The organism is Desulfovibrio intestinivivus, from assembly GCF_053570665.1.
Window position 1 is genome coordinate 1024464 of the sequence record NZ_JBRBQT010000001.1, and the last position, 114095, is coordinate 1138558.

The 114095-nt window shown below is 57.4% G+C and carries 97 protein-coding genes (2 of these 97 cut by a window edge); 56 read left to right on the top strand and 41 right to left on the bottom strand.

The features are described from left to right. From ACUZ9P_RS04305 to ACUZ9P_RS04315, 3 genes are all read left to right on the top strand, one after another. Positions 1–165, top strand: the 3' portion of a protein-coding gene (locus tag ACUZ9P_RS04305; RefSeq protein ID WP_449248772.1) for an AsmA family protein. Its footprint begins 1878 nt before the window's first position; 165 of the gene's 2043 nt are visible here — the last part of the coding sequence; the start codon falls outside the window, past its left edge; it ends in the stop codon at positions 163–165. A gap of 277 nt (positions 166–442) precedes the next feature. Beyond that, on the top strand, positions 443–1291 hold the full coding sequence (motA, locus tag ACUZ9P_RS04310; protein ID WP_449248773.1) for a flagellar motor stator protein MotA: 849 nt from the start codon (positions 443–445) through the stop codon (positions 1289–1291). Between the two features lie 169 nt (positions 1292–1460). Further along, a complete protein-coding gene (locus tag ACUZ9P_RS04315) occupies positions 1461–2171 on the top strand; it encodes an OmpA/MotB family protein (protein ID WP_298997635.1) in 711 nt (236 codons plus the stop codon). Between the two features lie 108 nt (positions 2172–2279). Here the strand turns inward: ACUZ9P_RS04315 and htpG are convergent, their stop codons facing one another. Beyond that, complete coding sequence (htpG, locus tag ACUZ9P_RS04320) at positions 2280–4256, bottom strand: molecular chaperone HtpG (protein WP_449248774.1); 1977 nt, start codon at positions 4254–4256, stop codon at positions 2280–2282. Between the two features lie 310 nt (positions 4257–4566). On the opposite strand from htpG, the gene ACUZ9P_RS04325 reads away from it, so the two are divergent. Together ACUZ9P_RS04325 and cydB are read left to right on the top strand one after the other, a co-directional pair. Further along, entirely contained in the window at positions 4567–5883 is a 1317-nt protein-coding gene (locus tag ACUZ9P_RS04325) for a cytochrome ubiquinol oxidase subunit I (protein ID WP_449248775.1), read from the top strand. A gap of 2 nt (positions 5884–5885) precedes the next feature. Continuing rightward, positions 5886–6911 carry a cytochrome d ubiquinol oxidase subunit II gene (gene cydB / locus ACUZ9P_RS04330; protein ID WP_449248776.1) on the top strand — a complete coding sequence of 342 codons (1026 nt, stop codon included), beginning with the start codon at positions 5886–5888 and terminating at the stop codon, positions 6909–6911. 118 nt (positions 6912–7029) lie between these two features. Here cydB and ACUZ9P_RS04335 read toward each other — a convergent pair whose 3' ends face one another. Together ACUZ9P_RS04335 and ACUZ9P_RS04340 are read right to left on the bottom strand one after the other, a co-directional pair. Then, positions 7030–7302 carry a hypothetical protein gene (locus ACUZ9P_RS04335; RefSeq protein ID WP_449248777.1) on the bottom strand — a complete coding sequence of 91 codons (273 nt, stop codon included), beginning with the start codon at positions 7300–7302 and terminating at the stop codon, positions 7030–7032. Between the two features lie 54 nt (positions 7303–7356). Beyond that, on the bottom strand, positions 7357–8247 hold the full coding sequence (locus tag ACUZ9P_RS04340) for a hypothetical protein (RefSeq protein WP_449248778.1): 891 nt from the start codon (positions 8245–8247) through the stop codon (positions 7357–7359). A 451-nt stretch (positions 8248–8698) separates the two neighbouring features. Between ACUZ9P_RS04340 and ACUZ9P_RS04345 the strand changes: the two genes are divergently transcribed. Next, positions 8699–12250, top strand: a complete 3552-nt coding sequence (locus tag ACUZ9P_RS04345; RefSeq protein WP_449248779.1) for an FAD-binding and (Fe-S)-binding domain-containing protein — start codon at positions 8699–8701, stop codon at positions 12248–12250. Positions 12251–12498: 248 nt separating this feature from the next. Then, positions 12499–14529 carry a hypothetical protein gene (locus tag ACUZ9P_RS04350; protein WP_449248780.1) on the top strand — a complete coding sequence of 677 codons (2031 nt, stop codon included), beginning with the start codon at positions 12499–12501 and terminating at the stop codon, positions 14527–14529. A 118-nt stretch (positions 14530–14647) separates the two neighbouring features. On the opposite strand, the gene ACUZ9P_RS04355 is transcribed toward ACUZ9P_RS04350, so the two are convergent. The 5 genes from ACUZ9P_RS04355 to ACUZ9P_RS04375 all read right to left on the bottom strand — a co-directional run bounded on the left by ACUZ9P_RS04355 (position 14648) and on the right by ACUZ9P_RS04375 (position 17905). After that, positions 14648–15262, bottom strand: coding sequence for a YkgJ family cysteine cluster protein (locus ACUZ9P_RS04355; protein WP_449248781.1), 615 nt, complete (start codon positions 15260–15262; stop codon positions 14648–14650). 82 nt (positions 15263–15344) lie between these two features. Further along, entirely contained in the window at positions 15345–15887 is a 543-nt protein-coding gene (locus ACUZ9P_RS04360) for an NADPH-dependent FMN reductase (RefSeq protein WP_298997658.1), read from the bottom strand. Between the two features lie 101 nt (positions 15888–15988). Then, complete coding sequence (locus ACUZ9P_RS04365) at positions 15989–16393, bottom strand: thioesterase family protein (protein WP_449248782.1); 405 nt, start codon at positions 16391–16393, stop codon at positions 15989–15991. Positions 16394–16664: 271 nt separating this feature from the next. Beyond that, the gene (locus tag ACUZ9P_RS04370) at positions 16665–17042 is read right to left on the bottom strand and encodes a hypothetical protein (protein WP_022658986.1); all 378 of its coding nucleotides are present in this window, start codon (positions 17040–17042) and stop codon (positions 16665–16667) included. A 350-nt stretch (positions 17043–17392) separates the two neighbouring features. Then, positions 17393–17905, bottom strand: a complete 513-nt coding sequence (locus ACUZ9P_RS04375) for a DUF721 domain-containing protein (protein ID WP_449248783.1) — start codon at positions 17903–17905, stop codon at positions 17393–17395. Between the two features lie 159 nt (positions 17906–18064). Between ACUZ9P_RS04375 and ACUZ9P_RS04380 the strand changes: the two genes are divergently transcribed. Both ACUZ9P_RS04380 and ahcY read left to right on the top strand, forming a co-directional pair. Beyond that, positions 18065–18988, top strand: a complete 924-nt coding sequence (locus ACUZ9P_RS04380; protein WP_449248784.1) for an ArsR/SmtB family transcription factor — start codon at positions 18065–18067, stop codon at positions 18986–18988. A gap of 71 nt (positions 18989–19059) precedes the next feature. Beyond that, positions 19060–20481: an adenosylhomocysteinase gene (gene ahcY / locus ACUZ9P_RS04385; protein WP_449248785.1), complete on the top strand. Its 1422-nt coding sequence runs from the start codon at positions 19060–19062 to the stop codon at positions 20479–20481. A gap of 88 nt (positions 20482–20569) precedes the next feature. On the opposite strand, the gene ACUZ9P_RS04390 is transcribed toward ahcY, so the two are convergent. Beyond that, the gene (locus tag ACUZ9P_RS04390; protein WP_449248786.1) at positions 20570–20830 is read right to left on the bottom strand and encodes a helix-turn-helix domain-containing protein; all 261 of its coding nucleotides are present in this window, start codon (positions 20828–20830) and stop codon (positions 20570–20572) included. Between the two features lie 551 nt (positions 20831–21381). Here ACUZ9P_RS04390 and ACUZ9P_RS04395 point away from each other — a divergent pair. Continuing rightward, positions 21382–23124: a HAMP domain-containing methyl-accepting chemotaxis protein gene (locus ACUZ9P_RS04395; RefSeq protein WP_449248787.1), complete on the top strand. Its 1743-nt coding sequence runs from the start codon at positions 21382–21384 to the stop codon at positions 23122–23124. Between the two features lie 131 nt (positions 23125–23255). On the opposite strand, the gene ACUZ9P_RS04400 is transcribed toward ACUZ9P_RS04395, so the two are convergent. After that, the gene (locus tag ACUZ9P_RS04400) at positions 23256–23993 is read right to left on the bottom strand and encodes a FadR/GntR family transcriptional regulator (RefSeq protein WP_449248788.1); all 738 of its coding nucleotides are present in this window, start codon (positions 23991–23993) and stop codon (positions 23256–23258) included. A gap of 152 nt (positions 23994–24145) precedes the next feature. On the opposite strand from ACUZ9P_RS04400, the gene ACUZ9P_RS04405 reads away from it, so the two are divergent. From ACUZ9P_RS04405 to ACUZ9P_RS04490, 18 genes are all read left to right on the top strand, one after another. Continuing rightward, positions 24146–24949, top strand: a complete 804-nt coding sequence (locus ACUZ9P_RS04405) for a transporter substrate-binding domain-containing protein (RefSeq protein WP_449248789.1) — start codon at positions 24146–24148, stop codon at positions 24947–24949. 196 nt (positions 24950–25145) lie between these two features. After that, positions 25146–25814 carry an amino acid ABC transporter permease gene (locus tag ACUZ9P_RS04410; protein WP_449248790.1) on the top strand — a complete coding sequence of 223 codons (669 nt, stop codon included), beginning with the start codon at positions 25146–25148 and terminating at the stop codon, positions 25812–25814. After that, on the top strand, positions 25811–26467 hold the full coding sequence (locus tag ACUZ9P_RS04415) for an amino acid ABC transporter permease (protein WP_449248791.1): 657 nt from the start codon (positions 25811–25813) through the stop codon (positions 26465–26467). The genes ACUZ9P_RS04410 and ACUZ9P_RS04415 overlap by 4 nt, the downstream gene beginning before the upstream one ends. Beyond that, positions 26448–27176, top strand: a complete 729-nt coding sequence (locus tag ACUZ9P_RS04420; protein ID WP_298997675.1) for an amino acid ABC transporter ATP-binding protein — start codon at positions 26448–26450, stop codon at positions 27174–27176. The genes ACUZ9P_RS04415 and ACUZ9P_RS04420 overlap by 20 nt, the downstream gene beginning before the upstream one ends. Before the next feature lie 120 nt (positions 27177–27296). Further along, the gene (gene allE / locus ACUZ9P_RS04425; protein WP_449248792.1) at positions 27297–28067 is read left to right on the top strand and encodes a (S)-ureidoglycine aminohydrolase; all 771 of its coding nucleotides are present in this window, start codon (positions 27297–27299) and stop codon (positions 28065–28067) included. A 28-nt stretch (positions 28068–28095) separates the two neighbouring features. Further along, positions 28096–29088, top strand: a complete 993-nt coding sequence (gene ilvC / locus ACUZ9P_RS04430) for a ketol-acid reductoisomerase (RefSeq protein WP_323390528.1) — start codon at positions 28096–28098, stop codon at positions 29086–29088. 92 nt (positions 29089–29180) lie between these two features. Further along, positions 29181–30416 (top strand): M20 family metallo-hydrolase, encoded by a 1236-nt coding sequence (locus tag ACUZ9P_RS04435; protein ID WP_449248793.1) that lies wholly within the window; start codon positions 29181–29183, stop codon positions 30414–30416. Positions 30417–30672: 256 nt separating this feature from the next. Further along, a complete protein-coding gene (rnhA, locus tag ACUZ9P_RS04440) occupies positions 30673–31143 on the top strand; it encodes a ribonuclease HI (protein ID WP_022658999.1) in 471 nt (156 codons plus the stop codon). Positions 31144–31245: 102 nt separating this feature from the next. Beyond that, positions 31246–32226, top strand: coding sequence for a hypothetical protein (locus ACUZ9P_RS04445; protein WP_449248794.1), 981 nt, complete (start codon positions 31246–31248; stop codon positions 32224–32226). Between the two features lie 9 nt (positions 32227–32235). Beyond that, positions 32236–32676, top strand: a complete 441-nt coding sequence (locus ACUZ9P_RS04450) for a C-GCAxxG-C-C family protein (RefSeq protein WP_298997684.1) — start codon at positions 32236–32238, stop codon at positions 32674–32676. A gap of 9 nt (positions 32677–32685) precedes the next feature. Continuing rightward, a complete protein-coding gene (locus ACUZ9P_RS04455; RefSeq protein ID WP_298997686.1) occupies positions 32686–32994 on the top strand; it encodes a hypothetical protein in 309 nt (102 codons plus the stop codon). Positions 32995–33037: 43 nt separating this feature from the next. Then, complete coding sequence (locus tag ACUZ9P_RS04460) at positions 33038–33712, top strand: site-2 protease family protein (RefSeq protein ID WP_449248795.1); 675 nt, start codon at positions 33038–33040, stop codon at positions 33710–33712. 80 nt (positions 33713–33792) lie between these two features. Then, complete coding sequence (gene ruvX / locus ACUZ9P_RS04465) at positions 33793–34230, top strand: Holliday junction resolvase RuvX (RefSeq protein ID WP_022659004.1); 438 nt, start codon at positions 33793–33795, stop codon at positions 34228–34230. Continuing rightward, positions 34227–35297 (top strand): endolytic transglycosylase MltG, encoded by a 1071-nt coding sequence (gene mltG / locus ACUZ9P_RS04470; RefSeq protein ID WP_449248796.1) that lies wholly within the window; start codon positions 34227–34229, stop codon positions 35295–35297. Before ruvX ends, mltG begins: the two co-directional genes overlap by 4 nt. 10 nt (positions 35298–35307) lie before the next feature. Beyond that, a complete protein-coding gene (locus ACUZ9P_RS04475) occupies positions 35308–35544 on the top strand; it encodes a hypothetical protein (protein WP_022659006.1) in 237 nt (78 codons plus the stop codon). Between the two features lie 49 nt (positions 35545–35593). Beyond that, positions 35594–37246: a cobyrinate a,c-diamide synthase gene (locus tag ACUZ9P_RS04480; protein ID WP_449248797.1), complete on the top strand. Its 1653-nt coding sequence runs from the start codon at positions 35594–35596 to the stop codon at positions 37244–37246. A gap of 7 nt (positions 37247–37253) precedes the next feature. Further along, positions 37254–37946 (top strand): precorrin-8X methylmutase, encoded by a 693-nt coding sequence (locus tag ACUZ9P_RS04485; RefSeq protein ID WP_449248798.1) that lies wholly within the window; start codon positions 37254–37256, stop codon positions 37944–37946. 304 nt (positions 37947–38250) lie between these two features. Further along, entirely contained in the window at positions 38251–38448 is a 198-nt protein-coding gene (locus tag ACUZ9P_RS04490; protein WP_227118795.1) for a tautomerase family protein, read from the top strand. A gap of 35 nt (positions 38449–38483) precedes the next feature. Here ACUZ9P_RS04490 and ACUZ9P_RS04495 read toward each other — a convergent pair whose 3' ends face one another. Together ACUZ9P_RS04495 and ACUZ9P_RS04500 are read right to left on the bottom strand one after the other, a co-directional pair. Beyond that, positions 38484–38858 carry a winged helix-turn-helix transcriptional regulator gene (locus tag ACUZ9P_RS04495; protein ID WP_449248799.1) on the bottom strand — a complete coding sequence of 125 codons (375 nt, stop codon included), beginning with the start codon at positions 38856–38858 and terminating at the stop codon, positions 38484–38486. Between the two features lie 45 nt (positions 38859–38903). Beyond that, positions 38904–39902: a hypothetical protein gene (locus ACUZ9P_RS04500; protein WP_449248800.1), complete on the bottom strand. Its 999-nt coding sequence runs from the start codon at positions 39900–39902 to the stop codon at positions 38904–38906. 147 nt (positions 39903–40049) lie between these two features. Between ACUZ9P_RS04500 and ACUZ9P_RS04505 the strand changes: the two genes are divergently transcribed. From ACUZ9P_RS04505 to ACUZ9P_RS04520, 4 genes are all read left to right on the top strand, one after another. After that, positions 40050–41066, top strand: a complete 1017-nt coding sequence (locus ACUZ9P_RS04505; RefSeq protein ID WP_449248801.1) for an NAD-dependent epimerase — start codon at positions 40050–40052, stop codon at positions 41064–41066. Then, entirely contained in the window at positions 41063–43291 is a 2229-nt protein-coding gene (locus ACUZ9P_RS04510; RefSeq protein WP_449248802.1) for a peptidase U32 family protein, read from the top strand. The genes ACUZ9P_RS04505 and ACUZ9P_RS04510 overlap by 4 nt, the downstream gene beginning before the upstream one ends. Before the next feature lie 124 nt (positions 43292–43415). Then, positions 43416–44273 (top strand): methyltransferase, encoded by an 858-nt coding sequence (locus ACUZ9P_RS04515; protein ID WP_449248803.1) that lies wholly within the window; start codon positions 43416–43418, stop codon positions 44271–44273. A gap of 54 nt (positions 44274–44327) precedes the next feature. Next, positions 44328–47633 carry a UvrD-helicase domain-containing protein gene (locus ACUZ9P_RS04520; RefSeq protein ID WP_449248804.1) on the top strand — a complete coding sequence of 1102 codons (3306 nt, stop codon included), beginning with the start codon at positions 44328–44330 and terminating at the stop codon, positions 47631–47633. A 264-nt stretch (positions 47634–47897) separates the two neighbouring features. Here ACUZ9P_RS04520 and ACUZ9P_RS04525 read toward each other — a convergent pair whose 3' ends face one another. The 3 genes from ACUZ9P_RS04525 to ACUZ9P_RS04535 form a co-directional block, all read right to left on the bottom strand. Beyond that, positions 47898–48155: a hypothetical protein gene (locus ACUZ9P_RS04525; RefSeq protein WP_298997712.1), complete on the bottom strand. Its 258-nt coding sequence runs from the start codon at positions 48153–48155 to the stop codon at positions 47898–47900. A 118-nt stretch (positions 48156–48273) separates the two neighbouring features. Next, on the bottom strand, positions 48274–49713 hold the full coding sequence (locus ACUZ9P_RS04530) for a sigma-54-dependent transcriptional regulator (RefSeq protein WP_449248805.1): 1440 nt from the start codon (positions 49711–49713) through the stop codon (positions 48274–48276). A 92-nt stretch (positions 49714–49805) separates the two neighbouring features. Then, positions 49806–52157: an ATP-binding protein gene (locus tag ACUZ9P_RS04535; RefSeq protein ID WP_449248806.1), complete on the bottom strand. Its 2352-nt coding sequence runs from the start codon at positions 52155–52157 to the stop codon at positions 49806–49808. Between the two features lie 222 nt (positions 52158–52379). Between ACUZ9P_RS04535 and ACUZ9P_RS04540 the strand changes: the two genes are divergently transcribed. The 4 genes from ACUZ9P_RS04540 (at position 52380) to ACUZ9P_RS04555 (ending at position 56026) form a co-directional block, all read left to right on the top strand. Continuing rightward, the gene (locus ACUZ9P_RS04540; protein WP_449248807.1) at positions 52380–52847 is read left to right on the top strand and encodes a cytochrome c3 family protein; all 468 of its coding nucleotides are present in this window, start codon (positions 52380–52382) and stop codon (positions 52845–52847) included. Further along, positions 52840–54423, top strand: a complete 1584-nt coding sequence (locus ACUZ9P_RS04545; RefSeq protein ID WP_449248808.1) for an ammonia-forming cytochrome c nitrite reductase subunit c552 — start codon at positions 52840–52842, stop codon at positions 54421–54423. Before ACUZ9P_RS04540 ends, ACUZ9P_RS04545 begins: the two co-directional genes overlap by 8 nt. A gap of 431 nt (positions 54424–54854) precedes the next feature. Continuing rightward, a complete protein-coding gene (locus tag ACUZ9P_RS04550; RefSeq protein WP_298997995.1) occupies positions 54855–55193 on the top strand; it encodes a C40 family peptidase in 339 nt (112 codons plus the stop codon). Positions 55194–55441: 248 nt separating this feature from the next. Next, positions 55442–56026, top strand: coding sequence for a MerR family transcriptional regulator (locus tag ACUZ9P_RS04555; protein WP_298997723.1), 585 nt, complete (start codon positions 55442–55444; stop codon positions 56024–56026). An 88-nt stretch (positions 56027–56114) separates the two neighbouring features. Here ACUZ9P_RS04555 and ACUZ9P_RS04560 read toward each other — a convergent pair whose 3' ends face one another. From ACUZ9P_RS04560 to ACUZ9P_RS04570, 3 genes are read right to left on the bottom strand one after another with little or no spacing between them, the layout of a single operon-like run. Continuing rightward, on the bottom strand, positions 56115–56579 hold the full coding sequence (locus tag ACUZ9P_RS04560) for a GNAT family N-acetyltransferase (protein WP_449248809.1): 465 nt from the start codon (positions 56577–56579) through the stop codon (positions 56115–56117). 3 nt (positions 56580–56582) lie between these two features. Then, positions 56583–57389, bottom strand: coding sequence for a DsbA family protein (locus ACUZ9P_RS04565; RefSeq protein ID WP_449248810.1), 807 nt, complete (start codon positions 57387–57389; stop codon positions 56583–56585). Between the two features lie 27 nt (positions 57390–57416). Then, entirely contained in the window at positions 57417–57806 is a 390-nt protein-coding gene (locus ACUZ9P_RS04570) for a response regulator (RefSeq protein ID WP_298997730.1), read from the bottom strand. A 306-nt stretch (positions 57807–58112) separates the two neighbouring features. Here ACUZ9P_RS04570 and ACUZ9P_RS04575 point away from each other — a divergent pair, with 306 nt between their 5' ends. After that, complete coding sequence (locus ACUZ9P_RS04575; protein ID WP_022659024.1) at positions 58113–58901, top strand: ParA family protein; 789 nt, start codon at positions 58113–58115, stop codon at positions 58899–58901. Between the two features lie 8 nt (positions 58902–58909). Here the strand turns inward: ACUZ9P_RS04575 and ACUZ9P_RS04580 are convergent, their stop codons facing one another. Beyond that, positions 58910–59314 (bottom strand): hypothetical protein, encoded by a 405-nt coding sequence (locus ACUZ9P_RS04580; RefSeq protein ID WP_449248812.1) that lies wholly within the window; start codon positions 59312–59314, stop codon positions 58910–58912. A gap of 391 nt (positions 59315–59705) precedes the next feature. Here ACUZ9P_RS04580 and ACUZ9P_RS04585 point away from each other — a divergent pair, with 391 nt between their 5' ends. Continuing rightward, on the top strand, positions 59706–60650 hold the full coding sequence (locus tag ACUZ9P_RS04585; RefSeq protein WP_298997734.1) for a ParB/RepB/Spo0J family partition protein: 945 nt from the start codon (positions 59706–59708) through the stop codon (positions 60648–60650). Between the two features lie 103 nt (positions 60651–60753). Here the strand turns inward: ACUZ9P_RS04585 and ACUZ9P_RS04590 are convergent, their stop codons facing one another. Both ACUZ9P_RS04590 and ACUZ9P_RS04595 read right to left on the bottom strand, forming a co-directional pair. After that, entirely contained in the window at positions 60754–62145 is a 1392-nt protein-coding gene (locus tag ACUZ9P_RS04590) for a transcription antitermination factor NusB (RefSeq protein ID WP_449248813.1), read from the bottom strand. A 1-nt stretch (position 62146) separates the two neighbouring features. Beyond that, complete coding sequence (locus ACUZ9P_RS04595) at positions 62147–62788, bottom strand: DUF116 domain-containing protein (RefSeq protein WP_449250235.1); 642 nt, start codon at positions 62786–62788, stop codon at positions 62147–62149. Here ACUZ9P_RS04595 and ACUZ9P_RS04600 point away from each other — a divergent pair. Next, positions 62681–62980 carry a hypothetical protein gene (locus ACUZ9P_RS04600; RefSeq protein ID WP_449250263.1) on the top strand — a complete coding sequence of 100 codons (300 nt, stop codon included), beginning with the start codon at positions 62681–62683 and terminating at the stop codon, positions 62978–62980. The genes ACUZ9P_RS04595 and ACUZ9P_RS04600 overlap by 108 nt on opposite strands. 151 nt (positions 62981–63131) lie before the next feature. Here the strand turns inward: ACUZ9P_RS04600 and fmt are convergent, their stop codons facing one another. The 10 genes from fmt to ACUZ9P_RS04650 form a co-directional block, all read right to left on the bottom strand. After that, complete coding sequence (gene fmt / locus ACUZ9P_RS04605; RefSeq protein ID WP_449248814.1) at positions 63132–64046, bottom strand: methionyl-tRNA formyltransferase; 915 nt, start codon at positions 64044–64046, stop codon at positions 63132–63134. Positions 64047–64121: 75 nt separating this feature from the next. Then, positions 64122–64640, bottom strand: coding sequence for a peptide deformylase (gene def, locus ACUZ9P_RS04610; protein ID WP_449248815.1), 519 nt, complete (start codon positions 64638–64640; stop codon positions 64122–64124). Positions 64641–64655: 15 nt separating this feature from the next. Further along, positions 64656–66530: an aspartate--tRNA ligase gene (aspS, locus tag ACUZ9P_RS04615; protein WP_449248816.1), complete on the bottom strand. Its 1875-nt coding sequence runs from the start codon at positions 66528–66530 to the stop codon at positions 64656–64658. Beyond that, positions 66523–67779: a histidine--tRNA ligase gene (gene hisS / locus ACUZ9P_RS04620; RefSeq protein WP_449248817.1), complete on the bottom strand. Its 1257-nt coding sequence runs from the start codon at positions 67777–67779 to the stop codon at positions 66523–66525. Before hisS ends, aspS begins: the two co-directional genes overlap by 8 nt. A gap of 57 nt (positions 67780–67836) precedes the next feature. Further along, positions 67837–69240, bottom strand: coding sequence for an amidophosphoribosyltransferase (gene purF, locus ACUZ9P_RS04625; RefSeq protein WP_449248818.1), 1404 nt, complete (start codon positions 69238–69240; stop codon positions 67837–67839). 5 nt (positions 69241–69245) lie between these two features. Next, positions 69246–70058 carry a tetratricopeptide repeat protein gene (locus tag ACUZ9P_RS04630; RefSeq protein ID WP_298997751.1) on the bottom strand — a complete coding sequence of 271 codons (813 nt, stop codon included), beginning with the start codon at positions 70056–70058 and terminating at the stop codon, positions 69246–69248. 9 nt (positions 70059–70067) lie between these two features. Further along, positions 70068–72614: a DNA gyrase subunit A gene (gene gyrA / locus ACUZ9P_RS04635; RefSeq protein ID WP_449250236.1), complete on the bottom strand. Its 2547-nt coding sequence runs from the start codon at positions 72612–72614 to the stop codon at positions 70068–70070. Positions 72615–72826: 212 nt separating this feature from the next. Further along, positions 72827–75232: a DNA topoisomerase (ATP-hydrolyzing) subunit B gene (gene gyrB, locus ACUZ9P_RS04640; protein ID WP_449248819.1), complete on the bottom strand. Its 2406-nt coding sequence runs from the start codon at positions 75230–75232 to the stop codon at positions 72827–72829. After that, positions 75232–76386: a DNA polymerase III subunit beta gene (gene dnaN / locus ACUZ9P_RS04645; protein WP_298997760.1), complete on the bottom strand. Its 1155-nt coding sequence runs from the start codon at positions 76384–76386 to the stop codon at positions 75232–75234. The genes gyrB and dnaN overlap by 1 nt, the downstream gene beginning before the upstream one ends. 150 nt (positions 76387–76536) lie before the next feature. Then, entirely contained in the window at positions 76537–77874 is a 1338-nt protein-coding gene (locus ACUZ9P_RS04650) for a DnaA/Hda family protein (protein ID WP_449248820.1), read from the bottom strand. A 359-nt stretch (positions 77875–78233) separates the two neighbouring features. Between ACUZ9P_RS04650 and ACUZ9P_RS04655 the strand changes: the two genes are divergently transcribed. From ACUZ9P_RS04655 to ACUZ9P_RS04665, 3 genes are all read left to right on the top strand, one after another. Then, positions 78234–79742, top strand: coding sequence for a M23 family metallopeptidase (locus ACUZ9P_RS04655; protein WP_449248821.1), 1509 nt, complete (start codon positions 78234–78236; stop codon positions 79740–79742). 96 nt (positions 79743–79838) lie between these two features. After that, a complete protein-coding gene (locus ACUZ9P_RS04660; RefSeq protein ID WP_449248822.1) occupies positions 79839–80063 on the top strand; it encodes a hypothetical protein in 225 nt (74 codons plus the stop codon). Positions 80064–80302: 239 nt separating this feature from the next. After that, on the top strand, positions 80303–81799 hold the full coding sequence (locus ACUZ9P_RS04665) for a sigma 54-interacting transcriptional regulator (protein ID WP_449248823.1): 1497 nt from the start codon (positions 80303–80305) through the stop codon (positions 81797–81799). A 157-nt stretch (positions 81800–81956) separates the two neighbouring features. Here ACUZ9P_RS04665 and ACUZ9P_RS04670 read toward each other — a convergent pair whose 3' ends face one another. The 4 genes from ACUZ9P_RS04670 to ACUZ9P_RS04685 form a co-directional block, all read right to left on the bottom strand. Beyond that, the gene (locus ACUZ9P_RS04670; RefSeq protein WP_449248824.1) at positions 81957–82628 is read right to left on the bottom strand and encodes an RraA family protein; all 672 of its coding nucleotides are present in this window, start codon (positions 82626–82628) and stop codon (positions 81957–81959) included. Positions 82629–82727: 99 nt separating this feature from the next. Next, positions 82728–84068, bottom strand: coding sequence for a C4-dicarboxylate transporter DctA (gene dctA, locus ACUZ9P_RS04675; protein ID WP_449248825.1), 1341 nt, complete (start codon positions 84066–84068; stop codon positions 82728–82730). Between the two features lie 146 nt (positions 84069–84214). Continuing rightward, entirely contained in the window at positions 84215–85375 is a 1161-nt protein-coding gene (locus tag ACUZ9P_RS04680; RefSeq protein WP_298997783.1) for a UxaA family hydrolase, read from the bottom strand. A 4-nt stretch (positions 85376–85379) separates the two neighbouring features. After that, entirely contained in the window at positions 85380–85664 is a 285-nt protein-coding gene (locus ACUZ9P_RS04685; protein WP_449248826.1) for a UxaA family hydrolase, read from the bottom strand. 331 nt (positions 85665–85995) lie between these two features. Here ACUZ9P_RS04685 and ACUZ9P_RS04690 point away from each other — a divergent pair, with 331 nt between their 5' ends. The 11 genes from ACUZ9P_RS04690 to ACUZ9P_RS04740 all read left to right on the top strand — a co-directional run bounded on the left by ACUZ9P_RS04690 (position 85996) and on the right by ACUZ9P_RS04740 (position 100875). After that, positions 85996–87633: a sigma 54-interacting transcriptional regulator gene (locus tag ACUZ9P_RS04690; RefSeq protein WP_449248827.1), complete on the top strand. Its 1638-nt coding sequence runs from the start codon at positions 85996–85998 to the stop codon at positions 87631–87633. A gap of 140 nt (positions 87634–87773) precedes the next feature. Continuing rightward, complete coding sequence (locus ACUZ9P_RS04695) at positions 87774–89693, top strand: SurA N-terminal domain-containing protein (RefSeq protein ID WP_449248828.1); 1920 nt, start codon at positions 87774–87776, stop codon at positions 89691–89693. A 343-nt stretch (positions 89694–90036) separates the two neighbouring features. Beyond that, the gene (glmS, locus tag ACUZ9P_RS04700; RefSeq protein WP_449248829.1) at positions 90037–91866 is read left to right on the top strand and encodes a glutamine--fructose-6-phosphate transaminase (isomerizing); all 1830 of its coding nucleotides are present in this window, start codon (positions 90037–90039) and stop codon (positions 91864–91866) included. A 249-nt stretch (positions 91867–92115) separates the two neighbouring features. Continuing rightward, positions 92116–92910, top strand: coding sequence for a type III pantothenate kinase (locus ACUZ9P_RS04705; protein WP_449248830.1), 795 nt, complete (start codon positions 92116–92118; stop codon positions 92908–92910). A 155-nt stretch (positions 92911–93065) separates the two neighbouring features. Next, positions 93066–94367, top strand: coding sequence for a phosphopyruvate hydratase (gene eno / locus ACUZ9P_RS04710; protein WP_298997803.1), 1302 nt, complete (start codon positions 93066–93068; stop codon positions 94365–94367). A gap of 188 nt (positions 94368–94555) precedes the next feature. Then, on the top strand, positions 94556–95413 hold the full coding sequence (gene folD, locus ACUZ9P_RS04715; protein WP_449248831.1) for a bifunctional methylenetetrahydrofolate dehydrogenase/methenyltetrahydrofolate cyclohydrolase FolD: 858 nt from the start codon (positions 94556–94558) through the stop codon (positions 95411–95413). Between the two features lie 24 nt (positions 95414–95437). Next, positions 95438–95878 (top strand): DUF805 domain-containing protein, encoded by a 441-nt coding sequence (locus ACUZ9P_RS04720; RefSeq protein ID WP_449248832.1) that lies wholly within the window; start codon positions 95438–95440, stop codon positions 95876–95878. A 140-nt stretch (positions 95879–96018) separates the two neighbouring features. After that, the gene (locus ACUZ9P_RS04725; RefSeq protein ID WP_449248833.1) at positions 96019–97098 is read left to right on the top strand and encodes an iron-containing alcohol dehydrogenase family protein; all 1080 of its coding nucleotides are present in this window, start codon (positions 96019–96021) and stop codon (positions 97096–97098) included. 96 nt (positions 97099–97194) lie between these two features. After that, a complete protein-coding gene (locus ACUZ9P_RS04730) occupies positions 97195–98382 on the top strand; it encodes a DegT/DnrJ/EryC1/StrS family aminotransferase (protein WP_449248834.1) in 1188 nt (395 codons plus the stop codon). Positions 98383–98477: 95 nt separating this feature from the next. Then, a complete protein-coding gene (locus ACUZ9P_RS04735; protein ID WP_449248835.1) occupies positions 98478–100166 on the top strand; it encodes a cytidine 5'-phosphate N-acetylneuraminic acid synthetase in 1689 nt (562 codons plus the stop codon). 22 nt (positions 100167–100188) lie between these two features. Continuing rightward, the gene (locus tag ACUZ9P_RS04740; RefSeq protein ID WP_449248836.1) at positions 100189–100875 is read left to right on the top strand and encodes a cytidylyltransferase domain-containing protein; all 687 of its coding nucleotides are present in this window, start codon (positions 100189–100191) and stop codon (positions 100873–100875) included. 243 nt (positions 100876–101118) lie between these two features. Here ACUZ9P_RS04740 and ACUZ9P_RS04745 read toward each other — a convergent pair whose 3' ends face one another. From ACUZ9P_RS04745 to ACUZ9P_RS04765, 5 genes are all read right to left on the bottom strand, one after another. Continuing rightward, on the bottom strand, positions 101119–102534 hold the full coding sequence (locus ACUZ9P_RS04745; protein ID WP_449248837.1) for a phospholipase D-like domain-containing protein: 1416 nt from the start codon (positions 102532–102534) through the stop codon (positions 101119–101121). Positions 102535–102683: 149 nt separating this feature from the next. Continuing rightward, on the bottom strand, positions 102684–103106 hold the full coding sequence (locus tag ACUZ9P_RS04750) for a universal stress protein (RefSeq protein ID WP_449248838.1): 423 nt from the start codon (positions 103104–103106) through the stop codon (positions 102684–102686). Between the two features lie 58 nt (positions 103107–103164). After that, complete coding sequence (locus ACUZ9P_RS04755) at positions 103165–108027, bottom strand: response regulator (RefSeq protein WP_449248839.1); 4863 nt, start codon at positions 108025–108027, stop codon at positions 103165–103167. A gap of 125 nt (positions 108028–108152) precedes the next feature. After that, on the bottom strand, positions 108153–108905 hold the full coding sequence (locus ACUZ9P_RS04760) for a tetratricopeptide repeat protein (RefSeq protein WP_449248840.1): 753 nt from the start codon (positions 108903–108905) through the stop codon (positions 108153–108155). Positions 108906–109007: 102 nt separating this feature from the next. Next, positions 109008–110222, bottom strand: coding sequence for an MFS transporter (locus tag ACUZ9P_RS04765; protein ID WP_449248841.1), 1215 nt, complete (start codon positions 110220–110222; stop codon positions 109008–109010). 182 nt (positions 110223–110404) lie between these two features. On the opposite strand from ACUZ9P_RS04765, the gene ACUZ9P_RS04770 reads away from it, so the two are divergent. From ACUZ9P_RS04770 to ACUZ9P_RS04780, 3 genes are all read left to right on the top strand, one after another. Continuing rightward, positions 110405–110851, top strand: coding sequence for a MarR family winged helix-turn-helix transcriptional regulator (locus tag ACUZ9P_RS04770; RefSeq protein WP_298997838.1), 447 nt, complete (start codon positions 110405–110407; stop codon positions 110849–110851). Between the two features lie 96 nt (positions 110852–110947). Next, complete coding sequence (locus ACUZ9P_RS04775) at positions 110948–112351, top strand: L-serine ammonia-lyase (protein ID WP_449248842.1); 1404 nt, start codon at positions 110948–110950, stop codon at positions 112349–112351. 604 nt (positions 112352–112955) lie between these two features. After that, positions 112956–113243 (top strand): HdeA/HdeB family chaperone, encoded by a 288-nt coding sequence (locus ACUZ9P_RS04780; protein ID WP_324837434.1) that lies wholly within the window; start codon positions 112956–112958, stop codon positions 113241–113243. A gap of 64 nt (positions 113244–113307) precedes the next feature. Here ACUZ9P_RS04780 and mutY read toward each other — a convergent pair whose 3' ends face one another. Continuing rightward, positions 113308–114095: the 3' portion of an A/G-specific adenine glycosylase gene (gene mutY, locus ACUZ9P_RS04785; RefSeq protein ID WP_449248843.1), read on the bottom strand. It continues 454 nt past the right edge of the window; only the last 788 of its 1242 coding nucleotides appear in the window; its start codon lies off the right edge, out of view — the gene reads right to left on this strand; the stop codon is at positions 113308–113310.

Consider the following 114095-nt stretch of genomic DNA (forward strand, 5'->3'; position numbering starts at 1 on the left):
GGGCCTTTGAGTGACATTTCGTATGGTGTTGACCCGCGTTTTGCCCTTGATATGGCAAAAAATCTGCCGGGCACATTGCTGAAAACGGGTAAAGAAGCCGGAAGCACCACCAAGGGCGCGGCAAAGGGCGCGGAAGGGCTGGTTCGCGGTATCCTGGGCCGTTAACAGACATGGCTGCGGCCCTGACAAAAATACTTGCCAGGGGCAAACGGCAAGGCAAACAGCACCGATTCACGGGTAAGGGTATTTTGTCCGGGGCTTGCCTTTTCGGCGTCATGGGCTAAAGCTATTAGCATCACGGGCGTTAAGCATTAAAGAAGGCCTGAACGCGCTGTAAAGGCGCGATTGGTGAGCGGAGTGGTCAAAATTCCGCCAGCCAGGCAACACACGAGCTTTACGGGGTTTCCTTGCCCGGTAAGGCATAGAGCGAACAGGCGGCAGTATGTACTTACTTATAGGACTGGTCATTGTTGCGGCTTCAGTCGGCACGGGCTACACCATGGCCCACGGCGACTGGGGCATTCTTTTTCAGCCCGCCGAGTTCATCATTATTTTGGGTTGCGGCCTTGGGGCTTTTTTTGGTTCGCAGACCAAGTACACTTTTGGCCTGGTTGTCAAAAGCCTCAAACACCTGTTTGCCGACCCTGGTTCCAGCAAAAATCACTACCTTGAGACCCTTGCCCTGCTGTATGCGCTCTTTTCCAAAATGCACCGCGAGGGCGTGATCAGTATTGAAAGCGACGTTGAAAAACCCGAATCCAGCCCGATTTTCAGCAAATATCCCAATATTTCCAAAGATACCGTGCTGGTGAACTTTGTGGGCGACACGCTGCGCGTGTACCTGACCACTGGCGACCCCGCAGATATCGACAGCCTCATGGATGTGGATATCGAAACCATGCGCGAGGAAGGTATTTTGCCCGCCCACGCCGTGTCGCACATGGCCGAATCACTGCCGGGCATGGGTATTGTGGCCTGCGTGCTGGGCGTTGTTTTGGCCATGGGTAAGATCAATGAACCGCCGGAAGTTCTTGGGCACTACATCGCGGCAGCACTTGTCGGCACTTTTTTTGGTATTCTTGCCTGCTATGGCCTTTTTGGCCCCATGGGCGCAAAGCTTGAAAACTACGTGGCCGAAGAACATTTTTACTTTAACTCCATCAAGGAAGCCGTGGCTGCCGCCATTCGCGGATCAACTCCGCTGATCGCCGTGGAATATGGGCGCAGGGCCATACCCTACCCCTTCCGGCCTTCTTTTGCAGAAATGGAAGAACGGCTCAAGAGCGGCTAAGCCGGGGCAAACGGGCTGGCTGCCTCCTAATCGGGGAGTGCGGGCGCAGATATTTTGCCCTTCTGTAAAAACCTGCTATGGTTTGTACATCAAGGGCGCGGACGGCTGATTTTTATGCCGTCAGCGAAAGCGTAAGGCCCGGCGCAGATTACTACGAAGGAGAAAGCCTATGGGCGGCGGCGCATGGAAAGTGGCGTATGCCGACTTTGTTACGGCCATGATGGCCTTCTTCCTTCTGTTGTGGATCCTCAGCATGGTGCCGCCCGACACCAAGGCGGGTCTAGCCGCGTACTTCAGCGGTGAGCGCAATTTCGACTCCAGCTCCACATCCCCCATATCAAACAATCCGTTCATCCAGAACACGGATAAAATTGACGCGCGCGACCTCAAAATCAACGAGGTTGAAAAGTCGCACTACGCCATCGCGCAAAAAATCAAGCAGATGCTCATGGCAGATGCCGTGCCGCAAAATTCCTCGGGCATCAGCGCGGATGATGTGGGTGTGCAGTTGCGCGTCAATTCGGACGTTATGTTCCGCCCCGGCAGCGTTGACCTGCTGCCCGAAGGCACCAAGGTGCTGGAAGCGGTGCTGAAGCTCATGAACGAATACAACCTGTACCTTGTGGTGCGCGGACACGCGGACTCCACCGAGGCCAGACCGCCATTTGCCTCCGCGTGGGAGCTTTCCGGCGCGCGCGCATCGGCCATGGTCCATTTTCTTGCCGAAAAGGGCATCAAACCCACGCGCATGCGCGCTGTGAGCTACGGCGATACGCGCCCCCTCAAGCCGGGCATTGACGAACAGAGCCGCGCCATGAACCGGCGGGTGGAATTTTTCTTCCATCGCCCAGAGGTCATGTCGTACAGCGTGGTGTACTAACCCCACATTCAGCCAGCAAATTGCAACAGAAACGGCCCCTGTGAACATACACAAGGGCCGTTTCTCTATTTCACTGACTCGGATGCCGTAACGGCATCCCGGCCAGAGCTATATCTTACGTACTTCCGTGTACCAGGCAGCAGCCTCTTCAAGCAGCTTGCCCGTGCGGGCCGCCAATGCCTGAGGATCCTTGAGGTAGCCGTCCAGCAGCAGGCTGGCGTCAAACAGGCAGCCAGTCATGTCGGCCAGGATTTTGTCGTCCGCGTCTGCCTTGAACATGCGCAACAGGCTGCGCAGCAGCGGATGATCGCGGTTGACCTCCAGCACCTTCACAGGGATGGAATCATCCTTTTGCATGACCTTGAGCAGCTTTTCCATGGAGGACGACAGGCCGCCATCGGGCGAAACCAGCACTGCGGGGCTGTCTGCCAGACGGTGAGAAACACGCACGTCCGTCACTTTGTCGCCCAGGATTTCCTTCATCTTGCCAAGCAGGGCGTCAAAACTTGCCGAATCATCGTCAGAAAGCGGCGCTGCGGCTTCGTGTTCCGGCTGCTCCTTGTCGGCAAAGTCTTTCAGGGCATCGTCCGCCGCTGTTTCCACTGACTTGAATTCCCAGTCCTTGTACTTGGCAAGGCCGTCCATGACAAATTCGTCCACAGGCTCGTACAGCCACAGCACTTCAATGCCCTTGCGGCGGAAACGCTCCATGTGCGGATTGAGCCGGGCGGCCTCTCGGTTAGGCGCAGCCACATACCAGATGGTCTTTTGCCCTTCTGAAGCGCGGGCCATGTATTCATCAAGGCTGGTGAGCGCCTCCGCATCAGCGAGGGACGAAGAATTGAAGCGCAGCAAGGCGCTGATACGCTCACGGTTGGCATAGTCGTGGTAACCCAGCTTGAAAACCTTGCCGTGCAGCTTCCAGAAGCGGCTGTATTTTTCCGCATCGTCCTTGGCCAGCTTTTCGAGATGACCCAAGGTCTGTTTGACCAGCACCTGATTGATCTTGCGCAGCACCACGTTTTCCTGAAGCGTCTCGCGCGAGATGTTCAGGGGCAGGTCTTCCGTATCGACCACGCCTTTGAGGAAGGCCAGATATTCAGGCACCAGCTCTTTGTTGCGGTGCTGGATGAGCACGCGGCGGGCATAGAGATCAAGCCCCCAGAATTCGCGGTCGGCACCAAAAAAATCCTGCGCCGAATCGGGCGTGAACAGGAGGGCATTAAACTGCACAGGCGCATCCACAGAAAGATGCAGGGTGTCCAGCGGCTCCTTGGCGTCATAGGTCAGGGCTTTGTAAAAGGAATCGTACTGTTCCTTGGTGACCGAAAACTTTGGCTCGCGCCACAGCGCAGGCTGGGTGTTGACCCGCTCTCCGTCCACGAGGACAGGGAAGGGAACAAAGGCCGAATGCTTGCGGATAACCGACTCAACGCGGAACTTTTCTGCAAATTCGGCGGCATCGTCCTTGAGCCATGCCTTGATAACCGTACCGCGCGCGGGTTCATCCCCGGTTGCGGGTTCAACGGTAAAGGTGCCAAGCCCGTCGCTGACCCACACGCTGGCTTCGGCATCATCGCCAAAAGCCGGACGCGAAGTAACTTCCACCTTGCTGGCCACCATAAAGACGGAATAAAAGCCCACGCCAAACCGGCCGATAATATTGGCGGCATCCGCAGGACCGGAGTTCTCGCCCTCCTCCCCGCCTTCAGGCTTTGCCGTGTCGCTGCCGTTGGCTGCATTTTCAGCCGCAATATCGGCCAAAAACTGCTCGGAGCCGGATCTGGCAATAGTGCCAAGGTTTTCAGCCAGTTCATCTGCGGTCATGCCAACGCCGGTATCTGCAATGGTCAGAACCTTGGAGTCCTTGTCCAGGCTGATGCGGATTTCAAGGGGGATATCAGCAAGACGGGGGCTTTCGCCCCTGCTCATGCGATAGCGCAATTTATCCAACGCGTCCGAGGCGTTGGAAACAAGTTCCCTCAAAAAAATTTCGCGATTTGTATAAAGCGAATTGGTGAGGATATGCAGGACTTTGCGCACCTCAGCGCGGAATTGGCGGGAATTCTTACCAGCCTCTGCCATGACAAACCTCCTGAAAAAATATATAGATGAAAATAATATCCCCCACTGAAATTTCAAGGGGGATTTGCCAAATTTTACGGCATTTTTCCGCGCGGCAGGTGGCAACGCAGGAAAAGTCGCACGTCTTGCGCCCTGTAAAGCAGGCTGACAGGCACGCACGGACATTCCAATTCAATATTTCATATAAAAGGGGGATAAAACATCAAGCCCGCAGGATTCATACGCATACGGGTAAAATGATATTCGTAACTACTTGCCATTTGATGGGAAAAAAGCTATCTCGCCAGAAGGATATTCAAGGAGGGCCTACATGGACGTTGTAATGCTTTCGCGTTTGCAATTCGCTGTGGCCGTTTTTTTCCATTTCATATTCGTACCGCTTACGCTCGGTCTTTCCGTCATTCTCGCCTGGATGGAAACCCGCTATGTGTGTACCGGTGACGAATTCTGGAAAAAACAAGCCAAATTTTGGGGAAAACTTTTTCTCATCAACTTTACCCTTGGCGTGGTGACGGGCATCACGCTTGAGTTCCAGTTCGGCACCAACTGGTCTCGCTACTCGGAATACGTGGGCGATATTTTCGGCTCCCTGCTGGCTATTGAAGCCACGGTGGCTTTTTTTCTGGAATCCACGTTCCTTGCAGTGTGGCACTTCGGCTGGAACCGCGTTAGCAAAAAAATGCATCTTGCCGCCATTTACATTGTGGCATTTGCGGGCAACCTTTCCGCCCTGTGGATCATTCTTGCCAACGGCTTTATGCAGAACCCGGTGGGCTACACCATCAATGAGGCAGCTGGCCGTGCAGAGCTTGCCAACTTCTGGCAGGTGGTAACCAATGGCTACGCCTGGGGCATGTATGCGCATACGGTGCTTGCATCGTGGGCGCTGGGCGGCTTTTTTGTGCTGGGCGTTTCGGCCTGGCATTTGCTGCGCAAGAGCCAGGTGGACTTTTTCAGGGCCTCCTTCAAGATGGCCGCGCCTTTCACCCTTATTTTTGTTTTGCTGCTGGGCCTTTCGGGCGACCAGCAGGGCAAGACTGTTGCCCAGGTGCAGCCTGCCAAGCTGGCCGCGCTGGAATCCCACTGGGAGACCGGGCGCAACGTGCCCTTCTATCTGCTGGCATGGCCTGACGAGGCCAATGAAGGAAACAAGGTTCAGGCCATTGGCATTCCCGGTCTGCTGAGCTGGATTGCCTACGGCGACACCAACGCCGAAGTGAAGGGCCTCAAGGACTTTGCCAAGGAAGACCGCCCCCCGGTCATGCCTACCTTCCTGAGCTTCCGCGGCATGATCGCCATGGCTGGCCTGTTTGTGCTGCTGGCCGTGGGCGCTTTTTTGCAACGCAAGAAGGACGAACCCTGCCCCCTGCTGCTCAAGGCGCTGGTATGGAACATCCCCCTGCCCTACGTTGCCATCATGCTGGGTTGGGCAGTGGCCGAAATTGGCCGCCAGCCCTGGATTGTTTATGGTCTCATGCGCACTTCCGACGCGGTTTCGCCAGTTCCGGCCGAGAATGTCGCCATTTCGCTGGGTGCCTTCATAGTGGTGTATTCCCTGCTTGGCCTTCTGGACATTTACTTGCTGCGTAAATACGCCATCAAGGGCCCTGACGCCCAGGAGGTATAGCCATGTTGGAAACCATCTGGTTTGTGCTGTGGGCATTGTTGTGGGCCGTGTACTTTATTCTGGACGGTTTTGATCTGGGCCTTGGCGCGTTGCTGCCCTTTTTGGGCAAAAACGAGTCTGAGCGCCGCATCATGTACAATGCTGCCGGGCCCTTCTGGGACGGCAACGAAGTGTGGCTTATTTCCGCTGGCGGCGTGACCTTTGCGGCTTTTCCCAAGGCCTATGCGGTCATGTTCAGCGCGCTGTACGCTCCGCTGCTTCTGCTGCTGTTCGCCCTTATTTTCCGGGCTGTTTCCTTCGAATTCCGCAACAAGGTGGAACATGACAGCTGGCGCGCCCTGTGGGACGGTGTGCACTTTCTTGCCAACCTTATCCCCTGCGTGCTTCTGGGCGTGGCTTTCGCCAACCTGTTCATGGGCATTCCCATTGACGCCAAGGGCGTGTACCACGGCAATCTGCTTGCCCTGCTGAGCATTTACGGTCTTGCGGGCGGCGTGTTCTTTTTGTGCATGTTCCTGCTGCACGGCTCCCTGTGGCTGGCCATCAAGAGCACAGGCAGCCTGCAAACCCGAGCTGTGGCATCGGCCACATTCCTGTGGCCTGTCATGCTGTTGCTGCTGGTGGTCTTTCTGGTTCTCACCGCCATGTACACCAAGCTGTATGCAAACTTTTTGGCCATGCCTGTTCTGTTTGTTCTGCCCTTGCTGGCGCTGGCGGGCCTTGTGGGTGCGCGCATCATGCTGGGTGCGGGCAAGCTGTGGCTGGCCTGGGGGTGCAGCGCCGTATTCATTCTTGGCGTTACCTTCTTTGGCGTGGCGGGCATGTTCCCCGGCATGATCATATCTTCCATTGATCCTGCCGCCACGGTTACGGCCTTTAACGGCGCTTCCAGCCAGCTGACGCTCAAGATCATGCTGGGGGTGGCCCTGGTTATGGTGCCCATCGTGCTTGCGTACCAGTTCTGGATGTACAGGCTGTTCTCTGCCCCTGTGACCAATGAAGATCTCAAGGACGAACACGCCTACTAGCCTTGTCCACAAATGATTAAAAAAGTCCCGTGCTGGTCTACAGCGCGGGACTTTTTGTTGATACCTGTCACAAACACTTTCTTTATAATCAATCCGTTCCCACTACTGCGCGAGATAATCACCGTCCTGCTGAAAGGAATTCTTCAAATCGAAGCAGTGCATTTATTACTGCCCGATGTGACTTATTCCCCCTCTCAGATTTTACTCCTCCGGCGCTATATTCTTTAACAACTGGCTCAATCTTCGCAGCAAGAGCTAACCATGTCATATTTTCCCATTGGCAAACCTTATCAATACGATTTGCATAGTCATAAACTGTGCTCAAATTACCACTAGGAGTTATAACACTATATCCCTTGCTAACAAGCCATTGCCTAAATTCATCATTCATCTTTGCCCCCAGTTTATTAGACACCTTTGGAACAAAAAAGCTTCTGGCAATTGGTTAATCGGTGGATTCCACCTCACGCACGCAGTAGCCCTGATGCCGTAGCGGCGTGAAGTAGTTGGTGCCCCAGGTCACGGCCAGCACAAAGAGCGCGGCGAAAAGACCAATGGCAGGGCTCCACAAGGGGCTTGCGGAAAGGGCCAGCCGCATGAGCAAGGTGCCTATGACAAAACCAGAATTGCGGAACACCGCGTGAAAGGCGGGCATATACCGCTGTGCAATGAGCACCATGGCGATATCTGCAAAAATCAGAACGGTATAGAGGGTTTCAAAGAACTTGAGGTCTTCGCCGGTTTTGACAAAATGCATGAAATCACGGGAGCCGATGAACATAAATATTACAAACAGAGCCAAGGCCAGCATTTTTTTGCTCATGACGTAGCGCATGCGCAGATCGGCTGTGGCGATAAAATGCAGGTGCTGCCGGGCTATGCGCTTGTACATCCCAAGGCACATATATACGGCCAGAGCCCCTGCCCCGGAAACCGCGATGCTGATAACCGGCAGCAGGTCGTCAACCACGCTGACCGGCTCCGGCAAATGCGCCAGTTCCTTAAAGGCGTTGCGCAGCAAAATGAGGGTAAGTATCTCAAACTGCTTGCCCATGGATTGCGAAAGGGAACTGGGGATCGCCAGAATCAGGCTCATGACCTCAAGCCCCAGAATCAGGGTAAAGGCCAGATGAATGGCGTAAAAATGGCTGTGCGGCGTAATCGCGGCAAGCCACGGGGGCAGGATGCCCATGCGCTTGAGTTCCACCCCAAGCAGGGAGAGCAGATATACCCAGAGGATGCACAGGGCCACGCGGCGCTGGGTGGCCGCACGCTCCCAGGCAGAATGCAGCCAGTCAAAAACATCCGTTATTGGCTGTAATTTTATGATAAACATGTGAATAGCTCCATAAATGAATGCCTGGACTCCCAGAAGAACCCCGTCTGGCAGAAGGATATCTACAGCTTGCCAAATGTCAAAGACTACTAATCCTGTTATGGCAGGGGGAATGATGTATGGTGGTACGGGCCATCGTCCTGCACACTTGCCATCCATCAATATAGAACGTAGAGAAAAGGCTTCCCCCGCGTTGCAGACCTTCGGCTTGCCCGATGGGTTTGGACATTTTCGGCGGCCTGCGGCCAGCCGAGAGCGCGAGTTTTTTCCAAACTGCCATGCCGCCCGACCCCGCATCACTACGGGCATCGGTTCGGCATGGTCGGCTATTGGGCGGCTCGCCAATGCGCGGGAAAACAGGGGGTGGATTGAGCATGCCCCGCCTGTCTTAACGGATTTGACCGGCGGCAACGCCGCAAGAGCTTCATTGAGCTTTACGAGGTAGAACGTCATGCCCCACAAGGGTCCGCATATCTCCATTTCTCCCGACTACGTGGTGAACAGGATTCTGCGCATCAACATTGATGACTTTGCAGAATGGCCCGAATCTGTGCGCAACCTGGCCATCGCCATAGCCGAAGAACTTTTTCTGGTGGCCTACAACCCATTTATCAATGCGGAAACCGTGCGCACCAGCGTGCGCGAAAGCTATGACAAGGAATCGGTCTCCCTGGCGCACTATTACGCCACAGCCATCAGCGAAGGCCTCACCATGTTCTGGTCGGCCCACGAGGCCGAAACCGCCTTCCGCGCCAAACTGGTGGACGCCCTGCACGGCGTTTTGCCCGATGAATGCATTCTGACCAATCCCGCTGCCATGGTGGAATCGGCAACAGACGCCACCGACTTGCGCATGGAACTGCCCTTGTTGGTGGTTGAGCCGGACAATACCGAGCAGGTGGCCGAGCTTGTAAAGCTTGCCAACGACATGAAGTTTGCGCTCATTCCGCGCGGCGGCGGCTCCGGCATGACCGGCGGCGCAGTACCCGCGCGCAAGCGCACGGTTATTGTCAGCCTTACGCGGCTGACGCGCATCGGGCCTGTTGACCTTGAAGCCATGACAGTCACCTGTCAGGCAGGGGCCATCACCCAGGCCGTCATCAACGCTGTGGATACCGCGGGCGCGCTGTTTTCCGTTGATCCGGCCTCCAAGCAGGCCTCGACCATCGGCGGCAACGTTTCTGAAAACGCGGGCGGCCCCAGCGCCTTTGAATATGGCACCACGCTGGACAATCTGCTGTGGTGGCGCATGGTCACGCCCACGGGTGAAATCATCACCGTTGAACGTGAAAACCACCCCCGCCACAAAATTCTGCCTGACGAAACCGCCGTCTTTGTGGTCAAGGACGTGAGCGGCGGCGTACGTAACGTGGTGCACCTGCGCGGCGACGAAATCCGCCTGCCGGGCCTTGGCAAGGACGTGACCAACAAGGTTTTGGGCGGCCTGCCGGGCATGCAGAAAGAGGGCGTGGACGGCATCATTACCGAAGCCTGCTTTATCGTTCACCCCAAGCCCAAGTACAGCCGCGTCATGGTGCTTGAATTCTTTGGCCGCTCCATGCACCCCGCTGCCATCGTGGTGCGCGAGCTGGTGGCCCTGCGCAACCGTATCCGGCAGGAAGGCGACTACGCCCACCTGTCGGCCATGGAAGAATTCAACGCCAAGTACGTGCAGGCCATCGAATACAAGCGCAAGTCCGAAAAATACGAGGGCTCGCCCATTTCGGTTATCATCCTTCAGGTGGATGGCGACGATCCCTACCTGCTCGACAAATGCGTGGGCGACATCGTGGGCGTTGTGGAACAGCAGGACAACGTGGATATCATCGTTGCCGCCGACGACAAGGAAGGCGAACGCTTCTGGGAAGACCGCCACAAGCTCTCGGCCATCGCCAAGCGCACCTCCGGCTTCAAGATGAACGAAGACGTGGTCATCCCCATGGACCGCATCCCCGACTTTGCGCTGTTCCTCGAGCAGATCAACCTGGAATGCACGGCGGCCTCCTACCGTTACGCCTTGCAGGAAGTGGGTCGTCTGCCGGGCTTCCCCATGGAAGACAAGGACTTTAACCGCGAGTTTTCGCAGGCCTCCAAGGCTGCCTCGGGCGATGTTGCCGCCACCGAAATTTCGGATATGGAACTGGCCGCCCGCGCAGAAGACTTTCTTGCCAAGCTCAAGGGAAAATACCCCCATCTTGCCAAAAAGATCGACAAGATCAGGGAGTACATGGATGCCAGCCGCATTGTGGTTGCCAGCCATATGCACGCGGGCGACGGCAACTGCCATGTGAACATCCCTGTGAACTCCAACGATGCCCACATGCTTGAAGAAGCGGAAGAAACCGCAGCCCGCATCATGGCTGAATGCCAGGAAATGGGCGGCGAGGTTTCGGGCGAGCACGGCATCGGCATCACCAAGATCGCCTTTTTCGGCAAAGACAAGATGGACGCCCTGCGCGCCTTCAAGGAGCGCGTGGATCCACGCGATGTGATGAACCCGGCCAAGCTGGTTTTCCGCGAACTGCCGGTGCGCCCCTTTACCTTCTCGTTCAACCGCCTGATCCGCGATATTCGCGAAAGCGGCTTGCCCGACAAGGAAAAGCTCATCAGCCTGCTCACCTCCATTCAGGTCTGCACACGCTGCGGCAAGTGCAAGCAGGTCTGCTCCATGTGCTATCCCGAGCGCTCCATGCAGTACCACCCCCGCAACAAGAACATGGTGCTGGGCATGCTGCTGGAGGCCGTGTACTACAGCCAGGTCAACAAGGGCCGCATCGAGGAAAGCCTGCACAAGGCCCTGCGCGATATTGTGGAGCACTGCACCGCCTGTGGCCGCTGCATGGCCAACTGCCCGGTCAAAATTCCCTCGGGCGAGGTGGCCCTTACCCTGCGCGCCCTGCTGGAACACGAAGGCGCTGGCGGGCACCCCATCAAGGGGCATGCCCTTGAGTGGCTCTCGCGCGACATCCAGCACCGTGCGCCCAAGGCGGCCAAAATGGCTTCGCTCGGGCAAAAGATGCAGAACAAGTTTCTCGGTTTCGTGCCAGAAATGTGGAAACGCCGCCTGAAGAGTCCGCTCTTTTCCGGTCGCGGCCCCAAGATGGGCTACACAAATCTGTATGAAACCCTCAAGCTGCACAGGGGTTCCATTTTTGCGCCTGCCGAGCCAACGCCGGGCATGCCCTGCGTCTTGTACTTCCCCGGTTGCGGCGGCGCGCTGTTCTATGACCGCATCGGCGTTTCGTCCGTCATGCTGCTGCTCAAGGCCGGCTTTGCCGTAGCCGTGCCGCCCCGGCACATGTGCTGCGGCTTCCCCTTGCTGGCTGCGGGCATGGATACGGCCTTTGAAGACAACATGGCCCAGAACCGGCAGTATCTGGCCTCCATGCTGCGCAATCTTGCCAAGCTGGGCTTTGACTGCAAGCATATGGTAACAGCCTGCGGCTCGTGCCGTGACGGCCTTGAACGCCTGCACATGGAAACGCAGTTCCCGCAGTTGACCCTGCGCGATGTGGGCCAGCTTACCCTGCCCCTGCTGGACAAGGACAAGCTTAAGGCTCCCCTGCCGGAAGGCTCAAAGGTTCTGTACCACGGCGCGTGCCACTGCGAATGGGCCGATGTGCACAAGATCAAGGGACAAAAGCAGATTATCAAGGCGCTGGGCGACTTCAGCGGTGCCAAGATTACGCTCAACCCCGGCTGCTGCGGCGAATCGGGCATGGGCGCCATGACCTCGCCCGACATCTACAACCTGCTGCGTTCGCGCAAGCAGATCCGCCTTGGCGAAGCCTCTGAACAGGGCAATGACGGCCCCGTGATTGTGGGCTGTCCCTCGTGCAAGATCGGTATTGGCCGCTGCCTCATCAACATGCGCGACAAACGCCCTGTCATGCACGTGGTTGAATGGCTGGCCGGTCAGGTGGATGGTGAGGACCGCCGCCAGACCTTCCGCAAAAAGGCCAACGAAATGCGCGGCGAAGTGCGCGTTATTGACCTGAAATAACAGCCTTATCATCGGGCGGCCTGCCCATTCAGGCTCGGCCTCCTGTTTCTGCAAGGCCAGCATACATTCCCAAAATACAGCGCGGGGGGTTCCGGTAACGGGGCCTCCCGCGCAAACACAAGGTCTGTCAGCATATGGCGCACCCTGCCGATTCCTGCCCCGCACACAGCGGTAAATCCCCGGCCCCTGAATTTAAGGCGGATACTTTTACCTTGCCTGCTCCCGGTTGGGGATGGTGGGGGGCAGTTGTGGCTCTGCTGTTGCCCTTTGCCTATGCCTTTGGCTTTCTGTTCCCGCGCGGGGATGACTTTGATGAGGTCACCCGAGCCATGTTCCCCTTTGATCTGCCCGGCGGGCTGTATGAAATTGCCCGCGAATGGCTGACCTGGAGCGGACGCTACACCTATCACTTTCTGGCGGTTTTTCTGGGCAAGGCCGGGGAAATCCGCCCCCTCTACGGGCTTGTATGCGCAGGAGTGGCGGCGCTGTTCGGCCTTGGCCTGTTCGGCCTTGCGCGTGTGCTAAACATACGGCGTGGCCCTGCTGCTTTTTGCGGGCTGCTGGGCGTGCTTGTGGTGCTCGCTGGTCATCAGAGCCTGCCCAACTTCTACCTGCTGACAGATGCGCTCACCATGGGCCTTTTGCAGGCCATGACCCTTGTCTTTCTGTGGATGCTCTGCCGCCTGTGGGCCGCTCCGACAACCGAGGCCCGCAAGGCGCGGCGTCAGGCCATCATTGTGGGTGTACTGACCGTGGGTGTGTTTGAGCATTCAGCGCTGGCGGCTTTGGCGGCATGCACGGTTGCTGTTCTGTTGGCCCTTGTGGATCACTTTGCAAGCAGGGAGACGGAACCCGATGCCACGCAAAGCGCCCGCACCCGTCTGCGCCATTTAAGCGTTCTGTGGATATGGGTTTTCGGAGCTTTGCTGTTTTCCTTTCTTGCCCCGGGCAATCAGGTGCGCAGGGCTGCCCGCCATATCGGCACAGACGTACAACTGCGCCAGCTTGCCGCAGCTTTTGACGAATGGCGGCATGTAGCTTTTTGGTTTTTTGACGGGCTGTGGCCGTGGGCTGTTCTGCTGCTGGTGCTTGCGCTGCGAGGCATGCGCGGACAATGCCCGGCCTTTGCCAGGGGAACTGCGCGTTCCGGCCTGCTGATGGCAGTTTTGGCTATAGCCGCGTATCTGGGGCTTTCAGCCCTGCTCACCGTGGTGCATGCCCTCAGTGATGTGACCATCAGCTCCACTGGCAAGCTGCCCGCAGGTCTGACTATTTTTTCAGCCTATGCCTGCGGCTTTGCCCTCTGGGGCTTGCTGAACGCGTTCCCTTCTGTGGAACGCGCCTTGGCGCGGTTGCCCCAACGGGCGCTCATGGCTGCACTGCTTATTCCCCTGCTGGCTCTGCTTGCCAGCAGTTCCAACTGGCGCAACACCATGACCAATGCCGCCAACGGCAGCATGCTCCACCTTGGGCTGCAATTGCAGGAGCGCTATGACACGTTGCAGGTCATGGGCGATGCCGCTCAGCCAAAGGATGCGCCGCCCCGCTTCGGCCTGCTTGGCGAAATCTACCGTCCCGGCGCGCGCAAGCGAGCCATAGACAAGAATTTGCCCCTGCCTGTGGTGCAGCGCAGTATTCCGGCGACGGTCTTTCCTGTTCAGATGGATGAGGCCTTGCCCGCGCAACCAGAAACATGGCCCAACCTCTGGGCTGCCTGGATGCTGGGCCTTGGCGGCGTATACAGCGCACCGCCCGTGGCCACCGCCGCCGTGGCAGCGCTGGAGGCACCTGCGGACATGGCCGCGCAAAAGCCCGTAACGCTCGGCTTGCCGCAGGCCTTGCAAGATGCGGGCATTGACGCTGCATGGCTGGTGCGCGCCAATGGCGCACCGTCAAACGTGCAACCGTCTGCGGCCACCACCTCGTTCAGCGATCTGTGGCTGGTGCTTCACGGACAGGATATTTCAAAGATTGAGCGCATTGCGGTTTTGCGGCTCAACAAAACGGACTGGCGCAGGCTTATGCCCGTATTTCTGCAACGGCTTGCTGCATCACATCTTCTGGAGCGGCAGATGCTTGCAGACAGCGCCGCCGGAGGCTCCGCTTATCAGCAAATACTGACCACACTGGCAGGCGAACAAATCCACTTCATGGCTGAAGGCTGGAAGGTCGGTGAGTATCTGGCCGTACCGGTGAGTCCGGCTGTCAACGTGCCGCTGGGCCTTTTTGTGAGCCTGAACAACGGCCCTATGCTCCGGCTTGATTTGTCAAAACCCTGACCATCCGGACGGTGCAAATACACGCAGGCGCAGGAGCCGATCAAGGCTAGTCTAACTGGCCTGAGCTGGCGGCCGGGTTGGGCTGGCGTGGTTTGGCGGTCAGCTTGAATCGGCTTGATCAGGCGTAGTTTGCCCAAGGCACGGCCTGCAAGAGCGTGGTGACACCGCGAAAGAAAGCCTGTGCTTCCTCCGCTGTAATGTGTTCCGGCAGGGTGTACCGCTCCCTGTACCAGGGCAATGTGAGCCGCAAGGCTGCCTGCATGGCATCCTGACGCGGGTGCAGCACATCAGCAGGGCGGGTCTGGGTGGCATCCTCGCCCGCTTTACACGGCTGACCGAAAACTACATAGCGCCTACACGCAATCGGACGTACAGGATAAGCGCCGCAGCACCCCTCCAACAGGAAAGGGCAGGCACCCCCAAGAGTTGTCCGCTCTCTGCGGAACAGCGCAAAGGCTGCTTTGAGAGCATCCCGCCTGGAGGGTGGAAGCTCCAGCTCCGCAAAAAGGCGCAAGGCCAGAATTTCCAGTGGGGTGGCAGGGATGGGCTGGATACAGCAATAGCAGCACCCCGGCCCGCAGGCTGGCGGCTCCTTCTGGAGCGCGATGGATTCCGCTACGCCGCAATCCACCAGGGCATACGCGTCCAGCAGCAGGCTCATGCCCGGCATGCGCTCAAACCTGCGGTTGTTGTACCTGAAGCGTTGTGCGTCTTTTCCCTGACTGGCAGCCATTTCTATTTCCTTGCCAACGCGCAGCCCCGCAGAAAACCACTGCCGAAGCAGCGGCCTGTCCACGGGGCTGGCAGATCGGGGGCTACTTCAGCCGTAACGTCCAATCGGTCATGGCCTGCATGAGGGCCGTTGCCTGACTCGCAAGGGCTTCATCCTGCACATCGCCGTTATCGGCAAAGGCAGGCGTGAAAGCGTTGGAAAAAAGCTCAGGCTTGTTCAGTACGTGCAGGTTCAGATACACACACACCTGACGCAGATGGTACTGCGCCCGCGATGTGCCCATGCCGCCGCCGGCACCCACGATGCAGGCGGTTTTGCCTGTAAGGGGCGCGAGGTCGGGTTCGCGTGAGAGCCAGTCCAGCGCGTTTTTCAGCGCGGGAGCAAGAGAATAGTTGTATTCGGGGCAGGCCAGAACCAGCCCGTCCGCTGCGCTCACCTGATCAATGAGGCGCTGCACCACAGCGGGTTTTTCAATATCCGCGTTGTAAAACGGCAGAGCGGAAATATCTGCAATTTCAAGGCTTACACCCTGAGGAAGATGCGCTGCGCAGCACCGCAAAAGCCCGGTATTGCGCGAAGCCTTGCGCAGACTGCCCGATATGCCGACAAAAGTAAGGTTGCCCATAACTACTCCTTAAGGGTTGCATAGACATGAGTAGTTTACTGTGTTTTTAGGCAAAAGCCCATAAGCCAGTGCCGCTGAAATCCCGCAGGGAGGGTTGTTTGTCAGGCTTTTGCCTTGTCCCTGGTTCTGCTCTCAAATTTATCTTTGTTCACAACCACGCGCTCGTGCGTCCCCTCGCCGATCAGCCCTGTCTCGTCATAGGCAGCCACCTTGAAACTCAGGCCTTTGCCGTTGGGGGAAACTGCGGTTACTTCCGCAGTAAAACGCACTTTCATACCCTGCGGCGTCGCTGCCACATGGCTGACGCTGATGCCGGTTCCTACGGTTGCTTGCCCGTCTTCCAGGCTTGGCTGCACCACATCCACGGCAGTGCCTTCCATCCAGGCCACCATCATGGCCGTGGAAAACACGCTGACCTTGCCGCTGCCCACCGTGCTTGCCAGCATGGCCTCGGTAACAGTGGTTTCTGCAGTGCCGTTCATGCCGGGCGTAATAGTATTGCTCATGTCTGCCTCGCTGGCTTATTGGATTGGTGGCACGCAGAAAAGCCTGCCGGGCGCCACTCTGATACTTGCGTATTATTTGCAAGAGTAAAGGACTTGCCCAGCTCTTTCAACGATTGTCTGCCTTGAGAGGCGGTATGCAGCGAATGGCGCGCCAGCGGGTTGCAAAAAGTTGAAGGCTGCAGAAAATGAAAAAGCCCTCGCAAAGAGGGCCGTTTCATGTGGAGGTTGCTGCCGCCAACGCATACGCGGTGACTGCGGCTATATGGAAAAATCAGGCATTGGCTGCCTTGAGCATCTCTTCAACCATGGAGAGCGAAGGGGTCGCGCCAGAATCAAGGCCGCACAGGCCACGCACTGCCAGCATGAGCATGTCAAACTGGAGGGCCATTTCGGTCACGCCGTTGTGGATCACGCACACATCGCCGCGCATGAACAGCTTGTAGGCGTGACGGCTGCGCTCCTGACCGCTGGAACGAACAATGTAATAGATCTGTTCATTGCTTTCGGTCACATACAGCTTTTGGCGAGTAAGTGTGCCAAGCGATTCGTCATACCAGGAACATTCCGAAAAAAGACGACCGCAAAAAGCAAAGTCGCAGCCGTTGTCCTGTTTCAGGCAAATGTCTTCCATGGTTTTCTGCACGTCCATTCATTCCCTCCGCAGGCTCAGACCATCAAACAATGGCCACAAAATCCCCAGTTAACGTTGGGGAAAACTAGCACCGCACCAGAAGCGTTGTCAATAAAGCGCAGCAAGCGAACAACAAAATCGCATGCACAAAGTGCGATTAAAATTTATAACACCACAATATATATACTTAAAAAAGATATGTTTTCTTTTGCGGTTTACCCTAAAGAAAATGGAACACCGTACCTGCCATGAATAAAACAGAAGGGGGAAGGCAAGGGTACTCACAGGCAGTTTTTTCTGTCCGGAACGCTCATTGTTCTCAATACGCATTGCGGTTGCGGCTCCCTGCCGGGGTTGACCGCCGGTGCTCAGCGTGTGCGACGCTGCCGAATAAAGCGCGCATAGGCACGCGCCACTGGCGATGCAGGATCCATTGCCTCCAGATACACGCCCTCGGCGCACAGAGGCTCTGGTGCTCGTAACCGGGGCACGGGCTTATCCTCTTTTGCCGTTTTCCGCGTTGCGGCTTTGTCCAGCCCTGCCTTGCCCATAAGCAGGCTGACCTTTATGGCGCTGAAAAAAGGCTGTTCCATAAAGGCATTGACCCTCTCCAGCATTTCGCCCGCCATAAGGTGCAGCTCCTGCGCCAGCATGGCATCCTCTGCCCCGATAAGCAGAACATCCCGATGATGTCCCATGGGCCGCGCCAAAGGCGCAAGATCAGGCCCCATGACCATGCCCCAGTTGAGCCAGAGCTGTTGTAACCGCGCCCGCGTTTCTCCCTGGCCGGGGGCCGCGCCAAGCCCCGCCATCACTGAGGCCATGACCTCCATGGCGTGCATGGGCTGAGAGTCTTTCTGTCGTTTACGGAATACGGCCATTATCGTTCCTTAAAAACAGGCAGCGCCCCTGATCCTGGCTGGGATACGGGTGCTGTTGGGCGCGGGCTTCTGGCTATGCCTGTTTTGAACATATTGACTATATGCTGATATATTGATACTTACATCAATCAAATTTGATTTACTGGAACTGGACAGATAATGGCACTTTTATTTTTCAAAGCTCTGTCGGATGAAACTCGCCTGCGGCTGGTTCATATTCTGCTGCATTACGAACTCTCGGTCAACGAGCTGGTCAGTATCCTTGATATGGGGCAATCGCGTGTTTCGCGGCACCTCAAGATTCTTACCGAGGCAGGGCTGCTCACTTCGCGCCGTGATGGCCTGTGGGTTTTTTATGCCACGCCTCGCGCGGGCGAAGATCTTGATTTTTTGCGCGCCATCACGCCCTTTGTCCACCCGGACGCCGCCATGCGGGCAGACCTCAATATGGCCGCCCAGATTCTTGAAGAACGCGCGCTTAAAACCCGCCAGTTTTTTAACGCCATTGCGGAAGACTGGGACGAGTTGAACCGCGAGGTTCTTGGCAGTTTTGATCTGGCCGGGGCAGTTTTTGATGCCATGCCTGACGGCTGCGGCACAGCTGTGGACCTTGGCTGCGGCACTGGCACTGTGCTCGCACGCATGCTGCCCAAGGCGCAAGGGGTCATTGGGGTGGACGGCTCCGCCCGCATGCTTGAAATCTGCCGCCGCCGCTTTACTCCGGAGGATCTGGCCGAAGGCCGCGTTTCACTGCGCATTGGCGAACTGAGCCACCTGCCGCTGCGCGACCACGAGGCGGACTTTGCCTGCATCAACCTTGTGCTGCACCATCTTTCAGACCCGGCTGAAGGCCTGCGCGAGATCCGGCGCATCATGGCTGTGGGCGGCAGGTTCTTTGTGGCCGATTTTCAACGCCATGCCGATGAAACCATGCGCTCCCGCTACGGCGACCGCTGGCTTGGCTTTGACGAACAGCAGCTTGGCCTTGATCTGGCTGCGGCTGGCTTTGCGGTTTTGCACTGCAAACACATGCAGGTGAACAGAAACATGACCATGCTTCTGCTCAGCGCCGAAGCCCGCTGACAGCCTAGCCCAGCGGCTCATATTTCCCAAGATTTTACCGACAACAACAAAATTGCGGATAGGAGAAAACAATGATTAAGCCTCTTGACCTGACCCTTGACTACAAAGTGGCCGACATATCTTTGGCTGACTTTGGCAAAAAAGAAATGCAGCTTTCCGAGCGCGAAACGCCCGGCCTCATGGAATGCATCAAAAAATACGGTCCCACCCAGCCCCTCAAGGGCCTCAAGGTCACCGGCTCCCTGCACATGACCATTCAGACGGCCATGCTCATCAAGACCCTGCACGCCCTTGGCGCAGACATCCGCTGGGCTTCGTGCAACATCTTTTCCACTCAGGATCACGCCGCCGCCGCCATTGCGGAAAGCGGCATGGCCAAGGTCTTTGCCTGGAAGGGCGAAACCCTTGAAGACTACTGGTGGTGCACGGAAATGGCCCTCACCTGGCCTGACGGCAGCGGCCCCGACCTTATCGTGGACGACGGCGGCGACGCCACCCTGCTGATCCACAAAGGTTTTGAGGCGGAAAACGATCCCTCCATCCTTGACCAGAAGACCGACAACAAGGAATTTCAGTGCATCCTTGACCGACTTAAGCTGCGTCTCAAGGAAACCCCCCAGCACTGGCACAAGGTTGCCGCCAAGGTAAAGGGCGTTTCGGAAGAAACCACCACCGGCGTTCACCGCCTCTACCAGCTGGAAGCTGCCGGCACCCTGCTGTTCCCGGCCATCAACGTCAACGACTCGGTCACCAAGTCCAAGTTCGACAACCTGTACGGCTGCCGCGAATCCCTGGCTGACGGCATCAAACGCGCTACCGACATCATGGTGGCGGGCAAGGTTGTTGTGGTCGTGGGCTACGGCGATGTGGGCAAGGGCTGCGCCCAGTCCATGCGCGGTTTTGGCGCACGAGTGCTGGTAACGGAAATCGACCCCATCTGCGCCCTTCAGGCCGCTATGGAAGGATTTGAAGTCACCACGGTTGAAAACGCCCTTCACCAGGGCGATATCTACGTGACCTGCACCGGCAACTACCATGTCATCACCGGCGCCCACATGGAAGCCATGAAGGACGAGGCCATCGTGTGCAACATCGGCCACTTCGACAGCGAAATCGAAATGTCCTACCTGGAAAACACCCCCGGCATAACCTGCCTGAACATCAAGCCGCAGGTGGACAAGTGGACGCTCAAGTCCGGCCGCAGCATCATTGTACTGGCCGAGGGCCGTCTGGTTAACCTTGGCTGCGCCACCGGGCACGCCAGCTTTGTTATGTCCAACAGCTTCACCAACCAGACCCTTGCCCAGCTCAAACTCGCCTCCGAGCCGCTGGAAAACAAGGTTTACACCCTGCCCAAGGAACTGGACGAAGAAGTGGCCCGTCTGCACCTTGCCCGTCTTGGCGTCAAGCTTACCACGCTTACCCCCGAGCAGGCCGACTACATCGGCGTGAAAGTTGAAGGGCCGTACAAGCCCAGCCACTACCGCTACTAGGCCAGCAAGGCGAACATTCCTGAAAAAAAAGCCGGAGTATTGCTCCGGCTTTTTTTGTTGCGCTGCCCTGAGAAATGAAAGAATACTGTCATAATGCTTTACCTTTTTTCAGATTTTCAACCTCATCCATAACTAATTGAATAAATACATCAGGCCTTATTTCAAGCGCTTCACTTAAAAAAAATAAAACATTCAATGTCACATTCCATTTACCATTTTCCAATCCAGTAATGTAAGCCCTTTCTATCATCGCTAGCTCAGACAACTTACGCTTGCTCATGCCAAGAGCTTCACGTCTGCCCTTCAGAATATTCGCAACTGCTTCATTTAAATAAGAATATTTTTCCATCCTATTACTATAACGGAATTTTCTTGACTAGACATGGGAGTATATTACCATCTATATCAAGGGCAAGTAGCCCCGCTGTTTCGTGCTTTTTGGTCAAATAATACAACAGCATTATTTTTTTATTGCAATTCAATTCTATTTTCATAACCGAATAAATTGGGGCTTAAATTATTATCAACGCAAGCATCTGCCTTAATAACAACGTAACTACTTCTCATAGTAGTTATATTATTTTGTATGTGATGTTGTCATAAAAAAAAATTTTCACTGTATTATTTTACTCAAAATAGAACTTACGTACTTTTTATTATTATAATATTTTATAATTCCTTTTTATACTTCACTTCAATGTTGTTTTTTTGTTTTTATGTGTTTTTATATTTTTACACTTAATCAATATATGCCTATCAAAAACATATTAGATGTCGATAATACTATGATGGTAGCAGAAATTTTTTATACAAAATCAACTCTGCATTCCATTCCATTAAAATTTTAACAAAAGATTGAGCAAACCGTTTAAACAGATCTTATCACAGTGGAGAAGCATCATGAAGTTGAGTGTCAAGTTATCCTTGATGGCAAGTTTTTTAATGGCTCTGACAATTGCCCTTGGGCTTTTCAGCCTTGTGCAAATGTCAAAGATCAATGACGGCACAACAGACATTAATCAAAACTGGCTCCCCTCCACCAGATATGTCTTGAATCTCAACGTAAATACATCAGATTTTCGACTCGCCCAGGTGCAGCTTGCCAACAGCCCTGAAGCACAGGACAGGGCTCGTTATCAGGCCAGAATGGACGCCACCCTCAAAGACATTGAGAAGAACAAGTCGCAGTATGCCCCGCTCATTGCTTCAACCCAAGAGAAGAAGGCCTACGAGGGTTTCCTGCGCGAATGGCAAAGCTACATGGATATTTCAAAAGATGTGGTCATGCTTGCCGACAAAGGACAACTGGAAGAAGCGCGTGACCTCACACGTGGCAAAACGAGGGCCATTTTTGAAAAAACCACGGCCTACCTGGAAGATCTTGTCCGCATAAACACGGAAGGCAGCCTGGCCGCCAGCAAAGGCTGCGACGACTTGTATGCCTCAGCAAAACTTCTGGTTATCTGCCTGTTGGTGGCCTCTGTTCTGGCAGGAACCGCCACTGCGGTTGTTATCCTGCGCGGCACCCACAAGCAGCTGGGTAAAGACCCCGGCGAACTGAACACTATCGCCCTGCGGGTTGTGGATGGCGACTACAACATTGACGATGGCAGCCCCAAGGCTGGCGTGTACGAATCCATTGTAGCCATGGTTGCGGCCCTCAAGAGCCATATTGACCACGCCAAGGAAGAGTCCCTCAGGGCTCAGGAAGCTGCGGAACAGGCCCACAAGGCACAGATTGTGGCCGAAGAAGCCACCGCGCGGGCAGAAACAGCCCGCAAGGAAGGCCTGCTTGACGCCGCCACCCAGCTTGAAGGCGTGGTCAACGTAATTGCATCAGCCTCTGAAGAACTTTCCGCCCAGATCGAGCAATCTTCGCACGGCGCTGAGCAGCAGGCCCACCGCATTGCGGACACCGCCACCGCAGTGGAAGAAATGAATGCCACGGTCATTGAAGTTGCCAAGAACGCCGGAGCCGGTGCAAACCTGTCCGCATCCACACAGAGCAAGGCCAAGGAAGGCGATGATGTAACCACAAAGTGTCGGCGAGCCATGGACGAGGTTCAGGCCGAAACAATAGGGCTCAAAACCAACATGGACACTCTTTCTGTCCACGCACAGGCCATCAACGAAATTATGACTGTTATCTCGGACATCGCCGACCAGACAAACCTGCTGGCCCTGAACGCGGCTATTGAAGCTGCGCGCGCTGGTGAGGCGGGCCGTGGCTTTGCCGTTGTGGCAGACGAAGTGCGCAAACTGGCAGAAAAAACCATGTCCTCCACACAGGATGTGGGCAAGGCCATTCAGGCCATTCAGGAAAGTTCCAAAGAAGGTGTGCGCCGCATGGACCAGGCGGTTGGCAAGGTAAACCTTGCTGCCGACCTTGCCGAAAAATGCGGTGCCGCGCTTGCGGAAATTCTCAGCCTTGCGGAGCAGACAGCTGATCAGGTGCGCAGTATCGCCACCGCCAGCGAGGAGCAGTCCGCTTCCTCTGAAGAAATCGCCCGCTCGGTGGAGCACGTCAATACCATTGCGTCTGAGACATCACAGGCAATGGGCGAAGCCAGCAAGGCTGTTTCCGAACTTGCGGCGCAGGCCCAGAACCTGGCCCGCATCATAACCCAACTCAAGAATTCCTAACTCTCGCTGCATGCAGTCACAGGGCGGCCTTGCATTCGCAGGGCCGCCTTTTTTGGGCCCTGGGCGAGGTGCCCACACACCCGCTATTTTCCCACACTCCATCAACGCCCCTCAAAGCTCGCCCCACTCCCTCACCAAGAAGAAATACGCACTCCTGCTCTGGCGGCAGTGGCGACAACGTGCTCTTCCATGGCCAAACGCGCCCCGTGCGAGTTCCGCGACCGGAGATGTTCCAGCAGAACCGCATGTTCACGCATGGTGTCCACCAGCCCTTCCTGATTGGAAAAAGGCAACCGCTGGCTTTCAGAAAACAGATCAAAAAACGGGCGCATGGCCTCAATGAAAAAAGGATTGTTTGCCGCTTCAATCATCTGGGTATGAAAGGCGAAATCCAGTTGGGCAAAAAGCTGCACATCACCGCGCACGCTGGCCTGCTTCATGTCGTCCAGCATGGCTGCCATGTCGTCAAGCTGGGCCTGCGTAGCGTTCAGGGCCACAAGGGCGGCAATGGCTGGCTCTATGGCGTGCCTGAACTGAAAAATCTGCGTTTCTTTGCCCGCAATAAATGACCGGTCAAACCGCGTGACAGGTGCCGCAGGCAGGCTCTCCTGCGCGCGTGTCACAAGAAATACGCCCTTGCCGGGCTGAATGGTCACCTTGCCCATGGTCTCCAGAATAACCAGAGCTTCGCGCACCGTAGGACGGCTGACCCCAAGAGATTCCGCAAGCGCGCGCTGCGGGGGCAATTTATGCCCTTCTTGCCAGTTATTATTCAAAATCATTGACAAAATGCTTTCAGCGGCTTCTTCCGAGCTAGACTTCCACATTTTTGTAGCTTCTTCAAGTTTTTCCTGTAATTTAGCACACATAATTTCCACCAAATTGTAGAGGTAACATTTTTCGTTTACCCATGTTGACAAATTTGTAGAAAACGCGCAATCATTTTTTACCGGTCTTACCAGAAACTGACTAAAACGTGGATAATTCCGGATTTACTCAAACATTTTCTTCGGGGGACGTCATGCAATTTTTTCCCAGCCGCCTTGGTTTCATCCTGGCCGTCATGCTGCTGACCGCAGCCCTGCCGCAATCCCTTTACGCCCAACAATCGGGCAACACGCTTGAATCAATAAAAAAATCAGGCGTTATCTCCATTGCTGTTCCGCAGGACTTCCCCCCCTTTGGTTCTGTGGGCGCAGACATGCAGCCTGTGGGTTACGACATCGATACTGCCCGGCTTATTGCAAAAAGCCTTGGCGTCAAGGTGAAGCTTGTGCCAGTAACCAGCACAAACCGCATCCCCTACCTTACCACAGGCAAGGTTGATCTAGTCATCTCCTCGCTGGGCAAAAACGCCGAACGCGAAAAAGCCATCGACTTTTCAGTTCCCTACGCGCCTTTCTTTAACGGCGTATTTGGCCCCGCCGATCTCAAGGTCGCCACGGCAGAAGATCTGACGGGCAAGACAATTGCGGTGACCCGTGGCGCGGTTGAGGACATGGAACTGACCAAGATTGCGCCCGCATCCACAGAAATCCGCCGTTTTGAGGACAACAGTTCAACCATCGCCGCATATCTTTCCGGCCAGGTGCAGATGGTTGCCACAGGCAACGTTGTGGCGGCTTCCATCAACGGGCAGAACCCGGCCAAACATCTGGGAGTCAAATTCCTCATCAAGAACTCGCCCTGTTACATCGGGCTGAACAAAAACGAGCCGGAACTGCAAAAGGCTGTGGACGACATCATCATCCAGGCAAAGAAGGACGGGCAGCTTGAAGCCATTGCGCAAACATGGCTGCACACTACCCTGCCGCAGGATTTTTAAAGATTTTCTGGTGGCTTGCCAAAAAGAACAGCGAGGAGCACCGTGCTTACCAACTCTTTACCGGTAAGACCACAAGGTTATAACGGCAAGATTCGGATGCGGCAACCTCGCAAAGCTGCAAAATAGCGGTTTGCCGCAGCAACCAGGACGTATGGAGGTGGTCGCCATAGAGCGACCTCCAGTTAGGGGAACAGCCATGGCCTATCAGTTTACCTTCGAGCCCATTGCGGCAAACTGGCCATTGCTGGTTCAGGGGGCAGCACTGACGCTGACCCTCACGGCGGTCAGCGCCACGGTGGGCCTTGCCGTGGGCATTTTGGGAGCGGTTTCGCGCGAGTGGCGGTTGCCCTTTTTGCACCCGTTTTTTACCGCCTATGTAGAATGCGTCCGCAACACGCCCTTTATTGTGCAATTGTACTTCATATACTTCGGCCTGCCCGCCCTTGGGGTACGGCTGAACGGATGGGAAGCCTCCGTGCTGGCAATGGTCGTCAACCTCGGCGCATATTCGACCGAGATCATCCGTGCTGGTGTGGCGGCTGTGCCCAGAGGCCTGATTGAAGCCGCAGACTCCCTGGCCATGAGCCGCTGGCAGTGCCTGCGCCACGTGATTCTGCGCCCGGCGCTCAAAACCGTGTGGCCCGCCCTGTGCAGCCAGATTGTCATTGTCATGCTGGGGTCCTCAGTATGTTCGCAGATCGCCGCCGAGGAGCTGACCTTCGAGGCCAACCTCATCCAGAGCCGCACATTCCGCGCCTTTGAGGTCTACCTCGCCAGCACGCTCATGTACCTTGCTCTCGCCATCGCCGTGCGCAAGAGCCTGCATGCCTTTGGCAAACACTGCATCCGCAGGGGGCGCGCATGATCAGCTTCTCTATCTGGGACATGGTGCGCCATCTGCTGACGGGCGCGGGCTGGACAATCGTTCTGTCTGTCATCGCTTTCGCTCTTGGCGGATTCATGGGCCTTATTGTGCTGTTTGTACGCATTTCGCCCAAGGCACAACTGCGCGCCCTGGCCATGACGTACATTGAGTTTTTTCAGGATACGCCGCTGCTTATGCAGTTTTTTCTCATCTTTTTCGGGCTGGCCCTGTTTGGCGTGGATATTTCGCCCCTGGCCGCCGCTACGCTGGGCCTTACGTTCTTTACCAGCGCGTACCTTGCTGAAATCTGGCGCGGATGCGTTGAGGCGCTGCCCAAGGGTCAGTGGGAGGCATCGGCGTGCCTCGCCATGAACCGTTACGAGCAGCTGCGTCACGTCATTCTGCCCCAGGCCTTGCGCATAGCCATCCCCCCGACTGTGGGCTTTTCAGTACAGGTCGTCAAAGGAACAGCCGTGGCCTCGATCATCGGCCTTGTGGAAATAACCAAAACCGGGACCATGATCGCCAACGCAACCTTCAAGCCGCTGCTGGTCTACGGCCTTGTGGCTGCGGGTTATTTTCTCATGTGCTATCCGCTTTCGGCCTTTGCCCGCTGCATCGAAAGGAGGCTCCATGTCGCTGGTCGTCGTTGATGAACTGCACAAGCAGTTCGGTGAAACCAAGGTGCTGCGCGGGGTCAACCTCACGGTGGAAGAAGGCGACGTTGTGGCCGTCATTGGCCGCAGCGGATCTGGCAAGAGCACGTTTCTACGTATTCTCAACGGGCTGGAAACCTTTGATGCGGGTTTTGTGAGAATTGACGGAGATCGTGTCCATGGGCTGGAAAACGATTTGCGCCCACTGCGGCTCAAGGTGGGCATGGTCTTTCAGCAGTTCAACCTCTTTCCCCACCTTACAGCGGGGGAAAATGTCATGCTGGCCCCGCGCATTGTCAAAAAAGAGCCCGAGGCCGAAGTGCGGGAGCTTGCCGCAGAAATGCTCGCGCGGGTGGGCCTTGCCGACAAATTCAACGCCTTTCCCGATCAGTTGTCTGGCGGGCAGCAGCAGCGGGTGGCCATTGCCCGCGCGCTTGCCATGCGCCCCAAAATGTTGCTGTGCGATGAAATAACCTCCGCCCTTGATCCCGAGCTGGTGGGCGAGGTGCTTGAAGTTGTGCGCAAGCTCGCGGCGGAAGGCATGACCCTGATCATGGTCACGCACGAAATGCGCTTTGCGCGCGAAGTAGGCAATAAACTGGTGTTCATGCACCAGGGCAAGGTTCATGAGGCCGGGGCTCCCAAGGCGCTTTTTGCCAAGCCCGGCACTCCGGAACTGGCTTCGTTCATCCAGACGGTGAACTGAGCATTATGGGCAATTTATCAAAAATTGCTCCGGCGTCCGCCCATGTGAACGCCCGTTGCGGAGACCGGCGCGCTGTGCCCGGTCTGGGCAAGCAAAACTAAATCTGCTCAAGGAGGAAACATGGCTTATCCAGAGGGTTTGCTGAAGACACGGGCCGTCATCCGGCCCGGCGAATATGCGGTCATTCCGCCGGAGGGTCGGGTGCGCAACGTCATACCCGGCATCGAGGGCTGCAACATGTCCATCATTGCCTCCCCCAAACTGGGCGCGAGTTTTGTGCAGTATGTGGGCACGGCCCTGCCCGGCGGGGGCACGGTTGCCCCCTTTGCGCAGGAGCCGGGCGTGGAATCCTTTTTATATATCATGGACGGCGCGGGAGCGCTGACCGCAGCCACCTGCGGGCAGAAGCACACTCTGGCCCCCGGCGGCTACGTGTTTGCCTCTGCGGGAAAAGGCCTTGAATTTACCAACACCACCAATGCCCCTGTGCGCTTCCTGCTCTACAAGCAGCGCTACATCGCCCTGCCGGGCCACGAGGCCGAAGCCGTATTCGGCAATACCGCAACAATGGAAGAACGCATCTACGAAGACATGGCCAACGTGTTTATCCGCGATCTGCTGCCCACCCATCTTGGTTTTGACATGAACATGCACACCCTCAGTTTTGACCCCGCAGGCTGCCATCCCTTTGTGGAAACCCACGTGCAGGAGCACGGGGCCTATCTGCTGGAGGGCGAAGGCATCTATCTGCTGGGGGCCGAGTGGATTCAGGTGCAGAAGGAAGACTTCATTTTCTTTGGCCCCTATACCCCGCAGGCTGTATACGCCACTGGCAGGGGACGGCTCACATACATCTACTCCAAAGACTGCAACCGCGATGTGGCCCTGTAGCCTCCCGCTTTTTCAATAAGGATATACCATGTCACAGTTTGGCGAAATTTACCGGGACGAAGACGTTGATATTTCCGTGCTGCACGGCAAGACCATTGCCATCATCGGCTACGGCAGCCAGGGCAAGGCTCAGGGCAAAAGCCTGCGCGACAGCGGCATCAACGTGATTGTGGGCGTTGGCGACAGAACCGTGCACAACAGCTGGAAGGACGCCGAGGCCGACGGCTTTGCCGTGTACGACATCGAGGAGGCTGTCAAACAAGCTGATATCGTTCATATTCTGCTGCAAGACCCGGCCCAGCCCGCTGTGTACTATTCTTCCATCCACGCCCACCTGCGCCCCGGTCAAACCCTCAGCTTTGCGCACGGCTTTGCCATCCTCTACGGTACCATCAAGCCGCCCAAGGATGTGGACGTCATCCTGTTTGTACCCAACGGCCCCGGCCCGGTGGTGCGCCGCAAGTTCAAGGAAGGTTCGGGCATTTATGGCGCGGTGGCCGTTGATCAGGACGCCAGCGGCCATGCCGCCGCCACGGCCCTTGCCATTGCCAAGGGCGTGGGCAGCACTCGCGTGGGCACGATCAAGCTCTCGTTCCAGCACGAAACCGAGGGCGACAATTTTGAAGAACAGGTGCTCTACGGCGGGGCCATCCAGCTCATGCGCTCCATCTACAAGGTCATGACCGATAACGGCTATCCGGCTTCTTTCGCCTATGCCAAGGCCGTGCGCTCCATCCGTTCCATCATTGACGATATCGATGAAGTGGGCGTGGAAGAATACCTCACGCGGCGGGCCAGCCGCACCTGCGAATTTGCCGTACGCACATCCGGCCCGCGCGTTATCAACGAAGACGCCATCCAGCAGATTTTTGAAGAAACGGAAAAAGGCATCTTTGCCCGCAACTGGCTGAATGAATTCAATCTGGGCATGCCCACCCTCAACCGCATGCGCCGCACCTGGGCCGATTCGGACATGGAGCGCACCGGCAAACTGTTCCGCGACAAATTCGGCATGTCATAGGCTTTTTCCGCCGCTGGCGGGATGTGCCTGCGGGCACGGGCTGGCAGCCCGTGCCCCGCCGGATGAATAGAGCCTGAACCAAGGGAGAAGGCATGAACTCTGTGCGTGTAGACAAAGCGCGGCTGCAAAACCGCATGGAAGCAATATCTGCATTCGGGGCAACTGCGGGCGGCGGCGTCACCCGGCTGGCCCTGTCCGATGCAGACAAAGACGCCCGGCAGCAACTCAGCGCATGGCTGAAGGAGCTGGGCTGTGAAATCCATGTGGACGGCATGGGCAACATCTTTGCCGTGCTGCCGGGCAAGGACAGAAGTCTGCCCCCGGTTATGACAGGCTCTCACGGCGATTCCCAGCCGCTCGGCGGACGTTTTGACGGCATGCTGGGCGTTGTGGCTGGCGTGGAGGTTGTGAACGCCCTGCGCGATGCGGGCGTATCCCTGCTGCGCGATCTGGTGGTGGCCGACTGGACCAACGAGGAAGGCTCCCGCTTCACCCCCGGCTGCTCCGGCTCCGGAGTATGGGCTGGCAAGCTGGCGCAACAAGATATGTACGCCCTCAAAGACCAGCAAGGCCTTACCCTTGGCGGGGAGCTTGCACGCATCGGCTTCCGGGGCGATTCCAGTTATTTCCCCCGCCCTGTGCATGCGGCCTTTGAACTGCATATAGAGCAAGGGCCTGTGCTGGAAGAGAAAAGCATCCCCATCGGCATACCACAGGGCATTGTGTGCCTGCGCTGGTACAATGTACGCGTACAGGGCGTGCCCAACCATGCCGGGCCAACGCCCATGACCAGCAGGCACGATGCCATATACGCCTTTTCGCTCATGGCGGCGCGCATTTTTGAGATTGCCCGCAGTTCCGGTCAGGTGGTGGCCACGGTGGGCGAAGTGCATGCTTCGCCCAACTCGCGCAACGTCATTGCCGGGGATGTGCAGTTCACCATCGACGTGCGCGGCTGGGACGAATCCGCCACAGATGATGTGTGCCTACGCATCGAGGCCGCGCTGGCCGGAGCTGCGCAACTGGCGGGGTGTGAGGTTACGCCCGAACGCATCTGGCAGGTTTCGCGCGTGCCCTTTGACCAGCGCCTGCGCGGAATGGTGCGCGAGGCTGCGACCAACCTTGGCCTGCCCTGCCTGGACATGGTCTCCGGAGCATCGCACGACATGATCTATATTGCCCAGGTTGCGCCGGGAGCCATGATATTTGTACCCAGTATGGGCGGGCGCAGCCATGCCGAGGTAGAAAACACCTCATGGGAAGACTGCGCGGCAGGCGCTGACGTGCTGCTGCACTGTCTGATGCGCGCGGGCAACGAACCTGGCTAGAGCAGTTTACGAATGAAATGAGTTAACTGCTCTGCAAGGATTTTCCTGAAAATTATTGCCTCGAAATTTTACGGGGGGGCCATCCCCTCCCCTGCGCCCTCGCGTCTTTATTTCTGCCGCAATCTATCCAGGGATTTTTCTGCCGGGTGGAATCCGCCCTCACCTGCCCCAAGAGGCGCATTGCCCAGCAAGGCTTTGCCGTGTATGCTTGCCGTTCGCCGAACAGCTTCGGCAGGAACCCGCGTAAAGGACTACAATGCAGAAAGTGACCATTCATACTGACGGCTCATGTCTGGGCAATCCCGGCCCCGGCGGCTGGGCCGCCGTACTCAAACTTGACGATCAGGACTACCGCAAGGAATTTGCCGGAGGCTACAAGCTGACCACCAACAACCGCATGGAAATCCTGGCGGTTGTGGAAGCCCTGAGCCAGTTGCAAAACCCCTGCGAAGTCGAGCTCTACTCCGACTCAAAATACGTATGCGACAGCATTGAAAAGCGTTGGGTCTGGGGCTGGCAGAAAAAAGGCTGGATCAAGAGCGACAAAAAGCCCGCCCTCAATGTGGATCTGTGGAAGCGCCTGCTGCCCCTGCTTTCCACCCACAAGGTGCGCATGCGCTGGCTGAAAGGCCATGCCGGGCACCCTGAGAACGAACGTTGCGACGTTCTGGCCCGCGCTGAAGCTGGCCGCAGGGATCTGCCCCCCGACACGGGCTATAATCCCTAGCCACGGCGAATCCTAGTTTTGCCCTTGCGGGCATTCCCGCAGGGGCGCGCAAATCCTTGACTGTTCCTCATTTCAGCTTCCGGCAGCGCCAAGCCAACCAGCATGACAGCAACCTCCCCAGATACCGCACTCACACTCGCAAGCCTCTGGCATTCCCTGGGCTGGCCCTTGCTGCGTCTGCTGCTGGGGCTGGCGGTGGGCCTGCTTGTGGCAAACCTGCTAGAGGCCCTGCGCTGGACGCGCCATCTTGCCCGCCTTGCCGCGCCCCTGGCCCAGACCGCCCATCTGCGTGAAGTCGCGGGCGCGAGTTTTTCGCTGGCCTTTGTGTCCCCCGCCGCTGCCAATGGCCTGCTCTCTGACAGCCATAATCTGGGCGAGCTTTCGAGCAACGAGCTTATGCTGGCAAACCTGTTCAACAGCCTGCCAGCCTACCTAGTGCACACGCCCACCATTTTTCTGCTCACCTGGCCGGTACTGGGCACTCCTGCCCTGGTGTACGTGGGGCTTACATTTATCGCCGCCGCAGGACGCACGGGCTTTACCGTTGTGCTTTCACGCTGGCTGCTGCCGCCGCCACCGCCGGGCTGTATTGCCTGTCAGAACATCAAGCAGGCGGGCACATCGTGGCGCGAGGCCCTGAACAAGGCCTGGCGGCGCTTTTTGCGGCGTCTTCCCAAGCTGGTGTACTTCACGGTGCCCATTTACGTGCTTATGTTCTGCATGCAGCGCTACGGCTATTTTGCGCTGGCAGAGGCATGGCTGGCCGATCACATGGGCTGGCTCTCGTTTTTGAAGCCGCAGGCCATGGGCATCATTGTGCTGCACCTGGCGGCGGAGCTTGGCGCGGCCCTTGGCGCTGCGGGCAGCGTGCTGCAAACTGGCGGGCTTTCGCCGCGCGATGTGGTGCTGGCCCTCATGGTGGGCAATATCCTTTCCACACCCATGCGGGCCATACGGCACCAGCTGCCATCCTATGCGGGCTTTTTCCGCCCGGCGTTGGCCCTGCGGCTTATCCTCGCCAATCAGGGGCTGCGGGCCGCCAGTATGACCGTTGTGACCCTCGTTTACTACTTCTGCACATAAGGACAAAGCATGAGCACCCCTCCTGAACTTGAAGAAGTGCAAGAAGACTTCAACATGGGCATTATTTGCGCGCAGCAGGTGCTGGCCCACTTTGCAGACAGGCTTGGCCTGACGGAAGAAACAGCCCTGCGCATTGCCTCGGCCTTCGGCTCAGGCATGGGCAAGGCCGAGGTATGCGGCTGCGTTTCCGGCTCGCTCATGGTCATAGGCATGATGTACGGCCCGAGCGGCCCATGCCCGCGCCCGCAGAAAGAGGCCTTCTACGCCCGGCGCGACGCCTTTACCGAAGCTTTTGCCAAGGCTCACGGCAGCTTGCAGTGCCGGGGCGTTCTGGGGCATGACATTACCACACCCGAGGGCATGGCAGCTGTCAAACAGAACAATCTTTTCATCAAAACCTGTGCGCCGCTGGTTTGCCATACCTGCGCGCTGCTCGAAGACTACCTGTAGGAGTATTGCATGACTGACACAGCCACCCCGGCTAACGATACCCAGGCAACCGAGGCCGCAGCAGCCCCCGCCGCGCACACCGCTCACGTTCAGGTGGTCAAGCCGGAACACACGGGCGCGCGCGTGACCGTACTGGTGCAGCCGGAAGAAAAATACCTTTCCATGCCCCGGCCCAAGACTTCGCGCCAGCTGCTTGCAGCCCTTGGCCTTGCTGAAGAAACCGCCCTTGTGGCCCGCAACGGTCAGCTGCTTACGCCTGACCGCCACATCTGGCCTGACGACGATCTGCTGGTGCGCAAGGTAGCCTCCTCGGGCTAGGCCCGACCTTGCCGCGCCAAGAGGAAAATGGTACCCGCAACATATGCTGAACCTAGACCTTTCCCAGGTGCTGAGCACCCTGGCCGTAGCCGCTGTACCCGCTCTCCTGGGCATCATTCTGCACGAAGTGGCCCACGGATGGGTGGCCTTTCGATGCGGCGACCCTACCGCAAAAGTCATGGGGCGGCTGACCCTGAACCCCCTGCCGCATATTGACCCCATGGGCCTTTTGGCCTTTGTGCTGACAAGCCTTTCCGGGGCCTTTGTGTTCGGCTGGGCCAAGCCAGTGCCAGTCAATCCCCGTTACTTCCGCAATCCCGCAAAAGACATGATGCTGGTAGCCCTTGCCGGGCCGCTCACAAACTTTTTGCTGGCAGGGCTTTTTGGCCTTTTGCTGTGGGCGGTGCTGCATGTTTTTCCGCCGCAACAATGGATGGACAGCACAAGTTACGTCTTTGCGCTCAAGACCATTCAGACGGGCGTAATCATTAATTTCGGGCTGGGCTGGCTCAATCTGATGCCCATTCCTCCGCTGGACGGCAGCAAGGTTGTGGCCTATTTTCTGCCCCCAACCGCCGCATATCGTTACCTGAGTGTGGAGCGTTACGGATTTGTCATTCTTTTGTTGTTGCTGTTCACCGGGGCGCTTGGACTTGTGCTTGGTCCGCTGGTCAGCGGCAGCGCCCTTGGCCTGCTGTCGCTGCTGGGCATCATTTAGACCACCTTGCCTTTGAGAATGCATTTTCTTAGGGATGGCCGCACTCGCTGGCAAACGCGCCGCACACAACGAGGCTTGCAGTGAAATTCGTTGCCGTTGATTACGGTCTGGCCCGCACGGGCCTTGCCGCATCCGACCCTGAAGGACGGCTGGCCTTTCCGCTGGCAACTCTTCGGCTTGAGGATTTTACCGACCGCAAGGCCTTTCTGGCCGCCCTTGCCGAGCGCATTGCCGAGGCCGGGGCAGAAGCGGTGGTGGTAGGTTTGCCCCTGACCCTTGATGGGGAAGAAACCATGACCACGCGCCAGATACGCAACGTGACCGAGCGCCTTAAGCGCCGGGTGCCGCTGCCTTTTTTCTTTATGATTGAGGCGCTGAGTTCCGAAGAAGCCTGGGCCGATCTGCGCGAGGCCGGTCTGAAAATGCGCAAACGCAAGGCAGTGCTTGACCAGCAGGCCGCTGTGCGCATTCTTTCTTCCTTTCTTTCGCTTGCGCCCCAAGACCGGAGACCCGCATGAAAACACTGTTGCGCGCGCTGGGCCTGCTGCTTTTGCTGGCCCTCGCAGGCGGAGGATGGGTGGCTTACGAGGCTCACACCTTCCTCACCACCGCACCGGAAACCCCAGGCCGCGATGTCTTTTTTGACGTACCAGCCGGGGCGCGTCTGGCGCAGGTAAGCGCGGGGCTGGTCAAGCAGGGGGTTGTTACCGACGCCCGCAAGCTCGACCTGCTGGCCCGCTATAAAAAATGGGAAAACCGCCTCCAGGCTGGCAGATTCGCCCTCAATACGGGCTGGCTGCCGGAAAAAGTGCTGGACGAGCTGGTCAACGGGCACCCCGTGCTGTACCGCGTCACCGTGCCGGAAGGCCTCACATGGTGGCAGACGGGCAAGGTGCTTGAAGAGGCCGGACTTGTAGTTTTTGACGACTTTCGCAAGGTCGTGACCGACCCGGACTTTCTGCGTCATTACGGCATCCCCTTTGCCACGGCTGAGGGCTTTTTGATGCCGGATACATATCTGCTCAAAAAGAATGACGTTGTCGATCTGGCGCAGGCCAAGGCCGTTGCCGGGCGCATGGTGGACAACTTCTGGCGCAAGACCGCCAACGTGTGGCCCGACGGCAAAAAACCGGGGCCGAGCCAGGCAGAACAGCTCAAAACATGGGTTATCCTTGCTTCCATAGTGGAAAAGGAAACAGGCATTGACGCAGAGCGCGCCCGCGTGGCCGGGGTCTACCAGAACCGCATTAACAAGGGCATGCTGCTCCAGGCCGACCCCACAGTGATTTACGGCCTTGGACCCAACTTTGACGGCAACCTGCGCCGCCGCGATCTGGACGATCCCAACAACCTTTACAACACCTATCAGCGCCCCGGCCTGACACCAGGCCCCATCTGCTCGTTCGGCGCAGCGGCCCTTGCCGCAGCCGTCCACCCCGAGGCGCACAACTACCTGTACTTTGTGGCGAAATTCGATGGTGGCGAGCATGTTTTTTCCACCAACCTCAATGACCACAACAAGGCCGTGCGGCAGTATCTGCAAAACCGCCGCAATGCCAAGCCCGCCGCGCCCGACGCGCGCTGAGGAGGCCCCTGTGAAGTACCTCATCGTTGAAGACTTTTCTGGTCAGGAAGTGCCTTTCATCTTTCCGCGCCGTGTAGACCACAGCGACATGCGCGAACAGCTGCCTTACAGCCGCGTTGTTTCCGCCGGTTTTGTGGAACTGGGGCCAGAGGGTTTTGCCTGCTCCGGCGGTAACCCCGAGCTGCAACTCAAAGCCCGGCCAGAGGCAGACGCGGCCATCATTGCCGAGGCCCTGCGACAGCGCTGACAGCATCTGCCGCAAGGCAATCCCTGCCGACACCCTACGGAGCGCAAGCATGCCCAAGCCGCAGCCGAGCATACCCGGCCTTGTCATAGGCGGCACGGGCAGTAATGCGGGCAAAACGACCTTTACCCTGTCCCTGCTCTGTGCCCTGCACGCGCGCGGGCTCGTGGCCCGCGCGGCCAAGACCGGGCCGGACTATATTGATGCTGCCTTTCATGCGGCGCTGACAGGCCAGCCCGCAGCCAATCTGGACACATGGATGTGCCGGGAAGCCGCGCCGTCCCCTGCTGAACAACCCCTGCCCGCAGGGCGCATCCCCAAAGGGTTGGGCCGCGTTTTTGAACGCATGTCCGCAAGTTGTTCCCAGTATGGGGACGCGGACGACGCAAAGGCCGGAACAAATTCTTCCGCCAAGCCAGACCTGCTGGTGGTGGAAGGGGCCATGGGCCTCTTTGACGGAGGGCACCGTGGAGCGGGCAGCACTGCGCATCTGGCCTCCCTGCTTGGTCTGCCCGTACTGCTGGTACTCAACGCAGGCGGTATGGGGCAGTCCATTGCCGCCCTGGCAGAGGGCTTCCTGCAGCACCGTCCCGCATGGGCAGGCGGTCTGCCTGTCCGTTTTCTTGGCATGGTGTGCACCCATGTGGGCAGCGCCCGCCACGCCGACCTGCTGCGCCAGTCATTGACGCCCTTGGCAAAGAGCGCTGGCGTGCCCCTCTTGGGCCTGCTGCCCCGTCAGGGCGCGCCGGAACTTCCCTCCCGCCATCTGGGGCTAGTAGAAGCGCGCGAGGCCCTGCCAGCGGTGGACAGGCAAGCCCTGACCCAATGGGTTGAGCAGCACTGCGACCTGAACCGCATGCTCAAACTGGCGGGCGTACAGACGCCACAAAGGGCAGTTGATGCAGACAAGTCCGGGGCGTCAATGCCGGAAGTAGCCCGGCAAGCGCGGTTATCCGAGGCACATGAACCGCCGTCAGACAGATTTTTTCCCCTTTCAGACGCACAAACGCAGCACCCACTTCGCCCCCACCGCAAACGCAGGCCTGTTGTGGGCCTGGCATGGGACGAGGCTTTCAGCTTTTGTTATGCGGATCTGCCTGCCGTGCTGCACGATCTTGGGGCGCACGTTGTCGCTTTTTCTCCACTGCGGGATGCCGCGCCGCCAGCCGAATGTTCCGGCCTGTACTTTCCCGGCGGCTACCCGGAACTGCATGCCCCCCGGCTCGCGGCCAACACGGCCATGCGCGCAGCCCTGCACGGGCTGGCTGCACAGGGCATGCCCATGTACGGCGAGTGCGGGGGCTATATCTATCTCATGCAGTCCGTGCAGATTGCAGGGCAAGGCCACGCCATGAGCGGCCTCTTGCCGCGCAACTGCGCACTTGGCGCAAGCAAGGCGGCTCTGGGCTACCGGGCCGCGCAAGCCGCGCCTGATTGGCCCGCGCTTAAACGACCTGCCGCCCGCCCCCTGTGGGTGCGCGGACACGAATTTCACTATGCGCAGGAAGAAGAAATCCCCCTGCCCACCCCATGCCGTCCCCTGTGGAAGCTCTATGACAGCCAGGGCCGTTTTTTACGGGATGAAGGCTGCCGCCTCGGATCTGTCGCCGGATCATGGCTGCACTGCTATCCCGAAGGCTCCCGCCGCTTCTGGCGCGCATGGCTGCGCACCTGCGCCGCCTACCTTTCAGACACACGCCCCTGAGGATTTTATGGTTCACAACCCCACAGATAAAATCAGTGTTGATCTTGACCCGGCCTGCACCCCAGCCGAAATCGAAAGCCGCTCTTTCGCCATCATAGATGCGGAAATTCCTGAACCGCGAACCTTTAATGGCCCGCTCTGGCAAGTGGCCCGCCGCTGTGTCCACACCCTTGGCGATACGGATATCGTGGACGACCTGCGGCTGAGCGCCCTTGGCCTTGAAGCTGGCGTGACCGCCTTGCTCGCGGGCTGCACCGTGTATACCGACACCCGCATGGCCGCCGCTGGCCTGCCCATGCGCCGCCTTGATCCGCTGGGGGTAACGGTGACGCCTCTCATGGGACTGCCCGGCCTTGCGGAGCTTGCCGCCAGCCGGGGCACCACACGCTCCCGCGCCGGGCTTGAGAGCATTGCGCAGAACATGGGCGGCAACATTGTGGTCATCGGCAACGCGCCCACGGCCCTGCTGGGGCTTCTGGACGTGCTCGCGCAGGGCGCGCAGCCGCCTGCCCTCATAGTGGGCATGCCTGTGGGTTTTGTGAACGCGGCGCAGTCAAAGGAACTTTTGCGACAAAGCCCCTGGCCCCACTTTACCTTGCTGGGGCGTAAGGGCGGCTCCGCTGTGGCGGCGGCCTGCATCAACGCGCTGGCTGACATAGCCCTTGCGCGGCGCGGCCTCACGCAGGTTGCGGCTCTTTAGACAAAGCACCGAGCAGCGGCTCTTGTCAGCAATCGCCTGAATACTGGCTGGTTATTGAAAATGGGCATTCTCTGAACATGAACACGTTCAGGGAATGCCCATCAGCTTTTGGCGGCAACACCTTGAAAAATCAGTCACACGGACACATGCTGCCGTCTTTGCAGGTTTGACCTTGGGCAGTTCTTGCTATTTTTTTCATAGCGCGCTACTTATTCCATAGCGCGCGCAAGAACATTACCTTTGCTTGCAGTTTCGCAAAATATGCGGAGCGCAAGCCGCAAGATCAAACGACAAGGAGCAAATCATGCCCGTCATCACCATAGCCATGCACAGCACAACGGAAGAAGTGAAGAAGAACCTGATTGAAGGCCTGACCGCAGCCGCAGTGGCGGCAACGTCCGTTCCGCAGGAAAAATTTGTGGTATTTGTTGAGGAATACGCAACCGATGCCATCGGTCTGGGAGGCCGGACGCTCAAGGCCATCAAGGCTGCGCAGCAATAGTCGCGGCCCGATTATGCAGGAATCCCCGGAGGAGGCTACGCGAGCCTTTTGCTGAGCAGTTCGCTCCAGCGTTCGGCCTCCTCCGGGGCCACTTCCATAGCCCAGGTAATGGCCCAGGCTCCAAATGGCTCCAGAAGAAGGCTCAACTCCACACCCATGCCTGTCAGAGCATAGCCGTCATTGGTGGTGCACACGAGTTTTGCCTCGCGCAGTTCTTTCAAGCGGCTGTTGAGTACCGCCGGGGATATGGATTCGCAGGCCTCCTGCAAGGCGCGGAATGTGGCCGGGCCCTTGCGCAGTTGCCAGATAACGCCCATGGCCCACCGTTTGCCCAGCAGGTCAAACAGCGCCATGAGCGGCACGCCGCTGCGGGAACCTCGAACAGGTTTACCTGGTATGGGTATGCTCATGCTTCCGCCGCATTCGTGCTGAACAATATGGTGCCATATCAGCAATTAACCTTGCTTGCGGGGCTTTTCCGCCTCATCGGTTGCGGAGGTCGCGGCCTTTGAGGCGTCAGCGGGACTGGCTGCGCTGTCCGCAGGGGTCGTGTCAGCCGTATCTTCAGCCGAAGCTGCCGTGTCGGGGCTGATAATTTCCGCATCGGTCACATCGTCATCATGCCCTGCTGATCCATTCCCGTTAGCTGCGCCATCACCCGATGCAGCTTCGGCGTCAAGGGCCGGGGGCAAGGCCTGCGCCTCCACCACATGCCCACCAAGAGCCAGACGCTGCACCTCATTTTGCGGCAGGGGTATGCAACCCTTGTCCACCAGCACGATGCCCGTGCGCTCAAGCACTTCGCGCCGGTATTCATATTCCTGCTGCATGCGGTGATGCCGGTACACAAACCAGCGGTGCACCAGATAGCACACGGCAATAAGTGCGGCCAGACTGCCCGCAAGCCAGGGGATATATTCTGCCAGCGCGCCGCCAAGGCGCATCAGGGCAGAGAAAGCCCCGTCCACAAAAAACAATCCCGCACCCAGCAGCATGATGCCCAGCAGCAAAACCACCGTGGGCGCATTGCGGATTATGGCATAGAAACGGCGCAGCCGTTCAGGAACTTGCTCATCGTCAGCCGCCTGCCCTGCTCCCTGCCCGCCCTGCATGCTGTCCTCGCGCCCGAGATAGCGCGAAACCCAGGTGCCGGAAAGGTGCACAATGAGCATCAGCCCCACAGGGGCGAGCACCGCGGCCACGGCCCAGCCAAGCCAGGGGAAACGCGCCAGCGGCGGGCCGCCGGGAACATCCGGCGCGGCATGCATGACGCCGTAAAAAAAAGAAATGCCGCCAACAATCATCTCTACAAAAAAGATGGCGACCATAAGATATATAAGCGCGTCCTTGTACGGGCCAGCGTACCAGGCGGCGCGATCCTGACGGCGGCCTTTATCCGCAGAAGATGCGGACTTGCCTTGCGCTTCGGATCCTTTATTCTCTGCTTTCTGCATTCGTTACCTCGGTCCCCAAAACATACGATGCGGCGCTTTTTCCCGCAAGCCCCCATACCCCGAAACAAGGATTTCACCGTTGCGCGCCGCTCTTGCCCAGAACGCGCATCTGGCTTACTTTGCCTGCATGCACACTGGGAGGTTCTCATGCATGTTCTGGTAACAGGCGCAGCGGGCTTTATTGGATACCATCTTTCCCAACGGCTTCTGGCCGATGGGCACAGCGTGGTGGGCGTTGATAATTGCAACGACTATTACGATGTGCAACTAAAAAAAGATCGTCTGGCCCAACTTGTCGCCATGCCGGAGGCGCAGCGCTTCCGCTTTGAACCTCTGGACATGGCCGATGGCCCGGCAATGACCGCCCTGTTTGCCCGCGAAGGATTTACCCATGTGGTCAACCTTGCGGCGCAGGCTGGCGTACGCTACAGCCTCCAGAACCCGGAATCGTACCTCAATGCCAACCTGCTGGGCTTTGGGCATATTCTTGAAGGTTGCCGCCAGAACAAGGTGGGGCATCTGCTTTTTGCCTCGTCTTCTTCCGTGTATGGCATGAATACCGCACGGCCCTACAGTGTGCACCATAATGTTGACCACCCGGTCAGCCTGTACGCCGCCACCAAGAAAAGCAACGAACTGATGGCCCATTCCTACAGCCACCTGTTCCGAGTCCCCTGCACGGGATTGCGCTTCTTTACGGTATACGGCCCTTGGGGCAGGCCGGACATGGCCCTGCACCTGTTCACCACCGCCATTGTGCGCGGCGAACCCATCAAGGTGTTCAACGAAGGGCGCATGCGCCGCGATTTTACCTATATCGACGACATCATCGAAGGCGTGGTGCGTCTGCTGCCGCTGGCCCCGCAGCCCGACCCGGACTTTGACACCGCAAATCCCAACCCCGCCAGCAGCTCCGCGCCCTGGCGCATCTACAACATAGGCAACAACAATACGGTGGAACTCAACGATTTCATCAGCACCCTTGAAGACGCCCTTGGCATGAAGGCCCGCAAGGAACTTCTGCCCATGCAACCGGGCGATGTTGAATCCACCTGGGCCAATATTGACGACCTCACCGCCGCCACCGGCTTTGCCCCTTCCACGCCTCTCAGCGAGGGTATAGCCCGCTTTGTGGCCTGGTACAAAGAGTATTATAAAATATGAACGACACTTTCTCCACATCTGCGGATCATCTGAACATATCCGCCCCCACGCCCGCCCGGCCCGAAATTCTGGCTCCGGCGGGCGACGCGCCTTCATTCCTGGCCGCTCTTGCCGCCGGGGCAGACGCCATCTATCTGGGCCTCAAACATTTTTCGGCCCGCATGCAGGCAGAAAACTTTGGCCTGACGGAACTTTCGCGCCTGACAGACCTTGCCCATGCGGAAAACGCCCGCGTTTACGTGGCCATGAATACCCTGGTCAAGCCCAACGAGCCGGCTCAGGCCTATCGGCTGGCGGCGCGCCTTGCCCGTCAGGTCAGGCCAGACGGGCTTATCGTGCAGGATCTGGCCATGCTGGATCTGGCGCGTCAGGCTGGTTTTGAGGGCGGGCTTTATCTTTCCACCCTTGCCAACCTCACCCATCCGGAAAGCCTTGTGCAGGCCAAAAAACTCGGCGCCAACCGCGTTATCCTGCCGCGCGAGCTTTCCATTGATGAAATCCGCACCATGGGCGAGGCCTGCCCCGAAGGCCTTGACCTTGAATGTTTTGTGCACGGCGCACTCTGCTACTGCGTTTCGGGCCGTTGCTACTGGTCGAGCTACATGGGCGGCAAAAGCGGCCTGCGTGGCCGCTGCGTACAGCCTTGCCGCCGCGTGTACCGCCAGGGCGGCCCTGCGGCCATTGCCCTTGTGCGCAATGCGGAACGTGAGGAACAGGACCGCATGCGCCAGGAACAGTCGCGCATGGACATTGCCCGCAAAAACCGCACTGGGCGTGATGGGCGTGGCAAGGCCGACGACCGCCGCAACGAATCTTTTGACGCGCCCCGCCGCCCAAGCTCACGCGGGCAGATACGCGGCAAGGAGCACAACGGGCGCTGGTTCTCCTGCCTCGACCTTTCGCTGGATGTGCTGGCAAAAACCCTGCTGAACATCCCCCACCTTGTGTCGTGGAAGATCGAAGGCCGCAAGAAAGGTCCGCATTACGTGTACCACGTGGTCACGGCCTACCGCATGCTGCGTGACAACCCCGGTGATGCGCAGGCCCGCAAGGCTGCGGAAGAAATTTTGCAGATGTCGCTGGGGCGACCCTCATCCCGCGCGCGCTTTTTGCCGCAGAAGGACCATACCATCCCCACAATGCCGGACGGTCAGACCAGTTCCGGCCTGCTGGCGGGCAAAATTCGCATTGAACCAGAAGGCGGCATAACGCTCAAGCCCTTCTTTGAACTACTGCCGCAGGATTACCTGCGCGTGGGCGTTGAAGACGAGCGCTGGCATGCCACCATGCCCGTAACCCGGCGTATTCCCAAGGGCGGCAGCCTTACCCTGCGCCTGCCCAAGCACAAGACGCCCAAGGCTGGTACGCCCGTTTTTCTTATAGACCGGCGCGAACCCGAGCTTATGCGCATCATCAAAAGCTGGCAGGCGCGCCTTGAGGCCATGCCCTCCCGCCCCAGCAAGGCCGTGGAAAGCGATCCGCGGCTGCCCAAGCCCATCAAGGCCAAAACCCGGCCCGACATGTACGTGCGCTCGAGCGTGCCTCACGGCAAGGAAACCCGCACCGGCCGCAGCCAGTTGCAGGCCCTCTGGCTTTCGGCACGCAGCGCCGATCTTTCGCGCACTGTTGCACCGCGCATGTGCTGGTGGCTGCCGCCGGTTATCTGGCCTGACGAAGAAGAAACCATCCGGCGCTCCATCGGGCGGCTGTGGCGTGACGGCGCGCGACATTTTGTGTGCAACGCTCCGTGGCAGCGCGGATTGTTCCCCGAACAGCTTGAAGAAAACGCCGACCTGTTAGCCGGGCCTTTCTGTAACGCGGCCAATGCCTCGGCCCTTGGCATACTTGCCAGTATGGGATTTTCGGGCGCGTTTGTAAGCCCTGAACTGGCGCAGGAGGACATGCTGGCCCTGCCCGCGCAAAGCCCCCTGCCCCTTGGCGTGGTGCTTTCCGGTTACTGGCCCGTGGGCATCAGCCGTTTCGGCATGTTGGGCGTCAAACCCAACGAGCCATTCCTCAGCCCCATGGGCGAACCCTTCTGGGCGCGGCAGTACGGCGGCAACATCTGGATTTATCCCGGCTGGCCGCTGGATATCACCGCCAAAAGGCAGGAACTGCTCTCGGCGGGATACGGTTTCTTTGCGCACATGCAGGAAAATCCGCCAGCCTCCGTGCCTGAAATGCGGCGCAAGAGCCTGTTCAACTGGGAAGGGGATCTGCTGTAGAAAGCATGCCTCCCCAAACATCGGGGGGGGCTGACCGCATTCGCAGCATCCTGACACATACTTGCGGGCCGCCGTCAGAAACCATGTTCTGTCGGCGGCCTTTTTCCGGCGCAGGAAGCCCCCAATGCACACGGATGAACCATCTTACAGCGCCCGACAGCTTTTTCCACGCGGGCTTGAGCAGCCGGAAGGCAGTTTGCGCTTTGGCGCGGACGCCCTCCTGCTGGCTGCCTTTGCCGCCCGGCACGTGGAAAGCCTGAACGCGCCACGTCAGGTGCATCTGACAGCAGCAGAACTTGGCTGCGGCTGCGGGGCTGCCCTGCTGGGGCTGGCCTTGCGCTGCGCTGGCATTACCGGGTTGGGGCTGGACAGGGAAGCGCCGCTTGTGCGGGCCGCCACGGCCAATGCCGTGGGCCTTGGCTTGACAGACAGGCTACGCTTTGCCGAAGCTGATCTGGCCGACAGAAAACTCTTGCCAGAACAGGCAGACGCGACAGGCGTCAGCCATGCCGGAAAGTTTGATCTGGTTCTGGCAAACCCGCCCTATGGAGTAGCCGGGAGGCCCACGCCCCGCCATATGCGCGAACGGGCGCTGCGTGGCGCACAGGGCGAGGAAAACCGGGAATACGTGCTCCAGCTATTCTGCCGAGCGGCGGCAGCTCTGCTGCGGCACCAGGGCTGTTTTTACTGCATTTATGACGCACCGGCGCTGCCGCAGTTGTGCGTTGCCTTGAACGATGCGGGCCTTGGACTGCGCCTCCTGCTGCCCGTACGGACGCACAGGACAAAACCCGCATTGCGGATTCTGGCTCTGGCCCGCAAGAATGCCGCGCACGAAACCATGATTGAAACGCCGCTGACGCTGCACACCGGGGCACCCGTCAATGGCAGCCCTGAAACCAGTAGTAGAGTCATGGGTGGCGGCACGGGCGGGCCTCGGTGGTCTGCCCAGGCGCTGCGCTTCTGCCCCTGGTTGGCCTGACGCATGCTTTGCCGTGATCAATCCCGCACAGATTCCATCCCTACAGGGTGAATTATGAATTTTATAGCTGATCTGCACATCCATTCCCGTTTCTCGCGCGCCACAAGCAAGGCTCTCAATCCTCGCCATCTAGCGGCCTGGGCGCGCTGCAAAGGTATCAACGTACTGGGCACCGGGGATTTTACGCACCCCCAGTGGCGGGCGGAACTGGCGGAGCAGCTCGTGCTGGACGAACACACTGGCCTGTACAGGCTGGCGGTTGAGCCGGAAACGCTTGAGTTCATGGGTGCCAAGGCTGGCCCGGGCATGCAGGAATCCACCGCTCCGCTGTTTTTGCTGCAGACGGAAATCAGCTCCATCTATAAACGCGGCGGCAAGGTGCGCAAGGTGCACAACCTTGTGTTTGTGCACAACCTTGAGGATGCGGAGCGCCTTTCGTTGCGGCTGGCGCAGATCGGCAACCTCAATGCCGATGGCCGCCCCATTCTGGGGCTGGACTCGCGCGACCTGCTTGAAATCATGCTGGAATGCGCGCCCGGTTCAGTGATGATTCCCGCCCATGTGTGGACGCCCTGGTTTGCGCTTTTCGGCTCCAAATCAGGCTTTGACAGGTTGGAAGACTGCTACGGCGATCTTTCGGAGCATATTTTTGCACTGGAAACGGGCCTTTCGTCCGACCCTGCCATGAACCGCCTGATCAGCAGGCTTGACGGCTACGCCCTTGTGTCCAATTCAGACGCGCATTCCGGGGCCAACCTTGGGCGCGAGGCCAATCTGTTTGCGGGCCGCCCCAGCTATGCGGGCATGTTTGCGGCCCTGCGCGCCTCTGCCCGGCGGGAAGACCAGAGCAATCTGGACTGCCGCTTTCTCGGCACCATGGAATTCTATCCTGATGAAGGCAAATACCACCTTGACGGGCACCGCGCCTGCAATGTGGTGCTGGAACCTAAAGAATCGCTGGCTCTTAACAATATCTGCCCGATCTGCGGCAAGCCGCTCACTGTCGGCGTACTGCACCGGGTGCTGGAACTGGCAGACAGGGAAACCACGCCGGATCTCCCGCGCGAACCGGAAGTGCGCCCACTGATTCCGCTGGCCGAAGTCGTGGGTGAAATCCTCGGCGTTGGCCCGGCATCGCGCCGGGTGCAGGAGCGTTACAGCAGCCTGCTGCGCGAACTGGGGCCGGAGCTGGATATCCTTTGCAGCCTGCCGGAAGCAGACATCCGCGCTCACTGGGAGCCGCTGGGCGAAGCCGTGGCCCGCATGCGGCGCGGTCAGGTCTACCGCGAAGGCGGTTATGATGGCGAATATGGCACTGTGCGCGTTTTCTCTCCGGAGGAACTGGCCGATGCGCGCGGCACCCTGCCGGGCGTAAAGGCTCCTGCCAAACGGGGACGCAAAAAGGCTGAGCCGCCAGAGGCTGCGAATGCGCAGGCAACTGCCGCACAGCCAGCATCCGTGCGCGTGCGCCGGGCCAGCCTCCCTCTTGGGGGTGATGCCGCCACAAAAACTGCAAGCAATTTTTCTGCGGTAAAATCCGCAGCTACAACTGACACGCCTGCGCAGGCCTTTGCCTATTCTGACGAGCAGCAGACGGCGCTTGCAGCGGGCCCAGCGCCAGTGCTGGTGCTGGCTGGCCCTGGCGCGGGCAAAACCCGCGTTCTGGTGGGCCGTTTGCAATGGCTTGTGGAACAGGCCGCGGACATGCGCAGGGTGTTGGCCGTCACCTTTACGCGGCGCGCTGCGGATGAACTGCGGGAGAGACTGGCCAAGGCCTTTGAGGGTACCTCGCAAGCTGCGCTGCCGCAGTGCGATACGCTGCACGGCATGGCCTGGGCGGCCCTGCGCGCCGCCAGCGCCGACAATCCTCCCCTGCTGCTTGGCGAGGATGCCGCGCTCAATCTGTTTTATCTGGCGAATCCGGAACTGGAAAAACGCGATGCGCGCAAACTGTGGGATGCCCTTGCGCTGGCGCGTGAGGGTGGTGTTCTTGCCCAGGAGCCTGCTCAAAGCCCGCTGGCCCTAGCTGCTGCCAACTACGCTGCGCGCAAGAACATGGGGCAGCGCTATGTGGACTACGCCGACCTTCTGGACTGGTGGCTGGAGTACGCCCGCACCCTGCCCGAAAATGAGCGCCCGCAGCACGTGCTGGTAGATGAAGTGCAGGATCTTTCCGCTGTGCAGCTTGCCATTGTTCGCGCCTTGCTGCCTGCTGATGGGCATGGATTTTTCGGCATTGGCGACCCGGATCAGGCCATTTACGGATTCCGTGGCGTTACGGGCCAAAGCGAGATTAGCCTGCGCGCCTGCTGGCCGGGGCTGAACGTCTTCCGCCTTGGGCAGAGCTTCCGTTCCAGCCAGAGCGTGCTGGACATGGCCCGCAGCCTCCTGCTCCACAAGGGGCAGTGCGGCCCGTTGCTGGCCGCGCAATCGCTCACGGCTGAACTGCGGCTCTTTTCCGCACCCGATGAGCGCACAGAGGCCCGCTGGGTAGCCGAGCGTGTTCGGCATCTGCTGGGCGCTACGGCCCACACCCTGCTGGATCACAGCAAGGGGGACGACCTGCACGGCCTGGCCGGAGCACTGGCACCGGGCGACATTGCGGTTCTTGTTCGCCTGAAAGCGCAAATTCCCCCCTTGCGGGCTGCCCTTGAACAGGCGGGGATACCTTGCGCCGCGCCCTCGCAGGATGGATTCTGGCAGGACGCCACATGCGCACGCCTGTTGGGCTTGCTTGGCTCTCATTGCGGTTTTGCGCAGGTACCCACCGAGGATCAGGAGGACGCAGTGCCGCAAAGCTGGACAGCAGCAGAGAGCCTGCCTGCGCCAGAGCGCATGCTCCCCTGGCTTGCGGAACAGCCCTGGGCTGGAGAAGTCTTTACCGGCAGCCGCCCTTGGCGCGAACTGTGCCGTCTGTGGCACCAGAGCGGCCACTGGACGGGCTTTTTTGAGCAACTGGCATGGCTTCAGGAGGCCGAGCTTGTGCGCGCCAAGGCCGAGAGTGTGCAGATTCTGACATTGCACGCATCAAAAGGGCTTGAATTTCAGGCTGTTTTTCTGCCGGGCCTTGAAGACGGCCTTTTGCCTTTGCGCCGTGAACTTTTGTTCCCTGCCGCGGATGCCGCCACCAGCAGCGCCCAAAGCGAGGACAACGAGGCCGAGGAACGCCGTCTGCTGTACGTAGGTCTGACGCGTGCTGCGCGGGCGCTTTTTCTCAGTCATTGCGCGCAGCGCACTCTTTATGGCCGCACCCTGCGTTTGCAACCCTCGCCCTTCATGGGCCAGATTTGTGAATTCTGTCGGCACAGCACCCTCGCAACGCGCACCCGCAAGGAACAAAAGCAGATCAGCCTGCTCTGATCCCCTGCCCCTCCCACGCGTTCAGCAGCGGGATGAAGAACAAAAAAAGCGCCATTGGCGCTTGTGCATTTGCGGGATTGATTTCGGCCTGAGGCAGAGACGGACGATTTAACGGGTCATATCGGGCACAGGGGCATTGCACCACGCTTGCCCCTGTACTTGAACGGTCTGGAAACAAGGGCGCAACAGGCTGTCCGGCCTGACAAACGCCACACCCGGCAAAACTGCTCAAGAGTGCATCACAACGTGACGCAATAAAGCCGCTTATTCTTCCAGCCAGGAGTCATCTTCAAGCACCTTGTAACCGCGCACGATGAGGTACGCCACTCCGTCCGCTTCTTCCATGATGCCTGAAACTTCCACGGGCACGCTGACTTCGTCATCCAGGTCAACCCCGGCGCCGCGCGGCACAATGCGGTATTCCACATCATCCTGCACAACAGCGACACGGGCCTGGCGCGCATCCACAGAACGCGGCACTGCCGCAACATACCCTCTGACAGTAATGGGACTCTTGTTCATAAGCTCTAACATTGCCTTTCAATGCCGATTTTTCTCGCCTATAGCTCCTTTTATTTCCTGACGCAAGCATCCCTGGCTCTTTACCGCGTTTTTTTGCTCGACCTGTCTGAAGTCCTTGCTACAGGCCGTTTTTTTTCATCAGCTCATACCAGTGCCCGCGCGAAATACCTGCCACTTCCGAGGCTTTTCGCACGTCTTCCGAGCACATGTCCCAGACCTGCCGCACGTAGGCTTTTTCAGCCTGCGATTTCCATTCTCGCAGGCTGGGCGGTTTTTGCCCCACCGTATCATTGACCAAAAAACCATTTTCGACCGCATTTATTCCCGCGCTGCCACTCCCGTGCAACCCGCCATTCTCTTTGACCGGCGGCACGGTTCCCTGCCCCATGCGACGCCGCACGGAATCCACACGCATGCGCGTGGGAAGATGCGCAGGCAGGATCAGATCACTTTTACCCGCCGTAAGACACGCCCGCTCAAGGCAATGGATCAGTTCACGCACATTGCCGGGCCAAGTGTACTCCAGCAGCACATCCAGAGCCTCATTGGAAAGAGTTTTTTCCGGCTGGTCACTGCCCAGACAAAAACGCGCAATGGCCTGTCGCACCAGCGCAGGGATTTCATCAAGCCTCTCGCGCAATGGTGGAATTATAATGGTGAGGCCTTGCAGCCTGTAGAGCAGATCTGCCCGAAAGCTGTTTTCCTTGGCCATGTGTTCCAGATTTTTGTTGGTGGCGGCAACCAGCCTGAAATCGCTGCTGACCTCACGCACCTCGCCCACAGGGCGAAAACGCCGCTGCTCCAGTGCGCGCAAAAATACCCCCTGCATGGGCTGAGGCAGGTCACCCACTTCATCCAGAAACAGCGTACCTTTGTCTGCCGCAAGCAGCAGCCCCTCGCGCGCCCTGTCCGCACCAGTGAACGCGCCGCGGCTGTGGCCGAACAAATGGCTTTCCACCAGAGTTTCTGGCAGCGAGGCGCAGTCAACCGTTATAAACGGCCTGGCTGCCCTTGCACTGTTGCGAAAGAGTGCCCGGGCAAAGAGTTCCTTGCCTACCCCGGTTTCACCCAGCAAAAGCACATTTACTTCGCTTTTTGCGGCCTGCGCCAGCAGTTTCAGCGCGCGGCTCATGCCGGGGCCGCTGCCAAGGATATGCCCGCTGTCCACAACAAGAGCTTCTGATACCGGGGTACGGTTTTGCCTGAATTGCAGAATTTGCCGCAAACACTGCTCAATATCGCGCATCTGCAAAGGTTTGGTGAGGAATTCCCATGCTCCGGAGCGCAAGGCTGCTTCGGCATTGTCGCCATCGCCGTTGCCAGTGATGACAACCACATCCGGCGCGCCCGGCAAATGCGCAAAGTCGGCCTGATATTCAAGCCCGTTACCGTCCGGGAGCCATACGTCCAGCAAAACTACATCCACAGGCTCGTTGACCATACGCAGTGCCTCCTGAATGGAGGCGGCCAGCAGGGTTTCGTGCCCCATGCGGTTGCAGACCACCTGCACCATTGTGCGCATCAGCCCTTCATCGTCCACCACAAGCACTTTGGCCATCAGCTTATTCCCCCTGCAATCCTGCTTCTGCCGATTTTTCTGCCTGCACGTTTTACCGCGCTGGCCAGCAACTCCAGCTGCGCGCATGTGCGCTACGCGGTCTTGCCTTGCTCCACATCTGCTGTCAGCGCCTGAACGGCTTCCTGCATTGCGGAGCGCAATTTTTGTGCTTCTTCTGCGATAGCTCCTGCTTCCGCACCTTCTGTCGCCGTCGCTACAGCGCGCAGATGGTCAAGCCGCATGACGCCTGCCGAGTTTTTGCAGGCATGGGCTGTGCGCCGCAGTTGCTCAAAATCACCCGTTGCAATGGCGGCATCCAGGGTTTGCAGACGCTCGTGAAGTTCATGTTCCAATACGTTGGCAAGGCTTTTCAGCACGTCTTCATCGCCATCCAGAACTTCAAGTGCGGCGTTGCGGTTCCAGACTAAACTTTTGCATTGTATGTCAAATGATTGATGCTCAGTATTGGCGGTTTCAGATATGTTCGGCATTGCGTTTTTTTCCTGGGTGACATTTTGGGGCTTGCCTGGGCAACCTGTCGACTTTTCTGCCGACTTTGCTGTCACCAGTTTTTCCAATTCATGGCGCAACTGCTGAAAACTCAAGGGTTTTAAAAATACGCCATCAGCGCCAAGCTCCTCGCATTTCCTCAAAAACGAGTCGCTTGTTGTCGCTGTATAGACAACGGCGAGGGTTTTTGCTGGGGACAAAGTATCGCCATTCCGCAAAGCCCGCAGCACATCCAGTCCATCAATGCCGGGCAACCGACTGTCGAGCACAAGCAAATCCCAATGCCCTTGGTGAGGATTCCGCAGCAGTTCCAGTGCCTTTTCACCAGTTTCAGCCACTACGGGCTCTGCCCCCATGCCTCGCAGCATATGCTGCATGGCATAGGCAATGGATGCGGTGTCTTCCGCCACCAGTACCTTTTTGTGGGCAAGTAACTGGTTTGCGCAACACGACTGCTCTGACTTGCCCGCATTCTCCCGGCTGCTGGCTTGTACGGGTTGCGAACACTGCGAAAGCAACACGTAAAGCGTAAAACAGGCCCCCTGCCCTGTACGGGAAACCAGCTCCACATTCCCGCCCATAAGCCGTGCAAGAGTGCGGGCAATGTTCAGGCCGAGGCCAGTTCCCGGAGTGCGGGCGGTATCGCGCCCCCGCTGAAAACTCTCAAACACTCTGGCCTGATCTTCCTGCGACATGCCGGGACCTGTATCAGTGACAGAAATTGCCAGCTTCAGATGTTCACTGGTGCTTTCAAGGGCTGTGGCGTAAATGCGAACAGAACCTGCCTCTGTAAATTTAACCGCATTGCTGACAATGTTGCCCAGGGCCTGTCGCAGTCGAAAGCTGTCGCCCACCGCGCATTGCGGTAAATTTTCGTCCAGGCCGAAGGTAAGGGTAATCCCCTTGCTGTCGGCAATGGGCCTGTAAAGACTCACACAGCTTGCGAGGCACTCCCGCAGGTCAAAGGGCGCGGCTTCAAGCGTGGGGGTTCCCTGCTCCAGTGCTGCGTGGTCAGTTATGTCGCCTACCATTTCCCACAGGGCCTCTGCGGCTTGTGCAAGATAGCCCAAGGCCTTTTTGCGTTCTTTTTCAGGCAGATCAGTACGCTGGGCCAGTTCGCTCATTCCCACAATGGCTGTCAGCGGCGTGCGCATGTCGTGACTGAGGTGCCCCATAAACGAACTTTTCATGCGGCTGGCTTCCTCTGCCAGCCAGCGCCTGTGCGTAAGATTGAAGGTCAGGCCGCCGATGGCAAGCACCCCTGTGAACGCAAGCAGGCCATACAACAAGCGCATGTTGTAGCGTTGCCTTTCCAGCCCCCTATGGAATGAGCTTGCGTCCTGGCTCACACTGATGCCGCCAAGCACTTCTCCCACTTTTTTGTTCACATGGCAGCGCAAACAGCTTTGCTGTGCCATAAGTACGCTCAGCAGGCGCAAGCTTTGGCCATTGCCGGGCTGGGGAGCTGAAAACACTTCGGGGGTTTCTTCCGCACAGCGGGCAAGTGCAGACTTTTCCCACACATCTGCCATGTTTTCAGGCCGCAACGGCGCGCTGCTTATCACGCTGATGGTCACCCCTTCGCGCGAGCTGCGCTCCGCCAGCTGACGGCTCATGTATGCGGGGTTGACCAGAACAAGGGTGCGCCCATCCTGCGTGGTTACTGTGCGTTCCGATTCCGGCAACCAGGGGTTTGGCTGGCCGTAATCGCTTTTTTCAACATAAACGCCGCCATGCGCGGCATTCCAGTTTCTTGCGTCCATCAACTGCTGCGCCATGGTTGAAAGTCGTGTATGCTCCAACTCAAGACTATGCTCAGCATTGACCTGCACTGCCTGACTGTAAAGAAAGCCAGTGAATCCAAGCCAGGCCAAACTGGCAACAAGAACCAACCACGGCATCTTTTTCGACTTTACAAATGATTCGCCCAGCATGCTCACCCTTCCGGTGGTGTTGTCATTTATTTCTGAATCTGTCTTTTTTATCTGAATTTTTCTGTGACAGAAATCACTCTTTTTCTTTCAATTTCATGCAATTAGCTTATTTATCTACTAATTATTTTTTTATTTTATTTGCTGGTTTTGGTACGTTTCTTGTTTTATTAAGAGGGATGCCGCCATGGGGGCGGCACACAAGGAGCGCGTTAAGGAGGCTCTATGGGAACACCCCGCAATGGACCATGGCTTAAGGTGCTGTTGGGCGGCGTTGCGGCGGGAATGGTGCTTTTGGGTGTGCTTGCGTACGCCATGACGACAACTGACCAGCGACCTTTTTGCGCCAGTTGTCACATAATGCAGGAAGCCGCCGTGACCCAGAAAATGGGATCACACGCCAAACTTTCCTGCAATGAGTGCCATGCCCCGCATAATCTGCTGGCCAAGCTGCCGTTCAAGGCCCAGGAAGGTCTGCGTGACTTTATCGGCAATGTTTCAGGCCACGACATTCCGCGTCCTTTGAGTGTTCGCACCAGGGATGTGGTTAATGCCAACTGCATGGCCTGCCATAGTCAGACCAATGTCAATGTGGCCAGCATGGACGCCAAACCCTACTGTGTGGATTGCCACAAGGGTGTGGCCCACATGCGCATGATGCCTATAAGCACAAGGACGGTAGCCAATGACTAAGAGCAACATACACAAGGCCCTGGGAGTGGCGGCCCTGCTTGGCATAGCTTTGCTTGCGGGCTGTCAGGATGTTTCCACTGACCTTAAGCCCCCCAAGTACAAAACTTCCATACCTGAAAGCGAAACCCGCATCTCTGCTTTCCAGAAAGATTTTCCCCAGCAGTACGCCTCGTACATGAAGAACAACGAATCCTCGGTCATGACAGAATACAAGGGTTCCATCCCTTACCACAAGAACGACAACGTCAATCCCCTGCCCAAGGGCTTCAAGCATGCCCAGCCCTATCTCAAGAATCTGTGGCTGGGTTATCCCTTCATGTACGAATACAACGAAGCGCGTGGACACACCTACGCCATTGAAGATTTTCTCAACATTGACCGTATCAACCGCTTTGCCGCTGACGGCAAGGGCGGCCTGCCCGCCACCTGCTGGAACTGCAAAACCCCCAAGATGATGGAATGGGTCAAGCAGTACGGCGATGCTTTCTGGTCAAAAGACGTCAATGAATTCCGCAGCAAAGACAAGATCAACGAGATGGATGAAACAATTGGTTGCGCCAACTGTCACGATCCTGTGACCATGGAACTGCGCCCTTACTCCGAGCCGCTCAAAGACTGGTTGAAGCGCAGCGGCCAAGACTGGGCCAAGCTTTCGCGCAATCAGAAACGCAGCCTCGTGTGCGCCCAGTGCCACGTGGAATACTACTTTACCCACAAGGACAACGGCCCCGCCGCCAAGCCTGTGTTCCCCTGGGACAACGGCTTTAACCCCGAAGACATGTATCAGTACTACAAGGGCCACGGCCCCAAGGGCGCCGATGGCAAGCCCGGGCCTTTTGTTGACTGGACGCACGCGGCCTCCAAGGTCGGCATGATCAAGATGCAGCATCCTGACTATGAAATGTTCCAGGACGGCCCCCACGGCGCTGCTGGCGTTGCCTGCGCCGACTGCCACATGCCCTACATGCGTGAGGGCGGCAAAAAGGTTTCCAGTCACTGGATGACCTCGCCCCTCAAGGATCCGGAACTGCGCGCCTGCCGTCAGTGCCACGCCGACAAGACCGCCGACTACCTGCGCGGCCGTGTGGAATACACCCAGAAGAAGGCCTTTGACCAACTGCTGAGAGCGCAGGAAATCTCAGTCAAGGCGCATGAAGCCGTTCGTCTTGCCAATGCCTATGAAGGCAAGCGCGCCGCCGATTACGACGCCCTGATGACCGAAGCGCGCGAAATGGTGCGCAAGGGCCAGTTGTTCTGGGATTACGTTTCTGCGGAAAACAGCGTTGGCTTCCACAACCCGGCCAAGACGCTTGATACGCTCATGACCTCTATGGAATGCAGCCAAAAGGCCGTTGACCTTGCCACCAAGGCCACGGATTTTGGCATTGCCGAAGCGCTTTCCAAGGATATCAAAGAAGCTGTGCCGCCTATTCTGGAAATGAGCCGCAAGCTGCAGCAGGACCCCGAATTCCTCAAGAAGAACCCCTGGACCAAGCTGCTGCCCACCTTGCCCAAGGCTGATCAGGTTTGGGACAATCAGACAAGGATCACTTCTGAGGCAAAGCCTGCCCAGTAACCCGGATTGAATGTCGCGGCCCGCTCATGCGGGCCTCTGCCCCCACTTAAGCAAGGCTCCATGCCGGAGCCTTGCTTTTTTATTGCGCGCTGTTAGTGACAGTGACTCTTTGAAATCATTACGGTATCTCCAAGTTTAGTCTCGAAAACCTGAAAATCAGAAGATTCGGCATAAACAGGCACACAAATTGCTTAATCCTATGCAGCACATAGCGTGTTATATTTTTGACTATTGCAAATTTATTTGCAAATACAGCAGGTTGCAGCATGGAAGCAGCAATGCACTCAAACACTTGGCGACGATGGCGCAATTTTGCGCTACTCTTGGCTTGCGCCGTACTTCTGACAGGTTGCGGAGCTTTCAGGTCAGCGCCTGATGGCGGCCCTGCCCCAGAATCTGCGCGCAAAGTGGTTAAAACGGCCTACACGCAAATGGGCACAAAATACAGACCTGGCGGAGCGTCACCACAAAAGGGCTTTGACTGCTCCGGTTTGATCTGGTGGGCATATAAGCAAAACGGCGTAAAAGTACCGCGCATAACATCTGATCAGGCGCACACAGGGCAACAGATTCCGCTCACGGCGGCTCGCCAGGGCGACATTTTGGTATTCCGCACAGGCTCCGGCCCCAGAGGCCTGCACACAGGCATCTATGCTGGCAGCAATTCCTTTATCCACAGCCCCAGGCGCGGGGAAAATGTGAGGGTTGAGAGCCTTGATGTACCATACTGGCGCAACAAACTAATCGCGGTAAGGCGGGTGGTGTACTGATCAGCAGCAGCGCCACCGCGTAATCACGCAATTGTTTATTTTATTGGCGGTAACGGCATAGTCTTTACCGCCTTTTCTGTTTGCTGACTTGCTATTAAATTTTGTTTGGAGTATTTCCAAAAGAATTACATCGGAATCACTTTGTTGCTGATTTCCGTTTCTGCCCACTCCTTTTATCCGATTCAAATTGCCGGGTGACGCGCCTCGTAGCGTGTTTCAGGCGTCCTTTGCCCGGCGCGGGAGGAGACATGGCTCGCAAGGCTGTAGTTGCTGAAAGCCTGTTGAGTATTGCGGATATTTCGCGCCATTTTTCCTTGCCAGAATCCACCACCCGCTATTACTGCAAACGGTTTGCCCATTTTATTCCCAGTGTTGGCGATGGCCGCAGACGCCGCTATCGACGCGAAACACTGGATGTCATTGCGGCTGTGCTTGAGCAGATGCAAAAATCCCGCACGGCTGCGGCTGTTGAAGATGCGCTTAACGCGCGCTTTCCGCGAAATGCCGTTGCTGTTGCGGATGCTGATTCTTCCACAGCCATTGCTGAAATTCCCTCAAGCAATGACTATTTTCCCTCAGTTGCACTCCAGATTCTGGAGCGCCAGACAAACGCCATTGAGGGGATTGCCCATCTGCTGCAACTTGTTGTGCAGCGGCTCCCTGCCCCAGGTGACAACAATACGCCAGAGGTTGGGCTTCTGCGCCAGGAAGTTGCAAACTTGCGTGTTCTGCTTGATTCGTCCGAAAAAACGCAACAAGCCGACCTTGATCAGTTGCGCTCATGGATGACCAAGGTTATCCGCAATCGCGGTGGGTCAGGACAATCAGAATAATTTTACCAATGAACATGAGAAAGGCCGCGCAATTGCGCGGCCTTTCTTGCTTGCGGAACACTCCGCCAGAACATCACTTTGAGGCGTGTCACTCACTACTGAGCTTGCTGATTTTCTCCAGCCAGACCAGTTCAACCCCGGTTGCGGTTTGTGCTTTTTTATACGTAATGAAGCCGAACTTTTCGTATAACCGCAAATTGCGTTCGCTCTTTGCGCTGGTGAAGAGTTCATACCGGGCGGCCTTTGTTGCGGACAAAATTGCCGTCATCAGTGCAGAACCATATCCCCTACCCTGCCATTGCGGCAGCACGGCAAGGCGGCCAATGTGGGCAGTGTTTTCTGCAAGGTGCGCCCTGACCGTTCCTGCCAGCGTTTGCCCATCCAATGCCTTGAGTATGACGCCCGTGCGCCATTCCTCCACCAGATTCTCAAGCGTTTGCGTGAGAGGCGGGATATCCCAATTTTCTACCAACCTCGCTTCGCTTTCAAACGCAGCCTTTTGCAGGGCCAAAATCTGCGGCAAATCGGATTCACAGGCTGGCAGGATTATCATGTGCTACTTGCTGTTTTTCAGCGCCATATCAACGGCACTCTTAAAGAGATCAAGCGGCAGGGCTCCGCGAACCACCAGGTTGTTCACGAGGAAGTACGGAGTTCCCTCAATACCGAGCTTCTGGGCATCCATCTGATCTTCAGTGATGATGTCCGTAACCTTTTTGCTGTGCACATCCTTGGCAAGGCGCTTCATGTCCACATTGAGGCCTTCAGCAGTCTTTTTCAGAAAGGCTTCACCTTCGGCAATGAGTTTATCTCTGTCTGCAAAGAGTGCTTTATAGAACTGCCAGGCCTTTTCTTCGCTCTGCTGCGATATGGCTACAAAATATGCCGAAGCAATGTTGGCCGGGCCTTTGTCGTCCAGAGGCATGTTTTTGAAAACAAGGCTCACGTCCTTGCCGTATTCCTGCAAAATGGCGTCCACAGTTTTGGATGCTTGCTGGCAGAAGTGGCAGGTAAAATCAGAAAAGGCCACAATGCGCACTTTGGCCTTGGACGCACCCATAACCGGACGGCCTTCAGTTTTAACCGTTTTGGTCACCTTCATGTCTTGCGCCCACTGGGCCTCAAGGCTGTGCTGGCGGCGAAGATTTGACCCCTGCTGAGCAATATCAAGCACAGACTCGCTTTGCCTGCGCAACACATCCATGACCAGTTCTGGCCGCTCACGGAACAGTTTTTCAAGCAGCTTGGGCAGGTTTTCTTCCGTAACTTCTACGGCATTTGCAACGGCGCTCATGCCGGGCACAATCCCAGCAGCCATGCTTGAAGCCAGTATAAAGGACGCCACCATTCTTTTACTAAACATAACTTTCCTCATTTTCTACGCGCTCGCTTAGCCCTGCTCCGCCTCAAGGCGAATCTGTGTTGCGGCGTCCTCAATTTTAAAGAGCAGCTCATCAATGTCAACAGGCTTCATCAGGTAGCCAAATGCCCCCTCGCTCATGGCCTGAACCGCAAGCTGCATGTCAGCATGACCAGAAAGCAAGATCACCTGAGTTTTTGGCCATCGGGAATGGATAATCTGCAAGGCGGACATGCCATCCATAACCGGCATTTTTACATCCATTATTATAATACCAAAGGGGAACTGCTCCATGGCATCCACAGCTTGTTGCCCGTTAGCAGCGGATTGGCACTCATACCCTCGGCGCCCAAGGCGCTTGGAGAGTATCCGCGTTACATCTGATTCATCATCAACCAACAGCACTTTTGCTAGTTCCATACTTTCTCCAGCCAAGAGATTGTGCCATTTTTTTACGCGCTTTAGCTTTACGGGGCAAGTTTTGTTGCTCAATCTGCTTTAAGCCTTGACGCTCTCACCACACTCTTTTACAAACAACCCATTGCAGCTTCCAGCGCCGCCCCCATGTTTCATGTGAAACACGAAGTTTTTCCTTCAAGTGAACCATGAAAAAAGGCGGCAAAGCCAGAAATTTCATGCTCGTTGACGTATCTGCTCCTGACAGGCCCGCCTGACAGTTGAAGCAGCAGTTCCTCTAAAATCAGTCAAATTGACTGGGAGGCCTCAATGGCGCGCATCATTTCCATCGCAAATCAAAAGGGCGGGGTGGGCAAGACCACCACTGCCATCAACCTTTCCGCTGCTCTTGCAGTCATGGAAAAAAAAGTCCTGCTCGTTGATTGCGATCCGCAGGCTAACAGCACCAGCGGCATTGGCCTGCACCAGGAAGACCTGCACGGCGACCTGTACAACACCTTTTATGAACCAGAAAAGTTGAAAGAAAATATAGCCAAAAGCCGCTCTCCATTTCTGGATATTTTGCCTGCGAGTACCAACCTTGTGGCCGTTGAGCTGGAACTTGTGGACAAAATGGCGCGCGAATTTTTCTTGGACGAATGCCTCAAAAGCGTGCGCAACGACTATGAGTATATTATTCTCGACTGCCCTCCTTCCCTGGGTCTTTTGACGCTCAACGCCCTCTGTGCGTCCCGCGAACTGCTCATTCCGCTGCAATGCGAATTTTTTGCACTTGAAGGCATCGTCAAGCTGCTGCAAACCTACGAGCAGGTGAAAAAACGGCTCAATCCTGATCTCTCACTACTGGGCGTAGTGCTGACCATGTATGACACGCGCAATCGCCTGACGAGAGAAGTTAAAAACGAAGTGCGCCGCTGCTTCCCCGAACATCTGTTTGAAACAGTCATTCCCCGCAACGTACGCCTTTCTGAAGCGCCCAGCCATGGCAAATCCATCATCCATTACGATATAAAATCCAAGGGGGCGGAAGCCTACCTTGGCTTGGCCAAAGAAATCGTACTACGCAGACCAAGCAAAAAAAATACTGTTCTGCAATAGGCGCAAGACTATTCTTTGGGCGTGGTATGTTCTATCGCAACGTGTTTGTGAAAGTGCTTCTGCCGGATTGTGGTTCCACATGCACGGCAATGAAAAACGAGCAAGCCGCCAATATTAGCGTTGGTCAGAATAAATGGGTGTTCTGGATCATTGCGCCAATCCTCGGTGCTGGCAGCACAGTGGGGGCAGGTAACTGAAGGACTGTAGGGATATTTGAAATCCCAAAATTTCATGAGCTCTTCAAAACTTTCCAGCGGGCCTGCTGCCTGTTCAAGCTCTTGCGGTTTTTCGTTTGCTGCCAAAATATTGCGAACCTTGGGCTCCATTTTTTCCCAGAGGGGCCAGGGAATGATCACAGAAGAAATATTGCCCTTGATATCGGTGATGTACTGAAGCTGCGGGTTATCCAGCATAACAAGTCCTTGAAGTAAAAAGCGGGGCCAAGCCAAAGTCGAACTTTGGAACAAAAAGATACGCCTCGCACAAGGGCAAAAGACAGCCCATTGCGCAACTGATCAGCCAGGCAGGTTTCTGCCAGAAAACAATAGCGCATAAGGTGCCGCGCCCCAAGGGCAAATGTCAAGGAAACTGCAACGAAGTTCAGGTGTTTTACGCAATGAGCTTGCGACCAAAAAATTTACCCTGCATCGTGCAGCAAATGTTTGGCATATACAAATATTGAATGAAGGCAATCACGCAAGCGGTTTGCTGAAACGGCAATCCGCAATGGCAACGGGCCTACACCACTGAGGTTCGAACACTGGTTGTATTGCCGCAACCACAGCTTATGCTGGAGGAAGAGAAATGAGCAGCAGCAAGGGATTGGGCAGAGGGCTTGACGCACTGTTTGGTGGAACCGCGCCAAAGCAGGAACCGCAAGGGTTGGAAAGCGCAGTGAACCTGATGCCGATTACGGCCTTGCATCCCAACCCCAATCAGCCGCGCAGGCACTTTGACGATGCCGCATTGCGGGAACTGGCCGATTCCATCAAATCGCAGGGAATTATTCAGCCGTTGCTGGTGCGACCGCTGGGCGGCGAAAATACCTATCAGATTGTTGCGGGTGAGCGCCGCTGGCGTGCCGCGCAACTGGCGGGGCTCAAAGAAGTTCCCGTTTATGTACGCCAGCTGAGCGACAAAGAGGTTATGGCCGCTGCTCTTATTGAAAACTTGCAGCGCGAAGATCTCAACCCCATTGAAGAAGCCGAAGCTCTCCAGGCCTTGCGGGATGCCCTTGAGCTAACGCAGGAAGAACTGGCAAGTCGACTTGGCAAAAGTCGCCCAGCTATCGCCAACGCATTGCGTTTGCTGCAACTGAGCGCAACTGCACGAGCCGATATTCAGGCCGGATTGCTCAGCGCTGGGCACGCGCGATGCCTGTTGGGCATTGACGCGCCCATTGCTTCCGAAGCGCTGCGCCAGCGCATCCTGAGCCACAAGCTGACCGTGCGCGAAGCAGAAGACGCCGCGGCATTCTGGCGTGGGCACAACGCCCTGCCCTGGGAACAGGAGGACACGACTCCGCAACCTCGCGCCAAAGCCCCCAGAAAGAAAAGCCCACAATTCAAGACCCTGCAAATGAATCTTTGCTCCAGCATTGGCTGCAAAACACAGGTAAGCGGCGATGAAAACAGCGGCCGCATTGCGTTTGCATACGGCAGCCGCGAAGAACTTGAACAGCTTTTGCAGAAACTGGGTGTGGCCCTGCCGGAAGCAGAAGAAAAATCTACAGAAAATCCCGCTGGATAAGCAGCGGGAAAATACGCCAACAGAACAGAATAGCCTGCCCTACCAATCAGAGGATAAGCGCAATGCGGAATCATTCCATTGCGCTTATCCTTTTTTGAAAAGATCAAACCTTACGCAACAGCGCACCAAACATGCCCTCAAGCCAGGGGTGCTCATGTGGCGTCTGCCACTGCCTGAGCACCTGCAAGCCGTCTGATTCACGCACAAGGTGTTCAATCTGCTTTTCATTCTCATTGGGCCGAAGGGTGCAGGTAATGTAGGCTATCTGGCAGCCCGAATGCATCCTTTCAGCAAGGCTGCGTAAAATGGATTGCTGCAAGCTCTCATGCTCAATGGCTTCTTGCGGGGGCCTACGGCGGATATCAGGCCTGCGGGCAAGAACACCAAGCCCGGAACAGGGGGCATCCACAAGCAGATAGCCATCCCAATGTGCAAGCGGCGGTTTGACTGCATCGGCAAGTGCAACAGCCGGGCAGGCAAGACCCAGCCGTGCGCACTGACCCGGCAAACCCGCAAGGCGCTGCATGCTGCGGTCTGTAGCTAGAGGAACCGCAATCCCCCGCTCAAGCAAGGCAACAGTCTTGCCACCAAAACCAGCACAGACATCCCAAATAGGTTTATCCCAGTCGTAGAGCCCAAGCTCCTCAAGAACAAGCTGCGAACCAGCGGATTGAAACGAAAGCGCGCCTTCACCTTGCAAGCCCTGCAAAGAACGACCGCATACGACAGCCGGCTGCGCACCTGGCGCAAAAGCAATCCCCCACTGCCCCACCGCTTCGCCACCACTGGCAAGCAGATCCTCACGCAATGCCACGGCAACAGAATGTTGCGCGTTGACGCGCACCGCGCTCCAGGGTCGCTCAAACGATCTACGGGCAAGTTGCAAGGCGACATCACGCCCATAGTGCTTGTACCAGTGCCCCATGATCCACAAGGGCAAAGAATAGAAAAGTCCCATGTGCTCAGCGCATCCGGCCTCCGCACCCTTGGACAGATAAAAATCTTCATGCATGGGGGCGTCTGCAAGGCGCTGTACTGAACGCAAGGCCCCGTTCGCTACACGGGCCAGCCCTTGACCGTATAAAGCCTGTGCAGTCTCAACAGCGCTAAAAACAGCGGCATGATCTGGCACTCTGTCCTGAAACAGCAGGCCGTATACCGCAAGGGCCAGCACATGCAGAAGAGGCCTCGGCAGGGATTGCGGGCGCGGCAACACTCTGGACAAAATAAACGCAATGCGAAGTTCCGTTCGCAGGTATCCGTATACAAGCTCTGAGCATAGATTGCGCTCAACTGGGGCAAGGCCTGAAGCTTCTGAGCTGGAAGCAGTTGTGGACGCACTGGACAAAGCCGCTGCAAGTGCCTGCTGGGCTGTCATGCCGGAATCAACCAACAACAAAGCCCACAGCGCGCAATGACGTGCCGTGGGGCAAAGCTTGCGAATTTTCCCAGGCAAGGGCGCAGGGCCTGATTGGGCAACGCGAATTTTAGCCATGTTATGCCCTGCCCTGATGCAAGGGTTGAGAAAGGCCAAGGAAAATCCGCACGGCGTCTTCCAGCGCCTTCATGGGCACAAGCGTATCAACGCACGGCCCATGTGGCCTCTGGTTGAGAACACCAAAAACAGGCAAAGGATAGCTGTCCTGAATGCCGGATGTAAGGTCACGTTCGCAAGCGACAGCAATAATGCACCGCGGGCGCGTTTGCACCACAATGCGGCGGGCAATGGTGCCGCCAGTGGCAATGGCAAGCCGCACACCATATTTGTCCCTTAATGCAAGCAACTCACCAACCGGGCATTTGCCGCAACGCTGGCAGTTGTCCGGATTATGGACAAGCCGCTGGGGGCACAAGGCCTGCTGAACGCAATGCGGTAAAAGCAGCAAAAGCTCCTGCGGCTGCGCCGTACAGCCACTGGCAAGCACCAGCTCGTTGTTCACCTTGATAAAGCTGCGCCGCACTCTTCCTCTGTCAATGCCAACTGCTTTTGCAAGCAATTCCATAAGGGGAAAAAACAGACGAATGGTGACATGCCGCACACTATCTACACCAGGCAGAGATTTTCCCGTATAAATATGAAATATAAGAATAATACAAAGCCACAACAAGGCAATAATAACAACAAAACCAAAACCCATGCTCAGCGTAGGCAGCCAGTGTTGCGTAGAGAAAAAACCAATCCATGGCAAAATAAGAAAAAATGCAACCCCGAGGCACAGCAGAAGGCACGAAGCCAGCATAAGCCCGATAAAAACGCGTTTTCGCGCACCACCATACTGCTCTGGGGGCAAAGAAAAGGGCGATTTACGAAACATGTGACCTCGGTTTGATGAGTCAGAAGCAAAAAACAGTCTTGAGCCTCAAAATCGCACAAAACTGCCCTTATGAAAAGCGCAAGCTCGCAACGCGATGAGTAGGTCAAAAAAAGAAAAAACGAGGCTCAAAAGAGCCTCATTAAAAATACCCATTGCGGAAAAAACATCACTCCCCTGGTTCAGGAACTCTTGCCAGACCGCAAACTCCCTTGGGCAACCCGCGTAGCACTCCGTTGAGCAGATCGCGCGCGGACATTTCTTTTTTCCCCTGAGGCTTGACCGCAGAAAGTACATACCAGCAATCAGCGCAAGCAATGCTCAAACCGTCAGCATCGATCCGCAATGTGCCGGGGGCCTGCCCTTGTGCAGATTGCCCCACCCTGCCCGGGGCAAGAATGAGCGAAAGGGGGTCGCGTTGCTTGCCATCGGAGTCCACAGTTTCAAGCACAGTGCGCGCACCAGGCCACGGGGTAACACCCCGCACCCGCGCATGCACCTGCACAGCGGGAAGCGACCAGTCAATAAAACCGTCTTCCTTGGAAATTTTAGGGGCATGGGTGGCGAGAGCATCGTCCTGCTCCACTGCATGGGCCTTGCCGTCAAGGATATCGTCAAAAACGCGCACCAGCAGTTCTGCGCCAATGCCAGCAAGGGCATCGTGCAGAGAACCTGCCGTATGCTCGCCGATGGGCAGGCCATCTGTTGCAAAAACAGGCCCGGCATCAAGCTTGCGCACAATGCGCATGATGGAAATACCAGCCCGAGCACCTGGCTGCCAGCCTTCCATCACTGCCCGCTGAATAGGGGCAGCACCACGCAGGGCAGGCAAAAGCGAAGCATGAACATTGATGGTATCAAGCGTGGGCATGGCAAGGACAGCGTCTGGCAAAATAAGGCCATAGGCCGCCACAGCCAGCAGATCAGGCTTGAAAGCCGCCAGCTCCGCCTGAGCCTCGGCACCTTTCAGACTGGCGGGCTGCATGACAGGCAGGCCAAGCTGCAAGGCAAGCTTTTTGACTGGCGATTCCGCAAGTTTATGGCCGCGCCCTGCTGGTCTGTCCGGCTGGGTGTATACCGCCACAATTTCGCCGCGAGGCCAGGCCGCCCCCCCGTTTAGGGGGGGGGGCGGCGGCAAACTCGGGCGTTCCCATAAAGACTATACGGCACTTTTTCGTTTGAGCCATTTTTTCACCTTGCTGTCGTACAGGGTGCGGCGCAGCCGGCTTATTTTGTCAATAAACAGAATGCCGTCCAGATGGTCATATTCATGCTGGGTAATAATGGCCGGGAATTCGTCCAGATCTTCATCAATGATATTGCCGTCCAGATCCATTGCATGCAAATGCACATTGCTCATGCGCTTAACATCGGCCCTGTAGTTCATGGGAACAGAAAGGCAGCCTTCCTGTTCGCTCAGAACTTCTTCGCCAGAGAGGGTCAACACAGGGTTAATCAGCACCCTGGGCTGTTTTTCCTCGTCCTTCATGGCCGGATCCATCACAAGCATGCGGATGTTGCGCCCAACCTGCGGCGCAGCAAGGCCAACACCAGGCGCAGCGTACATGGTTTCAAGCATGTCGGCAGCAAGCTGGCGAATGTCGTCCGTCACCTCGGCAACAGGTTCGCAAACCTCTTTGAGCCTGGGGTCAGGATAGGTGACAATATCAAGAATCATGCAGACGTTCGCCTCCTACGCTTTGTCGGCTGTAGCGCCGTCCTTTTTCTGCTCTGCGCCGGGCACTTCACGCAAGCGCAGGCCGAGATCCCGCAACTGACGCGAAGACACCGGGGAAGGCGCGTTGGTCATGAGGCAGGTTGCCTTCTGCGTCTTGGGGAAGGCAATGACGTCACGGATGCTGGACGAACCAGAAAGCAGCATGACCAGACGGTCAAGACCAAAAGCCAAGCCACCATGAGGCGGCGCACCAAGATCAAGCGCCTGAATAAGGAAGCCGAACTGCTCTTCTGCCTGCTCAGGCGTGAAACCAAGGGCCTCAAACATACGGCGCTGCACTTCACCGGAGTGAATACGGATGGAACCGCCGCCCACTTCGCAGCCATTGAGCACCATATCATAGGCGCGGGCGCGGGCCTTGGCCGGGTCAGTAACCATCAGTTCCATATGACCGGGCGCAGGCGAGGTGAAGGGATGGTGGCAGGCCACATAGCGCTTTGCTTCCTCGTCGTATTCGTACAGCGGGAAGTCTGTAACCCAAAGGAAATTAAAGCTGTTTTCAGGTATCAGCTTCAGATGGTTGGCAAGATGCACACGCAGGTTGCCAAGGGCGGCGTTGACCATGGAAGCCTCGCCCGCCTGGAAAAAGACAATGTCGCCGACCTGGAGATCAAGCGCTTCCGCAATGCCCTTGCGTTCTTCGTCCGAAAGGAACTTGGCGATGGGCGACTGCCACTCGTCGGCCTTGATTTTGATCCAGGCCAGACCCTGAGCGCCATAAATCTTGACGAATTCGGTAAAGGCATCAATTTCCTTGCGGGTCATGGATTCACCGCCGGGAACTTTCATACCCTTGACCAGCTGCGCAGTGGCAAAAAGCTTGAAGCCGGAGCCGCGCACAATATCCGTAATATCCACAAGCTCAAGGCCAAAACGGGTGTCGGGCTTGTCCACGCCATAACGGGCCATGGCTTCGTCCCAAGGCATGCGGGGGAAGGGAAGAGTAAGGTCCTTACCCATCACATCCTTGAAAACGCGGGCCATGAGGCCTTCGGCAATGCCCATGACCTGTTCTTCATCGGCAAAGCTCATTTCAAGGTCTACCTGAGTGAATTCAGGCTGACGGTCAGCACGCAGGTCTTCATCGCGGAAGCAGCGCACGATCTGGAAGTAACGCTCCATACCGGCAACCATCAGCAGCTGTTTGAACAGCTGGGGAGACTGCGGCAAGGCGTAAAATTCACCGTTGTTCAAACGGCTGGGCACCAGAAAGTCGCGCGCACCTTCAGGGGTGGACTTGGTAAGCACCGGGGTTTCCACTTCCGTAAAGCCGTTGTCGTCCAGAAAACAGCGGGCAGCCTGCGAAACCTTGTGCCGCAGACGCAGATTGGCCTGCATGCGCGGACGGCGCAGATCAAGATAACGCCAGGTAAGGCGCAGGTTCTCACCAGCATCGCTGCGGTCTTCAATGGCGAAAGGCGGCGTCTTGGAAGTATTGAGCAACTTCCACTCATGGGCCACAATTTCAATCTGGCCAGTGACCATATTGGCGTTGACCATGCCTTCAGGGCGCGGACGCACCTTGCCCTTGACCGCAAGCACATATTCCGAACGCAGAATATGCGCGTTCTCGTGCGCTGAAGGAGCGATATCCGGGCTGAAAACAACCTGCGTGAGGCCGTCACGGTCGCGCAGGTCGACAAATATCAGGCCGCCGTGGTCGCGGCGATACTGCACCCAACCCATCAGGCAAACATCTTCACCATCATTGGTAATGGTCAACTGGCCGCAGGAATGGCTGCGCTGCCAGTCACCAAGCTCAGTGACAAATTTCTGGTGTTCGCGCTGCACATCCTGCTGCGCGTCCTGAGTCTGCATCTGTTCAGTCATTGTTGGTTCCCGTTTGCAAAAATTGGAGTACGCCTGACTGCGGCACAGAGCACTGCTCGCCGCTTTCAAGGTTTTTAACGACCACTGTGCCCTGAGCAGCTTCGTCAGGGCCAATAATCAGACAATGCCCGGCGCCGGACTTTCCAGCCTGACGCATAAGGCTTTTAAAGCCGCCTTCACTGAAATTCATTTCGCCAGAGAGCCCGGCGTCACGCAACTTCTGGGCAAGCTGCCAGCCCTGAGCGCGGCTTTGCGCGTCCATGGCAACCAGATAAAAATCGGCTGCCTGGCCACTGCCCTCGCCCATCATGAGGGCAAGGCGTTCCATGCCGCAGGCAAAGCCAACGCCAGGAACATCCGCCCCGCCAAGACTCTTCACAAGACCGTCATACCTGCCGCCGCCGGCCACAGCTGCCTGCGCGCCAATGCTGCCGCTTACGACCTCAAAAGTAGTGCGGCAATAGTAGTCAAGACCGCGCACAAGCCTGTGATCAAGCTCAAAGGCGAGCCCCTGACCTTGCAGCAGTTCCAGCACCGTATCAAAGTGGGCGCGGCATTCAGGGCAATTGTAATCAATAAGTTTGGGGGCATTGTCCGTAATGGCGCGGCAGCCGGGCTGCTTGCAGTCAAGCACGCGCAGGGGGTTGGTTTCCACCCTGCGGGCGCAGTCCGGGCAAAGGGCGTCCTTATCGACTCCGGCAAGATATTCGAGCAATGCAGCCTTGAATTTAGGGCGGCATTCCGAACAGCCAAGGGAATTGATCTTGAGCGTCAGGTCCGTAAGGCCAAGGTCTGACAAAAAGCGCAGCAGCATGCTGACCAGTTCTGCATCAGCCATGGGGCTGTGACTGCCAAGGCATTCACAGTTGATCTGGTGAAACTGGCGCATGCGGCCCTTTTGCGGGCGTTCGTAGCGGAACATGGGGCCGGTGGTGAACAGGCGGCTCACAGGCTCGCGGTTGGTCAGCCCGCTCTCGATATAGGCGCGCATAACGCCAGCCGTGGCTTCAGGCCGCAGGGTAAGCGAACGGCCCTTGCGGTCAGGAAAGGTATACATTTCCTTTTGCACCACATCGGTTTCCTCACCGATGGAACGACAAAAAAGCTCCGTAAATTCCAGCAGCGGCGTACGCAGTTCCACAAAACCGTAGCGCCCAAAAACCTGGCGCGCGGTATTTTCAATGCGCGTGAACTGGTCGCTGTCCGGCGGAAACATATCCGCAAAACCCTTGATACGTGCAATACTCATGGCTTCCTCATAAAAAACTGGCTGCCCTGACGTGCAAGACGGCGCGAAAGAAATGGTCTACCTGCTGGCGCAAGGGGATTCAAGGCTGAATTTTCCGACGCAATCGTCACAGGGCACAGGATATTCGCCAGTAAAGCAAGCCATGCAGAAATGCTGCGGCTTCCTCACGGAGCCGAGCAGCCCTGCTATGCTGAGATAATGCAGCGAATCAACATCCAGCTTGCGAGTTATTTCCGCCAGGCTGTGCTGGGCTGCAATAAGCTCCCCGCGCGAAGAAAAATCTATGCCGTAAAAGCAGGGAAACTTGACCGGCGGGCTGGAAATGCGGATGTGCACCTCTTTGGCCCCCAGCTCGCGGAGCTTTTTGACGCGCGTCATCATGGTGGTGCCGCGCACGATGCTGTCGTCAATAATGCAGATGCGCTTGCCCTCAATCATTTCGCGCACAGGGTTGATCTTAACCCGCACGCCAAAGCTGCGCATGCTCTGCGAAGGCTGGATAAAGGTACGCCCCACATAGTGGTTGCGGATCATGGCATGCTCATAGGGCAGGCCGGAGCGCTGGGCAAAACCAAGGGCGGGATAAATGCCCGAATCCGGAAAAGGCATCACATAATCCACTTCCGGCGCAGATTCGTCAGCCAGATTCCAGCCCATCTTTTTGCGGCACAAATAGACCTGCTCGTCAAAAATATAGGAGTCGGGCCGGGCAAAATAGACCAGCTCAAAAATACACTGGCGGGGCTTTTCGGGCAGCGGCCCCATCAGATGGTCGCTGCGCACGCTGTTGCCGTCAACGATGATCATTTCGCCCGGTTTCACAGAGCGTTCAAAATCGGCCTCAAGCAGATCAAAGGCGCATGTTTCAGAGGCGAACACGGGGCTGCCGTTCATGCGGCCAAAAGCAAGAGGATGGAAGCCGTGGGGATCACGCACCGCCACCATAACGCCGTCTACCATAACCAGCAGGCAGTACGCGCCGCGAACCCGGGCACAGGTTTCCTTGACTGCGCCAGGCAGGTCGTTGTGCCTGAGCGCGCGCACCAGCAGATGCATGAACACTTCAGTGTCGTTGCTGGTGGAAAATATGGCGCCTTCGTTCTCGAGGTCTTCGCGCAACTGCGCGGCATTGACCAGATTGCCGTTGTGCGCAAGCACCACATCCCGTCCCTTAAAATGGGCAAGGAAGGGCTGGGCATTACTGCTGGAGGAACGCCCGGTGGTGGAATAACGCACATGGCCTATGGCTGTTCTGCCGGTCAGAGCCTTGAGATGGGCCTCTGAAAAAACATCGGGCACAAGGCCCATACCCTTGTGTTCGTGTACGCCGTCGGTGTCAAAGGTAACTATGCCCGCGCTTTCCTGTCCGCGATGCTGCTGTGCATACAAACCGAAATAAGCCAGACGAGCCGCTTCCTCGTGGTCATAAATGCCGAATACGCCGCATTCGTGCTTGATCATAGGCCTTACTTCTTCAGTTTTTTGCGCAGATGCGCAATGCGATTATCGATGACCGACGGATTGGGATAATCGTCGCGGGCCAGTTCAAAGTTTTTCAGGGCTTCTTTTCCCTTACCGAGCTGTTCAAGGGCATCAGCCAGCAAATAGCCCGCCAGACCACGCAGAATTTTGTCCGGATCGCTGTCCAGTATCTGCTGGCAAAGGTCAGACACATCCTGCCAGCGTTCCCTTGCCATGTTCTGGTCGGCAAGGTCGTACATGCACATTATTTTGTCATGATCCGCCATGGGCAGAGCAAGACACTGCTGCAAGGTATCTTCGCCTGCGTCAAACCGACGCAGATTGAACTGCATGGCCGCCAGCCTGCGGTAACCATCAACAGTCTGCTCTGCCGACAACCCTGCAAGCCCTATATAAGCATTCCAGGCGTCCGCCGCACGGCCATAACGCCGCAAACCCTCGTTTACCTCGCCCATGCGCCGCAAAATAACGGCGCTTCTGGCGTCATTGTCTGCAAATTCCGCCAGCATGGTCTCAAGGCATTCAAGGGTGGCACGAGGTTCCTGCCCGGCGGCATTGAGCACCACCAGCAACTGCTGCCACGCTTCCCAACGCGAATCAGCATCCCGTGCCTCACGCAGATAACGCTCAAGCAGCCTTTCGGCAAGGGACCAATCACGCAAAGAAACTGCGGTGCGGGCTGCGGAAAGGTCATCGCCCACCATGCTCTGGTCTCTGCAAGCGCACAAAAAGCCAGCAAAAACGAGGCACAGACACAGGGTCAAACCCTTGCCGCAAACCCGCCGCAATATTTTCATCAGCTGTAGTTATTCTTCACCGTCATCGTCCGCACTGTCGTCAGCAAGCCCTTCGGGCTCGGCAACAACAGGCGCGGAAGCGACATCGGTCATATCGTCCTCGTCCATTTCGGCGCTGGCGTCCCTGCCGGTCTGCCCGCCTTCGTCCACACGGTCAAAGCCCACAACATGACCGCCTTCATCAAGACGCACGAGCATAACACCCATGGTAGCGCGGCCCTTGCTGCGCACATCGTCAACGCCGATGCGCACGATCTTGTTGGACGAAGTCAGCAGAATAAGCCCGTCGTTGTCGCGCACAGGCATGGCGCCGATCACAGGCCCGGTCTTGGCAGTCACCTTGAAGTTGATGATGCCCTTGCCGCCACGCGATTGCAGGCGATAGAGATCAACACTTGTGCGCTTGCCGTAACCGTTGGCGGAAATGGACATGATCTCGGTGGTCCGGTCGATATCCTTGACGATGACCGCCGCAACCACAAAGTCCTGTCTGCGCAGGGCAATGCCCTTGACGCCCGTGGCCACGCGGCCCATGGGCCGCACATCGTTGCAGGCAAAGCGGATGGAGAAACCGTCCGCCGTAGCCAGAACAATATGGTTATTGTCGCGAATGGGGCGCACCACCACAAGTTCATCGTCTTCACGCAGGCCAACGGCCATGAGGCCTGTCTTGCGGCACTTGGCGTACAACGAGGCGGAAGAACGCTTGATCATGCCTCTCTTGGTGATGAACATGAAAAACTTGTCTTCGGCGAATTCGCGCAGGGCAAGAACTGTCGTAACCCACTCGTTTTCTTCAAGGGGCAACAGGTTGTTGATATGCACGCCCTTGGCCGTGCGGCTGCCCTCCGGCACCTGATGCACCTTGAGCTGGTGCATGCGCCCCTTGTTGGTGAAGAGGCAGAGATACTGATGATTGGTGGTGGACAAAAATTCCTGCACATAGTCGTCATCCGATGTGTGCAGGGCCGCAATGCCCTTGCCGCCGCGTTTCTGCTGCTGATAGTTCTCAAGCCCAGTACGCTTCATGTAGCCACGGCGCGACAGCGTGATAACCACTTCTTCGTCAGGGATGAGATCTTCAATATCAATGTCGGTCAGGGCTTCGCGCAGCACTTCCGTACGGCGGGGAGTGGCAAAATTATCGCGGATTTCGGCAATCTCGCGCTTGAGTTCGCTGCGCAGCACTTCGGCATTTTCCAGAATGGAGCGATAAAATTCGATCTTTTGCAGCAGATCCTTGTATTCGTTCATCAGCTCTTCGCGCTGAAGACCTGTGAGGCGCTGCAAGCGCATTTCAAGAATGGCCTTGGCCTGCACTTCTGAAAACGCAAAGCGCTCCATCAGGGCATTACGGGCTTCTTCCGGATTGGCGGACGCGCGGATAAGGGCCACCACTTCATCGATATTGTCGATGGCGATGCGCAGACCTTCCAGAATATGCGCGCGGGCTTCGGCTTTTTCCAGATCGTAACGCGTGCGGCGGATGACCACCTCACGCCTGTGATCCACAAAGCAGGAAAGCGCCGTCTTGAGGTTCAGCAGCTGCGGGCGGTTGTCCACCACTGCCAGCATGTTGATGCCGAAGCTCGTTTCCAGCGGCGTGAACTTGTACAGGGCGTTGACCACAATGTCGGGGATGGTGCCGCGCTTGAGGTCAATAACAATGCGTATGCCCTTGCGGTCGGATTCATCGCGCAGGTCGGTGATGCCGTCAATCTTGCGGTCATTGACCAGAGCCGCGATTTTTTCCACCAGCGAGCTTTTGTTAAGCCCAAAGGGAATCTCGCGGATAACGATGCTCTGCGCGCCCTTTTTGCGGTCTTCAATTTCAATGCGCCCACGCACCTTAACCGTGCCGCGCCCGGTGTGGTAGGCATCGTACAGGCCTTTGCCCGCGTAGACAAAACCCCTGGTGGGAAAGTCCGGCCCTTTCACATAATCCATGAGTTCATCGATGCTGCACTGCGGGTTATCCAGCAGCAGTTGCAGGGCATCGCACAGTTCACCCAGGTTGTGGGGCGGAATATTGGTGGCCATACCCACGGCAATACCCGAGCTGCCGTTGAGCAGCAGGTTGGGAACCTTGCTCGGCATGACCGTAGGTTCCTGAAGGGTGTTGTCGTAGTTGGGGCGAAAATCCACGGTGTTCTTGTCCAGGTCGTTCAAAAACTCCTGGGCAAGCTTGGACATGCGCACTTCGGTATAACGCATGGCAGCAGCGGCATCACCATCAATGGAGCCGAAGTTGCCCTGCCCGTCCACCAGAGGATCGCGCATGGAAAATTCCTGCGCCATACGCACCAGCGCGTCATACACGGCAGAGTCGCCATGCGGGTGATATTTACCGATGACGTCACCGACGATACGCGCGGATTTTTTGTGCGGACGGTTGTAGTTGTTGGCAAGCTCGTACTGCGCAAAAAGAATACGCCTGTGAACCGGCTTAAGGCCATCGCGCGCGTCCGGGATGGCGCGCCCGATAATGACCGAAAGGGAATACTCCAGATACGATTTGCGGAGTTCTGTTTCAATGCTGATCTGCGGCTGCTGCATATCTGCCACTGCGGGCCTCGCTGCTGTTATTTCGGGGCTGGAAGGGCAAGCCCTCCTGATACAAAGGGTCTTGGCCCTGCTGCATCCCCATTTTACGTGTCATGCGGCGAAAAACCTTGTTAAAAATCCGGCTTTTCGCTTCACGCTATTGATATATTCACAGGAAACTCTGTGGAATTTCCCTGTACGGGCAGCTCCACAGAGTTTTCCCTTTAAATATCCAGATCCTGTACGGCCAGGGCGTTGCGCTCGATAAAATCGCGGCGCGGTTCCACACGGTCGCCCATAAGCTCCACAAAAGCGTCAGAAGCTTCATTGGCATCTTCCACCGCAACTTGCAGGAGCACGCGATTTTCTGGGTTCATGGTGGTCACCCAGAGCTGGTCGGGGTTCATTTCACCAAGACCCTTGTAGCGCTGGATGTTGATGCCCTTACGGGCTTCATCAAGCACCATGCGCATGAGCGTAAACAAGTCCTCTGTGGCAACTTCGCCGTCCTTTTTGCGCAGGGTAAAGGCAAAAGAGCCGCACTGCTGGCGCAGTTCGTCAAAGAGCTGCCAGCCTTGCTTGTAAAGGCGGGAAGAAAAGAACTCCATGCCCCTGCGGGTATGGTGCCCGCCGGTATTTTCAAACACGGCAAACAGGCGTTCTTCCTCGTCTTCGCTCTTTTCCCTCTCAAGGGTAAGCATGTAACCGTGACCGTTAAGCCATTCGGTGAGCTCGCTGTCCTGATTTTCAAGGCTCTGGGCATCAATCTGCTTTTCATGGGTCACAAGGGCCATGAAGAGATCACGCGGAGTGCCGGACATTTCGGCATCGTTCACGCGTCCTTCGGCCTTTTCAATGTGCTCCATGAGGCGGATGAGTTCCTTGCCGCTGAATTCCTTGCCGTTGGAGGCCACCACGGTCACGTCTTCGCTCACGCGGGTGAGCAGAAATTCGTTGAGCGCGGGGTCGTCCTTGATAAACTTTTCCATGCGCGAATTGTGCACACGGTACAGAGGCGGCTGCGCGATGTAGACAAAGCCGCGCTCCACCATTTCCTGATACTGCCTGAAGAAAAAGGTCAGCAGCAGGGTGCGGATGTGCGCTCCGTCCACGTCGGCGTCTGTCATGATGATGATTTTATGGTAACGCAGCTTGTCGAGGTCTGTATCTTCCTCGCCAATGCCAGCGCCCATGGCGGTGATCAGCGCCTTTACTTCCTTGTTGGCAAGCATCTTGTCAAAACGGGTGCGTTCCGTGTTCAGAATTTTGCCGCGCAAGGGCAAAATAGCCTGATTTTTGGGATTACGCCCCTGCTTTGCTGAACCGCCTGCCGAATCACCTTCCACGATGAACAGTTCGGATTCAACGGGATCCTTGCTCTGGCAGTCGGCCAGTTTGCCGGGCAGCGAGTTGTCGGACAACGCGCCTTTGCGGCGGACAAGTTCCTTGGCGCGGCGGGCGGCGTCTCGCGCCCGTGAGGCATCCACGGCTTTTTCGATAATGAGGCGGATATCCTTGGGATTCTCCTCAAAATACACATTCAGGCGGTCATAAACCACACCGGCAACAAGACCAGCAATCTCGCTGTTGCCGAGCTTGGTCTTGGTCTGCCCTTCAAACTGCGGCTGGGGCAGCTTGACGCTGATAACGGCAGTGAGACCCTCGCGCACGTCATCACCAGACAGCGAGGTGTTCTTCATCTTTTTGACCAGGTCAGCCTGGCCCTTGATGTAGCCGTTGATGGCGCGCGTGAGCGCAGTGCGGAAGCCCACAAGGTGGGTGCCGCCTTCCTTGGTGCGGATATTGTTGGCAAAGGTGAAAATGTTTTCCTTGTAGCCCGCATTGTACTGCAAGGCAAAATCTACGGTAACATTATCAACAATGCCTTCACCAAAGATGATGGGGTGAATGCCCTGTTCGCCGGAGTTGAGGTCGCCCACAAACTGGCGAATGCCTCCCTCGGCGTGGAACACATGGGTTTCGCCAATGCGCTCGTCGATGCACTCGATGGTCAGGCCTTTGTTAAGATAGGCCAGCTCCTCGAAGCGCTTCTTCAATGTTTCATATGAAAACTCGAGAACTTCAAAAATCTCTTCATCAGGTTTGAAGCGAACGGTGGTGCCGTGCCCTTCAACGAAGCCCTCGCTGATAACCACCAGTTCGTCCTGAGGTACGCCACGGGCGTAGTGCTGACGGTAGCGTTTGCCATTACGGCGCACAGTGACGGTAAGCTCTTCAGAAAGGGCGTTGACGCAGGAAACACCCACGCCGTGCAGACCGCCCGAAACTTTGTAGCTCGAGTTGTCGAACTTGCCGCCAGCGTGCAGCTTGGTCATGACCACCTGCACGGCGGGCACGCCTTCCTTGGGATGGATATCCACAGGGATGCCGCGCCCGTCATCGCGAACAGTCACGCTGTTGTCAGCATGCAGAATAACAGTGACCCGCGAACAGAAGCCGGCCATGGCTTCGTCAATGGAGTTGTCCACTACCTCGTACACCAGATGGTGCAGGCCGCGCGCGTCTGTAGAACCTATGTACATGGCCGGGCGCTTGCGCACAGCCGACAGGCCTTCCAGAATGGTAATGGAAGAGGCGTTGTACCCGCCGTTGCCGGTTTCAGGAGCCATTAAACGTCTTCCTCGCTATAGTAGGTCGTTTCAGAAACCTTCATGGGCATGATGATAACGGTATAGTCGGCATCATCGGCGCCGCGGATACCGCAGGGGCCTTCAGAGCCGGTAAGCATCATGTCGATCTTTGCAGAAACAAAGTGTCCCAACACGTCAAGCAGGTTGCGCGTGGGGAAGGCAATGCGTTTTATATCGCCATTATAAGCAACTTCAAGGCTTTCATTGGCCGAGCCCACATCTTGCCCCTGGGCGGAAAGCAATGCTTCCCCGGCAGAAAGATCCATGTAGGTGCAGCGGTCGCTCTCGGTATTAAAAATAAGAATACGGCCGAGCGCTTCAATGGCTTCCTTGCGGGCAAGAGTCATGGGGTGCATGTCTTCGCTGGCAAGCTTGCTCATGAAGATGTTGTAATCAGGGTATTCGTGGGCAGCGCGAGGCAGGCTGAGCGTTTCAGCGCCATCAAGGCTGCGCAGATACAGGCGCTTGTCGGTGATGTTCAGTTCAATCTCATCCAGACCAAGCCATTTTTTGATGTCCGCCAGATATTTCTTCTGGATCAGCATACCCGCTTCAGGCAGGCGTTCGGCCAGCTCGTCATGGGTAAAGGAAACAAGGGCAAACTGGTGGCCATTGAGACCGCACACATCAATGCGTCCGTTGCCGCGCGGCTTCATGCACAGGCAGGCAATGGCGTCCATGGCGTCGTCATCGCTGATGCAAAAGCCCACCTTGTCCAGAATGTCCTGCAAAAAGTCGCCAGACCAGGTGACGGCGTTTTCAGCAGGAAAGGCAGAAAAATTCTGAAACCACTCCGCCCCGCTCACAGGCAGTTTGTAGGTGCGTCGTCCCTGCTCCAAAAGCAGATTGCCAGAAGCTTCATCAAGGGTGAGGTGCAGAACACCCGTGGGCAACTGACGCACAAGATCCACAAAAGCCCTGCCCTGAACGCCTATAAGGCCAGGAGCGGCTACTTCAGCAGGATAACGCCCCGTAAATTCAATGTTGGCGTCCGTGGACATGACTGAAAGGCTGCCTTCTTCAGCCTTGAGCCAGATGGAGCGCAGATACTGCGCCCCTGCCTTGGCAGGAATGATGGCAGCTGCCTTCAGCAGGCCTTCGATGATCTGCTCTTTGTTTACAGTAAGTTTCATATGTTTTTTCCTTACTATTATAGTCGTCTGTGTCTATGTTCTTAAGACAGCTAACGTACTTTTATTATTGAAAAATCAAGTGAACACTCCAACACCGTCCAAGGAAACGCCGGGAACATTTTCCCGTATTTTCGCCCGGTTGGCGGGCTGCTATTGTGCCTTGAGCTCCAGCTCTGTCACTAGTTGTTGGAGCGTTTTGTCACTAACTAGGATTTTCTTAATTTTTTTAATGGCATATATGACAGTGCTATGGTCTTTTCCGCCAAAGGCCCGTCCAAGTTCCGGGTAGGAAAGACCCAGCTTGCGCCTGCATATATACATGGAAACCTGCCGCGCCAGCACGAGGTCTGGTCGGCGTTTGCCGCCAAGCACGTCTTCGGGCCGCAGATTCATGGCCCGGGCCACTACGCCAAGAATTTCCAGACAGCCTGGCGTTTTGTCGGCCACGCCCGTGCGCACAATGTTTTCAAGGTCTGTCTGCGACAATTCGCACCCTGTAACGGAACAAAAGGCCGCCACCTTGAGCAGCAGCCCCTGCAGCAGACGAAACTGCGAACAGCGCTGGGCAATGAACAGCAGCTGTTCCCGAGAGAGGTTCATGTGCCGTTCTTTGCTCATGGCCTGCAGGTAGCGCATACGCACATCAAGATCAGGCTCCATGAGTTCTACCACAAGCCCGCTTTCTAGGCGCGAACGCAAACGTTCGTCCAGAGACTTGAGAGCCTGCGGTTGACCCGTGCAGGCAAAGACCATCTGTCCTGGCTTGCCGTCTTGCCCGCCGCTGCGCGGGCAGGCATCCATGCACGATACCAGTTTGCGTTGCCAGGCCGACTGGCCGGCAAGATCCTGAATATCGTCCAGCAGCAGAACATCGCACTGTTGCCAGAAAATTTCCGGCCTGCGCACCCATGCCGGATTGTCTGCGCAAAAGCGCGCAGCCGCAGCAATAATTACGCGGCTGCCTGTATGCCCTTCTGCCAGGGTGGCTGCCATGGATCGCAAAATATGGCTTTTGCCTGTACCGCTGTGCCCACAGAGCAGAAAAGGATTGTAGGCCACATCGGCGCGCCTTTCTGCAATCTCCTTGGCGGCAGCCAGGGGAAAGGCATTTTTTGCATTGGCAATAAATGCTGTGAAGGCATCATTTTCAATTCTGGGCGCTGCGGGGGTATCCGTGCGCACCATAAAATTTTGCCTGTTCTGATCGGCAGTTTTTTGCTCCACATGCGGGAACGGCCATGTCTGCGCGTGCCCCAGGGTGGGCTGTTCGTATACTATTTGCGGGAGCTTTTTGTCGGCAAAGCGGCAGGAAAGCGCCTGTTCAAAAAGATCGCGCTTTTGCTGGTTGAACCACGCGGCAAAATAAAAGTGGGGAAAGCCGACGGTTAGTGTATCGCCTTCATGGCACAGGGTAAGGGATTCCAGCCAGTCTCCCCTGTCGTTGGCCTTTTGCTGTGCCAGTATGTCCTGCAACTCGTTTTTCAGCATAGCGTATGTGGCCTGTCCATAGGCCTGTGGATAACTGTTTCCTCCGGGGCATTGCGTCAGAACATGCCGGCATTTCAGGCAGGGCCCACAGGCCTTGTTTACCGGATTTGGCGCGGTTCTCGCCATGAAGGAACAAAGAGCATGCATACCATAAAGCTGAATATGAAACAAGTGCCGACATATTCAATGGCCTCCAGGCTTACCCTCCGGCGTTGAAAAACAGAGGCGAGCAATGATACCGGTCAAAGGCATGGATACAGTTTTTATAATATACTGCATTACCTGTTAAAATCTGTGTAAAACCTCACTGCCTGTTAAGGCGGCTGGACAAGGAACACCACGGCAGGTATACGTTTGCAATGTTTTTGCACACGAAGATTCGCTGGATACTGGTCGCGGCCCTGTTTCTGCTTTTTGCAGGTTTGTTTGCCTGGGAAAAGGGCTGGCTCCCGTTTGATCAGTTGCAAGCTGACATCCCCGTTGCGGGCGAGCAGTCTTCTACTGATCAGGCAGCGTCTGCCGACGGCGGGGAGGATCCTGCCAATGTTTTCAAAGCCCAGGGGGCAGAAGCAACCTCTCAGACCAATATCGCGGAAGGTGACGGAAATACAGGAGCAGACCTGACGCAATCCGCTACGTCCGACGCTGCAAATCCAGATGAAGAATCTGTCGCCCCTGGCGAGGAAGTGGTCAAAGGCACGGTTGAGAAAGGTGATACTGTCACTAAAATTCTTGCCGGGGCAGACAGCCAGGCCGTGCAGGATTATATAAGCGCCGCGCGCCGAGTGTTTTCCATGCGGGCTTTTCGCGATGGTCAGCCCTACGTGGTTGTGACCGATGCCGCCACGGGCAAGGTAAAGCGTTTTGAATACGAAATAGACAGCCGCCGCCGTCTGGTGGTGGAGGGCATGGAACAGCCCGTGGCCAGGGTGGAGGCCATTGAATATGTCACCCTGCTCACCACGATGAGCGCCACCATTGACGACAATCTTTTTCAGGCAGTGGCTGATGCCGGGGAAAGCCCGCAAATGGCCCTCAAGCTGGCAGAGCTTTTTGGTTCGGAAATCAACTTTATCCGTGATCTGCAGGAAGGCGATTCTTTCTCGGTGCTGGTTGAAAAGCGCTATCGTGAGGGCGAATACAAGGGCTATGGCCGTATTCTGACCGCGCATTTCACCAACAAGGGTAAAACCTTTGAGGCCTACCTGTTCCGCGAAGGAAACAAGGCCGCCAGTTATTATAACAGCAAGGGCGAAAACGTCCGCAAATCATTGCTACAGGCTCCCCTGGCATTCACGCGCGTGACCTCGCGCTTTACAAAAAACCGGCTCCATCCCATATTGGGGTATAGCAGACCACACGAAGGTGTGGACTATGCCGCTCCCACTGGTACGCCTGTCAAGGCTGTGGGTGAAGGTGTGGTTACGCAGCGTGGCTGGGCTGGCGGCTACGGCAACCAGATTATTGTGCGTCATGGCGGCGGGTTGGAGTCTTTGTACGCGCATTTATCCGGCTATGCCCGAGGTCTGCAAAGTGGGCAGAAGGTGCGTCAGGGGCAGGTTATTGGTTTTGTGGGCATGACGGGCCTTGCCACTGGACCGCATCTTGATTTCAGGCTGCGGCAGAATGGCAAATTCGTAAATCCCGCCAAGGCCATTAACCCCAGAGGCGAACCGGTCAGCAAGAGCGCCATGAGCGCCTTTGAAAAAATTATGGCTGTGGAGCTGGCAGCGCTTAAGGGAGAAAAAACTTTTCCCGAGTATACTGTGGACAGCATTGTGGTCGACAAGGTGGATATGCCGCAGCCCGAAACACCATCCGAGCCGGAACACAAGGCCGAAAAGCGCAAAAAAAAGCATAAAAACTAGTTTATTTGCAGCTCGCAAAGTTTTTTCCGACAGGCCTGCCATATCTCGGTAAATGGATGCTCGGCTTTGTGGCGGATTTTCCGCCCAGGGGGCTTTATGACATACTATGACCCAGCATCCGGGCTTTCTGTTACCGTGCTGCCGGGTTCGCCCGGCAACCCGGATGCCATTACGTACTACCCCTCTATTATCAACGATTCTACGGCAGCTGCGGAAGCCCTGCTCGTGGAAGAAAGCGCCAAATCCTTCATGCAGAGTCAGTGGCGGCTGGCCGCCTCCAACATGGTAGGGATTGGCGTTATTGCCAGCGGTTGGGCCTGATCTGGTTTGTCCCGGATATTTTAATATAATATTAATTATTTAAGTATGTTATATAAAAAATATAACATACTGACCTGTTGTCATGCCGACATTCCAAGGCAGGTACTTGCCCAAGTAACAGCCAAATCTAGCTGAAGGTTACACTGTTTTCCCATCATTTTTGCTGCAAGTGGCCGAACATGGCCTGTTTTTGGCCTTGGCGGTTGCATTGTGAAGCGCGAAACGATACACAAATTCTCATGTCATCGCGCCGTCTTCTTTTTCTTACCCCCGCTCAGGCAGTCACTGCCGTCTTTCCTGCGTTGCGAAATGCGGGCTATGAGCTCGGCATTGCAGAAAATCTCAAGGGCGCTTCTGTTTTTATAAAAAAATCCGGGCCGGACGTGATTTTCTCACGCCCCACATTGCCGGGTTTTCGTGTGGAAGATCTGCTTGCTGTTGGCGCGGAAGACCCTAATTTTCCCCCTGTCATAGTTATTACGGACAAAGGCAGCCCTGAAGAGGCCGAAAGGCTCATGGGGCTGGGCGCGCGCGATTACTGGCTAGAACCGCTGGACGTGGACCGCGTCGCCGCTGTGGCAGGTCAGAAGCGCAAGACTGCCCCGGTTCCGGCAGTGTCCACTCTTGGTGGGCACAAGGCCCGCCACGAAGGCTCTGGCCCGCGTATTGTGGGCGAGCACCCGGCCATTGCCCGTGTGCTGCAACTGGCCCGCCAGGTGGCTGGATCGCGGGCTACAGTGCTGATTACCGGGGAATCGGGTACTGGTAAGGAAATGTTTGCCCGTTATCTGCATGCCATGAGCAAGCGCGCAGAGCAGGCTTTTGTGGCCGTTAACTGCGCCGCCCTGCCGGAACATCTGCTTGAGAGCGAGCTTTTTGGGCACGAGAAAGGCGCTTTCACTGGCGCCATTGCACGCAAGCCCGGCAAGTTTGAGCTTGCCGATGGCGGCACCCTCCTGCTTGATGAAATTTCTGAGATGGATATGGCCTTGCAGGCGAAGCTCCTCCGTGTGCTTCAGGAGGGCGAGATCGACCGCGTGGGCGGCACCGAAACCATCAAGGTTGATGTGCGCGTGCTTGCCACCACCAACCGCGATCTTGAAGGCTGGGTAAAAGAGGGCAAGTTCCGTCAGGACTTGTATTTTCGGCTGAACGTTATTCCTTTGCGTCTGCCTTCATTGCGCGAGCGCGGGGATGACGTGCTGGAACTGGCCAGATTTTTCATAGGCATGTATACGCGTGAATACCAGTTGCCTGCCGCCCCCCTTTCTGAAAGCGCTATTGCCTGGTTGCAGCAGTATGACTTTCCCGGCAATGTGCGCGAACTGCAAAACCTGATGGAACGCGCAGTGCTGCTTGCTAACGGCAGGCCTGTTGAGCCCTGCCATTTTCTGCTTGAGAATGAAGACTGGCCGCTGTTTGAAGAAGAGGCTCCCCAGTCGACTGCTCTGGTGGAAGAAGCCCATGCCAACGCGCTGGCGGCTTCTGCGGCTGTTCAGGATGTTGATGCGCCCCGCTCCGGCGAGTACGCCCCGGCAACGGGCGTATCGGCTGGAGACAACCGCATGCAGGGCGCTGTGATTCCTCTGCATGAGATGGAGCGCATCATGATTTTCAAGGGGCTGGAGGTAACCTCCGGCAACCGTACGCAGGCAGCCGATCTGTTGGGTATTTCAGTGCGCACGCTGCGCAACAAGCTGAACGAATACCGAGCTGCCGGGCACCCCATCGACTGATTTTGTCCGGATAACTTTCTCAGACAAATATAAAAACGCCCGCTGATGCGGGCGTTTTGCGTTCCGTGCGCTGGTTGGCGTCTCAATTCCAAGGTGGGCGTGCGGGGGGCCTTTTCAAGACTACCCCTCCCCCCGCCAACACCCACCGTGAAAGGTACTAGCTGTGGATGTCGCAGCAGCTTTTGGCGAGTTTGTCATAAAGCCATGCCATGTCCATTGAACCGTGTTTTTCAATGGATTGCAGCTTTTTTAGACCAGCTTCTGTAATTTTGCGGGCCTGTTCCGCCACAGATGCTGCCTCCTGCCGCCGGATGGACACAATACCGTCCGCATCCCCCACAATCAGATCGCCGGGCTGAATAACCACGTTGCCCATGCTGACAGGTACGTTGATTTCGCCGCAGGCGTCCTTGTATGGCCCGTTGGGCGACACTGCTCGCGCATAGACGGGAAAATCCGTCTGCCGCAGGGCGTCGGCATCGCGCACGGCTCCATCAATAACAAGGCCTGCCAGAGCGCGCGCCTTACCAAGTGCCGCTACAATTTCACCAGCTACTGCTCTTTCCGTATAGCCCGCGCAGGATACCACCAGCACGTCGCCGGGCCGGGCGTTGTCTACAGCATAGTACAGCAGCAGGTTTTCACTTGCGGGCAGATTGACGGTATAGGCGGTACCCAGAATGCGGCTTTTGTTAAATGGCTTGAGCGCTGACGGCAGGGCTGCGTTGCGCCCCAGGGCATCGCAGATATCCGCAACAGCCAGATCAGCATACTGGCACACAATTTCAGGTGAAAGGCGGTCAATCTGACAGTTGATGGCGTAACGCATAAACATGTTCCATGGCGCAGGGCGCTGTGTATGAACGGCCGCCTGCCCTTCCGAAGACGCATCGGAAGGGCAGGCAGTTCGCTTGGGTATGGAGAGGGTCTATTTGCAGGGTTCGGCTTCTGTTGCGACCATTGAAGCGGCAATTTCATTACGTGCATCAGCATCGTTGAGCACATGGTCGACGTCTATTTCGCCCCGAAGCACCTTGTTGGCCCGGTCAAGGTCAATGGACTTTTCCCAGCGGCCAATGGCCACTGTGGCGACGCAGTTACCGATGAGGTTGACCACGGCGCGCATTTCATTGAGCACGCGGTCAATACCAATAACCAGTGTCATGCCCACCACGGGAATGATGTTGGTGGCCGAAAGTGTGGCAGCGAGGGCAATAAGGGCTGCACCGGCAACACCCGCGCCGCCCTTGGATGTGAGCAGCAGCACCAGCATGAGGGTTATCTGATGGCTGATGTCGAGGTGAATATCCATGGCCTGGGCAATGAAGGATGCCGCCATAGTCAGGTAGATGGCCGCACCGTCAAGATTGAAGGAGTAGCCAGTGGGGAACACCAGACCAACCACGGATTTTTTGATGCCCAGGGCTTCCATTTTTTCCATGCTGCGGGGCAGCACGGCTTCTGTGCTGGCAGTGCCGAGGGTGATGAAAATTTCATCCTTCATATAGCAGATGAGCTGCCATATGTTGATGCCCGAAAATTTGCAGATAAGGCCCAGCACCACGATAACAAAGAGCGCGCTCGTCACGTAGAGGCAGAGCACAAGCTTGCCCAGCGAAGCCAGCGCGCCAACGCCGTACTTGCCGATGGTAAAAGTGATTGCGCCAAAAGCGCCCACCGGGGCCAGCTTCATGATCAGGTTGACCACGCCCAGCAGGGCAGTGCTGAAGCGTTCAAGCGTGCCAAGGATGGCTTCTTTAGGCTTGCCTGACATGTGGGAGAGGCTCATGCCGAACAGCACGGAGAACAGCAGCACCTGAAGCAGATTGCCCTCTGCAAACGCGCCGATAACGCTGTTGGGGATGATGCCCATAACAAATTCCATGGTGGTCTGCGCCTTGGCATGGGCGAACTTGCCCAGAGAAGAAGCATCCATGGTGGCAGGGTCGGCATGAATCCCGGCGCCGGGCTGCACAAAATGTACAACAACCAGACCGATAAAAAGAGCAAGAGTGGTAACTATTTCAAAATACAGCAGTGTTTTACCGCCCACACGGCCTACAGCCTTGAGGCTGTCCATGCGTGCAATGCCCACGACGACAGTGCAGAAAATCACTGGCGTAATGATCATTTTGATAAGATTGATGAACGCATCGCCAAGGGGTTTGAGTTTAACAGCAATATCTGGAGAGACAAAGCCGAACGCAATACCCAGAGCGATGCCTACAAGAACTTTGAAATATAGAGAAGAAAATACTTTTTTCGACATATCCACCTCAGTATCAGGCAAGGGGGGAAAATGGGTGCCAAGAAAAACACGGCCAAACACCAGATTTGTGAAAATTTGGGCTAATACGGCTTTAAAAGAGGCCGGCCTGCCCTGACGGTGCCGGTCGGCCTCTTTTAAAGCGTAGCTTAGGCGCTTTCGTACAAACGGGTCATGATGAATTCTCTGTGGCCCAGCACTTCAGCGGCGGTGTTACGGCCGTTGCAGGTGCGGAACAACATTTCGAGCAGCTTGTCGCCAGCGGCATCGAGGTCCATTTCACGGCGCAGGATGCCGGAAACGTCCACATCGATGTGCTCGCTCATGGTGCGCACGGTGCGGGGGTTTGCCGAAAGCTTGATCACGGGCAGGATGGGGTTGCCGATGATGTTGCCCTGGCCCGTGGGGAAGAAGTGCGCCACAAAGCCGGAGGCAGCGCAAAGGGTGACCATTTCGGCAGCGGCGGAAGAGGAATCCATGAACCACAGGCCGGGGCCAGTGGGCATTTCAGCCTTGTCGAGGCAGCCGATGACAGGCGCTTTGCGGCCAATCTTCTGCACATTGCCCAAGGCTTTTTCTTCAATGGTGGTCAGGCCGCCTTCAATGTTGCCCTTGGTGGGCTGGGAGTCGCTCAGGTCGTCCGTCTTGTGGTCGTCCACAACCTTGGCGTAGCGGTCAAAGAAGGCCTTGAACTGGGCGCGAACTTCAGCGTTGGCGCAGCGTTCCATAACCAGGTGCTCGCCGCCGGTGATTTCAGTGGTTTCGCCAAAGAGGGTGGTGGCGCCCTTTTCCCACAGCTTGTCAAAAGCGTTGCCAACAGTGGGGTTGGCGGCAATACCGGAGGTGGTGTCGGATTCGCCGCACTTGGTGGAGACCCACAGTTCGTTCACTTTGCATTCGGTGCGCTGCAGTTCGGTGGCGAAGTGCATGAATTCCTTGGCCTTGCGGGAAGCGCTGCAAATGGTCTCAAGGTCGCCGTGCTGTTCAATGGAAAAACCTTCAACGTGCTTGCCGGTCTTGGCGATACCGTCCACAACGCGCTTGGTCCACTGGGGCTCGATGCCGATAACGATAACGGCGGCAACGTTGGGGTTGCAGCCCACGCCGATCAGCGTGCGGAAATGCAGGTCAAGGTCTTCGCCGAACTGAAGGCGGCCATAAGCGTGCGGAAGAGCAAGCGTGCCCTTGACGTTGTTGGCAACAGCTTCGCAAGCGGCATTGGAAAGGTCGTCCAGGGGCAGAATTATAACGTGGTTACGGATGCCCACGCGGCCATTTTCGCGGCGATAGCCCATAAATGTCTGTTGCATCAGCTTACCACCTCTTGGTTTTGACGTTATGGACATGCAAATGTTCGCCGCGCTTGATGGGCTTTACAACTTTGCCAATGTCAGTGCCGTACTTGATGACGGTATCGCCCACAGCAAGATCCTTCAGGGCAATCTTGTGGCCGATCGGAATGTCACTCAGCGTTTCAAAGTCGATGCTCTGGTTGCCATCCATGACCCAACCGTTAAGCTTATCGCCTTTCTTCACCCCTTCGACAACGACAACGCCGACGCTATCGTCGGGTTCGTGAACCACAAAATGGGTTACCATACCGTTCTCCTTGAATAACAATGGTATAAAAAATGTTTTGTATGGCAAAACTTAATGACATTATGCGAAAAACAAGAGTTTTTCTTGCGGCATTATGAGTATGCATATGTGGATTATTTTATCCCCACATGTAAATACAAATCTTTTTTATGCCTTTAAGCTTTGCTGTAAGAGTTATAGCAATTGGTGTGCCAAAATCAGCGATCCGAATTATTAGGCGGGAAATATGGATTTTTTTCACAATCTTGATTGACCACTCAACTAATGGCTTGATTTGTTGGCAGTATTGATGATATTTGGGTAAAAAATTGCCCATATTTAGGCGGAGACCATGGAATACAAAATTACGCCCAATGGATTGAGCAGCCCTTCGCTCACGGTAGGGCAGGTTGTGCACCATCTTGCGCGCATTGTTGCGGGAAAGATCGATAGAAACGCGTTTTTTCAGATATTATCCAAGCAGCTTCGTGTGCTCTTTCACTATGACCGGTTTTGCATCAACCTCTATGATGCCGAGCGGGAATTTCTGAACCTGTTTACTGCTGCGGATGGAACCGTTGTAGAATCACTTTCAAATACCCGTATAGCCCGCAATACCGTTGCCGGGCTTGCCATTTCTTCGCGCAAGCCTGTGGTCATCAACGATCTGGCGGCCCATAATCTGGGCGATGGCCCCATGCCCCTTTCATCGGTGGGCCTCAACGCAACCATTGCCCTGCCTCTCATAATCAACCGCGAAGTCATAGGCACGCTGCATGTTTCTTTTGTAAAGCAGCCGGACAATATTGTTGAGATTCTGAACTTTCTCATTGAACTCACGCCTGTGCTTACCACCTTTCTTTTTGCCGTGCTGGCGGAGGAACGCGTGGGAAAAGGCAGGCCACTGCCGGAGCAATCCAGCCGCATACAGGATAACTCGGGCACCATTCTGCTGGAAAGCAAACTGCTCGAAACCCCGCCAATGGCCCGCACTATGGCTATTGTCAGCAAGGTTGCCAAGTTGAACATTCCCGTGCTTATCACCGGGGAAACTGGCACGGGCAAAAGCATGCTGGCGCGCTGGCTGCACCGTCACAGCCCGCGAAGGGAAGAAAATTTCGTCAAGGTCAATTGCCCTTCCATAGCGCCTACCCTTTTTGAAAGCGAAATGTTCGGTTACGCCAAGGGGGCCTTTACCGGGGCCACAGCCAAGCGCATTGGGCGTATTGAACTGGCACAGAACGGAACCCTGTTTCTTGATGAAATTGGCGAGCTTGCGCCGGAAATGCAGAGCAAATTGCTGCTGGTCATGGAAGAAAATTCGTTCGAGCGTGTGGGCGAGGCTGAATCCACTGGTGTGGACATCCGCGTAATTTCAGCTACCAATATTGATCTGGCGGCAGCCATGGCCGAGGGGCGTTTGCGGCGGGATCTGTACTACCGGCTTGGCTCTGTGGTTGTGCGTATGCCTTCGCTGCGGGAGCGCAAAAGCGATATTCCCCTGTTTGTGGATCACTTTATTCATCAGTTCGCCAAAGAGTACGAGATACGCCCTCCCAGGCTGAGCAGGTCAGTGGTGCAGGCTCTGCACGGGCATTCATGGCCCGGCAATATTCGTGAACTGCGCAATGTGGTGAGCCGTATGCTGCTTCATTCGCTGGATTCGGCTTTGACGGAAGATTTTGTCCTGGAGGCCCTGCACCAGTGGGAACCTGAAACTGCAGAAAAACAGCCCTGTGAATCAGCTGTTCCTGCGGCGGGCGGTATGTTGGGGCGTGTTGCTGATCCGGTATCTGGCGGCGCAGGTAGCGAGCAGGCGGCAGCCTCGGCGCGCCTTCCCACGCTTGAAGAAAATGAGCGGGGTCACATTGAACGAGCGTTGCGCCAGTCCGGCGGGCGTATTTCCGGGCCGCGAGGAGCAGCGGCGCTGCTGGGCGTGCCGCGCTCTACCCTGCAACACAGAATGCGCAAGTTGGGCATGGACAGGTAAGGTTTTTTTGCTCCCGATTTTTGCGCCGCAAGTCGGTAGGTGGCTATTTTCTTTCGTACTGTTCCTGTTGTTGAGTTTCCCACAGTTTGCGCTTATGATGCCTCCCTATCTTTTGGGAAATACCGCATCTCGGAGTAAGCATGCTTGAGTATATCCGTTCCAATTCGCAGTCTCTTGGCGTCAAACTGGCTTTTGGCCTCATTATCCTTGTCTTTGTTTTCTGGGGCGTAGGCAGTATGAAAGACCGGGGCGCAGGCAATGTGGTCGCCATGGTTAACGGCGAACCCATTACCGTGCGTGATTTTGAACTTGCCTATCGCAATGCGGAAGAATCCGTGATGCGCAACAACCCCGGCGCAACGCGCGAGCAGGTCCGTCAGGGCCTTGGGCGTCAGGTGCTGCGTGATCTGGTCAGCCAGTCTCTCGTACGTCAGGAAGCCGCCAGCGCGGGCATTACCGTGACGCCGCTTGAGCTGCGCATTGCCGTGGGGCAGATCCCGGCCTTCCAGAACGCCAGGGGGCAGTTTGATCCCGAAGCGTACAAGCGCGTTTTGCAGATGCAGCGCATCTCGCCCGCGCAGTACGAGCATGACATGAGCGAAGACCTGCTGCGGCAGAAGCTCTTTGCCCTGGTCACTGCAGCAGCGTGGCATGATCCTGCAGAAGCCCAGAACCGCTACAATTTCCTGCGTGAACAGCGGGTGCCCGACTACATCTTTATTCCTGCTGCCGAGTTCATGGCAAATGCCAAGCCCTCGGATGCGGAAGTAGCCGCCTATTATGACAGCCATAAGGCTGAATTTGCCATTCCTCCCAAGGTGGACGTGGCCTATATCCGCATTTCGCCGGAAAATCTGGTCAAGCCCGAAGCCATCAGCGAGGCTGACGCCCGCAAGTGGTACGATGCCAATCTCTCCCGCTTCAACCAGCAGGAAGAAGTCAAGGCCGCGCACATTCTTGTGCCGCTGGCCGAAGACGCCGCCGAGGCGGACGTAAAGAAGGCCCAGGAATCTGCTGCGGCCATTGAAAAAGAACTCAAAAGCGGCAAAAGTTTTGCCGATGTGGCCAATGCCCACAACGGCCCCAACGCTGCCGGCCCTGGCGGCGAGCTTGGCTGGATCAAGCGCGGCACCACGGTCAAGCCTTTTGAAGACACCGCCTTTGCCCTTGAACCGGGCAAGATTTCCGCACCTGTGCGCAGCCAGTTTGGCCTGCACATCATCAAGGTGGAGGAAAAGAAGGGCGGCGACACGCAGCCCTTTGCCAGCGTTGCCGCCGATGTGCGCAAGGCCATTGCCAAAGAACAGGGCGCGGACAAACTGCGCGATGTGCTTGATAACCTCATTGAAGACAACATTCTCGGCAAGCCGCTTGAAAAGAGCGCGCAGGCTCTGGGGCTTGAAGCCCAGCAGACGGGCATGGCTTCAGCGCAGGATCTGCAACAGAAGATGGGCATCAACGCCGAAGCCGCCGCAAGCCTTGAAAAGACCCCGGCCAACTCGCCGGTGGACAGGGCGCTTGAAGCTGGCGATGCCTATGTGGTGGCCCGTGTGCTTAAGGCTGAGTCCGCATCCACCGCACCGCTTGAAGCTGTGAAAGATAAAATCTCCACCCGCTTGCAGGGCGAAAAGGCCCTTGCCGAAGCCATGCGCGCGGCGGCGGAGCGCCGCAAGAACCTTGCGGACGGCCCCATCAACCCCACTGTTAAGACGGGCATGGGCATCAAGACCGCCAACCCCATGGATCGCAGCGGAAGTCTGGCAGATTTTGGGGCTGACCCCGAGCTGGCCGCCGCCGTGTTTCATGCCAAGGTCGGCCAGTGGCTGCCTGTTGCCTTTGCCGTCAACAGCCCCAAGGACGGGCAGGGCGCCGTGCTCGTGCACGTTGGCGCGGTGCAGCCTCCCGATCCCGCAGAATGGGACATGATCAAGGACATCATGGTCAATGCCGTGGAGCGCGAGCGCCTTCAGGGCATGTATGAAACCTTCATGCAGCGTCTGCTTTCGACCGCCAAGGTTGAAGTGCACAACATGGACATTGTGGACAGAAAGAACATGTAGCTCTGCCCCGCCGATGGCCCCGTGGCCCCGGCACGCAGGCGACAGATATATTGAACTCTCGGCTGGAACCGCGTATGCGGTTCCGGTCGAGAGTGTTGACAATGTAAGCACAACAGAAAATCAGGGCAGGCTGCGGTTTTGCCGCGCCGGCAAGCGATGGCTTTTCGAACTTCGCTTCGCTTGAAACAGAACCGCATACGCGGTTCCGGCCTTGCATATTTCCCCCCAACCCTCTCCGTTCTGGCGGCAGGGATATTTACAAAACGACATACCTACCTATTTCTCACAGGTCGACCGAGTGGTCTGTGAACGGGCCTTGCCCGGCGATAAAAGGAGGCACTCTATGTGCGGCATTATCGGTTATGCGGGTCACAGGCCTGCGGTACCCGTTGTAGTTGAGGGCTTGCGCCGTCTGGAATACCGTGGGTACGACTCTGCGGGCGTGGCTTTTGCCCGTCAGGGCGATCTGCATGTGGTGCGCGCCACCGGCAAGCTGGCCGCGCTGGAAGAAAAGCTCGCTCACGAAGAAGGCGTCGCCACGCCCACCAGCGCCATGGGCCACACCCGTTGGGCCACGCACGGCGTGCCCGCCGAGCGCAACGCCCATCCCCACCGTTCCAACGATGGCGCACTCGCCATCGTGCACAACGGCATCATTGAAAATTATCAGGAAATCAAGGCTGACCTGACGGCCAAGGGCTATACGTTCAGCTCCGAGACAGACACCGAAGTGCTGGTGAACCTGATAGCCGAACGCTGCAAGACCGAGCCTGACCTGTTGCATGCCTTTGCCGCCGCCCTGCGCGAAGCGCACGGTGCGTATGCGGTCTGCCTCATGGACAAAAACGAGCCTGGCGTTATTTACGCCGCGCGTATGTCTGCTCCGCTTATTTTTGGTCAGGGCACTGGCGAAAATTTTGTGGCGTCCGATATCCCGGCCTTCCTGCCCTACACGCGCCAAGTGGTTTTTCTGGAAGACGGCGAACTGGTTCGGGCCACAGCCTCCGACTTCGCCATCATGCGCCTCAAAGATCTGAGCCCGGTGCAGCCCGAGCCGCAGACCATCCAGTGGGACATGCAGGCCGCGCAAAAGGGCGGCTACCGCCACTTTATGCTCAAGGAAATTTTTGAGCAGCCCCGGGTTATCACTGATGGCCTCACGGGTCGCATTGAAGGCGACCACAGCGGTGTGCGCCTTGCGGAGCTGGACAGCCTGCCTGTGCCGCGCCGTCTGCATATTGTGGCCTGCGGCACGTCTTATCATTCCGGCCTGTGGGGGCGGCATCTGCTGGAGCATTGGGCGCATGTGCCCGTGCAGGTAGAAATCGCCTCCGAGTTCCGCTATCGGGACGCGTTGCTGCTGGATAAGGACGACATGGTGCTCGTCATCAGCCAGAGCGGTGAAACCGCTGATACCCTGGCAGCCCTGCGCATTGCCAAGGAAAAGGGCGTGACCGTGCTTGGCCTGTGCAACGTGGTGGGTTCGTCCATTGCGCGCGATGCCTCTGCCGTGCTCTACACCCAGGCCGGGCCTGAGATCAGCGTGGCTTCCACCAAGGCCATGTGCAGCCAGATGCTCATGCTGGCCCTCATGGCCCTGTACTGGAGCAAGCGCAACGGCACCATGTCTGCGGACGAACGGCGCAAGATCATCGACATGCTGGAGAACCTGCCCGCCATGCTGGATGCTTCGCTGCCTGCCATGCACAAAAAGGCGCGCGAGCTTTCGCGCAAGTATGCACAGGCCCGCAATTTCTTCTACCTTGGGCGCGGCCATTGCTACTCCCTGGCTCTGGAAGGCGCGCTGAAGCTCAAGGAACTTTCGTACATCCATGCAGAAGGCTATGCGGCTGGCGAAATGAAGCACGGCCCCATTGCCCTGATCGACCCCTCGTTCCCCACCTTTGCCCTGGCGTTGGACGATGCCCTGCTGCCCAAGGTGAAGTCCAATATGGTCGAGGTGCAGGCCCGGCAGGGCAAGGTTATCGCCCTGACCAACAAGGGTTTTGACCTTGGTGCGGAAGATACCTGGGTTATCCCCTCCCTGCCCGCTCCTCTGGCAGGCTTTATGGCCCTGCCCGCGCTTCAGCTTTTCAGCTATGAAACCGCCGACTACCTGGGCAAGGATGTGGACCAGCCCCGCAACCTGGCCAAGAGCGTAACGGTGGAATAAACATATCAGCCCCCGGCGGGCGCTGCGCCGCCGAGAAAACAGTTGCCCCGCGCCTGTCGTGCCAATGTATACGCACGGCAGGCGCGGGGCTTGCTGTGGTGTACCGGCTGCCCGGTATTTTGGTGCTCTATTCGGTCATGCCTGACAGGCAATTACCGCGTAATTCCCCGATTCTGCGCGGCTTGCCTAGTGCGGGCAAATTGGGCATAATCCGGCTCTGTAACCTTTCAGGCCTTTGCGGAGGCGCATATGCAGCCCGAGATTCTGCTTTTCGACATAGGCAATACTTCCATCAAGATTGGGCTGGGCAACGAGCGTCATGTGCTGACTTCGTACACCCTGCGCACCGATACCGCCCAGTCGGCGGACAATTTTGGTCTTACCCTTCTCACGCTTTTGCAGCATGCGGGCGTTGCCCCCGCGCAACTCAAAGCCTGCGTTGCGTCATCTGTTGCGCCCGGTTTTGATCCCCTGCTGCGCGAGGCCGTGGCCCGCTATGTGGGCTGCCCCTTGCAGCGTGTGGGCAAGGAACTGCCCGTTCCGCTTGAAAACCGTTATGAACGCCCTGCGGAAGTGGGTGCGGACAGGCTGGTGGGAGCCTATGCGGCACGCCGCATGTATCCCGAAGCGCCTTCTTTGCTTATTGTTGATTTTGGCACGGCGGTGACCATCGATTGCGTGAGCGGCGATGCCTACATGGGCGGCCTGATTTTCCCCGGCCCGCGCACGGCCCTGACCGCGCTTTCGCGTGAGGCCGCCAAGCTGCCAAGGGTCAACCTTGACGTGCGCGCCAACGAGCCCACGCCGGGCCGCAATACCACCACCAGCATCCAGCACGGCATTGTTTTTGGCTTTGCCTGTATGGTCGAGGGCCTTACGCAGCGCCTCAAACGGCAAATGTCCGGCCCGGTCAAAGTGCTTGGCACAGGGGGCTTTGCCTCCTCCATCGCCAGGGTCAGCAACGTATTTGATCAGGTGTTGCCCATGCTGCTGCTTGAAGGCCTGCGCAGGCTGCACTATGAAGAACCCAGCGTTGACGAATAGCGCCATGAATCCAGCCTGACTGTCAGGCGGCGCTTCTGGCCCTGAACAGACGTTTCACGGGCAAAAATTTTGATCGACTTATCCGCAGACCATTGGCCTTTGCGCCGTGGTAAGCATTTTCGTAAACAAGCCCCCCAGGGCAAAAGGAGTAGACAATGAGCGGCATTGCTTCAGTTTATGGCCGTGAGATTCTTGATTCGCGCGGCAACCCCACTGTTGAAGTGGAAGTGACGCTGGAATCCGGTCACAGCGCCCGCGCGGCGGTACCCTCCGGGGCCTCCACGGGCAGCCGTGAAGCCCTGGAAATGCGTGATGGCGACAAGAGCCGTTTTGGCGGAAAGGGCGTGACCAAGGCCGTTGACAACGTCAACGGCGAAATCGCCGAGGCCATTGTTGGCATGGACGTGCTGCGTCAGGTGCAGATCGATAACACCCTTATCGACCTTGACGGCACTGATAACAAATCCCGCCTTGGCGCCAACGCCATGCTGGGCGTTTCCATGGCCTGCGCGCGCGTGGCTTCCGAATTTCTTGGCCTGCCGCTTTACAAGTATCTTGGCGGCATCAACGCCAAGGTGCTGCCCGTGCCCATGATGAACATCATCAACGGCGGCGCGCATGCTCCCAACAATCTGGATATTCAGGAATTCATGATCATGCCCGTGGGGGCCATGACCTTCCGTGATTCCCTGCGCATCGGCGCGGAGATTTTCCACACCCTTCAGGCCATCCTCAAGAAGGACGGCCACGTGACCAGCGTTGGCGATGAAGGCGGCTTTGCCCCCAACCTGAAGAATCATGATGAAGCCTTTACCTACATCATCAAGGCCATTGAAGAAGCGGGCTACAACCCCGGCTCCGAAGTGGCTCTGGCCATCGACGCCGCGGCCAGCGAATTTTACAAGGACGGCAAGTACGTGCTCGGCGGCGAAGGCAAGACCTTCAACAATGCCGAGATGAGCGACTGGCTGGCCGAATTCACCCAGAAGTACCCCCTCATCTCCATCGAAGACGGCATGTCCGAAAGCGATTGGGACGGTTGGGGCATGCTGACCGCCTCCCTGGGCGACCATATCCAGCTGGTGGGCGACGACGTGTTCGTGACCAACCCCGGCATTCTGGCCGAGGGCATTGATCAGGGCGTGGGTAACTCCATCCTTATCAAGCTCAACCAGATCGGCACGGTTACGGAAACCTTGGACACCATCGAGATGGCCAAGGAAGCTTCGTACAGCACAGTTGTTTCACACCGCTCCGGCGAAACCGAAGACAGCTTCATTGCCGACCTCGCCGTGGGCGTCAACGCCGGGCAGATCAAGACCGGTTCGCTCTGCCGTTCCGAGCGCATGGCCAAGTACAACCAGTTGCTGCGCATTGAAGAAGAACTGGACGACGATGCGGACTTCTTCGGCCCCATCATGGCTGAATACTATCTCCAGGCAGAAGACGAAGACTAGGTTTATCCGCCCGCAGATCAGGCCGCGCTACGGCCAGGTCTGCGGGCTTTTCACAGCTGATCGCGTATGGACCTCCAACCCGCGCGCAACCATATTGGAAGGGCGCGGGTACCACCAGCGACCGTCGCACCAGCCGGGCGCGGCGGTCGCCCTGTTTGCGGCGGCTATCTTATTTTTTGGAGTATGACATGATCTTGATTGACGGCAAAAAAACCGCCGCCGACATCCGGGCGGAACTTGGCGCGGAAGTGGCCGCCGCCTGTGCGCAGGGCCATCGTGCTCCGGGTCTTGCGGTTATCCTTGTGGGCGAAGACCCTGCCTCGCAGGTCTACGTGCGCAACAAGGAGCGCGCTTGCGCCGAGGCCGGTATTGTTTCCTTTCCGCACCATTTGCCCGCCACCACCAGCCAGCAGGATCTGCTGCAACTCATTGGCGAGTGCAACGCCAATCCCGCTGTGGACGGCATCCTGTTGCAACTGCCCCTGCCCAAGGGGCTGGACGCGCAGGAATGCCTGCTGGCCATTGATCCGGAAAAGGACGTGGACGGTTTCCACCCTGTGAGCGTGGGCCGTCTTTCGCTGGGCTTGCCGGGATTTGTCTCCTGCACGCCCGCCGGGGTCATGGAGCTGCTGCGCCGCTACGACCTGCCCACCAGCGGCAAGAAGGCCGTGGTTGTAGGGCGCTCCAACATTGTGGGCAAACCGCTGGCCATGTTGCTGGCCCGTTCTGGCCGTTTTGGCGACGCCACAGTGACCGTATGCCATTCGCGTACACCCGATCTTGCCGAGCAGTGCCGTCAGGCCGATTTTCTGTTTCTTGCCATGGGCAGGCCGCGTTGCATCACTGGAGACATGGTGCGCCAAGGCGCGGTGGTCATTGATGTGGGCATCAACCGCACCCCAGAAGGTCTGTGCGGTGATGCGGATTTTGCCAGTGTAAGCCCCAAGGCGCATGCCATTACGCCTGTGCCCGGCGGCGTTGGCCCCATGACCATTGCCATGCTGCTGAGCAATACCGTGCAGTCGTGGCGGCAGCACCGGGCCTGATTTTGCCCGCTGGAGGGAGAGCACATGGAATTCAGGGAAGCCGTAAAAATTTGCCTGACCAAGAAGTATTGCAGCTTTAAGGGCCGGGCCTCGCGCTCCGAATTCTGGTGGTTCTGCCTGTTCACGCTGCTGATCAATATCGCAGTGGGCATTGTGGGAGCTATTGCGCCAGCGCTGGCTTCCATCATCAGCGCCGTGCAGGCCCTGTGGCTGTTGCTGCCAACGGTGAGCGTGTCAACGCGCAGGCTGCACGACCGCGACCTTTCCGGTTGGTGGCAGGCACTGCCTGCGGCATTGATGCTGCCCGGCCTGGTCGGCGTGGCGGCCGATGCCGAGTGGCTGTACATTGTAGCGGCCCTGGCCGTGGGCATTGCGAGCATTGGGCTGATGGTCGTGTACGCGCTTAAAGGAACCTCCGGGGCCAACCGTTTTGGCCCTGATCCACTTGACGACAGCGGGGTCTGAGGGCCACCATATAAAGGTTGTGCCGCCCTTCGGCGACAACAGGCGAAAATCCGCGCCAGTGGCCCATTGCAGGCCATCTTGCCAGACGTTCGGCTATAGCGTATGGCCCGGTCATCATCTGCCATATTGAGAGGGCAACTATGTTTCGCAACGCAAAGAATGTCGGTTACTATATGATTGGTTCGGGCAGCCTTGCCCAGCTTGGCGATCTGATCGGCGCGCGCCGCGCCGCAGTGAACGGCCCTGCCGTGTTCTTTATTGACCATTTTTTTGAAGGGAAGGATCTCATTGCCAAGCTGCCCGTGGAAAGCAAGGACATGGTGGTCTATGTAGACACCACCAACGAGCCCACCACTGACAGCATAGACGGCTACACCGACAAGGTGAAGACCTTCCTCAACGGCACGGCCCCCTGCGCCCTGCTGGCCTTTGGCGGCGGTTGCGTTCTTGATACCTGCAAGTGCGTGGGCAACCTGCTGAACAACCCCGGCAAGGCCGAAAACTATCAGGGATGGGAACTGGTCAAGAACCCCGCTCCCTACAAAATCGCCGTTCCCACCCTTTCCGGTACGGGTTCCGAAACCTCGCGCACTGGCATCATCTGCAACGAGGAAAAGAACATCAAGCTGGGCATGAACAGCGACTACACCATGTTTGAACAGGTGCTGCTCGACCCTGACCTCACCGCCAGCGTGCCGCGCAACCAGTATTTCTACACGGGTATCGACACCTACATGCACTGTTTTGAGAGCATTACTGGCTCTTACCGCAACGTGGTGGTGGATTCCCTGGCTGAAAAGGCCATTGACCTCAGCAAGCAGGTCTACCTTTCCAGCGACATGATGAGCGATGAAAACCGCGAAAAGCTCATGATCGCCTCCTTCCTGGGCGGCATGGCCGCCGGTTTCGTGGGCGTGGTGCATCCCCTTTCCGCTGGCCTCAGCATGGTGCTGCACATGCACCACGGCATTGCCAACTGCCATGCCCTCACCGTGCTGGAAGACATCTACCCCAATGAATACAAAGATTTTATGGCCATGATGGAACGCCAGGGCATCGACCTGCCCAAGGGCATCTGCCAGGGCCTTACCGATGCGCAGTACGATGCCCTTTACGGCGCCAGTATTGTGCACGAAAAGCCGCTTTCCAACCGCCTTGGCCCGGATTTCAAAAAGATCCTCACCAAGGAAAACGTTATCGAGCGCTTCAAGCGCATGTAGCAGCGCGCGGCGCAAGCCGCGCCTCCGCTTGCAGTGATAACCGCATATTGTGCGCCGTCGGGCCTTCCGGCGGCGCATTTGCCACAAGGAGTCCTCATGGACCTTAAAGTAAATTTCAGCGGCCGCGCCATCCGCTACACGGAAGAAGAAATCGCCGTGGTTGTCGAGGTCATGCGCAATGCCGACACGCTCACCCAGGGCGTGCACATGCGTGATTTTGAAAGCAAGTTTGCCAGCTATCAGGGCGTTGCCCAGGGCAGCTGCTTTGTGACCATGAACGGCGTTTCGGCTCTGGAGCTTTCGGCCCAGCTGTGCCGCTTCAAGCCCGGCGATGAAGTGGTCATGCCTTCGCATACCTTTACGGCCTCCGCCTACCCCTACATCAAAAAAGGCGCCACAATGGCCTGGGCTGACGTTGACCTTCTGACCCGGGTCGTTACAGCCGAAAGCATCGAAAAAGCCATTACGCCCCGCACCAAGGCCGTTGTGGTGGTGCACCTGTACGGCTATGTGGCAGACATGGCCGGCATTGCAGCCCTGTGCAAAGAGCGCGGGCTTATCCTCATTGAAGACGCGGCCCAGTCCATTGGCTCCGAGCTGAATGGCAAAAAGGCTGGCAGCTTTGGCGACATGGCCGTTTTCTCCTTCCATTCGCACAAGAACCTCACCACCCTTGGCGAGGGCGGCATGCTCTATGTGCGCGATCCCAAGCTGGCGGCCCTGGTGCCCACCCTGCGCCACAACGGGCATTGCGGCTATGATTTTGAGCGGCCCGACTACTGGAAGCCCGCCATGGGCAACGTTGATCTGCCCATGCTGGACGGGGAACCGCTGCAGCCCAACAACTACTGCCTTGGCGAAGCGGAATGCGCGCTGGGGGCCAAGCTGCTTGAGCGTATCGACAGCATCAATGACGAAAAACGCGCCCGCGCCCTGCGCTTCATTGATGCGCTGGCGGACTTTCCAGAGCTGGAGTTTCACCGCGAGGATTCCCGCCGTCATAACTACCACCTGCTCGCCGCGCGTATGACCACGGGCACCGAAGCCCGCGACCGCTTTATCCGCGCCATGTTCAACGAGAAGGGCGTGAAGTGCGTGGTGCAGTATATTCCGCTGGACCGCTACGATTACTACCGCCGTCTGGGCATGGGCAAGGCCGACTGCCCCAATGCCGACACCTTCTTTGACGCCATGATTTCCTTCCCCTTCCAGCACTGGCTGACGGATGAGGAATTTGACTACATGCTGGCTTCCACCCGCGAGGTTCTGGCCAGCCTGCGCTAACGCGGTCTGTATTGCCCCGGACGGCATCGGCATTACCGATGTTGTCCGGGGTTTGCTCACTGCGTCCTGTTCCTTCCGCATAGCAGAGAACACACGTGAAAGAACGCTGCATCGTCATACCTGCCATCAAGAAAAATGCCGTCATTCCTGACCAGCTGGTTAAAAAACTGGCCGGGGTTACGCTTGTGGAACGGGCCGTCAATACCGCGCGCAGCGTCCTGCCCGGCGATGATATTGTTGTGCTGACCGACAGCCAGGAGATTGCGCTCATCTGCGAACGCGCGGGCGTGCGGCACCACTGGAACAAGGATCTGCGGTTCACCAGCCTTGATATCGTTACCGAAATGCGCGGGCTGCTGACAGAGCTTGCGCGGGAATACGAGCACTGCATGATTTTGCGCGCCTCCTGCCCGCTGCTCACCTGGGTGGACGTGGAAGACGCCTGGAAGCGCTTTCGCGAGGCGCAGGCCGATAGCCTGGTGACGGTCAAAAGCATGCGCCAGCGCATCTGGAATGTGCAGGGCGAAGGGCTTGAGAGCCTGCTGGACGAAGACGCCGGGCACGACAGCGAAAAAATGCTGGTGGTGGAAAGCCGCGCGCTGATTATTTTGCGGCTTGCCCTGCTGGACAAGGCCAACGGCCACACTCTTGAGCGCGGCAAGATCGTGCCGTATTTTCTCAACGACAGGGCCATTGAAATTCAGGGCTATCAGGACTGGTGGATTTGCGAGCACCTTTTGCAGCGGCGGCATGTGGTCTTTGTGGTGGCTGGCTGGCCCGCCATCGGCATGGGGCATGTGTTCCGCGCGCTGATGCTGGCGCACGAGATCACCAATCACAAGATCAGCTTTGTCTGCACGCGTGAGAGCGAGTTGGCGGTGGAAAGCATAGCCCGAAAGGACTACAAGATCGTGCGTCAGGGCAACGAGGAGCTGGCAGACACCGTGCTGCGCATGCGGCCCGACCTTGTGGTCAACGATATTCTGAACACCACGGCGGCCTATATGGCGCGTCTGACCACGGCTGGCGTGCGCTGCGTCAACTTTGAGGATGAAGGCCCCGGCGCGGACTGGGCGCGGCTGGTGGTCAACGCCCTGTATGAAGACAGGGACAGCAACGAGCGTCTGCGCTACGGGCCGGATTATTTTTGCCTGCGGGATGAATTCTTGGGCGCGGCGCGTAATCCCTTCCGCCCTGAACTCAGGACAGTGCTCATCACCTTTGGCGGCACGGATCTCAACGACTGCTCGCGCCGGGTGCTGGACATCATCGAACCCATTTGCCGGGCCTACGGCATCCGCATCCGCCTTGTGGCGGGGCCGGGCTATGCCCACAAGGACGCCATGGAGGCGCATCTGGCACGGCTGGATAACCCGCTGGTGGAATTTACCTGGGCCACCAATGTCATGAGCCGCATGATGGAAGGGGCCGACCTCGCCATCTGCTCCGCAGGGCGCACGGTGTACGAACTGGCCCACATGCGGATTCCTTCAATGGTGCTGGCCCACCACGAGCGCGAGGCGCGCCATACCTTTGCCCGCCCCCGCAACGGCTTTGCCTTTGTGGGCATTATGGACAGGGTCAGCGATGCCAAGATTCGCAATGTCTTTCTGGCCATGCTCAAGAATCCCCGGCGCAAACGCTTTTGGGATCGCCAGAACGCCCTTAATTTTACGGCCAACAAGGGACGCGTTGTGGCCCTTATGCAGAATATCCTGCAGGAAGGCCCAGCCAACCCCCAGGTGGTGGAAACTGCCGCCCCCGCAGAACCGCAGCAAGCGTAACCTGCTCCACAAAGGAACACCCATGCGCAAGACCGGCAAGGTTATAGCCATTGTTCAGGCCCGCCTCGGCTCCACGCGGCTCCCCATGAAATCACTGCTCTGTCTGCGTGATGTGCCCGTTATCGACTGGGTAACACGGCGGCTGGCGCAGGCTGCAAAGCTTGACGGCATCATGGTGGCTGTGCCGGATACGCCCCTTGACCGTGTGCTCGTGGAGCATCTGCAAAGGCGCGGCGTACCCTGCGTTGCCGGTTCGGAGGACGATGTTCTGGCGCGGTTCTGCCTTGCGGCCCGCACGGCGGATGCCGGGCGCGTGGTGCGCGTATGCGCCGATAATCCGCTCATCTGGAGCGGGGCCATTGACCGGCTCGTGGATTTTTATGAGCAGGGCGGCTGGGACTATGCCTATAACCATATTCCGCGCAACAATCTCTGGCCCGATGGCCTTGGTGCGGAAATTCTTTCGCGTGAGCTGCTGGAAGAACTGGACGCCAAGGCCGCCCAGACCTCGCAGCGCGAGCACTGCCTCAACTACATCTGGGACAATGCCTCCAGCTTTAAAATAGGCACGTTTGATCCGGAAGAAGACTGGCTGCGCCGCCCCGAACTCAAGCTGGATATGGACAGGCCTGATGACTTTTGCCGTCTGGCGCTCAAGCCCATCCATCCCGACATGGACGCAAGGGATATTGTGCGCGTGTTTGGCTAGAGTCCGTTTCTCAATAATTCTTTTGGCCGATCACTGCGCCATCCAGCATTTTTTACTCCAGTCATGGACAGAAAGCGTCCACTCCTGTCGTAAAAAACACTGTTTTCCTTGTCCTCGGGGCAAAGTCTTTTATTGAGAAACAGCCCCTAGTTTGGTTCAGGGATGCATGCTCAGGCCCTCAAGGTGTTTTTTAGCCCGTAATGTGGGCTGGGAGACTCCTTGAGGGCTTTTTGCGTGGGGTGATTACAGATATGGCGAAAATATCCAGCAGGCGGCATTGCGCAGCTTTACGGGCAGGGGCAGGGCTGCAAGGTAATCCCTGGTGATTTCGCGTCCCGTGATGATGGCCCGGTCTATGTGGGCGGTGATCTGGTCGTGCACGTCCGGGTTGAACACTTCCATGTTCAGCTCAAAGTTCAGGCGCAGGCTGCGGGCGTCGAGATTGGCCGAACCTATCTGTGAATAGTAGCCGTCCACGGCCAGCAGCTTGGTGTGGGCAAAGGGGGGCTGCTGGTACCATACGCGCACGCCTGCTTCCAGCAGGGTGGGCAGCAGGCGGTACTGCGCCCAGTGCACGTAGAAGAGATTGTTTTTTTCAGGCAGCACAACGCGCACGTCCACACCGCGCTGCCCTGCGGAGCGCAGTGCGGAAACCAGCCCGTGCGAGGGCAGAAAGTAGGGCGTCATGATGCGCACGGAGCGCCGGGCCGCATTGATGACGGCGCAGTAGATGTCGTTGAGGATATCCGCCTCGGAGCCGGGGCCGTCCATGATGATGCGGCAGCGGCTTTCGCCGCGCGGCAGGGTGGTGGTTGGCGGCAGGGGGGTGTAGTTATTGGTGCAGAAACCCCAGTTGAGCAAAAATGCGCGGCGCAACTGATCCACAATTGGGCCTTCGCACTGAAAGTGCATGTCCTGCACATACCTGGTCTTGCCTGCGGCGATGTTGTCGTCCGCTATGTTCATACCTCCGGTAAACGCCACGGTGTCGCACACCAGCATTTTGCGGTGGTTGCGCAGGTTGATGCTGAAATTGGGCGGAAACAGGCGCGGCGGCATGAACAGAGCCACGCGCACCCCGCGTTTGGCAAGCTTTTTCCACGGCTTGCGCAGGGAATAGAGCATGCCGATGCCGTCCACCAGCAGGCGGGCGTCCACGCCGCGCTCCGCAGCACGGGCCAGGGCCTCGCCAAAGGCCGTTGCAACCTGGCCTGCGTTGAAAATATAGGTGCAGAGAAAAACGTGATCCTTGGCATTGTCTATGGCAGCAAGCATGGCCGGGTATGCCTGATCGCCGTTGCGCAAAGGGGTGACGGTATTGCCGGTGCTCAGGTGCTGCTCGGTGAGTACACGCCCGATGTGTTCCATGCGGGCTATGCTGTCAGGGATATTTTCCGGTGGAACCTTGGAAAGGGGCGGATGGGCATAATCCGGCTCCAGAGGCTGTTGCCGCCGCATGATGCGGCTGGCCCTGCTTTCTGCTCTGCTGATGCCAAAACAGGCATACAGAATGGGGCCTACGACAGGCAGAAACAGTGCCGTGACAGTCCAGCCCAGGGCCGCGCGGGGGTCGTGTTTGGTCAGCAGGGCATGGCAGACGGCAACCCACGAAAGTATGTGGGCGACCAGGAGGCCCAGTGTTTCAAAAAATAGCAGCATTGTTTTCCCACAGTGAGAGCGCGTCAGCAGTGGGTGCGCGCGGTTAAAGGCCGGGCGGCGAGGGATGTCTGCGTATAAGACGGGCTAGGTGACAGTCAGCCTTCACAAACATTTTTGCGTCGCCACACCCAGAACTGATGGCGCGGTACTTAGCGGCGTATGGCCAGCAGCGGCGTATCGGTATTGCGCAGCACACGTTCTGTTATGGAGCCGAGCAGCATGTCTTGCAGCCCGTCGCGCCCGTCAGTGAACATGATGATAAGGTCTGCATTTTCCTCATGAGCCACGCGAATGATGGTTTCAGCCGTGGTGCCTTCTTCTATGCGGCAGCGCACAGACCCGGCGGGCTTTTCCATTTCCGCCACCACAGTGTTCAGCAGGGTCTGTCCCTTGGCTTTCTGCTCCGCCAGAAGTTCGGCGTGGGCTTCGCCACCGACAATCTGGGGCAGTGGTTCAAAAATGTGCAGGAGGACAATAGCGTCGCTGGCAAGTTTTTTGGCGTGACTCAGGGCAGATTTGGCTCGGCTGAGGCCGTTTTTTCCGCTCACAGGGATCAGAATAGTCTTATACATGGCTTCCCTTGGGTCAAAGGTTATCACAATGCTGGTTGCGCCTGATGACAGCGGCCGCTTAGCGGCGCGGGGTCAGGCCGATGCGGTTGCGTTCAACTGCCACGGCCAGCTCGGGCAGCAGGTCGCGCAGTGCGTTCATGTCATTGGCCTTGGCGGCGCGTTCCACACAGCGGGCCATACGGGCCAGCACGCGGAAGCCAAAGGCATCGGATTCCGAGGCAATGCGGTTGGCAGCATCACCCACCACCGCGCAGCGGCGGTTTTTGAAGCCCTGTTGGGCATCGTCCATGGCGGCATCAAGCCGTGCCACAAGCTGCGGAATAGTTTGGTCCGTTTCACGCGGGGCGGTGGGTTGCACAGGAGCCTGCGGCACAAATGCGGCAGGTTGTGGCTCCACGGTTTTTTGCTCCGCAGGGGCCGTACTATAGCTCTCTGCCTCAGGGGTTTGTGCAGGCGGTGTTTCACCGGAGTGAACGACTTGAGGCGCATGCTGGGCGTTGTCATGCCCATTATGGCGCAGCGCCTCTGCCGCGCCTGCAATGAAATTCATGATGGAATTGCCAGTTGCCTTGCCCTTGAGGTGCGCGGCGGTACGCTGGGGTTCCGCAACGTTGGCAGAAACTCCGGCAGGCGACTCTGCGCCGGACGTGCCAGCAAGTGCTGGGGACTCGGCCTGCATAGTGTCCTGCCGGGGCATGGCCGCCAGATCCGCCATGAGATCTGGCTTGCCGCCGGGCAGTGGCTCGTTGTCTGCCCCAAGGGGGCGGTCGCCAGCGCTGCCCAGCAGTTTGAGAATGAGTCGCCCTGTTGCGGTGCGCGGCATTTCAACCTGGCGGGAACGTCTTTCATCAGCGGAATGCCCGGAATCCTGCTTGGAGTCCTGGTTGACCGCACCGGAGGCATCATCCTGCCTGGCGGGCTTGGTCATGGGCATGGGTTCGCCCACCCATTCCCCAGGGTGCGCGAGGCTGGGGCTGACATAGCTTTTTTCTTCTCTGGCGGGCGCAGCAGGCGGGCGAGCGGCAGACAGGGCATCCCGTGCGGATGTCTGTGGCATGCCTTGCACAAAACCTGACGCAGACTGTGGCGCAGATTGGACCGCAGACTGCGCCGCAGGGCTGGCTGTTTTGATGGGGGTGCCAATGGGCATGGGTTCTCCCACCCATTCATCCTGAAGGCTGTAGGTATCCCATGCGCCCTTGCCAGCAGGCGCGGGAACATCAAAACCCTGTGTGTTGACAGGTGAAAGCGTGGCTTCGCCGGCCCGACCTGTCATGGCCTTGAGAGTGTCGGCGCTTTTGGCAATGGGCTGTTCGTCTGGCTCTGTGGGCAAAACTGGATCCGAAGGCAGGGAAGCCTCAAGAAATTCCGCCGGAGTAACTGTTTCCTTGGTCGCAGGGGTTGGGGCGGAATGCTGTTCCGGCTCGGGCCAGTCAAGCGTTTCAATGGGAGCAGGCGCTTTGTCCGCCGGGGCAGACATTTGCTCCGTTGCTTCCAGAACAGCTGTGGCTGCGGGCGTATCTGTGACGAGTTCCGCCTGTTCCACTGGTGCAGGGGCGGGGTCCGCTTGCTGTGCTGACGCGCCCTCCGCATCGGGTTCCCGTGCGGGTTCAGGCTCCAGCTCGTTCGCCTGCGGGGCAGCAGGGGCTTCTGCCGCCCACAGCGGGCCTTCAAGGCCAGCCGAGGCCATAAATTCAGCGTCAGTGTTGCTCGCCGCCTGCGAGGCTTCCTGCTGCGGGGTAACAGCGTCAGCTTTCTGCGGCTCTTCTGCCGATGGCTCGGGCAAAATCTCCGTAATAATTTCCGGCTGCGCTTCGGGCTGATGCTCTGCATCGTCCTGCATGCTCAGAGGCTCTGACTGGGCCGCATCCGGCAAAATATCCAGCGGTTCAGGCTGCTGAGGCGCAGGTTGCTCTTCTACCGGGGCAGCACCCGCAGGGGCAACGTCGACAGGAGCGGGAACAGCGGCGGCAGGTTCCTCCAGGGAAATTTCTGGAGTGTCCGGCATGGCGACAAGCGCCTGTCCGGCATCCTGTGCAGAGTCCTCGGGGGGCAAAAGATCCGTCAGTTCAATGGGCGCGTCTTCTGCCTGCGGGGAATCTTCCATCATGGGCAGCAGCATGCCAGACTGGTCGGCGGTGCCAAAATTCAGCGATTGCGGGGAAGACAGCAACCCATCATGCGGTAGCGGCATTGTCAGCGGCTGAGAATCCACGGATGCGCCCGTGTCGGGCAGGGCATCCTGCAAGGAGGCGTCGTGGCCGAAGAGATCGGGCAGCTGGTTCTGCTCCTGTGCCTGTACGTTGGGTGCAGCATCGGCAGGCAGGCTCTCGGACTCGGGCGAATTTTCCTCGTGAGCGGGCAGGGGAATATCTTCTTCTGCCGCAGGGACAGGGGCCGATACTGCTGACACAGCCGGTCCATGGTCTGTAAATCCTGCTTCGTCCAGCACTTCCCGCAGGGTAGCGGCAAAGGCTTCCGCGTCCACAGGTTCGAGCAGTGCGTGGGTGTATCCCGTGTCTGCCAGCTCATCCCAGCGGGTATTGTCCTTGGTGACGGCAAGGGCCTTGAATGCGGGCAGCCCGGCCTTGAGGGCTTCGGCCTCAAAGCGCCCCAGAGCGTCCGCCTCTGCGGGGCCGTCGTGGGGGTCCTGAGCCACCAGCATGAGTGCGGGAGCTTCGCGGTTGCATTCCAGCGCTTCGCGTATGCTGCGGGCCTGGGTGTTGTTGCAGCCAAGGGTGGTTATCATGTGGGCCAACGCCTGACGGTCAACGGCGCTTTCGGCCACCACTGTAATGGTGGGCGCGCGCTGTGGTTCCGGCGCGGCTTCTGTTCCGGTTTCGTTCTCCAGCGGCTTCAGGCGCAGGGTAAAGGCAATGGATGTTCCCTGTGGGCCGCATTCCACATTGAGGTAACCGCTGTTGGAACCGGCCAGTTCCCATGCGCGGGTGAGCGCCAGTGATGATCTGTCGCGCGGCGGAATGCCCGCCCCGGTGTCGGTCACAGTAAACAGCAGATGCCCCGGATCGGCGGTTTCGGGCACACGCCGCACAGAAAGGTGCACTGCACCTCTTTTGGTGGCGCGTACGGCGCTTTCAAGCAGCAGCCCGAGGGTTTCGCGCAGGGCGCGGGCCTGCCCCTCATACATGTGCCCCAACAGCGGGGGCATGTACCACGCAAGGCCAATACCCGAGTTCTCGGCGGCGGTGGTCACGGCATCGTGCGCCTCGCGTACAAGGTGTTGCAGGTTGAAAGCTGCGCGCTGTTCGCCAACGCTGGTCTGATCCAGCTCTTTGCCGGGATTGTCAATAATTCTGGCAAGATCGCCAGCCGCGCCAAGCATGTTCTCAGCATACTGGCGCACCGCAGGTGGCAGAGAGCAATGTCCGAGAGCCGCGCCTTCGCGCATGAGGCGATCCAGCGGCGGGCGCAGCAGATTTTCCCATATGCCGGGGTCAACGGCGGAGGCGGATTTTTTCTGGTTTCTGGCAGGCGCTGCAACTGGTTCCAGATCGGAATTGTCAGAAATATCCACCGGCAGGGCGGAAAAGTCAGCGGCGGTTTTGCCTGTGACGGCAGAGGGAGGCAAGAGACGCAGATTGGGGTCGTCCAGCGGGGTATCAAGACTGATGGGGCCATCGTTTGGCCCGGCGCCAAGGCTGGAACTGATCAGCGCTGCATCCAGCGCGGCAGCGTTACGTTTGCTCGCCGCTGCGGATTCGCGCTTTGTGGCCTTGTTGGCTTCTTCGGTTTGGGCAGCATCACGCGGCATGCCTGTTCCGGCAATGAGCAGGGCGCTCAGGGCCGTGCCCCAAAGCGGAGCAGAAGCCAGCAGATTTGCGGCGTAGCCGTAATCAAGCCCCATGACGCCCGCAGCCACAAACAGGGGCGGCACAAGACAGCCCAAAAGAAAACGCCGTGAGCCGCCAAGGCCCATGAGGGCCCCGCCAAGGGCGCTCAGGGTAAAGATCGCCGTGCAGGCAGGCCAGAGGGAAAGAAAACGGATGCTCCAGCTAAAACCGGGGAGGAGCGGCAGCAGGGCCAGTGCCGCTCCCGGCAGGGAAAGCAATATAAACTGGGCGTCCAGCAGGGGGGAGCGGCCCCTCGTACGCATAAGATGACGGCCCACGTGGGGCAGGAGCATGAGCGCCAGACCAGGCGCAAGCACCGCCAGGGCTTGATTCAGGGTTATGCTGCCGGAGCCGTAGGCAGGCATGCCAACTATGCCCTGCGCAAGAGCAACGCCCACGTAAAGCGCTGTCCAGATGCGCCACTGGCCCCTTTCGGAGAGCCCGCGCAAAAGGCACAGCAGCATGACCACGGCAAGAGCCAGCAGGGCGGCAGTGCCTGCAAGGCTGCCCCAGTTGGAGGCGGCGTCCTGCGGGCTGCGCAGCATGGGGGAAAACCAGATGCCCGGCAGGCCGTCCAGGCGAATATAGCAGGCGATCGGGTCGGCCCCCGGCTCGGGCAGCAGCATCACATTGCGGTGGCTCGGGAGAATCTCGCGCCATTCAACGCTGTCTGTCGTTGGGTTGGCGGCAGGTTCGTACAGAACAGGGTCAGCCGGAACATCCGGCCCCATGTCCAGCAGCATGGCCTGCGAGCGCCCCCCTGCGGGCAGAGGGGCCAGGGTAAAGCGCAGCCACATCACTCCGGTGACTCGCGGCAGTTCCTTGACGTTGAGGGGTTTGAACATCTGGCTGTTGGAAGGGGCGGCAGCCTCCTCCACATCCATGGTTCCCGTCACGTCAATAAAGTATTGCAGGTCGGGTAGCAGCGGCGTGCTTGCTGAACGCAACACGGGCGGAATCATGCCGCTGTGCGCCGTGGACGGCGCTCCAATACCTGCGCAGGCTATGCACAAAAAAAGGGCGCAGGCGCGCAGCAACGCACGCGAAATGCCGGAGGGAGTGAGAGTCATGGTCGTTCCGCCTGTATGATCACCGATCTATCTATGGTCATTCCCCCTTCAGGCGCGAATGCGCCTCCAAATCCGATGCAGGGGGCGGTTTGTCGTGCTGGGACGGCTTTTGGCCGCAGCTGTGCCTAGCGCAGGTTTCTGATTACGTCAGAAACGGACTGCCCGTCAGGAGCGCGCGCAGCGGGGTTGGCTGCAAGCAGGCGCTGCCATGCCTTCATGGCGTCGTCCTTGCGCTTGAGGTCGAAGTAAAGCACCACGCCCTCGTTGAACATGGCGTTTTCATGCCGGGGATTGACGCTGGAGGCGCGGCGGAAGCTCGTCACGGCCTTGTCGTATTCGCCAAGCTCGCGGTACATGATGCCAAGGTCGGTCAGCACATCGGCATTGTCAGGGGCAAGAGCCAGCGAACGCTCGTAGGCGCTGGCTGCCTTGCGCGACTGACCGGTGTCAAAATAAAGATTGCCAAGGTCTGTCCAGTTGTTCGCGTCCTTGGGGTTGGCAAGGACATTTTGTTCCATGGAGGCGATTTTGGCTGCCAGCTCGGGCGGAATGGGAGGCTGGTTGTCCTGCTTGGCCTGGCCGGAAGGCTGAGCGGAAGGCTGCCCCGGAGCCTGCGAGGCCGCCTGCGTCTGGCCTGCGGGCGTTTGTTGCGCGGGTTCCTGCGTGAATATTGACGGCACAAGGCTGCCCACATAGACGCCCAGCACAAGGGCAACGGCGATGCCTACAAAAAACACTCCCTTGCTGACCTTGCTGATGCCGTGGGGCTGTTCAGCCTGAGGGGCGGTTTCCCGGGTGGATGTGCTGTCGGCGGGCGCGGAAGGCTGCGCTGCCGTGGGAGTATCTGCGGACTTTTTTGGGGGCTTTTTGTTTGCCATGTATTCCTCGTAGCTTGGGAAATATCTTTATCCATCAGCCTACAACCGGAGGAAAAAAGAGGCAAGCCCGCAGCTTGCGCACCCCTGCGCCATGCCCCCGGTTCAGCGCGCCCATCCACCGTGAACAATGCGGTATATGCCAACTGAAGCCAGAACCACGATGCTCAGGGTCAGATACATGCCGCTGTAGTCCAGTGAAGGAATAAGATGGCCGAATATGTATGGCCCAAGGCCGATGCCAAGGTCAAAGAAGATGTAGAATGTTGTGGTTGCCTGCGCATAGCGCGAGCGTGAAACCAGCGAGAGGGATACCGCCTGCCCCACAGATTGAAAGTTGGCAAAGCCCACGCCCAGCAGCAGGCCCGCGCCCAGCAGCACGGCAGCGCTTTCTGCGCGCGAAAGCACAAACAGGGCCAGAGCCGTGAGCAGCAGGGCAGGGTACAAAATCACGTGTTCGCCGTGCCGGTCAAACAGGCGGCCGCTTTGGGGCCGCGTGAGCAAGGCCGCCCCGGCGTAACACAGAAAAAAAATGCTGGCTGTGCTCGTGAGTCCGTGCTCCGCCGCAAAGGAAGGCAAGAATGCCTGTATGCAGCCATAGCTCGGGCATACGGCAAGAGCCACCAGAGAAAAGCGCACCACTCGCGGGTCAATATAGCTGTACAGGCTCAAGACCGGGCGCGCGGGCTGGCGCATGGGCGGCAGGTTGCGCAAAAAGCAGAAAATTCCCAGACACAGCAAGCTGATGCCCGCATTGAGCAGCATGAGGGTGTGGTATCCGTACCTGAGGGAAAGGAAGATGCCCAAAAATGGCCCGAGGGCCAGCGCCAGTGCGGCACTCATGGTAAAAAGACCTATACCCAGACCATGAAACCGTACAGGAACCACATAGGCCACAATGGCTCCTGTGGCGGTTCCGGCTACGCCTATGCCAAATCCGGCCGCAAAGCGCTGCACAAAAAGCATGGGCAGAGAATCCACCAGAAACAGGCCGCCAATGCTTGCGGTAAACAGCAGCAGGCCCGCAAGCAGGCAGGGTTTACCACCAAATGTGGAGAGCTGGTTGCCTGAAAGGAATCGTCCCACAAGGCAGCCGATGACCATGATGCCCGAGGTCAGCCCTGCTGTGCTCAGACTGGTGCCAAAGGTTTTTTGCACATGGGCCGTGCCGGTGACAAAGATGAGATAGTAGTCCGTCATCAACAACATGTTGATGCAGGTGACAACCAAAAAGTTGCCCCGGCAAATGGCGGCAAAGGTCTCAATGAAACCTGCTTCTGTCTGCTGGGCCGCTGGGCCGTGAAGGTGTTTCCTGGGCATGGCCTGACCTCCATAACAGGGTTCAAGGCAGTTCGTTGCGCACGCAACGATTTATGGCCCCCTGGCCGCGCACTTGTCAAGGCAAGCCCCTCAAGCGTAGCCTTTTTTTGCGGCCTTGCCTGCCGCAATCCATTGGGAGTCGGCTTGCAGAGTCTGCTGACAACCAGCCACAGGAATATGTCATGGAACTTGTCTACAAATGGATCACGCTGGCAAACCGGCATTACTACATGTACCTCAACCGGGCGCTTGCGCCTTTTGGCATCAACAGCAGCCAGTATCTGTTCATTCTCAACCTGTGCCGCGACCCTGGCATCACTCAGGACAAACTGCCCGAACGTATCTGCGTGAACAAAAGCAATGTTGCCCGCACTCTGGCCCAGCTTGAAAAGAAAGGGCTTATCCGGCGGCAGGTTAATCCTGTGGACAAGCGGACGGCGGCGGTTTTTCCCACCGAGCGGGCGCGGGAGCTGTATCCCCAGATAATGGAAGTTATTGCAACATGGGACGATGCCGTGACCAGTGTGCTCAGCGCGCAGGAAAAGGAAAATCTGCTGGAATTTATGCAGCGCGTGGCGGACAAGGCTGCTGCACTGCGCGGGGCAAGCCCTGCTGCCCTCAGAAAGTAGGGCAGTTTTCGCTAAGCGCTTGTGTCTTGCGACCTTTACGGGATATGTTGCGGCAAAGGCATTGCGCCTTGACATGCGGTTTGCGGGAGGAGCGTCATGCTCAGCGTTTTTGATCTGTTCAAGATCGGCATTGGGCCGTCCAGTTCCCATACCATTGGGCCCATGATTGCGGGCAAGGCCTTTGCGGGCGAGCTTGCCGTTTTGGGCATGCTGCCTCTGGTAGGCCGGGTAAAGGTGGAGCTTTACGGTTCGCTGGCGCTTACCGGCGAGGGGCACGGCACCATTGGGGCCGTGCTGGCGGGGCTTGAGGGGGAGGAACCACAAGAGGTGGACATTGTCCATATGGCCCGCCGCACCGCAGATCTGCAAAACAATGCCGATCTGGTGCTCATGTGCGCCTACACCATCCCTTTTAATTTTGAGCGCGATGTATGTCAGCACAAGGGCATATTTTTACCCAAACATTCCAATGCGATGACGCTTTCGGCCTTCAGCGCCGACGGAGCGCTGATATACTCCAAAAATTTCTATTCCATCGGCGGCGGGTTTATCCGCACAGACGATGATTTTGACAGCCCGCGCGAACTGTACGCCACGCCCCCCTATCCGTACGAAAAAGCTTCAGAGCTCTTTGACATCTGCGCCCGCGAAAACAAGACCATCGCGCAGATCGTTATGGCCAACGAAGTATTCTGGCGGTCTGAAAGCGAGGTCAACGAGCGCGTAACGGCCATCACAGACGTCATGCGCGAGGCCGTGGAGCGCGGCTGTTATACGGACGGCGTGCTGCCGGGCGGGTACAATGTGCGCCGCCGCGCGCCCAACCTGCTGCGCAAGGTCAGCGCCCTGCAAGCAGCCGGGCGGCGCGACCTCAGCCTGTGGCCCATGCTCTATGCCTTTGCCGTGGCGGAAGAAAACGCCTCCGGCGGTCGCATTGTGACCGCGCCCACCAATGGCGCGGCGGGCATTGTGCCGGCTGTGCTGCTGTATTATCTGAATTTTTACCCCCACGTGACGGATGACGGCGCGCGTGATTTTTTACTCACTGCCGGGGCCATTGGCCTGTTTTACAAGCTCAATGCGTCCATTTCCGGCGCGGAGGTGGGCTGCCAGGGCGAAGTTGGCGTGGCCTGCTCCATGGCTGCTGGCGCGTACTGTGCGGTTACGGGCGGCAACGTCAAACAGGTGGAAGTGGCGGCGGAGATCGGCATGGAACACAACCTCGGCCTTACCTGCGATCCTGTGGGGGGGCTGGTGCAGATTCCCTGCATCGAGCGCAATGGCGTGGCCGCGGAACGCGCGGTCAACTGCGCCCAGTTGTCGCGGCTGGAAGACGGGCGGCAGCGGGTGATCTCACTGGATGATATCATTGAGGTCATGTACCGCACCGGGCTTGATTTGCAGTCCCGCTACAAAGAAACCTCGCTCGGCGGGCTGGCCGAGGCCGTAGCCAAGGTTATGGAGCGCAAAAAGATGGCGGCGGGGGCATCCGGCAAATAGGTGTAAACGCACTTTTTTCCTTTTGGGAACGAGCTAAGAAAACGCGGCTTTGCAGCCGCGTTTTCTTATTGATGGGTACAAGTGAGTTGAAAATATGATCAACATTTAAGCATTTGCCCGGCGGCAGCTGGAATGGAGAAGTAAAACAGGCGGGGCAAGGCTTTTGTAATGCTGAATATTTTATATTTATGCGGCAATGTACATGGCTGCTCTGCGTGAATTATAAATTATCACGTATGAGTTGTTTGCGTATATTATAAATTGCATTTTTATACTGCGAGAGCACTCAATTTTTATTATGTTTGTGGGTGTATCTGAATTATTGGCAGTATGTCGACAAAATATAAAAAATAAGGGAGTGTTTTTTATACCGTGCGTAGCATTGAGGGCAATGTGGGTATATGCCTTATGTGGTGTCTGGTTAAACAGGATGCTGCTCTGGCGTATTATTGTCTATGCATAGCTTGAATATTATTGGATAAAATGGATAATTCATCTTTTTGTCCAGATTTAAGACATTGCAGCAATGGATTTTATCATGCTTCAATATGCTCTTTATGCTACCTGTTGTACGTCCTGAAACCTGTAACACTGGAAGTGCAAGATGAAAAAAGTATGTTTTGCAATCGTGCTGGCGGCCATGCTTGCCTTGCCCATGACTGCCTCGGCAAAGAGCGACAAGATAGATTTCGGCAAGCTGCCTTGCAGTGCGTTTGTGCAGTTGGACGCCCAGACCATGACCATGTTCTACTTCTGGCTTGATGGTTACGCCAGCGCCAAAACCGGCGACACGACTCTGGATGTCAACGCTGTGGAAAACAACCTGACCCAGATTATGAAGGTCTGCAAACAGAACCCCAAAAAGTCCGTACTTTCGGTCATTGCCGACTAATAGCGCAAAGGGCGGGCCGTATGGCCCGCCCCTGTTTCTTGGAGAGAATACCTTCAGCGGTCTGCTATGGTTTTTTCAGGGGTAGGTCTGCCTGACGGGACGCAGCCGTATTTGCGGCAGCAGCGCTGTCTTTTCCAATAGAAAAAAGCTTGTCTGCCAGCTTGCGGTGTGCAGCGGGCATTGCCAGAGTGTCCAGCTCTTGTGGTGTGACCCAGCGGGCCTCGGTGGCGGCAGAAAGTAGCGGCGGTTGTGGCGGGTCAACCGGTGCAGCCGCACTGTCAAACTCAAGGCCAAAGCAGTGCAGCGTCAGGCGGTAGGTGGTGTATCCGTGCCGGATAATGCCATACTGCGCCGCCACTCGCACGGCAAAGCCCGTTTCTTCCATAAATTCCCGCACGGTGGCCTGTTCGGGACTCTCATCCTGCTCAACCCGGCCGCCGGGAAATTCCCACAGATTGCCCCACACGCCCGAAGGCGGGCGTTTTTGTACAAAAAACTTGTTGCCGCAGCGTAAAACCCCGGTCACGGCGTTGACGGGCTTGATGGTGGCTCGCTTTCCGGGCACCGGGCGCTGGTCTGTGATCCCCAGATGCAGGCTGATGCAGAATTGGGCCAGCGGGCATTCTGCGCAGCGCGGTTTTTTGCCGCAAACAAGCGCCCCAAGCTCCATCATGGCCTGATTGTGCTCGCGCGATTTGCCCTCAGGCACCAGCCGCAAGGCCCAGCGGTGGATGATCCCCGCTGCCGGGTTCTGCTTGACAGGGCTGTCCACATCAAAAATGCGCGCAATGACGCGTTCCACATTGGCGTCCACGCACGGCAGTTTTTCACCAAAGGCAATGCTTGCCACCG

What these genes read in the sequence shown, in the direction of transcription:
- motA (WP_449248773.1), top strand. Translation starts at nt 443, where the DNA reads ATGTACTTACTTATAGGACTGGTCATTGTTGCGGCTTCAGTCGGCACG.
- ACUZ9P_RS04315 (WP_298997635.1), top strand. Translation starts at nt 1,461, where the DNA reads ATGGGCGGCGGCGCATGGAAAGTGGCGTATGCCGACTTTGTTACGGCC.
- htpG (WP_449248774.1), bottom strand. Translation starts at nt 4,256, where the DNA reads ATGGCAGAGGCTGGTAAGAATTCCCGCCAATTCCGCGCTGAGGTGCGC.
- ACUZ9P_RS04325 (WP_449248775.1), top strand. Translation starts at nt 4,567, where the DNA reads ATGGACGTTGTAATGCTTTCGCGTTTGCAATTCGCTGTGGCCGTTTTT.
- cydB (WP_449248776.1), top strand. Translation starts at nt 5,886, where the DNA reads ATGTTGGAAACCATCTGGTTTGTGCTGTGGGCATTGTTGTGGGCCGTG.
- ACUZ9P_RS04335 (WP_449248777.1), bottom strand. Translation starts at nt 7,302, where the DNA reads ATGAATGATGAATTTAGGCAATGGCTTGTTAGCAAGGGATATAGTGTT.
- ACUZ9P_RS04340 (WP_449248778.1), bottom strand. Translation starts at nt 8,247, where the DNA reads ATGTTTATCATAAAATTACAGCCAATAACGGATGTTTTTGACTGGCTG.
- ACUZ9P_RS04345 (WP_449248779.1), top strand. Translation starts at nt 8,699, where the DNA reads ATGCCCCACAAGGGTCCGCATATCTCCATTTCTCCCGACTACGTGGTG.
- ACUZ9P_RS04355 (WP_449248781.1), bottom strand. Translation starts at nt 15,262, where the DNA reads ATGGCTGCCAGTCAGGGAAAAGACGCACAACGCTTCAGGTACAACAAC.
- ACUZ9P_RS04360 (WP_298997658.1), bottom strand. Translation starts at nt 15,887, where the DNA reads ATGGGCAACCTTACTTTTGTCGGCATATCGGGCAGTCTGCGCAAGGCT.
- ACUZ9P_RS04365 (WP_449248782.1), bottom strand. Translation starts at nt 16,393, where the DNA reads ATGAGCAATACTATTACGCCCGGCATGAACGGCACTGCAGAAACCACT.
- ACUZ9P_RS04370 (WP_022658986.1), bottom strand. Translation starts at nt 17,042, where the DNA reads ATGGACGTGCAGAAAACCATGGAAGACATTTGCCTGAAACAGGACAAC.
- ACUZ9P_RS04375 (WP_449248783.1), bottom strand. Translation starts at nt 17,905, where the DNA reads ATGGCCGTATTCCGTAAACGACAGAAAGACTCTCAGCCCATGCACGCC.
- ACUZ9P_RS04380 (WP_449248784.1), top strand. Translation starts at nt 18,065, where the DNA reads ATGGCACTTTTATTTTTCAAAGCTCTGTCGGATGAAACTCGCCTGCGG.
- ahcY (WP_449248785.1), top strand. Translation starts at nt 19,060, where the DNA reads ATGATTAAGCCTCTTGACCTGACCCTTGACTACAAAGTGGCCGACATA.
- ACUZ9P_RS04390 (WP_449248786.1), bottom strand. Translation starts at nt 20,830, where the DNA reads ATGGAAAAATATTCTTATTTAAATGAAGCAGTTGCGAATATTCTGAAG.
- ACUZ9P_RS04395 (WP_449248787.1), top strand. Translation starts at nt 21,382, where the DNA reads ATGAAGTTGAGTGTCAAGTTATCCTTGATGGCAAGTTTTTTAATGGCT.
- ACUZ9P_RS04400 (WP_449248788.1), bottom strand. Translation starts at nt 23,993, where the DNA reads ATGTGTGCTAAATTACAGGAAAAACTTGAAGAAGCTACAAAAATGTGG.
- ACUZ9P_RS04405 (WP_449248789.1), top strand. Translation starts at nt 24,146, where the DNA reads ATGCAATTTTTTCCCAGCCGCCTTGGTTTCATCCTGGCCGTCATGCTG.
- ACUZ9P_RS04410 (WP_449248790.1), top strand. Translation starts at nt 25,146, where the DNA reads ATGGCCTATCAGTTTACCTTCGAGCCCATTGCGGCAAACTGGCCATTG.
- ACUZ9P_RS04415 (WP_449248791.1), top strand. Translation starts at nt 25,811, where the DNA reads ATGATCAGCTTCTCTATCTGGGACATGGTGCGCCATCTGCTGACGGGC.
- ACUZ9P_RS04420 (WP_298997675.1), top strand. Translation starts at nt 26,448, where the DNA reads ATGTCGCTGGTCGTCGTTGATGAACTGCACAAGCAGTTCGGTGAAACC.
- allE (WP_449248792.1), top strand. Translation starts at nt 27,297, where the DNA reads ATGGCTTATCCAGAGGGTTTGCTGAAGACACGGGCCGTCATCCGGCCC.
- ilvC (WP_323390528.1), top strand. Translation starts at nt 28,096, where the DNA reads ATGTCACAGTTTGGCGAAATTTACCGGGACGAAGACGTTGATATTTCC.
- ACUZ9P_RS04435 (WP_449248793.1), top strand. Translation starts at nt 29,181, where the DNA reads ATGAACTCTGTGCGTGTAGACAAAGCGCGGCTGCAAAACCGCATGGAA.
- rnhA (WP_022658999.1), top strand. Translation starts at nt 30,673, where the DNA reads ATGCAGAAAGTGACCATTCATACTGACGGCTCATGTCTGGGCAATCCC.
- ACUZ9P_RS04445 (WP_449248794.1), top strand. Translation starts at nt 31,246, where the DNA reads ATGACAGCAACCTCCCCAGATACCGCACTCACACTCGCAAGCCTCTGG.
- ACUZ9P_RS04450 (WP_298997684.1), top strand. Translation starts at nt 32,236, where the DNA reads ATGAGCACCCCTCCTGAACTTGAAGAAGTGCAAGAAGACTTCAACATG.
- ACUZ9P_RS04455 (WP_298997686.1), top strand. Translation starts at nt 32,686, where the DNA reads ATGACTGACACAGCCACCCCGGCTAACGATACCCAGGCAACCGAGGCC.
- ACUZ9P_RS04460 (WP_449248795.1), top strand. Translation starts at nt 33,038, where the DNA reads ATGCTGAACCTAGACCTTTCCCAGGTGCTGAGCACCCTGGCCGTAGCC.
- mltG (WP_449248796.1), top strand. Translation starts at nt 34,227, where the DNA reads ATGAAAACACTGTTGCGCGCGCTGGGCCTGCTGCTTTTGCTGGCCCTC.
- ACUZ9P_RS04480 (WP_449248797.1), top strand. Translation starts at nt 35,594, where the DNA reads ATGCCCAAGCCGCAGCCGAGCATACCCGGCCTTGTCATAGGCGGCACG.
- ACUZ9P_RS04485 (WP_449248798.1), top strand. Translation starts at nt 37,254, where the DNA reads ATGGTTCACAACCCCACAGATAAAATCAGTGTTGATCTTGACCCGGCC.
- ACUZ9P_RS04490 (WP_227118795.1), top strand. Translation starts at nt 38,251, where the DNA reads ATGCCCGTCATCACCATAGCCATGCACAGCACAACGGAAGAAGTGAAG.
- ACUZ9P_RS04495 (WP_449248799.1), bottom strand. Translation starts at nt 38,858, where the DNA reads ATGAGCATACCCATACCAGGTAAACCTGTTCGAGGTTCCCGCAGCGGC.
- ACUZ9P_RS04500 (WP_449248800.1), bottom strand. Translation starts at nt 39,902, where the DNA reads ATGCAGAAAGCAGAGAATAAAGGATCCGAAGCGCAAGGCAAGTCCGCA.
- ACUZ9P_RS04505 (WP_449248801.1), top strand. Translation starts at nt 40,050, where the DNA reads ATGCATGTTCTGGTAACAGGCGCAGCGGGCTTTATTGGATACCATCTT.
- ACUZ9P_RS04510 (WP_449248802.1), top strand. Translation starts at nt 41,063, where the DNA reads ATGAACGACACTTTCTCCACATCTGCGGATCATCTGAACATATCCGCC.
- ACUZ9P_RS04515 (WP_449248803.1), top strand. Translation starts at nt 43,416, where the DNA reads ATGCACACGGATGAACCATCTTACAGCGCCCGACAGCTTTTTCCACGC.
- ACUZ9P_RS04520 (WP_449248804.1), top strand. Translation starts at nt 44,328, where the DNA reads ATGAATTTTATAGCTGATCTGCACATCCATTCCCGTTTCTCGCGCGCC.
- ACUZ9P_RS04525 (WP_298997712.1), bottom strand. Translation starts at nt 48,155, where the DNA reads ATGAACAAGAGTCCCATTACTGTCAGAGGGTATGTTGCGGCAGTGCCG.
- ACUZ9P_RS04530 (WP_449248805.1), bottom strand. Translation starts at nt 49,713, where the DNA reads ATGGCCAAAGTGCTTGTGGTGGACGATGAAGGGCTGATGCGCACAATG.
- ACUZ9P_RS04535 (WP_449248806.1), bottom strand. Translation starts at nt 52,157, where the DNA reads ATGCTGGGCGAATCATTTGTAAAGTCGAAAAAGATGCCGTGGTTGGTT.
- ACUZ9P_RS04540 (WP_449248807.1), top strand. Translation starts at nt 52,380, where the DNA reads ATGGGAACACCCCGCAATGGACCATGGCTTAAGGTGCTGTTGGGCGGC.
- ACUZ9P_RS04545 (WP_449248808.1), top strand. Translation starts at nt 52,840, where the DNA reads ATGACTAAGAGCAACATACACAAGGCCCTGGGAGTGGCGGCCCTGCTT.
- ACUZ9P_RS04550 (WP_298997995.1), top strand. Translation starts at nt 54,855, where the DNA reads ATGGGCACAAAATACAGACCTGGCGGAGCGTCACCACAAAAGGGCTTT.
- ACUZ9P_RS04555 (WP_298997723.1), top strand. Translation starts at nt 55,442, where the DNA reads ATGGCTCGCAAGGCTGTAGTTGCTGAAAGCCTGTTGAGTATTGCGGAT.
- ACUZ9P_RS04560 (WP_449248809.1), bottom strand. Translation starts at nt 56,579, where the DNA reads ATGATAATCCTGCCAGCCTGTGAATCCGATTTGCCGCAGATTTTGGCC.
- ACUZ9P_RS04565 (WP_449248810.1), bottom strand. Translation starts at nt 57,389, where the DNA reads ATGTTTAGTAAAAGAATGGTGGCGTCCTTTATACTGGCTTCAAGCATG.
- ACUZ9P_RS04570 (WP_298997730.1), bottom strand. Translation starts at nt 57,806, where the DNA reads ATGGAACTAGCAAAAGTGCTGTTGGTTGATGATGAATCAGATGTAACG.
- ACUZ9P_RS04575 (WP_022659024.1), top strand. Translation starts at nt 58,113, where the DNA reads ATGGCGCGCATCATTTCCATCGCAAATCAAAAGGGCGGGGTGGGCAAG.
- ACUZ9P_RS04580 (WP_449248812.1), bottom strand. Translation starts at nt 59,314, where the DNA reads ATGCTGGATAACCCGCAGCTTCAGTACATCACCGATATCAAGGGCAAT.
- ACUZ9P_RS04585 (WP_298997734.1), top strand. Translation starts at nt 59,706, where the DNA reads ATGAGCAGCAGCAAGGGATTGGGCAGAGGGCTTGACGCACTGTTTGGT.
- ACUZ9P_RS04590 (WP_449248813.1), bottom strand. Translation starts at nt 62,145, where the DNA reads ATGGCTAAAATTCGCGTTGCCCAATCAGGCCCTGCGCCCTTGCCTGGG.
- ACUZ9P_RS04600 (WP_449250263.1), top strand. Translation starts at nt 62,681, where the DNA reads ATGCCGCACACTATCTACACCAGGCAGAGATTTTCCCGTATAAATATG.
- ACUZ9P_RS04595 (WP_449250235.1), bottom strand. Translation starts at nt 62,788, where the DNA reads ATGGGTTTTGGTTTTGTTGTTATTATTGCCTTGTTGTGGCTTTGTATT.
- def (WP_449248815.1), bottom strand. Translation starts at nt 64,640, where the DNA reads ATGATTCTTGATATTGTCACCTATCCTGACCCCAGGCTCAAAGAGGTT.
- aspS (WP_449248816.1), bottom strand. Translation starts at nt 66,530, where the DNA reads ATGACTGAACAGATGCAGACTCAGGACGCGCAGCAGGATGTGCAGCGC.
- hisS (WP_449248817.1), bottom strand. Translation starts at nt 67,779, where the DNA reads ATGAGTATTGCACGTATCAAGGGTTTTGCGGATATGTTTCCGCCGGAC.
- purF (WP_449248818.1), bottom strand. Translation starts at nt 69,240, where the DNA reads ATGATCAAGCACGAATGCGGCGTATTCGGCATTTATGACCACGAGGAA.
- ACUZ9P_RS04630 (WP_298997751.1), bottom strand. Translation starts at nt 70,058, where the DNA reads ATGAAAATATTGCGGCGGGTTTGCGGCAAGGGTTTGACCCTGTGTCTG.
- gyrA (WP_449250236.1), bottom strand. Translation starts at nt 72,614, where the DNA reads ATGCAGCAGCCGCAGATCAGCATTGAAACAGAACTCCGCAAATCGTAT.
- gyrB (WP_449248819.1), bottom strand. Translation starts at nt 75,232, where the DNA reads ATGGCTCCTGAAACCGGCAACGGCGGGTACAACGCCTCTTCCATTACC.
- dnaN (WP_298997760.1), bottom strand. Translation starts at nt 76,386, where the DNA reads ATGAAACTTACTGTAAACAAAGAGCAGATCATCGAAGGCCTGCTGAAG.
- ACUZ9P_RS04650 (WP_449248820.1), bottom strand. Translation starts at nt 77,874, where the DNA reads ATGCTGAAAAACGAGTTGCAGGACATACTGGCACAGCAAAAGGCCAAC.
- ACUZ9P_RS04655 (WP_449248821.1), top strand. Translation starts at nt 78,234, where the DNA reads ATGTTTTTGCACACGAAGATTCGCTGGATACTGGTCGCGGCCCTGTTT.
- ACUZ9P_RS04660 (WP_449248822.1), top strand. Translation starts at nt 79,839, where the DNA reads ATGACATACTATGACCCAGCATCCGGGCTTTCTGTTACCGTGCTGCCG.
- ACUZ9P_RS04665 (WP_449248823.1), top strand. Translation starts at nt 80,303, where the DNA reads ATGTCATCGCGCCGTCTTCTTTTTCTTACCCCCGCTCAGGCAGTCACT.
- ACUZ9P_RS04670 (WP_449248824.1), bottom strand. Translation starts at nt 82,628, where the DNA reads ATGCGTTACGCCATCAACTGTCAGATTGACCGCCTTTCACCTGAAATT.
- dctA (WP_449248825.1), bottom strand. Translation starts at nt 84,068, where the DNA reads ATGTCGAAAAAAGTATTTTCTTCTCTATATTTCAAAGTTCTTGTAGGC.
- ACUZ9P_RS04680 (WP_298997783.1), bottom strand. Translation starts at nt 85,375, where the DNA reads ATGCAACAGACATTTATGGGCTATCGCCGCGAAAATGGCCGCGTGGGC.
- ACUZ9P_RS04685 (WP_449248826.1), bottom strand. Translation starts at nt 85,664, where the DNA reads ATGGTAACCCATTTTGTGGTTCACGAACCCGACGATAGCGTCGGCGTT.
- ACUZ9P_RS04690 (WP_449248827.1), top strand. Translation starts at nt 85,996, where the DNA reads ATGGAATACAAAATTACGCCCAATGGATTGAGCAGCCCTTCGCTCACG.
- ACUZ9P_RS04695 (WP_449248828.1), top strand. Translation starts at nt 87,774, where the DNA reads ATGCTTGAGTATATCCGTTCCAATTCGCAGTCTCTTGGCGTCAAACTG.
- glmS (WP_449248829.1), top strand. Translation starts at nt 90,037, where the DNA reads ATGTGCGGCATTATCGGTTATGCGGGTCACAGGCCTGCGGTACCCGTT.
- ACUZ9P_RS04705 (WP_449248830.1), top strand. Translation starts at nt 92,116, where the DNA reads ATGCAGCCCGAGATTCTGCTTTTCGACATAGGCAATACTTCCATCAAG.
- eno (WP_298997803.1), top strand. Translation starts at nt 93,066, where the DNA reads ATGAGCGGCATTGCTTCAGTTTATGGCCGTGAGATTCTTGATTCGCGC.
- folD (WP_449248831.1), top strand. Translation starts at nt 94,556, where the DNA reads ATGATCTTGATTGACGGCAAAAAAACCGCCGCCGACATCCGGGCGGAA.
- ACUZ9P_RS04720 (WP_449248832.1), top strand. Translation starts at nt 95,438, where the DNA reads ATGGAATTCAGGGAAGCCGTAAAAATTTGCCTGACCAAGAAGTATTGC.
- ACUZ9P_RS04725 (WP_449248833.1), top strand. Translation starts at nt 96,019, where the DNA reads ATGTTTCGCAACGCAAAGAATGTCGGTTACTATATGATTGGTTCGGGC.
- ACUZ9P_RS04730 (WP_449248834.1), top strand. Translation starts at nt 97,195, where the DNA reads ATGGACCTTAAAGTAAATTTCAGCGGCCGCGCCATCCGCTACACGGAA.
- ACUZ9P_RS04740 (WP_449248836.1), top strand. Translation starts at nt 100,189, where the DNA reads ATGCGCAAGACCGGCAAGGTTATAGCCATTGTTCAGGCCCGCCTCGGC.
- ACUZ9P_RS04745 (WP_449248837.1), bottom strand. Translation starts at nt 102,534, where the DNA reads ATGCTGCTATTTTTTGAAACACTGGGCCTCCTGGTCGCCCACATACTT.
- ACUZ9P_RS04750 (WP_449248838.1), bottom strand. Translation starts at nt 103,106, where the DNA reads ATGTATAAGACTATTCTGATCCCTGTGAGCGGAAAAAACGGCCTCAGC.
- ACUZ9P_RS04755 (WP_449248839.1), bottom strand. Translation starts at nt 108,027, where the DNA reads ATGACTCTCACTCCCTCCGGCATTTCGCGTGCGTTGCTGCGCGCCTGC.
- ACUZ9P_RS04760 (WP_449248840.1), bottom strand. Translation starts at nt 108,905, where the DNA reads ATGGCAAACAAAAAGCCCCCAAAAAAGTCCGCAGATACTCCCACGGCA.
- ACUZ9P_RS04765 (WP_449248841.1), bottom strand. Translation starts at nt 110,222, where the DNA reads ATGCCCAGGAAACACCTTCACGGCCCAGCGGCCCAGCAGACAGAAGCA.
- ACUZ9P_RS04770 (WP_298997838.1), top strand. Translation starts at nt 110,405, where the DNA reads ATGGAACTTGTCTACAAATGGATCACGCTGGCAAACCGGCATTACTAC.
- ACUZ9P_RS04775 (WP_449248842.1), top strand. Translation starts at nt 110,948, where the DNA reads ATGCTCAGCGTTTTTGATCTGTTCAAGATCGGCATTGGGCCGTCCAGT.
- ACUZ9P_RS04780 (WP_324837434.1), top strand. Translation starts at nt 112,956, where the DNA reads ATGAAAAAAGTATGTTTTGCAATCGTGCTGGCGGCCATGCTTGCCTTG.